Origin of the sequence: Chryseolinea sp. T2 (genome assembly GCF_037203685.1) — a bacterium.
Taxonomy (GTDB): domain Bacteria; phylum Bacteroidota; class Bacteroidia; order Cytophagales; family Cyclobacteriaceae; genus Chryseolinea.
The window spans coordinates 115,343-230,685 of the sequence record NZ_JBBCAU010000004.1; the positions used below are offsets into that span (position 1 = coordinate 115,343).

Below are 115,343 nucleotides of genomic sequence, written 5' to 3' on the forward strand. Positions count from 1 at the left end.
AAAGCAACATCAGAATATGATCGCGCGAAAGATTGTATCTCGGCGGGATTCCGTTGCTATCGAACCAATCCAACAGGTGGTGATGGTGAAGAGAAATTTGATTTCTATGAGAACGTAAGCAAGACGATTGATCACTGCAGAAAGATGGATGATGCAGTGGGAGGGATGGGAAGATGGGCAATAGATCTTCATACAAGATTCGATACGCCTGAAGCCATAAAGATATGCGATGCACTCGAAGAGCTGGAACCATATTTTGTAGAAGACCTGATCCGTTCTGAAAATCCGGGAGTATACAAAACGATACGCTCGCTTACTAAAGTACCCATTGCTGTCGGCGAGCAGTTTGGTGATCGTTGGGATACGAATGAGTTGATCGAGAACCGGCTTATTGATTACTGCAGGATTACGTTGCCGAATTGCGGAGGGCTATCAGAGCTGAAGAAGATTGCATCGATGTGTGAGACACATTATGTGGGCATGATACCGCACTTCACTGGCCCACTTGCAACGGCTGCTCTGGTGCACGTACTCGGGTCGAGCAGCCCTACGCGTTGTCTTATCGAATTCGCAGGTGGCACTTTTGAAAAGCCACCATACTTCAATGAGGACTACATGCTTTTTCGCGATGGCAAAGTGTATCTTAACCCTGCGCCTGGCCTGGGTGTAAAGTTCGATCCGAAGAAAGCCGAATTTCTTTTGGAGGTGAATGCAAAAACTAAATACCCGCATCCGATCCTGAAGAGTAAGGACGGTTCATGGCACGGATGGTAACAGACATGACAGGAAGAAACGGAAAATACCGATGGATTATTGTAGTACTTCTGCTAGTAGCAACTACGATAAACTATCTTGATCGCCAGATCATCGGTCTTCTCAAGCCAATACTGGAAAAGGAATTTTCATGGACCGAAACAGACTTTGCACGCATAGTGATGGCGTTTACGGCGGCGTATGCAGTAGGATTGCTGATATCGGGAAGGATTATTGATAAGATAGGTACGCGCCTCGGCTACTCGATTACTGTTATTGTTTGGAGTATATTCGGTATGCTTCATGCGCTGGCCCGGGGCGTTGCAGGATTTGCCGCGGTACGTATAGGCTTAGGGTTGGGTGAAGCTGGAAATTTTCCGGCAGCAGTGAAAGTTGTAGCGGAGTGGTTTCCCAGAAAAGAACGCGCTCTGGCAACTGGTATCTTCAACGCCGGAACCAGTGTTGGTGTTGTAACTGCGTTGCTTATTGTTCCCCTTATCCTCAATTACTTCGGATGGCATGAAGTATTCTGGATTACGGGCGCGCTCGGATTAATCTGGGTTATTGTGTGGTGGCTGTTCTATGAAATCCCTTCGCGTCACAAATGGATAACAGCAAGTGAGCGCAGCTACATCGAGGAGGATGAAACGCCGGATCAACATTCAATTGCCAGGATGTCTTCGCGGCCTGTATCAATTCGCTGGCAACGGCTTTTTTCATTTCCTCAGACGTGGGCGTTTGTTGCAGGCAAAGCATTCATCGATCCTATTTATTGGTTTTTCCTGTTCTGGCTGCCTTCCTACTTCGCGGCGAACTTCAGCCTCGACCTCAAGAAGCCGAATCTTCAACTGATGACCATCTACGCCGCCACGACGATTGGGAGCATTGGAGGCGGCTACCTCTCCTCGCTTCTGGTCAGGCGCGGTTGGGACGTTGTCAAGGCAAGGAAGGCGTCGTTACTGCTTTTCGCCTTCCTGGAGGTTTCAATTATACTTGCTCAGTTTGCAGGGGGTCCATGGATTGCCGTCGGGCTCATTAGCCTCGCTGTGGCGGTACATCAGGCGTGGGCGACGAATATATTCACCCTGGCGTCAGATCTCTTTCCTAAAGAGGCTGTAAGCTCCGTAGTGGGCATCGGCGGTATGGCAGGTGCAGTGGGGGGTATCCTTTTCCCGATGTTTGTTGGCTATCTCCTGGACAGCTACAAAGCCGGCGGTAACCTGGTGGCTGGATACAACGTGCTTTTTACGCTTTGTGGTTTCACCTATCTGATTACGTGGCTGATCATTCATCTCCTTACGCGCAACAGGAGCAAAGTGCCTTTGGATTTGATTTCCTAAGCGGTAATTCGGTCACCTGTAATAACCAAGTCCGGACCAGCGTATAGCCCAGTCCGGATTCAAAAAGACTGTACAGGGATCGAACAGAGTATAGAGAAGTATAGAGGAGTATAGAGAAGGTATAGAAAAGTATAGAGCGGGTATAGAGAAAGTATAGAGCAGCTATAGAAGCACTATAGGAGATCTATAGAGAAACACGCGCACGATTAAGCACGTGTTAAATTTACAGTTATACCTGAAACGATCTCGCTGGGATGATGATTTTGCATCATCAGGCCATGGTGCTCTGCTTTCGCAGAGACCAGCCAATGCTACCCAGCAGCGCGATGATTACCAGCCACGAGAAGATCGTCGTAATTGGATTTCCGGCTGTATAAGAAGGCGGATCGAAACGGAACACGATAGCATGCTTTCCTGCCGGAACATTCAGCGCCCGCAGAACATAATTGGCCTGAAGGATCTTTGCCTCCTGGCCATCGATAGTGGCTTTCCATCCAATCGGGTAATAGATCTCAGAAAACACAGCGAGACCTTCTGCTGCTGAATTGCTTTCATATCGAAGTTCACGCGGACTGTGCGTTAACAATCGGATGGTTGCAGCGCTGTCATAACCCGCGATAGCCGGCGCGCTACCTTCGAGTACCGCTTCTGTTCTTGTGTCAGCCGCACATGTCTTTGCAATTGCTTCGTTTGCATTTGCTGCGGGAATAGTTGTTTTGACAAACCAGGCGCTCCCATTCGCTGCGGGGTTAGGTATGAAATTGTTAGCGTCCGGGCCGAACACGATATATTTCACATTCAGCATATTGAAGATACCATAACCATTCATATCCATTTTGCCGCTCTGGATGTTGCCGACCATTTCCTGCGCCTCTCTGACAAGGCAGGTGTCGATCAACTCAGCATAACGGCGGATCTTGGCGCCGTGATAACCTCCTACAGAATGATGAAAGTATGATGTTCGCGCTTCCGTAAATGCACCCTGAAGGTTAAACACACGGAAGTATGAAGTATCCTGCAGAATGGCCTGGTCGGATGCCGTTGGCACGAACGTAGTCGCTTCACGGGTGCGCTTATAATTGTCTTTAGTGAGTCCTCGTTTATCCACAAGCGAAGCGTCCATCGTGATCATAAAAATCAGAAGAGCATAAAAGGCGAATGGTGAAATCTTTTTCCATGATTGAAAGTAGATCGCAGCAAATGCAACTAGTATGAACGCCAGCGATCTAAAAGCATCACTTCGCAGCAGTCCTTTACGGTCATCGATCAGAGCCGACAGAAACCACTGAGGAAGTGAAGCGCTTTGCTCCACATCGCTCACGAATCCCATCATTCCACCAAACAACAGGAATACCACGCATAGGCCTGCCGTTATACCGCCGGAGATCATCAGTTTCTTTTTCGTCTCTTTATCGAAGGTCGTCTTCATCAACTGTTCAAGTCCCAGCATTCCCAGCAGGGGCATTGCGAACAAAGGAATGATAATGGCAAAGGTGACCGAGCGAAACTTGTTGTACCCGGGAAAGTAATCGAATATGAAATAGTTGAACGTTTCAAAATTGCTGCCCCAGCAAAGCATGATGGCGAAAATTGAAACTGGCAACAGCCACCATCTATAAAACTTGTCGGCGAAGAACAGACCGCACACGAAAAGAAACACAATGATTGCACCGGCATAGTAAGGCATTGAAGTATCGGGCCCCCAATACGGAGCGCTGTAGTAGGCGAGCTGGTTTGCCTCTTGCTGATTTGAAGACCGGGCGAGCGCTTTGTACGTTTCGCTGTTCTGATCGGAAACAAGATAGTTATTGTTGAACCCGCCAAGGAAGTTTGGAATAAGCAACGTCATCGGTTCAGACAAAGCGTAGTTGTAGGAAAAGGCTCGTTCCTTTCCTATTCCCGCTAATGGCTTTTCTCCTGGCTTAATGAGATCTGAACCTCCCCGTGAATATTTTGTGTACTCATTTACTGCCCACATAGGACCAAAGTAAGATCCGGCGGCTAAGGCCACGCCGACCACAAGTACACCAATGTTTACTCCAAGCGCTTTCAGTTGATTTTGACGGATGTGCCACACCAGCTGTACAATTCCATAGGCAACGACAATGAGAAGGAGATAATAAGTGATCTGAAGGTGATTCTCTCTTAAATGCAGGGCCATTCCAGCAGTTGTCGTTCCAAATCCTATAATTCTTCGATTCGTAAATACCAGATGTATTCCGGCAACGACGAGAGGCATGAATGCGATGGCACCAATGCGCGCACTATGGCCGGCAATGAGACCGATAATCAGATGAGATGAAAGGCCGAATGCTATTGCGCCGGCAATTGCCAGATAAGGTCGCACGCCGAATGCCAGCAACATAATGTAAAATGAAAGCATGGCCAGATAGATGTTGCATATGGGGTGCGGAAGATTGAATGATAAAATCTTTTTCAGATAGCCAATGGATATGTTTCCCCATTGTACGTTGATGAGGTATCCGGGCATTCCGCTAAACATATTTTCTGACCACAGCGCTTCCTCTCCTGTCTTGGTACGGTAGTCGCGCATTGATTTCGATGAACCTTCCCATTGCGTAATGTCGCTTTGATTCAAGGACTTGTTTTCAAAGAAAACAGGGCTGAAAAAAATAATGGTTACGATGAGAAATACTACAATGGCTAGCAGGTGAGGAAGAGCCTGTCGGAAGTCAATTTTTTTCATTCTGCGGAATTAACGGCCGCAAAATAGGAAGGATTTTATTTGTATCTAAAGATTCATGACGTATGTGCATCACCCGCCAATGGTGGACATTGACTCCGATACCGGATTCGACTGCCTGGATGCCTCCGCTTCAAAGCCATCTTTCGGGCGGGAAAGAAACGCCTGCAGCAGACGGTCGGATACTAAAGCATCATCTGCTGACTGTCGCAGCAAGGCTCGTACGTCCAGCACCCCGGCATCATACAGACAGGTTTTCAACGTCCCCTGTGCTGTGACCCGGATCCGGTTGCAGGTGCCACAAAACGTACGGCTAAAGGCTGCGATCACTCCCAGTGTCCCTGCAAAGCCCGGGACGCGATAGCCACTTGCTGTCGCAAATTCGGGGTCATGAATCTTCGCCAGGCCAGGATAGTGAGCCCGGATATGATCGAGAATGCGAACATGCGTCCACTCCAACCGGTTGTAATGACTGCCTTCGCCATTGAAAGGCATTTCCTCTATGAAGCGTATATCCACCGGGTTGTTTCTGCCCAGCTCAACGAGCGAAATGATTTCATCAGTGTTTTTGCCATCCATCACAACGGCATTGATCTTGACGGGTATCGACGACTCTAACAGAGCATGAAGCGTGCGCATAACGTTCTGAAATTCGTCCCGATGAGTGATGGCGCGAAAACGATCTCTGTCTAAAGTGTCCAGACTTAAGTTGACTCCGGCAATATTTAGCTTGCTCAGTTCAGCAATATGCGGCGCGGTGAGCACGCCATTTGTGGTCAGATGAACGTCGCGAATACCGGGAATTTCAACAAGACTTCGGATGAGTGGCATGATGTCGGGGCGAACAAACGGCTCGCCACCGGTAAGTCTGACTTTGCTAATTCCAAATCCCGAAAGAATGCCCACCAGGCGAAGTATTTCCTGGTTTGTGAGGAGGTCCTTCTTTGGAAGATAACGGATACCCTCTTCGGGCATGCAGTAAAAGCAGCGCAAATTACACCGATCGGTCACAGCCATCCTTAAATAGCTGAGCTTGCGTCCATGATTATCGAAGAGTGTCGCCACGTTAAATTCTAAAGGCCTAAAGATACTGATATTATGTCCACACACGCCAGCCGTTTGAGGGTCGCAGTTGGTCTTCTGGCACGCATATATCTAATAATGCTTAATTCTGAAGCAAGGTTCGCACGAAGGTTAGCTTTTGAACGTTAAATTTGTGATCGCGTAAGTCCTGAACTGTGAATCAGGGATGTGCGAGCCATAAAAGTGACCTTTATGAACACGTATAAAGTACTGGCGTTTGGTATCACCCGACAACTTCTTGGTGGAAAAGAGGCTGAAATTGACGTCGATGGGAACACCGTCCGCGACCTTCGTCAGGCGTTGTCCAGCAAATTTCCGGAATTGAACGACCTTAGATCATTGTACATTGCCGTTAACAGTGGGTACTCTGAAGAGGACCAGATACTGACACCCGGCGATGAGATCGCATTGATACCACCCGTTAGTGGTGGATAGGATTTTCTTTCGCTTATTCAATTTTTATTGTCTACCTTCATTGCTGGTCACATTTTGTTTCACGCAACCCTCTAAGCCATGATTAAAATAACAGAGAAGCACATTGATGTTCAGAAGGTGATTGATACAGCTTCGAGCCTAAACGCCGGAGCTGTAAATGTTTTTATCGGGACCGTTCGCAATAATGCGCATGGTAAGAATGTCGTCTGGCTCGAATATGAAGCATACGAGACGATGGCAGTATCAGAGATAAGAAAGATAATTGATGAGGCTGCATCGCGGTTTCCTTTATTAGGCTGGGCTGTGAGTCACCGTATAGGAACGTTGAGACCAGGCGAGACTGCAGTGGTTGTCGCTGTTTCCACACCTCATCGAAAAGACTCTTTCGAGGCTTGCCAATTCATCATCGACAGTTTGAAAGAACGTGTGCCTATCTGGAAGAAAGAAGTATTCGAAGGCGGAGAAGAATGGGTGTCAGCAAGACCAGCGATGGCAATGAAAGTATGATTCTTTACAGCAGCCATTTCTTGAAATGGCTTTTTTTATTTTCAGTCAACTATTAATCAGCCCTCCCGGAGATAATGAAGTTTGAGCGGCGATTGAATCCAGACGCGCAAAACAAAAAAGGCTGTCTCTTTTGAGACAGCCTTTTTTATGTCGTCGTTCGGAATTATGCGATCACGGTGACTACAGCAAGAATCACTATAACGGCCATAGCGAAACCAGTCAGTGTTGCGATGATCAAATCCCGATGGATTGGATTAATCTGAGTTCTATTGATTGTTTTCATAGTCAACTATAGTTTTTAAAAGCCGTACGCAAGATGCAAAGAAAAGTTTTGAGTTTTAACGTCTGATAAAGCAAAATTTCGAAAAAATCTTTGAGGTTGTATGTATCTTTTTGGGATTTCCGCATTTAGGAATCAATCAAACGATTAGAAAAAAAAGCGCTTCGTGTTCAAAGAAGACATACAACGTATTCATGACTTGACGGAAGAAAATTCCATTATTGAGAAGTCTCAACTTGATCCGGCGTATTTCAAACCGCTTTACGAAAAATATTTTAAGAGAATATTCCTGTTTGTTTATCGGCGGATCGGTGAGAAGGAGATAACTGCAGATATAACATCACAGATTTTCCTGAAGGCATTAACAAATTTGAAAAAGTATGAGCCAAGGGGGTTACCTTTTTCTGCTTGGCTTTTTAGAATAGCGATCAATGAATGCAGCAGTTTTTTCAGAAAGACAAAAAGGGAACGGTTGGTTTCGATAGATAGCGCATCCGTTGATACACTCTTTGAAGACTTAACAACAGATCACGGAATCGAGGATTTACACAGAAGACTTCCACATCTGTTACGGAAGCTTTCGGCTGATGAACTTCAAATTATTGAACTGCGATACTTTGAGCAACGTCCCTTCAAAGAAGTGGGCGACATTTTGGGTATCAGCGAAACCTATGCAAAGGTTCGTGTATACAGGGCGCTTGATAAAATGAAAAGGCTTTTTATGACACACTGATTAGAGAGTCCGTCGTTATCAAACAGCGCGGGCATGGAAATCAGGACTTCCAAAGCAATAAGCCAAAGTGTTTAAGACTACGTCATGAAGATTAAGATCAACTCAATGAATAATGAATCGAATCCTTCCGACGACGAGATTCGCAGCTATATGAATTTCGACCAGGTTGTTGAGGCGGCACGAAAGCAATCGCGTAAACAAAAGCTTCACAGGATTTGGATAGCGCTGCCCGTCATTGTTGTGCTTATTTTGGCCTGGTATTTAACTACTAACCGAAATGATATCTCGCCGCAGACGATCGCCAATGGTGATGCAGAACGTATTAACGCGCAAACTATAGAGACCACGCCGGGTACTGTTAAGGATCAACCCGATCAACCCGAAGAATTGAAAAGCAATTCAGATGAGGCATCTCCAGACAAGCAAGCGCATATTCCTGGCGCGCACAGTTCGGATAAAGGAAATGCAAAACGCGGGAACCCACAATTGCCTGATTCCGGAAAAATGGCGACAACCAATGATCGCAAAGTTCAAAGCGGCGAACCATCCGCTGTGAACGATAAAGAACAATCTCAACCTGATATCTATGTTCAGGCAGAGCCACAAAACGGATATGCCCACCTTTATAAATATTTTGGGGAAAATCTGAAATATCCGAAGGAGGCGATTAAGGATTCAATTGAAGGTGTTGAGACGGTGTCGTTTACAATTGACGAACAAGGGCATCCCGCGAACGTAGCAATTACTCACTCATTGGGAAAATCATTTGATAATGAGGCAATCCGCCTTATAGGTGCAATGCCGTTGTGGACCCCTGCTATGCTCAACGGACGACCAGTAGCCAGTCAGTTGTCACTTCCTCTTACGTTTGAAATCAAACGCACTCAGAAAAATTAGTTATGGTGTTACGTATTCTAAGTATATTTTTCCTGCTGACAGCACAACTAGCCCTGGCGCAGCAGTTTCGTCATACGTATACCATTCATTTGCCGGACTCAATCACTGAAGCGAAGCCAATTCGAGCTGATCTTAATAATGACGGCCTTTTGGACGTTTTGCTGATTACAAAATCCTCTGCCGGGAAAAACTATCTGCAGGTAGTAAAAGGTGATACTACCATTACTCCTTTTTTACACTGGCAGGCTACTCAAACAATCGGCCCGCGTAAGGGGCATCTTCTTGTTGATTACAATCGTGACAACCGCATGGACCTGGTTCTGTCGAGTACTGACGGAAGAGTGGCTGTCTATCTTAACCAGGGAAATTTTGTATTCGCAGAAACTCAACTATTCTTGCCGGCGTTCGCAGAACTATTACCTGTTGATCTTGATAATGATGCCAGATCTGAATGGATTTTAAGCGATGGGCAAACCGGCACGGGAAAGCTGATGGTGTACCGGCAGGCAACTGCATTTGCCTGGACATTGGCCCACGACTCGACAAAGATCACTCCGCTTTCTATCGCTTTGACAGATCAGAATTCTGATGGAAGAACAGATGTATTTGTTTCCGGAACTGTTGGCAATGATTCACTTGTATCTTCCATTTTGCTGAGCGACGAAAAATTGCATCTTAACCCTTCGTCAAAGTTTGAGTTTTCCGGCAAGGCCTCGGGGGGAGATTTTAATGCAGATGGCGTATTCGACTTTTTGTTGATGGGCCGTGATAAGCAACAAATTGACGGAACGCGGATCTTTCAAAGTTCGATGGGTTCGCATATCCCTGTATCTATTGCTATTGCATTAAACCAGGCCACTCCATTTGTCGCCGATCTTAACTCAGACGGGATCGTTGACTTCAATTATCAGGGATTGCAGGGCAGTGAGAGTATGAATGTAGTACAGTACGCGATGAACAATTATGACACGATACCTTCCCTGGGATATCGCTCGCACGTATTTGGAGATGAGGATCGCGATGGAGATCTGGATGTACTTGTCCTTGCTGCGGGAGATCATCTGCGGCTGCTGGCGTACGAAAATATGACGTCGGTAAATAAGCCGCCATCTGCTCCAAAGAATGCAATCGTGACCCGCGTATTCAATCGCTTCTTTTACTATTGGGATCCCGCAGGCGATGACCGGACGCCCCTTCAATCCATTACCTACGATCTCTACATTGATGGCACCACTGGCTACGCCGGGGAGTTTGATCTCCTTAATGAAAAACGACTTAGTGTAACTCATGGTAATAATGGAACTCAGAATTTCAAGCTGTTGCGTGTCAGCAATGCACGGCAGTTTGCAGTTCAGGCAATTGACAACGCTTTTAATTCAAGTCGCCTCTGTATTGGTTCGTCCTCAGCATGTTCATCAGCGTCTGTGACGAAACTTACGTTGTGTGAAAATGAAAAGCATACCGTGACCGCTCCGCATGAATCACTGTGGTTTTCGTTTGCAAAAGGCTTTTTGGGTAAACGTGCCGCGATTGAACTCACGGCTTCCAACGATACAGTGTTTTATTACGATCCGGCGGCGAAAGGGTGCGACGCGTTGAAGGTGATGCAAGTACAAATTGGAAACAACGCATTGCGCTCTGTTGTTGAGAAATACGCATGTGCCGGTCAATCATTAAAGCTCAGCGTTGAATCAGGATGGAGCAGTGTCTCGTGGAAGAGTTACAAACATGGAGATCTTGGGACCGGTAGTACAATCAATGTAGTTGTATCTGAAGCAGACACGATAACAGCGACAATGGTAAGTGCAACAGGTTGTACGAAGAAGGATAAAACAGTTGTAAGACTCAGCACGCCGCTGATCACTGTTTCTCCTGATCAGGTTAGAATTCCTGTTGGCTCAGATGTAAGGCTTGTTGCTTCGGGAGGAAGTCGTTATGAATGGACACCGGCATCCGGATTGTCATCAGTCAGCGTTGCTGATCCCGTAGCAGCACCTGCAGTGACAACCAGTTATTTGGTTACCGGATACGATTCTTTGGGCTGTGCCGGCACGGCCGGGGCAACAGTTCATATTGAAAACGGTGGTTATGTTCCCAATCTTTTTACACCGAACGACGATGGGAAGAACGATGAGATTAAGATATACGGTCTTACGGAAGTGAAAGATTTCCAATTCACGATACACAATCGTGAAGGTGCTGAGATATACCGCACCAACAGTTTAAGCGATGCCATGCAAAAAGGGTGGGACGGTACGAAGAAGGGCACGAAACAACCGGCAGGTGTATACTTCTGGAAGGTTAAAGGCAAGCTTGGCTCCGGCGATAGGTTACTGTTAAATGGCAAAGACACTGGGTCTATTGTACTCGTTCGATAGGCGTACCGTTGTACACCTTTTGTTGATAATTGTGCTTGAAGTCACTTCGACTCAGGCAAGGGCACAGTACTTTCAATTCAGTCAGTTCAACTTCACTCCACAACGAATCAATCCGGCATTGGTGGCAACTTCCAATTATGCGCAGGTTGCCTTTGTTTATCGAAATCAGGGAACGGACGGTGGGTTCAGATTGGCCAGCAACTCGCTTAATGCTATGTATCCGATTCAGTCCCGTACGGGCAACCGATGGTCCGGTGTAGGTGTTTCTTTTCTGGACGATCGCTCGGGGCAAGCCGGAATTTTCAGTACGCAGGAGGCCGGACTTTCCTATGCAATTAATATAGCAGTGGCCTCGCGCCAATCGCTTTCATTGGGAGCAAAGGTGCTATATCAGGGTCGCAGAATTAACCTCGACGGACTTTACACCGGCTCGCAATATATTCCGGACCGGGGTTTCGATGAGTCTGTTTCGCCGGGCGAGAACTTCGGCGAACTGAAGAGCGATTACGTCACTTTCAGCATGGGCCTTCACTGGCAGATAGAAGATAAGGACGAAACCGTTGCTGGCTACTGGGACATTTCATTTTTTGACCTGAATCGTCCGGAGGAAGCATTTATCACCGCATGGCCATTGAATCCGACTATGGTTGCCGGAGGCGGGCTACGCGTCTATCAGCGGAGGCAATTGAGCATCTTTCCCCAGGTTTTATATACGCGCTGCGCGTCGAACAACGTGGTCAATGCGGGGGCGGTATTTCGTTACGATCTGATCAAATCGAATAAAGGTTCTCCTTATCTGGACTTGAGATCAGGTTTTGTTTTTGGCCGCTCTGCGGTATTGGGGTTGCAATATCAAAACGATCGTATTGCATTGGGAGTTAGTTATGACTTTCCCTTCTTTTATAACAATGTTGCAAACACCGGCGCGATAGAAGTAGGTATTGTGCTAAAGAAGGAAATTGCCAGAAAGAAAAAGCAAAAGGCGAACAGCAAACAGGCTTCCGTCGCTCAAAAACCTAAGAAGCTCTCAGCGCCGGTAGGCGTGAAGAAGCCTCCAGTGGTAGTTCGTGATTCATCAGCAGTACGTAAGGACTCGCTGCATACGGCAACGATGAGTGAACGCCTCCGGCTGAAGCAGGATTCGCTGGCCGCTATGGGAATGGCCGGCCAATTGAAGCATGAGCCGTTGATTCTTGAGAAAGCTACGCTTCGATTTGGTTTCGAATTCAACAGTGCTGAACCAAGTGCAGAGGCGAGAGAGTACCTTGATCAACTGGCTACAGCATTAAAAGACAATCACGACCTTCACTTACAACTCGTTGGACACACAGACAACATTGGATCTGATAAGTTCAATATCAGACTTTCGCTGGCAAGAGCACAGGCATTCAGAGACTATCTCGTTAATGCAGGGGTTGAATCGGCCAGGATTGTGGTTGATGGCAAAGGCATGAGCGAACCATTGAACGACAATGCGACACCCGATAAACAAGCACTGAACAGGAGAGTGGAGATGACAATCGTCTACAATAAATAAGCTGTTCGACTGTTGCTCCTGTTTACTTTAAATGAGCTGGCGAATAGCCGTTAATAGAACTTATTGTCAGATGAAAAGAGCAAAGTTGCTCTGTTCATTCTGCGTCATGGAATTCTTTTCCGCAATGCGGACAGTGGTGAGTTTTTTGCTTTCGGTCATTGTAGAGCAGCTCAAAGAAACCTGAAGAAAGTACGCCGGCAGGCAATGCCAGCAACGCGACTCCGGCTATCGCGAAAATACCGCCGAGGAATTTTCCGAGAGATGTAATTGGAACGAGGTCACCATATCCAACTGTTGTTAGAGTGGCAATTCCCCACCACATGGCAGCCGGGATGCTACTGAACTTATCAGGTTGAGCATCGTGCTCGACGTAATACATGGCAAAGGAAATAATCACGAGGATAAAAAGGATGAACAGGAAGCTTAGAACGAGCTGTTCCTTGCGTTCGACGATCACTCGCTTAAAGATCTCCAGTGCCTGCAGATAACGTGCAATCTTGAACATCCTGAAAAGTGACATCAGCCGGAATATTCGAAGAACCCGCAGATCAAGGGGAAGAAAGGCGAGATAAAATGGCAGAAATGTTAAGAGATCTATTATGGCCAAAGGCGTTGCAGCAAACTTCAGCCTTCCTTTTATGGGATGGTTGTACTTTGGTTTTTCAACAATCGAATAAATTCTGGCTATATATTCGAGCGTAAAGAAAATGAGGGAGAAATTTTCGAATCGCCGAAAGTGTGTTCCATACTCTCTGTCAATATCCCCAACGGAGTCGATAGTGATCGTAATGATATTGAGAATGATAATAATAACCAGAAAGAACTCAAAGATCTGTTCCGATAGTCCACCGCGTTCAGAAGGGTCGAGCGTGATGTAAAGTCTTCTGCGGAAGGTCATTCGTCGTCGCGTTTGAAATCAGATTTGCCTCCTGTCTTCTCCATAAGTTTAATCTCCTGAATCCGAATGTCGTGCGAGATGGCTTTACACATGTCATAGACCGTTAGTGCTGCGACCGTTGCTGCGGTCAATGCTTCCATCTCTACTCCGGTTTTAGCTTCTATTACTGCTTCAGAATCTATTATAATGCGTTCACCGGCAACGTGAATTCTTATCTGGCAATTGTCGAGGCCAATGGGATGACAAAAGGGGATGAGTGCTGATGTTTGCTTTGCACCCATCACACCAGCGATTATGGCCGTCTGGAATACGGGCCCCTTTCGGGTGATTAGTTCATTGTTCTGAATCTGATCAATGATTTCTTTTCCGGGCAGAATGATTGCCTGCGCTTTTGCAGTACGCCGGGATATTTGTTTTGCAGATACGTCGACCATTGTGGGATTGCCACTCTTATCGACATGTGAAAATGTCTTTTTACTCATGTACCTTGTAAGCCGAACAAATGTAAGATATAAGATAATATCAGATGGTCACAGTAACGGAGGCGTCAGCAATTGTGTTGGCTAATGTTCCCCCTTTTTCCATTAGTGCAATATCTGTAGACCTGGCGGTTGGCCGATCCCTGGCCGGGGCCGTGTCTGCTGATCGCGACCTCCCTCCAATAAACCGGGCAACCATGGACGGAATTGCAATATCCCACAATACCTGGTCGAGAGGTTTCAGAAGTTTCGTCGTCGAGGGTATTCAGGCAGCGGGGCAGGCGCCCCAAACTCTTAGTAATCCTGAGCATTGCATTGAGATAATGACCGGGGCAGCATTGCCTGCGGGAACTGATACTGTTATACCATACGAGCAGATCACTTTAGAAAACAAAAATGCAACCGTTACTTCCGATAGGGTAAATCATCGTCAAAATGTTCATAGCCGCGGAAGCGATGCATTGGCCGGAACCTCGCTTTTACAGCCCGGTACATTGATCTCTCCAGCCGAAGTGGCGCTGCTTTCGTCCGTGGGTAAAAAGCTTGTAGAGGTCTTCGATTTTCCATCAACAGCAATTGTATCGACCGGCGATGAGCTCGTGCCGATCGATTCAACGCCTTTGCCTCACCAGGTACGGCGATCGAACAGTTATGCCATTCAGGCGGCAATGATGGAGATAGGATGGCCTTCCAAAACCTTTCATTTGCCCGACGACAAAGAAGTGGTAACGGCGCAGTTGGATAATATATTGAAGTCACACGAGACGGTGATCATTTCCGGTGGCGTTTCGAAAGGGAAATTTGATTTTGTCCCGGATGCATTGGAAGCAAATGGTATCGTAAAGCGATTTCATCGTGTCAATCAACGACCAGGGAAACCGTTCTGGTTTGGCACTTCCGGCGATGGAAGAAAAACGGTTTTTGCCTTGCCAGGAAATCCCGTTTCAACTTACCTGTGTTTCTATCGCTACGTTCGTCCGTGGATATTCAAGGGTCATCATATTGCACGGGAACCTGAGTATGCTGTGCTGGCCCGCGACTTTGAAGGCCCGCCTGACATGACATACTTTTTACAGGTTGCCGTGAAGAACGAGAAGGGTACTCTCACTGCTTATCCCAACGCGGGGGGTGGCTCGGGTGATTTCGCCAATCTCAAAGAAGTTACCGGCTTCCTGGAACTTCCTGGGTCGGGATCGCCAGCGAAAAAGGGCGATGCTTATCCATATTATTCGTTTCGTTAGTCGTCGATGAGAATACTTATAGCTCCGGACAAATTCAAAGGTTCGATGTCGGCAAATGACGTTGGTCAGGCAATTCGCGACGGTCTCTTGTCAGGGGACCCGTCAACCGAATGCATCGTCGTACCCCTGGCGGATGGAGGAGAAGGGACGACGGAGGTGCTAACAACTGCATCTGCGGGAACCTACAGGACTATCATCGCGCGCGATCCTCTCGGAGAACGCGTGTCAGCACAGTATGGACTTACGCCGGAAAGGGAGACAGCCTTCATCGAAATGGCAGCGGCATCAGGTCTGAACCTTGTGCCCAAAGACCGCAGAAATCCACTTTTGACAAGCAGTTTTGGAACGGGCGAAATGATACGGCACGCGCTGGATAGCGGGGTGAAAAACATATGTATTGGGATTGGAGGCACAGCGACAAACGACGCTGGCATCGGGGCGATGATTGCGCTGGGCATCCGTTTTTTTGATACAAAGGGAAAGATTCTTGAAGGCATTGGTGATTCACTGGACAAGATTGACCGATTAGACGCCTCCGATCTTCACCCTAAAATGGGTGAGGCCACATTCACTATTTTTTGCGACGTTGACAATCCGCTTTACGGTGAACGGGGAGCGGCAGTTGTTTTCGCCCCCCAAAAGGGAGCCACTCCCGAAGACGTTCAGGTTCTCGATCGCGGGTTGCGGCATTACGAGTCCGTATTGCAACGGTATGGCTATTCAAATACGAACTTTCCAGGCGCCGGTGCCGGGGGAGGCTTTCCTGTATCACTTAGTGTTTTTGGAAAAGCCGTGATCCAGCCAGGGATAAACTTTATCATGGAATATGTTAAGCTGGAGGATCTTATAAAGTCGAGCGACGTCATCATTACAGGCGAAGGCAAACTTGACGATCAGACCCTGTCTGGTAAAGTTGTCAAAGGAGTTTCGACATTGGCCGCCTTGCATCGGAAGCCGCTGGCTGTTGTCGCGGGTATATCCACGCTTAACAATTCCGATTTAACGCGCCTGGGCATAGCCAGGCTGATTACGCTGGCAGATGATCACACATCAGTCGAAACCGCCATCGCCAACGGGCCGGAACTCCTCCGAAAGCGTGTTCGGGACAATTATTTGGCCATTACGGGCAGGCAGCAGGCCTCCGGTTTGCCGGACAGCCAATAGTGCTTAAATTTGCCCCTCCAAAATCAATATTCCCGGCTGACTGGCAAGGGATTAAACTTCGGAAAAGATCATGTTTGATAATTTAAGTTATAAGCTGGATAAAGCCTTTCAGAGTCTGAAGGGCCAGGGTCGGATCACTGAAATCAACGTTGCTTCTACAATCAAGGAAATCAGAAAAGCGCTGATTGACGCCGACGTTAACTACAAGGTGGCGAAAGAGGTTACCGATGAGATCAGACAAAAGGCCCTCGGTCAGGATGTTCTCACCGCGATTTCTCCCGGGCAGCTGCTTGTAAAAATCACCAACGATGAGCTTACCGATCTTATGGGTGGGCGCAGTGAGGATATTAAGATTGAAGGAAATCCATCTATCATCCTGATTGCTGGTTTGCAGGGTTCGGGTAAAACAACGTTTTCCGGAAAGCTGGCCAACTATCTGAAGAAGCAAGGTCGCCAGGTTCTGCTCACGGCCTGCGACATCTACCGACCCGCCGCTATCGATCAGCTGAAGGTACTTGGTGAACAGGTAGGAGTTGAAGTTTACGCTGAGCCTGAAAATAAGGACGCCGTTAAAATTGCCAACAACGCATTGGATTACGCGCGAAAAAACAATCATCGCGTAGTCATTGTCGATACCGCCGGTCGACTTGCTGTCGACGAGGAGATGATGAATGAAATCGCAAGGCTGAAGAAAGCACTTAATCCTTCCGAGACGCTGTTCGTTGTGGATTCAATGACGGGTCAGGATGCTGTTAATACTGCGAAGGCCTTCAACGATCGCCTTAATTTTGACGGCGTTGTTCTCACCAAGCTTGATGGTGACACCCGTGGCGGTGCTGCTTTGTCTATACGCCGTGTAGTGGATAAGCCTATCAAGTTCATGAGTCTTGGCGAGAAGATGGATGCGCTTGACCGCTTCTATCCTGATCGTATGGCAAGCCGGATCCTTGGAATGGGTGATGTGGTTTCGCTTGTAGAAAAAGCTCAGGAAGTGTTTGATGCCGAAGAGGCAGCACGACTCAATAAGAAGATCCGCAAAAACCAGTTCGACTTCAACGACTTTTTATCTCAGCTTGAGCAGGTGAAGAAGATGGGTAACATGAAAGATCTGCTCAGTATGATTCCCGGCGTCGGTAAAGCAATGAAAGGCGTCGACATTGATGATAACAGCTTTAAACCGATTGAAGCCATCATTCGTTCAATGACGAATTATGAACGCGAAAATCCTGAGGTGATCAATGGCAGTCGTAAGAACCGTATTGCAGCAGGAAGTGGAACCACTGTATCACAGGTCAATCAGTTATTGAAGCAGTTTGGCGACATGCGCAAGCTGATGAAGACGATGAACAAAATGGGTGGAGGCAAACGCGCGATGTCTGCACTGAACCCATTCGGAAAGTAATCTCTTTATCTGCAGGTTTTCTCTTTTTGTGGCACGCGAATCATTGAAATGAAAAGTTGCTGCCGCTCTTTGTAATGGGACCCAGGTACAGGAGCTTTCCGATTGACGCAGAACTGACCCGACCTGATGCACTTTTCTTTACCTGATCGGAGTTGAATTGTAACGTCAGCGTCGCCGGGTCGTCGCCGGAGATGTAATCGATGATTACATAGTACTTTTGATCTGGCAGGTTGTTGTCGATAACAACTGATTCAAAACCCGTTTCGTTGGCACTCGTCTTGCCGTCCACAGCCTGAAACTCCGTTACTGATCCGCTGGCGTCGACTGTTACGCCTGTTGCCAGATAAAGGTTAAAATTTGATGCATTGATCCGAACACCATCTCCGAGATTCCACGCGAGATCTATCTGAAGATCCGAACCCTTTGGTTCATCGTTATCCAGAATTTGAAAAACGAAACTGCCCTGCCTGAAATTTCCTGCGATGCTCGCATCGGATATCGCCGTTATCTCGAAGTAAATCACCTCATCTTCCTGCTCTATCTGCTGATCATCAATGATGTCGAAAGTTATTGTTGCTGTTGATTCACCGGGAGGAACCGTTACAGTTGGTGCGTCGGAATAGTAGCTCGTAGCTGTGGTGAGGTGATAGTCTCCATCCATTGCGGCATTTCCGCCTACCCTATACGTTATTAATGTAGATGTTGTGGCGGTGGCACCGAGGTCTATTGTTATCGTCTGACTACCACTGCCTTCCAGAGCACTTGAACTGGTAGTTGTGAATCCACCGTAAGTCGTCTCTTCCTGACACGCGGCCACAGCCAGTAAGAGGGAACATATCGCGAGAACACCGGATTGATTGCGTTGCATGGGGATCTTTGGCTGTCTGATCCAAAACTGGCGATATGGGAATTGCCATGACGGAAATAGATACGATCGCCCCGTAACCGTAGATGAAGACAGGAATTCGGGTTATCAGAAATTGTAGTCGAATTAACTGCGCCTCAGGGAATTAGTTCGGCAGTCGCCCGTCATTCGTTACGATCTGGATACTTTTTTAAAAAAATAACCCCTGTGTCCCAAACCAAATCGGTCATGTGGTCGTTGATATATATAGTTTACAGGTTGTTATATATAGGTTAAGAATGCCCCGACTACTCGGGGCATTTTTACATTTCTGAGGGATTTACCTAACTTTTGAACGAACTAACATCAAACAACTATCTATGAAAAGAATCACATTTTTGCTGTTTGCCGTCGCGATGGCCGTAACAAGTTTTGGACAGGAGAACAAACCATTAAGTCCCAAGGCAACAGTTGAAGGAAAAATAGGAGCCTCAAAAATTACGATCGTGTATTCTCAACCCTCCGCAAGAGGCAGAAAAATGCTTGGTGGAAAGGATCCTTATGGTAAAGTATGGCGCACCGGAGCGAATGAAGCAACAACGATAGAGTTCGACAAGCCAGTTAAAATCGAGGGAAAAGATGTTCCAGCAGGTAAGTATGCATTGTTCACCATTCCAAATGAAAAAGAATGGACGATTATAATAAACAAGGAAGCAAACCAAATGGGGGCATTTAATTACCAGGAGTCAAAGGACTTGTTGCGCGTGAACGTTCCGGCGTCAAAAGCTCCTGCCTTTGTGGAAACATTTAATATTTCCATTGGAAAGGACAATATTCAATTGAAGTGGGAAGACACTGCTGTGTCGTTCAAGGTTAAGGGTTAACTGGTCACAAAAAAATAATTGAGCCACGCTTGCAGCGTGGCTTTTTATTTTGACCAAATTGCTATCGCTGCGACCGCAGCAATAAGGATCAAACCTGGCAGTGTATGCGTATTCTGGGTCGTTCAGACAGAGTAGATCTACCGCAGTTGGGCGTACTTGATATCCATGCGAAAGTAGATACGGGTGCTTACACTTCGAGCCTGCATTGTCAATCGGCTGAAGTTGTTGAAGGCGTTCTTGAATTCGTTCTCCTGGATGAAGAGCATCCTGAATTTACTGGTGTCCGTTTTCGGTTTACTGAATACGAGGTCCGCGATATTAGAAACTCCTTTGGCGAAGTAGAACGCAGATTCGTCATTGTTACCACTATGAAAATCTTTGATGAGGAGATCGACACCGAATTCTCATTATGCAATCGCGGATCATTAAAATTTCCTGTCCTTATTGGCAGAAAGATTCTGAGAAATCGCTTCCTGATAGATGTCGATCAAAAGAATCTTTCTTTTAAGCAAAAGAGGAAGCGTAGCCTGGCGCAAAAAAAGTAGTCTCACTGGCTTCGATCCCACAATTCCTTTTATCAACATTAGTTTAAATTCAATCAGACTTTTATGAACATCGCTATTCTCTCCCGAAACGCTAAGCTGTACTCCACACAACGCCTGAAACAGGCCGGTGAGGCCCGGGGTCACAAGGTTGAGATCATTGATCACATGAAGTGTGTTCTTTTTATAGAGAAGAAGAATCCTGTTGTCCTTTATCAGGGAAGGCGTTTGGATTATTTCGATGCAATCATTCCACGGATTGGAGCATCCGTTACTTTCTATGGTGCTGCGGTGGTCCGTCAGTTTGAGATGATGAAGGTTTTTACCGCGGTCGAATCGCAGGCACTCATACGTTCAAGGGATAAGTTGAGAAGTCTACAAATACTTTCAAGAGCTGGTCTTGGATTGCCCAAGACAATATTCATGGATTATTCCAGAGAAACAGAAGGAATAGTTGAGGCGGTTGGTGGTGCACCGGTTGTTATCAAGCTTCTCGAAGGTACCCAGGGTCTTGGTGTGGTGCTTGCCGAGAATAAAAAAGCTGCTAAATCAGTAATCGAGGCATTCCATGGATTGCATGCACGAATCATCGTTCAGGAATTCATCAAGGAGGCCAAAGGTGCCGACATTCGTGCCTTCGTTGTAAATGGAGAAGTAGTTGGAGCTATGAGAAGGCAGGCCCGTGAAGGTGAATTCCGATCCAATCTGCACCGCGGTGGTACCGCTACCGTTGTAAAGCTGACTAAGACCGAGAAGCACGCCGCCATAACTGCGGCCAAGAAGGTGGGCCTTGATGTGGCCGGTGTCGATATGATTCCATCAAATCGCGGGCCGCTCATACTGGAGGTGAACTCTTCACCAGGCCTGGAGGGGATCGAGGGTGCCACCCAGGTTGATATCGCGGGAAAGATTTTTAAGTATCTTGAGGTCAAAGCGGGAAAGAAAAAGATCCAAAAGGATAAGGTCAACGCTTAATCAAAAGCAACTGATTTGCAAAAGTTTGTTATTGCCGGGCAGGAAATTATGCCTGGTGACTTCCGTGAAATAGACATCAACATTGCGCGGTTGCCGTCACATACGGTAATCGACACGCCAATCTATGTATCACGTGGGCTGGAAGAGGGACCTGTGCTGGCACTTACAGCGGGAATGCATGGAGATGAGATCAACGGAATGGAAATCGTTCGCCGCATGCTCGACACTGGTCTCAGCAAACCAAAGCGGGGCATTACAATCTGTATGCCTATTGTTAACGTCTATGGATTCCTGAACTTCTCCCGTGATGTTCCTGACGGGAAAGATATTAACCGCTCTTTCCCGGGCAATAAGAACGGGTCGCTGGCCAGCCGCGTCGCCTATCATTTAATGAGAGAAGTGATTCCTTACATAGACTATGGAATCGACTTCCATACCGGTGGGGCTATGCGCACCAATTATCCGCAGGTACGGGCCGTGCTAAAGGATGGCGTCAACAATGAGTTGGCAAATGCGTTCAACGCTCCCTTTACCATTGATTCGCCGTACCGACCCAATTCTCTTCGCAAGGAGTCTGCCCGAAAAGGAAAGAACATAATTGTATACGAGGGCGGCGAATCGCTGCGCTTTGATCAGCATGCTATTGAAGAGGGAATTTCAGGTACCCTTCGCCTGATGAAATACCTTAAGATGATTGATTGGGCGCCTGAGCCAAACGAGGAGAACCGGGTGGTTTGGAGCACTTCATGGATACGTGCACGCAACGCCGGGTTGTTTCAGTCCAGTGTTCGGTGCGGACAGTTGGTAAATGCCGGAGAATGGGTAGGCACCATTACAGATCCCTTCGGAGAGTTTAAGGAACAGATTGTAGCCCCCGAAAAAGGTTATGTGATTGGACTGAACAACATTCCGGTGATCAATGCCGGCGACGCGTTGATGCACATCGGCATGGACAATCTCTGCCGGCTCGACGTACCTATTGCAACTTGATCAGATAGCTTCGAGGCCAGTTCTTTCCAGTGATCAGCAGCGCATTCGAGTTCTTGTCGTATGCGATACCATTAAGCTCATTTGTATTGGGGAACATCCTCTTGATCTCATCCACCTGAACCGAAAGGTCGAGATGCCCGACAACCTTGCCTGTGCCGGGATCAATTTTTACAATGGTGGAAGTTTCATACACATTTGCAAAGATGTAGCCGTTAACATATTCCAGCTCGTTCAGGTTCTTCACGGCGATGTTGCCGTTTTTTACCGACAGCGTACGGGCAACCTTAAGTGTTGCCGTGTCGAGGAAATACAGCTTGTCTGTACCGGCACTCATGATCAGATTTTTGCCGTCATGAGTCAGTCCCCATCCTTCGTTATCATAGTTGAACTCACCAATTTGTTTATAGGTGCGAATATCGTACACAAAACCAATCTTCGTTTGCCAGGTTAAGTAGTACAACTTGTTGTTCAGCACCGTCATACCCTCTCCAAAATATCGGCTGTCGAGTATGATTTTCTTATCGTGATTACCGGTTGCCGGATCCACTTCAGCGACCCATGATTTACCGTTTTGACCAGTGCTCTCAAGCACCCGGTTATTATGAATCGTCAGACCTTCGGTGAACGCATCGGGTTCATGAGGCAACGTACTAATGACTGAAAAAGATATGTTAAGAGGATCGACGGCTGTCGTTTCGGCTGTCTTTTTTTCACCGCAGCCCAGCACAATCAACGCGAGCAAAACTGCAGGTAGTAGACGGTTGTTCATCAATACAAATATTTCGAAGTGGCAAAGTAGCTATAATCCAGCAATATGCGCCAACCATTACAAATAACCGGCCAGAGATGAAATCTCTATGAGCGACCTTAAAGCTGGGCCTTTAACTTTCTGGGGGAATTGTCTATCAGATTCTGGATCTCCTTGTCGCCTCGCAGATTATCCATTTGGCGCACCACCCACGGAAATCTTTTTATGATATACGATGATGGGGGATTGACTTTATACTTTTTGGGGTTCGGAAGACAGGCGGCAATTTTCGCCGCTTCGGCTGCGGTCAGCTTCTTTGACGGTTTATGAAAATAGTAATTGGATGCCGCCTCAATACCATAAACGCCCTTGCCCATTTCGGCGACATTTAAGTAAACCTCGAGTATTCGCTTCTTTCCCCAGATTGCCTCGATCATGAATGTGAAATAAGCTTCAAGGCCCTTCCGAAGCCACGATCTGCCTTGCCAAAGGAAAACATTCTTTGCGACCTGCTGGCTGATCGTCGATGCACCTCTGAGCTTCTTCTTGTTTTTCTCGTTGGCGTTCATGGCCTTTTGGATGCTTTTCACATCAAAGCCATTGTGATCCGGAAAGAGCTGGTCTTCTGCGGCCATCACTGCAAGGGGGGCCTGTTCCGAAATTTCTTCCATCGACACATAGTCCCGGCGTAAGCCATCGCCCGAAACCCAGCTAACCAGTTGAGTAATTGTTATCGGAGGGTCAACCCATTTGAGAACAATGATGTAAATAAAATGAGCAGCGAACAGGAAGAGCAGGACCTTCTTTGATGTTTGCCACAGCCGTAAAAAATATTGGGGGACTGCCATAGGCGCTTAGCGGGCAAAGTTAATTAAAAGCATCGCTTTTGCGATGAAGAACGGCCTAAACAAAATAATTGTACTTGTTACACTTATTGTCAGTATATTGACCTCCTCAATCGTTTGCTCAGATCGGATTGCGGGGTGCGCTCTGCAGATTTCAGATCTAAAGCACAATCGTGACTGACCAAAGGCAGACGATTCACACCTGATTCCCCATGAACAAAGACGCATTTGTAATAGGTATAGACTACGGGACGGATTCCGTGCGGGCAATTGTAGTGAACGCAATTTCCGGAGAAGAGGTATCATCATCAGTCTTTCACTACCCGCGATGGAGAGACAAACTGTACTGTCATGCCGAGATCAATCAATTTCGTCAGCACCCGCAGGACTATATCGACGGTCTGGAAGCTGTTTTAAAAGGAGCTCTTGCATCAGCTGGGAGCGGCGTTAGGGACTCGGTCAAAGGGATATCAGTAGATACAACTGGTTCCACTCCTGTTGCTGTAGATAAACAGGGAACTCCTTTAGCGCTGCATCCTGCATTTTCAGAGAATCCCAACGCGATGTTTGTCCTATGGAAAGATCATACTTCTGTTAAGGAAGCTGCTGAGATCAACGCTCACGCCGGGAAATTCCAAACCGATTATTTGCAATATGTTGGAGGTATCTATTCATCCGAATGGTTTTGGGCAAAGTTGCTTCATACTCTTCGGAGTGATAAAAATGTGAAGGAAGCGTGCTACTCCTGGGTAGAACATTGTGACTGGATTCCATTTCTTCTCACTGGAGGCACGGACATCTCGCAAATGAAACGCGGGGTTTGCTCCGCCGGACACAAGGCGCTTTGGGCAGAACCTTTTGGAGGACTTCCCCCTGAAGAATTCTTTGCCACACTTGATCCTGTTCTCACGGGTTTTCGGGCAAGGTTGTTTACTGATACGTACACGGCCTCTGCGTCTGCTGGCAGATTAAGCACTTACTGGGCTGAGCGATTGGGCCTGTCCAAAGATGTGATAGTGGGCGTAGGAGCATTTGACGCGCATATGGGAGCCGTTGGTGGACAGATCGAAAAAGGATATCTCAGTAAGGTAATGGGAACTTCCACCTGTGATATGATGATTGCTTCCTATGAGGATATTGGATCGAAGCTTGTTCACGGCATCTGCGGGCAGGTTGATGGTTCAGTCATCCCTGGCATGATCGGCCTTGAAGCGGGTCAGTCTGCATTTGGCGATACGTACGCGTGGTTCCGCGACCTGCTTGCCTGGCCAATCGACAACCTGCTATCAAATTCACGGTGGTTGCCGGAGGAGGCTGCAGAGAAGATCCGCTCAGAAATGCGCGGAGGAATGATTCGCGCTTTATCCGATGCAGCAATAGCCCTTCCGTTAAGTGATGATGATCCCGTATCCGTTGATTGGCTCAATGGACGCCGTACTCCCGACGCCAACCAGGAATTGTCGGCGGCAATTACCGGACTTACACTTGGAACCAGTGCTCCACATTTGTTTAAGTCATGGGTGGAGGCCACCTGTTATGGAGCCAGGGCGATCGTCGATCGTTTTAACGCAGAAGGAGTAAGGGTGCGTGGGCTGATAGGCATGGGCGGAGTGGCGCGTAAATCTCCTTACATAATGCAGACAATGGCAAATGTGATGAATATGCCAATCAAGATTCACAGGTCAGAACAGACGTGTGCGTTTGGTGCGGCAATGTTCGCAGCAACAGCCGCAGGATTATATCCACGCGTAGAGGAGGCGATGTCGGCGATGGGTCAGGGCTTTGACATGACCTTCCTTCCCCAGCTTAATGCGGCGGACGTATATGGCAAGCGTTATGAGAAATACCGGCGACTGGCAGCGCTCGTCGAAAATATGCCTAAGGCGGATGTCAATGAAAAAGTATTAAGCGTATGAGTCGCTTTCAAGCCATTCGCGAGTCCGCTTATCAGGCGAACATGCAGTTACCCGAACTCGGTTTAGTGATCTTCACGTTCGGTAACGTAAGTACTGTCGATAGAAAAGAAGGTGTATTTGCCATCAAGCCCAGCGGCGTTCCATATCGTGATCTTAGCGCAGAGAAGATGGTTATTGTTGATTTCGATGGAACAGTTGTTGATGGCAAGCTTAGACCATCCTCTGACACCCTTACGCATGCTGTGCTTTATAAGAACTGGACAGACATCGGGGCTATAGTACACACGCATTCCAAATTCGCAACGGCTTGGGCACAGGCCCAACGCGACATTCCAATTTATGGAACGACGCACGCTGATCACAATACTGTTGACATTCCCTGCGCACCGCCGATGCACGACGACATGATAGCCGGTAACTATGAGCATGAGACGGGATTCCAGATACTCAATTGTTTTCAGGAACGTAATCTTGATTATCGCGAGGTAGAGATGATTCTGGTCGGCAACCATGCACCGTTTACCTGGGGAAAGACTGCGGATAAGGCAGTCTATAACAGCGCCGTGCTGGAGGCTGTTGCTGAGATGGCTTATGTCACCGAACAAATTAATCCGAAAGCCGCTCGCCTTAAAGATGCCCTTATCAAAAAACATTTTGAACGTAAGCATGGACCTCACTCTTACTATGGACAATAAGTCGATCAACCTAATTCATTGTTGATATGTCGCTTCAGTCTAATCAATCACTGAAATGTAAAATTTCAGTTAAGTCACCTGCAACTTTAATCACTGTTGTGTTGCTGGTAATGATAGCTTCACTGGTCAAAGCGCAACAGGTTGATTACTCAATACAGGCTGTTCCGTTCACTCAGGTAAAATTCAATGACAAATTCTGGTTGCCGCGCATCCGGACTAATCATACGGTTACAATTCCTGCATCTTTTGAACGGTGCGAGGCAACGGGACGTGTGAAAAACTTTGAGATGGCGGCAGCTCATAGTGGTGCTTTCTGCACCGTGTATCCATTTGATGATACAGATATCTATAAGACAATTGAAGGCGCATCGTTTTCACTAAGTCTTTATCCCGACAAGGCGCTCGAACTTTACATTGACACGCTGATACAAAAGGTGGCTGCGGCACAGGAACCGGATGGCTATCTGTATACGGCACGAACAATTGATCCCCTGAAGACGCACAAGTGGGCCGGTAAGGAGCGGTGGGAAAAGGAACGCGAACTTAGTCATGAGCTTTATAATTCAGGCCACCTTTACGAAGCGGCGGTCGCGCACTACATGGCAACAGGAAAGCGAAATCTCCTCAATGTCGCTATCAAAAATGCCGATCTCGTCTGTTCAGTCTTTGGGCCGGGTAGGCGGCACGTTGCGCCAGGGCACGAGGTTGTAGAAATGGGGCTTGTTAAAATGTACCGGCTCACAGGCAACAAAAAATATCTCGAGACTGCGAAGGACTTCCTCGAAGAACGCGGTCGGTTTGCCGGCTACGATTCAGCAAGCAAGGACCCATGGAAAAATGGCGCTTACTGGCAGGACCATATTCCCGTTACCAAACAAAGGGAAGCGGTGGGCCATGCCGTTCGTGCGGGCTACCTGTATTCTGCAATGGCCGATGTTGCCGCTCTTACAAATGATGCACAAATGGTCCAGGCTGTAGACAGCATTTGGCAAAACGTTGTGCAGAAGAAGATATATGTGCAGGGTGGTATCGGAGCTGTGGGCGACGGAGAAAGATTCGGGCAGAATTATGAGTTGCCAAATCGAACGGCTTACAATGAAACATGTGCTGCCATTGCAAACATCTATTGGAATCAGCGTATGTTTTTGCTTCATGGCGATGCGAAGTACATTGATGTGCTGGAGAAAACTCTTTACAATGGTATGATCTCCGGAGTTGGCATGGATGGTAATTCATTCTTCTATACCAATGCCATGGAAATCACTTCCGCGTTCAGACACAGCGACATGGAGGGTGGTCGTTCAGGATGGTTCACTTGTTCCTGCTGCCCGACCAATGTCACCAGGCTTATCCCATCCATACCGGGTTATGTGTACGCCACAAGCAAGTCTGACATATTCATCAACCTCTTTGTGTCCGGAACGTCAAACATAAAGATTGACAATCGTTCGGTTGAGATAGTACAGCAAAATGACTATCCGTGGAGCGGAGCATTGAAATTCACCATCAACCCTTCACGGCCGGAGAAATTTGCTTTGAAGCTGAGGATTCCAGGCTGGGCAAGGGGAGAGGCAATTCCTTCGGACTTGTATTCATTTACAACCAGCAGCACTCAAAAAGTTACTATCCTGGTTAACGGCAACGTGATCCCCTTTGAAATGTCTAACGGTTACGCTGTTCTTAATCGCTCCTGGCGCAAAGGTGACAGGATTGAAGTAGTGCTGCCCATGGATATTCAAAGAGTGGTGGCGAACAATAAACTTATTGATGACCGGCAGAAAGTTGCGCTTCAACGAGGCCCGATAATCTACTGCGCAGAATGGAAAGACAACGATGCTAAGGTGAGTGACATGATCGTTCCTCAAGACGTAGTGTTTTCAACTGAGTTTGTCCCCGGCCTTTTAAACGGGGTTCAGGTGATCAGGGGACAGGTGCCTGCCATCGAAGTGAAGACGCCAACTCAAGTAACAACAATTTCGAAATCATTCACGGCAATTCCATACTATGCCTGGGCCCATCGCGGCACGGGAGAAATGATGGTGTGGTTTCCGGTTGGGATCAAAGATCTTACGATTATTCCAGCTGAATAGGTTACAGTTTAATACTATCAATGAATATAAATTAAGGATTCATAGCGCATGAGTAACATAGTAAAGGATTTGCGAAAACTGGAAGTATGGTTTGTCACTGGTAGCCAGCACCTGTATGGAGAGGAAACGTTGAAACAGGTTGCCGCTCATGCCCAGGAGATTGCACAGCACTTTGATCAGGACAAGTCGATTCCTGTTTCAGTGGTGTATAAGCCTATAGTGAAAACACCAGAGGAGATTCTGCGTGTTTGCCGTGAAGCAAATCAAGCTGCCAACTGTATAGGGATCATTGCCTGGATGCATACCTTTTCTCCAGGAAAAATGTGGATCGGCGGACTGAAAATACTGACAAGACCATTACTTCAGCTGCACACCCAGTTCAATCGTGATATCCCATGGGCTACCATTGACATGGACTTCATGAATCTCAACCAGAGCGCGCATGGCGATCGGGAATTCGGGCACATTCTGACGAGAATGCGTATCCCCAGAAAAGTCGTCGTGGGCTTTTGGCAGAGTGCAGACGTGAAATTGCGTATAGCCACATGGTTGAGAGCAGCAGCAGGCTGGCATGACTGGCAGGGCGCTCGTTATGCAAGGTTCGGCGATAACATGCGACAGGTGTCCGTCACTGATGGTGATAAAGTAAGCGCCGAAGCGGACCTTGGATATTCTGTAAATGGCTACGGTATTGGCGATCTTGTGGCAGTCATCAATCAAATCGGGGAGAGCAGTGTAGAAACCCTGGTTCAGGAATATGAGGACCTTTATACTCTTTCGGCAGCGATCCGAAAGGGAGGCGACCGGCATTCCTCTCTCAGGGAGGCCGCAAAAATTGAATTGGGAATGACGCAGTTTTTAGTTGAAGGAGGATTTAATGGCTTCACGGATACATTCGAAGACCTGCATGGACTGTCTCAACTTCCCGGCTTGCCCTCTCAAAGGATGATGGCCCGGGGCCTCGGATTTGGGGCAGAAGGCGACTGGAAAACTGCAGCACTAGTGCGCGCTATGAAAGTAATGGCTTCCGGTTTGCCGGGTGGCAATTCGTTTATGGAGGATTATACTTATCATTTTGATCCGGCCAATCCCCTGGTCCTGGGTGCACACATGCTCGAAATATGTCCATCCATCGCCAACGGTAAGCCTAGCTGCGAAATTCACCCTCTGGGAATAGGGGGCAAATCAGATCCGGTAAGGCTGGTGTTTAACGCCGGAGCAGGATCGGCCCTAAATGCATCTTTAGTAGACCTCGGAAATCGCTTTAGGCTGATTGTGAATGAAGTTAACGCAGTTGAGCCGCCTCATCCATTACCAAAGCTTCCGGTCGCCAGAGCATTGTGGAAGCCATTGCCGGATATGCTCACAGGCTGTGCAGCCTGGATTTACGCGGGCGGTGCACATCACACATGTTATAGCCAAAATCTATCAACTGAGTGTCTCCAGGATTTTGCAGAAATGGCGAGACTGGAATGCGTAATGATTGATGCGCGAACGGACCTGAACACATTCAGGAACACGCTTCGCCTTGGTGAAGTGGTTTATGGTTAGAGCTTTCCGATCGTAATGCATGTAACGTTCTGTTTTTGTTTTAACTTGTAATATTATACGATTGCCAAGTAATCGACCTCCCTCATGCATATTTCGAGCTACCATCACGACGACAGTATTCTGATCGCAGTTGATTGCATCATTTTTGGTTTTGACGGTCGACAACTTCAGGCATTGTTCATCCGCAGAGGGTTTGAACCGGAAATGGGAAAATGGTCGTTGATGGGTGGGTTTGTAAACGCGAACGAAGGCGTTGATCATGCAGCTTCAAGAGTATTGCATGACTTAACCGGTCTGTCTGATATTTACATGGAACAGCTGCATTGCTTTGGCGATGTGAATCGCGACGCAGCCGGCCGAGTAGTTTCTATAGCATACTTCGCCCTTATTAAGATTGGTGACTACAGCGAGCAGATGCAGCGCGAGCACGAAGCAAGATGGTTTCCACTGCACGCTATTCCGCCGCTGATATTTGACCATACCGAGATGGTTAAAAAAGCGAAAGAACGTTTACAGGAGAAAGTTGCCAGCCATCCAATAGGCTTTGAATTGCTTGCTGAAAGGTTTACTCTACCGCAGCTACAGAACCTGTACGAAGCGATTTATGAAGGACCGATAGACAAACGTAATTTCACCCGCAAAATACTTGCACTTGGCATTCTCAATAAGCTGAGTGAGAAAGAGAAGGAGTCGTCACGCAAGGGAGCGTTTTACTATGTGTTTGATCGCGATAAGTATAGCAAATTGGCCCACGAGGGAATGAAGTTCATCTAGCCGTTTCTTACGCGGACACCATGTACCCGCTGATTTTTTTTGGTAAGATCGTTGCCCTAAGATCGAACAATTGCCTGAGGTGCGTATTTTCACAGCTCGAATCGACTTAAAAACAGAACATGAAACGATATTGTTTTGCGCTGGACCTGCAGGATGATCCGGCATTGATCGAGGAATACGAGCGATTACACACGAACATCTCGCCCGACATCCATGACAGCATCACCCGAACAGGGATAACCAGAATGGACATCTTTCGCGCAGGGAACCGAATGTTCATGATCATGGATACGGTGGATTTGTTCTCGCTCGACGATAAAGCGCGAAGCGATGCAGAAGACCCTAACGTGCAGAAATGGGAGGAGCAAACATGGAAATACCAGAAACCCTTACCCTTTGCCAAGCCGGGCGAAAAATGGGTACTTATGAAAAAGATATTTGAACTTTGACAAGGGCCAATGCCTCGTATTGACGCACATCAGCATTTCTGGAAGTTCGATCCTGTTCGCGATGCATGGATTGACGATTCGATGAAGAGAATTCAGCGCGATTTTTATCCGCAGGACCTCAAACCATTACTTGATGCCAATGGATTCGATGGGTGCGTACTTGTGCAGACAGACCAATCTGAGGCCGAAACTGAGTTCCTGCTTTCGCTGGCCTGGCAATATCATTTCATCAAAGGAATTGTTGGTTGGATTAATCTCGAAGCTGACGACATTTCCGAACGCCTGGCTGGTTTTGCACATAACAAAGTCCTAAAGGGTTTTCGCCATGTCCTGCAGGGAGAGAAGCAGCGTGATTATATGCTGAGACCCGCCTTCATGCGCGGAATAGGTGAATTGCAACGCTTTGGCTATACGTATGATATTCTTGTTTATCCGGATCAGCTTCAGTATGTAAAGAAATTTGTGGCGGCCTTTCCCGACCAGCCATTCGTGATTGATCATTTGGCTAAACCTTATATCAGGAACCGTGATATTGAATCGTGGCGAAACGATATGCAGGCTATCGCAGCCTTTCCAAACGTCTCCTGTAAAGTATCAGGTATGGTGACAGAAGCGGATTGGGAAATGTGGAAGGAGCAGGAATTTGCGCCGTATATCGATGCCGTAGTGGAGGCCTTCGGTGTTCAGCGACTCATGTTTGGCAGTGACTGGCCGGTGTGCCTCATCGCTGCAGAATATCAACAGGTTGTTGACATTGTGAGAAATCATTTTGCTTCATATACGAAATCAGAACAAGATCTTATTTTTGGTACTGTAGCTACCAGATTTTATAAACTCTAGAATCTGGCAAATTCCGCGGTACACAATATTCATTCTCAACCTTTAAAACCTTAATTATGGATCTGGGTCTTCAAAAGAAAATCATTATCGTTACCGGCGGGGCAAAAGGAATCGGCGAGGGTATAGTAAAGGTATTGTGTAGTGAAGGGGCGATTCCGGTAATCGTTGGTCGTAGCCGGGAGGACAATGAGCGACTCGTGTCAGCCCTTAAGAAGGACGGACATGAATCGTTTCAGGTGGAGGCAGAACTCACACAGCCAACAGAGTGCGAAAAGGCAGTTAAGGCTGCACTTGCTAAGTACGGACGCATCGATGGACTTGTAAATAACGCCGGTGTGAACGACGGTGTCGGCCTAGAACATGGTACTTATGATGCATTCATGGCCTCGCTCCATAAGAACGTTGTGCACTATTACCTTATGGCGCACTATGCCCTTCCGGCACTTAAAGAATCGAAGGGTGCCATTGTTAACATAGGTTCCAAGACAGCAGAAACAGGACAGGGTAATACTTCCGCCTACGCGGCGGCAAACGGCGGCCGTAATGCGCTCACCCGTGAGTGGGCTGTAGAACTGCTTAAGTACAACATTCGGGTGAATGCAATAATCGTAGCAGAATGCTGGACACCCCTGTACGAGAAATGGATTGCCACACTACCGGATCCGAAAGGAAAACTTGCGGAAATCGAATCGAAAATTCCCCTTGGGAACCGAATGACCACTGCTGAAGAAATTGCAAACATGACCGCATTCCTGCTCTCACAACGGTCGAGCCATACTACGGGTCAGCTTATTCACGTAGATGGAGGTTATGTACACCTGGACCGAAGCCTTGCAAACGCATAACAGCGCTTGTACTGAAGAAATCGCCTGCAGGGACAGTTCGGTTACTTAACCTGTCCCTGGCCTTTTTGACCTGGTCCGTTTCCACCGAGCCAAAGCAGTGTATTGATCATCAGCGCATCCTGCGAAGCGTTTCCAAATGTTGATGATAGCTGCTTGTTGGTTCCCCCTTCGTAGTCGATGTCGTTGTGCCCCATGTTCATATAAAGCATGCGGAATTTCTTATTCGTCCAAACAACGGGATAGTCGCCGCTGTGCCATATCTCATGAGGCTTGGGACCAGTCCCCAGTGGAAAGCTTGATCCGTCGATAGAGACGAGAACATCAATGTCGGGATTCTTCCTCAGATCACCTCCCCAACGATACCATTCGTTGGGTTGGGATTTGAATGTCTTTGGCAGGCCTTTCATCGCGGGATGAGAAGGCTTCTCTACACGCAGGACTGCAGACGTTGGGCGCCATGTGTTGCTGCCATATTCTCCGGAACCAAGAAATGTATTGTGGTACCAATCCCAATTTTGTTCGTAGTCAGAATCATTCAGCGCGAAGGCAGAGAAGTGACAGCCAATCCAACCCCCTCCATGTTCCATGTATTTTTGAAACGCCTGTCGCTGTTCAGCTTTTTCAGGTCGCGTGTCCAGAAAAATGACCACTTTATATTGCGTAAGGAGATCCTCATTTAAGTTGTCCCAGTTGTTTGTAGAATCATAAACAAAATGATGACGCTTTGCCTGAGCAGATAACCATTTGTTGGCCTCGTGAACATAAGTAATGTGAGCACGGTCGTGTAAGGCTGTATAGAACCCGATCACTTTAAACTTTTCCTGCGCCACACATTGGAATGTGATGCAAACCACTAACAGAGCAATGGCAACGCCTGAAATATTGTAGTAGTTTTTTGACTTACGCTTAACAAATCTGATCATGAGATGGATGCACGTGCATGTTTAGTACCGTTCTTAATTATTGTTCTGTTGTCAAAATATAATACTCCCACGGACGAAGCGTCGTTTTCCCGGAGGAAAGTGACTTGCCGGTGAAAACATCCTTCATGGCCTGCACGAAAGCAGGAACTACAACTTCCTGCGGTTTTGCCGTCATATTAATAAAGCCAATCAACTCGTGTCCATCGCGACGTCGTCGGAAACTGAAAACATGGACGTTGCCATCTTCCAGTTTTTCGGGCAAGCTTCCAAATTCGCTGCTCCATATCGCCGGCTCGTTGGCTTTCAGTCCACATAACTTTTGATAGAAGGCATAATAGTTTTCAGGATCATTCATTGGAATGGTGTCCTTATCGAAGAATTTGAGTCGCTTTGCGAGTCCAACTTCCTGTCCACTGTAAAGCAACGGTGTTCCGTAGGCAGTGAAGGAAAAAACAGCGAAGGCACGGTCTCCATCTCCGTAGCGTTCTTTGACAGTGCCCTTCCACGAGTTCTCGTCGTGATTGTTGATCATATTCAGGCGGAATGCCCGTGAGCCGTAGTTCGCAACATCACGACGAATATGTTCATGGATATCTTCTGCGGTAGCCTTCCCTTTGGCGACGTGCGATGTTAAATCAAGTAATTTCCAGTCGTAGGTAGCATCGAACTCCATGTGCATTCTCGGTTCATCCCATTCGGCCAGCCAGAAAAGATCTTTCAACGGATTCAATTCATTCATTACCTCATTCCAAAAGAACATAGGAATCTCATGACCGGCATGATCCGCACGGAACCCATCGATGTCAGTGTCCGTGATCCAGAATTTCATGGCATCGATCATTGCCCTGCGCGTCCCCTCATTATAATGATTGAGCAGCGCGATATCATCCCAGTCGGCTTCATAAACCAGATTGCCGACACCCTTCTTCTTATAATAGTCCTTTGCAACACCCAGCGTCCTGCCCACTTCAACGGCCGCGCTATCGGTCATGTAGAACTCACGATGTTCTGTCTGCCAGGTATGGTCCCAGGCGGTGTGGTTGGGGACCCAATCGAGAATGACTTTAAATCCCTGTTCATGTGCTGCTGTCACAAGGGCTTTGAAATCTTCAAGTGTACCAAATTCAGGATTGACCGATGTATAGTCTTTAATTGAATAGTAACTTCCCCGCGTGCCCTTTCGATTTTTTTCACCTATCGGTTGAACAGGCATGATCCAGAGCATACCGATACCAAGTTTTTTCAGACGCGGCAGATCGCTTTGAAAAGCTTTAAACGTGCCTTCCTCTGTATGCTGCCGGATGTTGACCTCGTAAATCGTCATGTTCTTTGCAAGTTCCGGAAATGATGTCCCCGCGCTGTCGGATGCCGACGCAGCTCCATCAGCCAGCAGATCTGAATTTTCGTCTGATTGACGGCTGGGTTGACACGCGCATAGTGCCATCAATGACGCAGCAAGGGTTAGGCTAATGCATCTCATATTTCTCTGGTTGAGGTCGAATATCGTTTAAAACCGAATAAGCGCTGCGCCGCCTCGAAAAAATTACATAGATTGATTCCTTCGCTTTATAACTGTCTGACCTGATGGCAGAACCACAAACAAAATTATGGATCCACGCCATCCTGGCCACCCGGGCTGGCCGACAGCTTATTACCAATACTTTGGAAAGCCGCTTGCAGAACTTTTTCCACGATGTACTCATGGAATGCGGCTGCACCTTGAGAATAGTTAATGGTATGGCCGACCATGTGCATCTGCTGTTTTTGTTGAATCCGAGACGGTCACCAGTTGATGTGATGCGCAAGCTTAAAGGACAATCCTCGCGCTGGATTAATCAAAATCAATTGAGTATTCAGAAATTCGCCTGGCACCCTGGCTTTACAGCATTCTCAGTAAGCGAATCTCAGGTACAGAAAGTATTCGATTACATCACGAATCAGAAGGAACATCACTTGAGAGAATCATTCGAAGAAGAGCACAGGCATATTACTTCTCTTCATAACCTGGGTGCTTTGCCAGGTAGCGGTGATGAGGTCACGCTACGAACGGAAGATCATTTATAAGGCATCACACTCAGCAAGTGCTCATTGCCGGCATAACCTGCTTTCCCGCATACAAGCCACGCCGCCCCTAATGCACTTGCACGCGGATGGTCTGAAATCAAAAGGCTTCTGGTTGCCATCGATCTTTTCAGTGTTTCCAGGAAAACGGCATTGCGTGTGAAGCCACCAACCACGATCAGATCTTTAACCCGCCGTTCAGGGTCTACAAGATCAACAGACAGCAATTGCCATTTTACGAGATAACGGATTAACTGATGATAGGCTTCATCCATGTCGGTGAATGCCTCCAGTCGTGTGTGTTGAAGGGACTTTTCTGGTAAAGGGCCTGTCCCTTCCATACCTATGGGATAGAATGGACGCGACGCATCGTTTGATAGCAACTCGTAAGTTTGTGGATTAAACTTGATTGACTTGTAATAATCCGGGCCGACGTTAAAATGCCTGTTGAGTTCATTCACCTGCACTTCGTGTTCGTGTCCAAGGAAAATACGTGATGCCTTAACGGGACGGCCCTGATAAGTCAAATAGCAAAGGCAATCGGAGGCCAGCTCTTTGGCACTAAGTGGCGTATCATTAAATGGATTGAAACAAATGTTCCAGGTTCCCGTCGACAGCAAAAGGAAAGGGTTGTGCTGAGTCGCCAGATATGGCATCAGCGCCGCTGAGCTGTCATGAACTCCTGCGCCCAGTTGAACAACATTAGTACCTGCCTGCTTTGAAATAGAGTGGGTTGTTTCGATCATTGGGGGAAATAACCGATCGAGGTTCTCTTTCTTTACCCAGGCATGATAATCGTTGGTCTGATAGTCCCACAACATCGTGTGACATCCCACACTTGTTGTTTCAGTAGCCAGAGTACCCGTTAATAATGAAGCAAAATACTGTGGCAGGTGCAACGTGGTGGCCACACGTTTGAAGAACTCTGGCCTGTCATGCTTCAGCCAAAACAGTTGCAGCCCGGAATTTAACAAGCCGAGCCAGGGGGAAGCCGTGTCGATGCATACCTGATTATTCAGGTTGTATTGTTCGAATAGCGTGCGGCAAGATGCCGGAAATGCCTTGAGATAATTGTAAAAGGGCATCAATGCCTGGCCATGAGCATCCAGATTAACGAGACTGGCTCCATACCCTGATACATTGCAGTGTGTAATGGAATATGATTGATGACTCCTGTAGTATGAAAACCGGTCTCTCAACCAGGCAGCCACCCTGGGAAGATCATCGGCCGGAAATCCGTCGTCGTCACTGATTTCCTGGAAAATTTCTGCCTGTTCCTCCAGTACATTGAACTGGGGATCGAAGATCAGAACCTTCTTAGCAGTTTTTCCAATATCGAAAATGAGGATTGCTGGCTGTCGGGTCAAGGTCGTTGAATAGTAAATAATAACAAATACTTGTCAAAGAAAGGGGGTACGGAGATACGGAAGAGTTCGCGGTCATCCGTACCCATCCAATAAATAACCCAAATGTCACGGAAGTTGCGTGTGTACAATTGCATAACCATCCTGCTATATCATGCTCACCGAACCGGTCAAAGGATCATTTATCTCATTAAATCGGTAAATTAATGCCGCAAAAATCACTGTACCATGATCAGCGAAGTTAACGAAGTGTCGCCTGTTGAACATAAGAAACATGTGGCCGGCTTAGAATTCTTAAAGAATGCACTGGAGTTGTCTGATCAGAATTTTTCCAATCTGGTGTCTGCAGTACAGGCGCTGCAGGTTGCTATACCTAGTTGGGCATTGGGCACAGGAGGCACGCGCTTTGGCCGATTTCCGGAGGGCGGAGAACCGCGCTCGCTCGAAGAAAAGATAGAAGACGTAGGTATCATCCGAAACCTGACGCGTGCAACCAACTCTGTGTCACTTCACATTCCGTGGGACATTCCGAAGGATGTGGCGGCAATACAACAAATGCTCCATGCACGCGGACTCGTTATCGATTCGGTCAATTCAAATACTTTTCAGGACCAGGCAGGGCAGCCGTTGTCCTATAAGTTTGGATCCCTTTGTCACACCAGCGACCCCGTGAGGAACCAGGCCATTCAGCACAACATCGAAGTTATTGAACATGGTAAGAGCCTTGGCAGTAAAGTTCTAACGGTATGGCTGGCTGATGGATCGAATTTTCCAGGACAGCATAACTTTCGCCGGGCATTTGCACGCACACAGAAATCTCTTGAACAAATTTATAAGGCAATGCCGGCAGATTGGACGATGTTAGTTGAATACAAGCCTTATGAGCCGAGCTTCTATTCGATGGTGATACCAGACTGGGGAACATCACATGAACTTTGCAAAGGATGTGGCGATCGCGCCCACGTACTGGTTGACCTCGGACATCATCTTCCGAACACCAATATTGAACAAATCGTAGCAAGGCTATTGCATATTGGCAGACTGGGAGGATTTCATTTTAATGGATCTCAGTACGGAGACGATGATCTGACAACGGGTGCTATCAAGCCCTTTCAGCTGTTCCTGATTTTTCACGAGCTGGCTACTGGCGCCAGTGACACTTTGGTAAAGAATCCGCCCGTTGCCTATATGATCGACGCAAGTCACAATCTCAAAGATCCCATCGAAGATCTTATGATATCTCTGGAGAACATAAGGACGGCATATGCAAAGGCACTGCTGGTAGACATTCGCGCACTGGAACAGGCACAGCACGATAACGATGTAGTGGCATGTGAGCAGATACTTCAGCGTGCATTTCAAACAGACGTGCGACCTATTGTCGCGGAGGCGCGCATACGTGAGGGCGGTGCATTAAATCCGCTGGAGTCGTTTCGTTCGAAGCGTATACGTACGGAGCTGATCGCTAAGCGCGGAAGAAAAACAATAGCAACAGGATTGTAATTCGGTATTGCTACATTACTTAATTGTCCAGTTGAAAAGCCTCACGGTCCAGCATCACGTAGGCTCCTGGCATGAGATGTACTACACTGGCAGGCAAATGTTCTGCAGGGGCAGACGTTAGTACTCTCTTCATGATACTTTGTTTAGTTTGACCGGCGGCAATTAATATGGGAAGTTTGGCTTCCCTGAAGTGCCCCAATCCAAGCGTAAGGCCCTGGCTCAACGCAGTATTCTTTTCAAAGTATTTTTGACCCACGCGTTGAGTTTCTTCCGTTAGCGTACTAATGTGCGCCCTGATGTCGAAGGGAGTACCGGGTTCATTCATTGCAATGTGACCATTTGTGCCGACGCCAACCAGCATAATATCAAGGCCACCCGCACGGTCAATCACTTCGTTAATGACATCGACCTCCCGCTGTGGATCGGCTGCCATTCCATTAAAAAAAACAATTCGCGATGGGGGTATTCCCAGTGGTTTAAAAAGGTCCTTGTCCATCATGTCGCGACAGGATCCCGCCTGTGATGCCGGAATGCCCAGCCATTCATCCAGACTGACAAACGTACACTCATCAAGAGTTAGCCGTTTGGATACAACATCACTCACAAGATATTCAAACACTCCCCTCGGCGAATGTCCGGATGCCAGACAGATAATTGATTTTGGTTTTGCCTTGAGATAGGTAGCAATGAGATCTGCTGTGGTTCTCGAAAGCGTTGAATAGTCGCTTAATATTCTTAAGTTCATACCAGTGCTGCATTAATGTGCTAAAAGCACCGCACCGCACACTTCTTCTCGTGCCGGATTGGGCAGGATAGCACATGAAATTGTCACAGTAATATTAGGGCCATTTTTATATGAAAATCACCATTCTGTGAAAAAAAATACATTCAGCATGTTGTTAGGTACAGTGCTCCTGTACACATCGGCAATAGCAGGTATCGTTCCCGTTCATTTATCGTGCGAATACTCAAGCAATCCTCTGGGTATTGATGTTGCTGTACCACGGTTGGGCTGGCAGGCCCAATCAGAAGAACGGCAGCAGTTACAGACAGCATATGAAATAATTGTCAGCCAGTCGGAGGAAGACGCTAAATCTGGAAAGGGAACGGTATGGTCCAGTGGCAAGGTGAAAACATCGGCATCGGTTCAAATAGTATATTCCGGACCTGCGCTGAAATCTTTCACCCGCTACTATTGGGCAGTCAGGATATTCGATAAGAACGATGTGGCATCTGAGTTCAGCGAAACAGCCTGGTTTGAAACGGCCATGCTCAACCAAAACGAATGGAAAGGCAAGTGGATAGGTGATGGATCAAAACAATTTACCCGTGACGAGGAGTTTTACAACGATGACAGAATGCCGCTTTTTCGAAAGGCGTTCTCCCTGAATAAGAGAATTGAAGCGGCAAGGCTTTATATCTCCGGAGTCGGTTATGAAGAGACGTTCGTAAACGGCAAGCGGGTGTCGGATCACATGCTGGATCCGGGTTGGACGACATATAAAAAAGAAGTGCTGTATGTGGTTCACGACGTGACTTCTCTTGTTAAGCAAGGTAGCAACGTAGTGGCTGTACGTTTGGGGAACGGATGGTGGAACGCCTTGCCGCTCCGGCTGTTTGGCAGATTTAATCTTCGGGATGTACAACAGACAGGCAGGCCATGCCTGAAAGCAGATTTACGTATTCGATATACGGACGGCACGGAGGCCATCATTGCCACCGACGAATCCTGGATGACTGCTCCAGGACCCATTGTGAAGAATAACGTCTATCTGGGTGAATGTTATGATGCGCGTCTGGCAGTGTCAGGTTGGAACAGGAATGCGTCGGGAAAAGGTTGGACAACTACCAGGCTATGCGATGGACCCTCCGGTGAAATGCACGCCCAGATGCAACCACCAATACGCGTAACTACCGTAGTGAAGCCCGAAAAGATTACGATGATTCAACCCGGCGTCTTTATCGTCGACATGGGACAGAACTTTGCCGGCGTCGCCCGCATACGGGTGAAAGGAAAGTCCGGTACCTTAGTCAAACTGCGTTACGGCGAGGCGTTGCACCCCGATGGATCACTGAATTATCTAACCACCGTCGTCGGACACATCAAAGAGATGTGGAAACTCAGCGGAGGGCCTGGAGCACCTCCAACCGCGTGGCAGCAGGACGAATACACACTTTCCGGACATGGTGTCGAAACGTGGAATCCGTCTTTTACATTTCACGGATTTCGATTCATCGAAATCACGGGCTGGCCAGGCACGCCAACGCTGAAAGACATTGAGGGACTGCGCATGAATTCGGACCTGGAGAGGGTCGGAGAATTTGCCTGTTCAAATCCTATGTTCAACAAATTGCATCAGGCCATCCGATGGACATTCTTAAGCAACGTCTTCAGTGTACAATCTGATTGCCCCGGACGCGAAAAGATGGGTTACGGCGCCGACATGGTGGTGACCGCTAACGCATTTCTGTACAATTATGACATGACAACGTTTTACAGGAAGGCAGTTCGGGACTTCGCCAACGAGCAACAGCCTGATGGAGGTATCACCGAGATTGCCCCATACACCGGAATTCATGACCGGGGCGTTGGTGGTGAATCCGGGCCGCTTGGCTGGCAACTGGGATTCATTTATCTGCAAAAGCAACTCTACGATTTCTACGGAGATCGGAGTATCATCGAAGCGAACTACCCTGGCATTTCAAAGCAAATGGAATTTCTCACCAGCCATACCGTTGAAGGTCTCTACCATTGGGATATCGGAGATCACGAAACACTGGATCCCAAGGCCGAAGCGTTCAGTGCCTGCGCTTTCTACTACCATCATGCCTTGCTGGCTGCGGAGTTTGCCGGCATCCTCGACAAAGCCGACGACTCGGTAAAATACGCGAAGCTTGCTCATGATATCAGGGAGCGCATCATAACAAAGTATCATGTACCTGGCACGGGCAGATTTGACAATGCTACACAGTCTGCTCAGGTGTTTGCATTGTGGTATGGATTAACACCTGAAAAGGAGAAGACGATCGATGTACTGAAACAGGAGTTTGAACGCCACAACTGGCATGTGGCTTCCGGCATCTTCGGTGTGAAAATGATGTTCGACGTACTTCGCGAACTTGACAAAAACGATTGGGCTTACGCAGTTGCCAATCATCGCGATTATCCCAGCTGGGGTTACATGCTTGAGAATGGTGCCACAACATTGTGGGAATCATATCAGTATCCCGACAATGCCGGATCACAGAACCATCCAATGTTTGGCTCTATAGATGAATGGTTTTATCGGTCAATTCTCGGGATAAATGCGGCAGCGCCTGGATTCAGGAAGATCGTGATCAAACCTCAACCCGTGGCTGACCTTCAGTGGGCTCAGGGATCATATCGTTCGGTCTATGGGCCAATTGCTACTGAGTGGAAGAAGGACAACGGAAAATTTGAAATGAAGGTGACCATCCCTGTTAATACAGAGGCTGAAGTATGGGTGCCATCAAACGGAGGACTGCGCGAAAGCAACGGTGTCCCTATTGGCGAGTCTCATAAACAGGGTACATATGAGGTGGTGCGCCTGGGATCTGGAAGCTATTCGCTGGAGTCAACTTATCAATAGTTACTATGAGACCAACACGAAGGTCGTTCCTGCAAAAGAGTGCTGCGCTAATGGCGACAGCCATGCTCGCTCCCCGCGTTGTGAGGGGCCAATCCATCAGAAGTGTCGCCGATCGCATCAACGTTGCGTTGATAGGATGCAACGGAATGGGCTTTTATAACCTGCAGGATCATTTAAAGATTCCAAACGTTGAGTGCGTTGCGCTGTGTGATGTGGATGAGTCTGTTTTGAACAGACGCGCTGCCGATGTCGCAAAAATTACAGGCAGGCAACCTAAGCTGATCAAAGACTTCAGACGCATTATCGACGATAAAGATATCGATGTTGTTATTGTCGGCACTCCCGATCACTGGCATTGCCTTCCAACAGTCTACGCATGTGAGGCGGGTAAGGACGTATATGTAGAGAAGCCACTGGCAAACTCGATTTATGAATGCGACGTGATGCTGAATGCTGCGCGCAAGTTCAAACGAATTGTTCAGGTTGGACAACAACAACGCAGTGGAAGCCACTGGCAGCAGATCATTGAACTTGTTAAAGCAGGTCGCGTGGGCCAACTTAGAAAGATCAAGGCCTGGGGTTTCTTTGAATATGGCAGAACGTCGCCGCGTGTTCCCGATAGCGCCGCGCCAACCGGTGTCGACTATGACCTCTGGCTCGGGCCGGCACCTCAACGTCCTTTCAATACAGGGAGGTTTCATGGGAACTGGCGCTTCAGCTGGGACTATGGTGGAGGCTTGCTTACAGACTGGGGTGTTCATTTGCTTGACATCGCGCTCTGGGCTGTGAATGAAAAGATGCCTGATACAATTCAGTCTGTTGGGGGGATCTATGCTTACAAAGGTAATCAGATCGAAACAGCCGATACACAGACTGTATTGTATGGCTATGAAGATCTGCATATCGAATGGGAACACCTGGGTGGACTTCATTCGGGATACTATGGTCGCGGATACGGGGTGGCATTCATTGGAAACGACGGTACAATTGTTGTGAACCGGGAAGGCTGGGAGCTTATACCGGAAATTGAAAATGGGAAGCCGAAAACAGAGAGCATTGCTCTGCAGCCGGCTGATCGCTCTGATCACATCAAGCACGTAACCAACTTTATCGAATCTGTTCGTACCCGGGCATTGCCGATCTGTGATGTTGAAACCGGCAGGAATGCCGCAACACTGGCGCATATGGGAAACATTGCCTATCGGACCGGCGACAAACTTCAATGGGATCGCGCATCAAGACAATTTATATCGAATCAGAAAGCCACTGATTTGATAACGCCGTCTTACCGTAAGCCCTGGAAACTTCCGGTTCGCTGACCTTGGTTGCATCAGCCTGCCATCGGAATGACAGGTACTTTCAGATAGAAGGAAACGAGTTATATCTTCAACGGGGAAAGAATAACATAGACCGATAGTAACATTAGATTTGTCATAACTGTTAGCTTGCACGGATGTTCATTCCAAGCATAAGTTAAGATGACAGAGGAGAAGAAAAGACTATTCGAGGACCGGGACAAAAAAAAGGACTGGAGAAAATTCGGTCCCTATCTGGCCGAACGGCAATGGGGCACAGTACGCGAGGATTACAGTGAATACGGTAACGCCTGGGAGTATGTGACTCACGAGGCCTCAAGGAGCCGCGCTTACCGGTGGGGCGAGGACGGAATGGCTGGATTCAGCGACGACAAGCAATTGCTCTGTCTGGGGTTAGCATTGTGGAATGGTAAAGATCCTATTCTGAAGGAAAGACTATTTGGACTGACAGGCCCTGAAGGCAACCATGGCGAAGATTGCAAAGAGCAATACTACTATCTCGATGGCACGCCAACCCACTCGTACATGCAGATGCTCTACAAGTATCCTCAAAGTGAGTTTCCATATAAGAAGCTTGTAGAGGAGAACAAGAAGAGGGGAAAGAAAGAACCAGAATATGAATTAATGGATGCAGGGGTCTTTGATGAGGACCGTTACTTCGATGTTTTCATTACTTACGCAAAGGTTGATACAACCGACTTGCTCGTAAAAGTGAGTGTTGTGAATCGAGGGCCACTGGCAGCCAACCTTCATGTTATTCCTCAAATTTGGTTTCGCAATACGTGGTCCTGGGGATATGATAATTATAAGCCTGAACTCTTCCTGGACAATAAAGGATGTATCCGGGCACAGCATCGCGACGTCGGTAAATACTATTACTATGCAGAAGGAGAACCCCAGGCTTTGTTCTGTGAGAACGAGACAAATGGTCCGAAGCTCTTTAATTTCGGAGGCACGGGGTTCTTCAAAGACGGGATCAATGATTTTATCGTCGACGGAAAAATTTCGGCCGTTAATGCAATAAGCCACGGCACAAAGGCTGCATATCAATATAAGACATCTGTCCGTCCCGGCGAGACTCGTGAATTCAAACTAAGATTGTCATCATCATATCTGCATCAGCCGTTTGCAGACTTCGACGCGATCATCGCTAAACGCAGTAACGAATGCGATGAGTTTTACACCGACATGCAGGAGTCGATTTCTGATGCTGATGAGCGGGATATTCAGCGTCAGGCAATAGCAGGAATGCTATGGAGCAAACAGTTCTACAATTTTGATGTTAGCAAATGGGTGAAGGGCGATCCGGGACAACCTGCTCCAAACCGGAAGTGGGGACGTAATCACGAGTGGCTACATTTGAACAATGCCGATGTGATTTCAATGCCGGACAAATGGGAGTACCCATGGTATGCGGCGTGGGACCTCGCGTTTCATACCATACCACTCGCAATGGTTGATCCGGAGTTTGCCAAACGCCAGCTTATCATGCTGACGAAAGAGTGGTACATGCACCCGAATGGACAACTTCCGGCGTATGAATGGGCATTCAGCGACGTGAATCCTCCTGTTCACGCCTGGGCTACATGGCGTGTGTATAAGATCGATGAACAACTTCAGGACGGTAAGCCAGACAGGGCATTTCTGGAGGGAGTATTCCATAAACTGTTGCTCAATTTTACCTGGTGGGTCAACCGGAAGGACATGAACGGAAACAACATCTTTCAGGGTGGGTTCCTGGGGATGGATAACATTGGGGTGTTCGACCGCAGCGCCCAGTTACCTACCGGTGGATACATTGAGCAGGCTGACGGAACAAGCTGGATGGCCATGTTCACGTTGAACATGCTGCGCATATCCCTTGAGTTGGCAGGTGAGAATCCAATCTATCAGAGCCTGGCGACAAAGTTCTTCGAACATTTCCTCTATATCGCCGGAGCAATGTCAAACGAGGCCCTCGATCTTTGGGATGAACACGACGAATTTTTTTACGACGTCTTACATACACCCGACAATGAGCGGACGGTTATGCGCATTCGCTCAATGGTCGGCCTTGTACCTTTGTTTGCAGTCGAAGTTCTGGACGAAGAGTTGTTCAGATCAATGCCTCAATTTACGGAAAGACTGCGCTGGTTCCTGGATAATCGTCCCGACCTCGCTAATCTTATCTCACGCTGGCAGGAGCGGGGACGAGGTGAACGGCATTTGCTGTCGCTGCTGCGCGGACACCGCATGAAGATGTTGCTGCGTCGTATGCTTGATGAAAACGAGTTCCTGTCACCATATGGAATAAGGGCTCTTTCAAGATATCATTTGGAACATCCTTATAAGATGGTCGTCAACGGCTTTGAGTTTACGGTGCAATATACGCCCGCTGAAAGTGATACCACTTTGTTTGGCGGTAACTCCAACTGGCGCGGTCCAATATGGTTTCCTGTTAACTACCTGCTGATCGAATCCCTTCAACGCTTTCATCATTACTATGGTGATGATTTCAAAATCGAACATCCAACAGGCTCGGGTCGCATGCTTACACTTCGGCAGGTAGCGGATGATCTTTCCCGTCGAATGATCAGTTTGTTCAAGAAAGATTCCAAGGGAAGACGACCCATATTCGGCGAGAATGAAAAACTTCAGGTGGATCCCCAGTTCCAAAACTATATTCTATTCAATGAATATTTTCATGGAGACAACGGCAGGGGTGTGGGAGCAACGCATCAAACCGGTTGGACGGGAATAGTGGCCAAGCTGATTCAACCTCGACGCAGGTTAGTCAAAGGTGCTTCATCCGAACCCATGTAAAAGTTTATCATAATGGACAGAAGCATAACAGATGATTTCGACAAATCGAGCAGGCTGGAGTGGCTCGAAGTCAATGGTCTTGGCGGTTATGCCTCTGGCACTGTAAGTGGTCCCCTCACGCGACGATATCACGGGCTGCTGATAGCTGCTTTAGAGCCGCCAGTAAAGAGGACCGTAGTACTATCGAAGCTGGACGAGACGATCGTAATAAATGATAACTCCACCCAGCCTGCTCAGCGTTTCGAATTGGGGACTAACCAATTTCCAAATGCAGTACATCCCGCGGGGTATCACTATATGTGTCAATTCGAACGGGATGTGTTCCCTGTGTTTTATTACGAGGCAGGCAACGTTCGTTTAAAGAAGACCATTGCTGCACTCCTTGATGAGAACACAACGCTCGTCCTATACGAGGTACTGGACGCTTCGGCTGAATTCACTATGGAGCTTTTACCCCTAGCATCCTGCCGCGACCATCATTCGATTTCCAGCGAGAATAACGCCATTGGCCGTCAGTATCTTTTTGAAGACGGTTTATTTCGTACTGTCAATTACCACGGAGGCCCCGAGGTTTTTATCTATGTCCCGGGCAGCACGTTTGTCGAAGCCCAGGGATGGTACAGGAACTTTGAATATCTCCGTGAGCTTGAACGCGGACTTGAATTTCGTGAGGACCTTTACACACATGGTCATTTTAAAGTTAATCTCAGGAAAGGATCGACGCTTGGAGTCATTATATCAACAGGGGATACGTCTCAAAAAAATGCCTTCGACCTGTTTGCTGTTGAACAACAGCGCCGAGAGGGACTTCGGCAAAGTTCAAATAGCAGCAATCCATGGTGGTCACGTCTGATGCTGGCAGCGGATCAATTCATTGCCAGGCGTGGAAAGAGTTTTACAATTATTGCCGGCTACCACTGGTTTACCGATTGGGGCAGAGATACCATGATTTCACTGCCGGGCCTGTGCCTGGCGACAGGGCGACTTTCCATCGCCCGTGACATACTCCTGCAATATGCCCGATTCGTAAGCGAGGGAATGTTACCCAACCGCTTTCCAGACCACGGCGAGCAGCCGGAGTACAATACGATGGATGCCACATTGTGGTTCTTCCATGCGGCTTATCAATACTTTCTGGCGACGGATGATATCGTCCTGATAGAGAAACTTCTTCCCGTATTCACGAGCATTGTAGCAAGTCACCTGCGAGGCACGCGTTACGGAATCGGCGTGGACCCGGTCGATGAGCTTCTTCGTGGTGGGCAGCCAGGTACCCAACTCACCTGGATGGATGCAAAGGTTGGCGATTGGGTAGTAACACCGCGTGTAGGGAAACCGGTAGAGATCAACGCTCTTTGGTATAATGCCCTTCGGGTAATGGAGACCATTCATCAACGGTTGGGAAATCAGGAAGAGGCTGGAGCTTTTGGTCATCGTGCCGATAAGGTCCGTAGTAACTTTCAAATGTTATTCTGGAACACAGCCGAAAATTGTCTTTTTGATTACCTGGACAGCTCGCCGCACGGAGAGATTCGTCCTAATCAGATTTATGCTGTTAGCCTGCCCTTCCCTTTGTTTGAGGGTAATAAAGCACGTGCTATCGTCGATGTTGTCAAAACTAAACTACTCACTCCGGTCGGATTGCGCAGCCTGGCACAAAACTCACCCGGGTACATTGGCCGTTGTGTAGGTCCTCCGTTAGAACGTGATGCCGCCTATCACCAAGGCACCGTCTGGACGTTTCTTATAGGAGCATTTATTGATGCACTATACGCGGTTGAAGGCAACGCCGCACAGAAGGAGGCATCAGCAATTGTGAATAACTGTTGTGCTCATCTCGATGACGCTTGCGTCGGATCAATCTCTGAAGTATTCGACGGCGACTGGCCTCACATCGCCAGAGGATGCGTTGCTCAGGCGTGGAGTGTTGCAGAACTTGTCCGCGTCATAAGAAAGTACAGCCTATAGCACCCTCAGCCTAACGGGAGGTAGGATGACGGGAATACAACATCACCTAAATGTCGTTAGTCCGGACAGAGTTACGTCACAATGGGCCAGGAGCTGTGCCGTTCGTGATATTCTAATACCGTAAGCGGCATTCAATGAAACTGTATTGTTCTTTTTGCGTAAGTTCCTATGATAGCCTATCAGGTGCTACCCAAATTGGGTGACATCGGCCGTTTTCTCCTGAACCTATGCTCAAAAACTTCTTCAAGACAGCTTATCGTAACATTGTTAAGAACAAGGTCTATGCAGCCATCAATTTTGTTGGCTTGACAACCGGACTTGCCCTCTGCCTTCTGATTACCGTATATCTCCGGAGTGAGACGGGATACGATAAGTTTCACACCAAAATAGACAGGCTTTACAGAATCAAATATGTGGCACCTAACGGATTGTTACTCGCCTCATCGCCACCACCATTAGCTTCTGCCCTCAAGAGTCACTTTCCTGAGATCGAAGAAACTGCCCGGATGTACTATCGCAATGTGAGCATTAATCGTGCAGGAAAAACTGAACGCTTCGAGGAGTCGGATGTTTTCTTTGTCGACTCCACATTGTTTAATCTATTCAGCATTAACGTGGTTCGCGGCGACACCCGCCGGCTGCTTCACGATCGCTTCACCGTAGTCATCAACGAGGAGATGGCCCGCAAGTACTTTGGTAATGACGATCCCATTGGAGAGTCGCTGACATTCTCCGGGAATGTCCAGTTTAAAGTCATTGCCGTAGTTAAGAACTTCCCTGAGCAATCGCATATAAGGTTCAATATGCTTGTTCCTTATGAGAACATGTTTGATATGGAGACACCTCAGACAGCAGAAATACTTAAGAACAATCTCTCGATAAATTTCATTATCAGCCATGGCTTCACTTACGTTTTGCTGAGGCCGGGTGCCAATCCCGGGAGTGTTGACGCGGGTATGGATGCAATGCTGAAGAAATATGCAAAGCCAGAAGTTCTCCTCGGTCAGAAGTTTTCATTGACGCCGGTCTCAGATATACATCTTCGAAGTGAAATGCTGGCCGAGCCTCGACCAACCAATTCGTGGAGCACCCTCTATTTGTTCGCCGGTGTTGGAATTGTAACGCTGCTTATCGCTTGCATCAACTACATCAATTTGAGTACGGCGCAATCCTTCTCCCGCATCAAGGAAATTGGTGTTCGGAAAATTCTGGGTTCGATGCGCTATCAGCTGATACTCCAATTCCTCGCCGAGAGTTTTCTGTTTAGCGCCGTTTCTATGATGATCGCCTATGCGGCTTTCTATTATGCATTACCGTTACTGAACGCGGTCACCGACAAGAACCTCATATTTAATGAAGTGATCGATTCAAAGCTATTGCTGGGAACAGGGATACTGGTCATATTAATGACCCTGATGGCCGGCGGATACCCCTCGTATTTCGTTACCCGATTTGAGTCTGTGCATTCGTTAAAAACATATGCATACGCCTCGTCGGGGGATCAATATCTTCGTAAGTCATTGGTCGTGTTCCAGCTTTGCATTGCCTGCATGTTGTTATCCGGATCTTTGTTGATCGTTCGCCAGATGTCATTCCTGGAAACGCGTTCACTTGGTTTTGAAAAAGAGAAAGTAATTACGATTCCGCTGTACAGTCAGAACCTGAATAGCATTTTTGCTTCAACGGATTCCACCTATCGATCGAGACTTCAAACATTCAGAGATATCGTAGAGAGACAATCAGGTGTAATAAACACTGCGCTGTCGTCTGCTGCACCTGGTCTGGGGGCTACTTACCGAAACACTGTACCGGAGGGTTTTACTGCAGAAGACAATATTTTTGCGGCAGCCATGTCGGTCGACTACGATTTTGTGAAATCTTATGGAATGGAAATTATCGCCGGTCGCGCTTTTAGCCGGGACTTCCCAAGTGATGAAAACAACGCTTACGTCGTCAACGAATCCGCGCTAAAGGAATTCAAATGGGGTACGCCTCAGCAGGCAATAGGAAAAACGATCGATAAGGAAGGAAAGAAGGGAGCAGTTGTTGGTGTCATAAAGGATTTCAATTTTGCCTCGCTGCAGTCACCAATGAGCGCGCTGATTATAGATCTGAATCCTGATCAGTTTGCCACGCTGTCAATCCGATATTCCGGCAACAATGCGACCGCGATTCTGGATCAGTTGCGTCGCGATTGGAATACTGTCTTCCCCGAGAAGGCCTTCGAATCTACTTACCTTGAAGAACAGTTACGGGGTCAATATTCCAACTTTGAAAACTTTTCACGAATCATTCAGGCATTCACCGGCATCGCCGTTCTCATCGCTTGTCTTGGTGTTTACGGTCTGGTACTGTTTACCGTTCAGAATAAATTCAAGGAGATTGGCGTGCGCAAAGTACTGGGTGCGAATGTCCGCAGTATTTTGCTGTTGATCTATCGCGACTTTGCGCTTCTGCTGGTAATTGGTTTTGTTCTGGCTATTCCGGTCAGCTGGTTTCTTATGAACAAGTGGCTTAGCAACTTCATCTATCATACTGACATAAGCCCGCTTACTTATGTTTTCAGCCTGGTGCTTGTAGTATTGATCGTATCATTAACGATCAGCTATCAGGCGATCAAGGCCGCATTGGGAAATCCGGTGAATGCATTGCGCACAGAATGATCCTTACTAAGATGGAATGATCTCCCAATGACCGAATGATCCCTTATGATAGTCCGTAAACCTTTATTACTGTCTCGCGCCAGGAAGCGGCACGTTTATCAGCAATAAGGTGCAACGTATCGGCTATTTCTTCCGCCTTCACCCAATGAGAGAAGTCCGCTTTAGGCATTGCAGTTCTGTTCTGAGGCGTGTCTATTGTACTGGGAACAACTACCGACGCTGTTACTTTCGATCCATGTGCATTCGCATGAGCTGTCGCATTGAGAATATCCGCAAAATAGAATATCAATGATTTGGAAAGGCCATAAGCCAGCGACGTTGACGCTGCCTTTGGATCAAGCCCCGCACGCGCCCCAATAAAGACAAGTCGGCCACCTTCTTTTTGCGTGATCATCTGTTGAAAGATCCTCTGAGCGGCGAAGAACGCCGTTTGAAAATTCAAAGCAATCATCCTGTCGAGTCGGGCGAAATCTGTGTCAGCGATGCCTCCATGTGCATAGCCGCCAGCGAGGAACAGTGCAGCATCAAGCGTTTTATGTTTTGTTAGCACCTGTTGTATAGTTTCTTCAACAGCATCTTCATCCGACAGATCCACCTGATGAACTTCGACCTCTTTGGGCATGCTTCCTGATGTCTTATCAGTTGTGGTAGCAATAACTTTATATCCTTCTGATAGGAACTTGTCGACGGTAGCTTGTCCAAGATTTCCAGCGGCACCTGTAATGAAAACAGTTTTCATAATGTGACTTGTTTAATACCTTATCCTCCAACACTGATAGTGAGAAGGCAATATATCACTACTTTAGGAGTCACAAGTCCACAACGATTCAATTCCTTTAAATTATGGCCGTGTATTTCACTTCTTCACTTCGACTGGTATTTGGCGCTCTCCTGGTGGCTGTCCCCATAATGTTGCAGGCTCAGGTCACTTCATCAAGAGCTGTTATAAAACTCAACTCAGCGCAGATAGATTCTGCATCTTCATCAAAGCTTACGCCGGATAAGCCTGGCAGATTGCTTGCTACGGGACCTTCGGGTGAAAGATATCTGGTGGTGGTCAGAACAGGCGAAGGAGCTGTGGAGATTCATGAACAATACGATGATGTTGCCGTGATCCGGGCCGGCCATGGTGTCTTAAGAACGGGGCCATCAGCAACCGGAGCAAAACTTTCAGGTACTGCTCCGAATCGCGAATGGCTGGGAGGTGAAATCAGGGGCGCCAAAGAGTATAAAGTTGCTCAGGGCGATTTCCTGGTGATCCCTGCCGGACTGGCCCATCAATATGTGCCCGATTCAGGCGATTCGCTTGTGTATTTCACGGTGAAGGTGCGTCAGGCAGATCTGAAAGGCTCGAAAAAATAATTTTGTAAATTTACTAAACACTGTTAAGTTTACACCGTTAAGTTACTTACGCATTCAGAAATGGCAATCGCAAACCGAAAAGAACGTCAGAAAGAGGAGCTCAAAGCCAGTATTCTGGAGGCTGCCCGCACGCTTTTCATAGAGCGCGGGTACGAGGAGACGTCTATTCGCAACATTGCCGAGCGGATTGAATATTCGCCTACAACAATCTATCTCTATTTTAAGGATAAGGACGACATCTTCTATGCTTTGCATCGTGAGGGGTTCGTTTTGCTCAATCAATACTTCCGCTCACTGCAGGAAGTGGAAGATCCCTTTGAACGACTCAAGGCCATCACAAAGGCATATATCCGATTTGCCCTCGAAAACAGGGAATATTATGACCTTATGTTTATTAGCAGGTCGCCGATGAGCGCATTGGAGGACAGCGACAATGAAAAGTGGGAGGAGGGCGACCGGGCGTTCGCCGCTCTTACAACTACTATTCACCAGTGCCTCGAGCGCGGATATTTTAAGGGGATGGATCCCCAGGTTCTTTCATTCACCTGCTGGTCTATGGTGCACGGCATTTGTGCCCTCGAAATACGTGGCAGGTGTAAGGTCGTTCCAGACGAATTACTGGATGGCTTGAGCAATCGGGTGGGAATGATGATCGTGGACATGCTGGAGCGAATGCACGGCAAAAAGCCGGTTTAAGAAAAAAATTTGCCTCAATACTTAACACTGTAAAGTTAATTTTCAATGAAAAGTACCAAGACCCCTCTTTCCGCCAAATCAGCAATTCTATTGCTTTTGGTTACAGTTTGTTCAGTTGCCGTTGTAGCACAGCCTCGCCTGGAAGCCTATGTAAAAGAAGGTTTGCAGAACAATATCGTAGCACAGCAGAAAGCCATTGCTTACGAGCAGGCCCAGCGTTCATTACAGATCGCGACAGGCTTTTTTCTGCCCTCCGTGTCACTGCTGGCCGATTACACATCGGGAGAAGGCGGGCGCAGCATAGCCATTCCGGTTGGCGACATGCTCAATCCAGTCTATGCATCACTGAATCAGCTCACGCAAAGTGATGCGTTTCGGCAGATCGATAACGTTCAGCAAAACTTCTTTCCAAAGAACTTTTACGATGGACGGATCCGGACTTCAATGCCTCTGATCAATACCGATTTGTATGCAAATCGAGCTATTCAGAGAGAGCAGGTTGCTATTCGCAACAACGAGCTCATGGCCTATAAGCGACAGCTTGTAATGGAGATCAAGACGGCTTACTATCAGTATCTGGGAGCGACCGCGGCAGTGAAGATCCTTGAGAGCGGTCTGGGCTTGGTTGAAAGAAATGTTGAGGTTAACGCGTCGCTGCTTCGAAACGGGAAGGCTCTCCCTGCAAATTATCAACGGTCGAAAAGTGAATTGGAGCGGGTTCGCGCTGAACTGAACAGCGCACAGAACCGCTCGGCAAATGCAAAAAAGTATTTCAACTTTTTGCTCAATCGTGATCTTGACACTGATGTGGAAATCGAATCTGCAGATTCCGAAGTGACCGGAGAACTACCAACTGCTGGGGTACGCGAGGAATTGCAGGCACTGCGATCCTTACAGACGGTGAACGAGGCCTCCCTGAGAATGAGCAAGCAGGTCTTCATTCCTAAAGTGAATGGCTTTATCGATCTCGGATCTCAGGCTGCCGACTGGCAATGGAATACAAAATCAATGTATTACCTCGTAGGCGTTCAGCTCTCAATGCCAATCTTCCAGGGCAATCGCAACGTGATGACCATACGCAACAATGCGTCAGAGCTGAAGAGGACAGAACTGGAGCTCGCGAATACCTCAAATCGCCTCGAGTTGTCTGCGCAGGTTGCAGAAGGTGATCTGCTCACAGCGCGCGCCAACCATGCGGCTGCCCTGGAGCAATCCAAATCAGCTCAAAGTTATTTTAACCTGATTGAGAAAGGGTACGTGCAGGGTGTTAATACTCTTATTGAGTTCCTGGATGCACGAAATCAGCTGACGGCTTCAGCACTGCAGCAGAACCTCAAACGTTACGAAGTGTTGGCCGCAGTGGCCCGTGTTGAGCGCGAGACCGCAACGTACCCCCTCGCTCCTTAAGCAGTTGCTCTTTTAGGAGTACCTGGTCCAAATCGTCTTATGAAATCATCGATAACCCTCTAACAATAGCTGTTATGAAAACTTTGTTTCAAAAATTCGCCTTCATCACGCTCATCGTACCTGCGATGATGGTCATTGAATCATGCACTGACGGTAAAGGCGCAAGTCATTCAATTCCGAAAGCATCAGAATCCGTTCCTGTACGCACGATCGAATTGGTTTCTTCCTCCAGCCAAAGTATTATCAAAGCATCCGGGCAATTCGCAACCGATGAAGAAGTAGTACTTGGGTTTAAGACTTCAGGCATTGTGAGTCGGGTCCATGTTCGGGAAGGCGATGCTGTAAAACGAGGTCAACTGCTTGCAACACTGGATATGACGGAAATAAATGCAGTAGTGGCACAGGCAAGAATGAATAGTGAGAAGGCAGGACGCGATTTCAAGCGGGCGCGTAATCTATATGCCGACAGCGTTGCTACACTCGAGCAATTTCAAAATGCAGAGACAGCCGTTGCTGTTGCTGAGCGCCAACTCGAGGCTGCTGAATTTAACCGAAGCCATTCAGAGATTCATGCTCCGGCCGATGGTTATGTCCTCAAGAAATTTGTCAGTGCCGGACAGGTAGTCAGTACCGGAGATCCTGTATTGCTGACTAACGCCCTCCACAACAGGGGATGGTTATTGAAGGTTGCCGTAAGTGATCGCCAATGGTCGCAGCTTAAAATAGGAGATAATGCAATAATTCATGTTGATGCCTTTCCCGATAAGGTCCTCAAGGGAACGCTGGTGCGTAAAGCAGAAACGGCTGATCCCGCTTCAGGTGCTTTTGTTGTTGAGCTTTCAGTTCAATCTCAGGAGGTAAAACTCGCCACCGGAATGTTTGGTGCTGCAGAATTTGCTGCCAAAGGTAACAGCTCCACCTGGTCTGTTCCCTATGAATCAGTACTGGATGCGCACGATCATGACGGCTTCGTGTTCGTTACAACTGATGGGCTAACGGCTCACAAACAGTCTGTGTCGATTGAGTCGTTCAATGGCAACAATCTGATCGTTACTTCCGGTTTCGAAAAGGGGCAGCAGCTAATCGTATCGGGCAGCGCTTATCTCACTGATGGTTCATCTATACGTATCGTTAAATAGTCAGCATATGAAAATTGCAGAATTCGCTGTAAAGAATTATCAGTTCACGCTCATCATGTTTCTCATGGCAGCTGCCGTGGGAGTAACGACGCTGTTGACGATGCCCCGAAGTGAAGATCCCGAGATCGAAGCGCCGCAGTTCTCTGTCGTTGTTGTTTATCCTGGCACGAGTCCAAAGGATATGGAGGAGCTCGTGGTAGATCCCCTCGAGGAAAAGCTGAACGGGCTCGAAGACATGAAACGTATCAAGACCACTATTGGTGATGGCCTCGCTGTAATACGGGCTGAATATAAATATGAATCGGAACCTGATGAGAAGTACCAGGAGATGGTTCGTGAAGTTAATGCATTACGCGCCGATCTGCCCCCCGAAATATTAAGTATGGAGGTGAAGAAGTTTCAGCCCTCGGACGTGAATGTAATGCAGGTTGCCCTGATCTCAGAAAATGCTCCCCGCGCAACACTCAAAAAGCATGCAGAGGAACTTCAGGACGTTCTGGAGCAGATTACTGAACTGAAGAATGTTGAGATTCATGGTCTGCCAGAGCAAATCGTGCGTGTATCGCTCAGGTTAGAAAAGATTGCCCAGATGCATATCCCCCTGGAATCAATCATGGGCAGTATGAAGAGCGAAATGGCCAACATCCCGGGAGGCAGCGTAGATGCCGGAGGAAAGGCTTTCAGCGTAAAAACAAGTGGAAACTATACGTCGGCTGAAGAGATTGCCAATACGATAGTTTATGCGGCAAATGGTCACAATGTTTTGTTGAAGGATGTCGCCGACGTGTCTTTAACATTCGAAGAAAGCAAACACATCACTCGCCTCAACGGTCATCGTTGCGTTTTTGTAGTAGCTGCGCAAAAGCCCGGCCTTAACATATCTCACACCCAAAAGATCTACAAACCCGTTCTCGAAGCGTTTCAAAAAACACTGCCCGCCAACATCGATATGGTCCACCACTTCGATCAGGCCGATAACGTCAATGGTCGCCTTGCCGGATTAGGGAAGGACTTTTTGATCGCTATTCTGCTGGTGGCTATAACACTGTTACCGCTGGGTGGACGCGCAGCTCTCATAGTGATGATTTCAATACCGCTCTCGCTTTCCATTGGTCTGGTGCTGCTGAACCTTATGGGCATCAACCTGAACCAGTTAAGTATTGTTGGACTTGTTGTGGCCCTCGGCCTGCTGGTTGATGATAGCATTGTTGTCGTTGAAAACATCGAACGCTGGATGCGGGAAGGCCATTCAAGGATCGATGCTACAATCAAAGCTACACGCCAGATCGGCCTCGCCGTGGTTGGCTGTACTGCAACATTGATAATCGCATTCATGCCGCTGGTCTTCCTTCCGGAAGGCGCTGGCGATTTCATTCGCGGTCTGCCACTCGCCGTGATTATGTCAGTATTGGCTTCAATGGTAGTTTCCCTTACGGTCATTCCCTTTTTGTCCAGTCGTTTGTTAAAGGGTCATGACGACGGTAAAGGAAACATCTTCATGCGCGGACTTCAATCTTTGATTCACGGCAGCTATTCAAAGTTGCTCGATTCAGCATTGCGCTATCCCAAGTCAACTCTGATTGCAGCGGCAGCGATCTTCTTTCTTTCGACTCAACTATTGGGCGTCGTTGGTTTCGGTTTGTTTCCGGCATCAGAGAAGCCTCAATTCGTTATAAATACGATCACACCTTTGCAGACGAATATTGCCCGTACAGATTCCGTTGCCTCATTGGTGGACAAGACGGTAAGTGAGATTCCTGAAGTCACATACTTCGCGACAAATGTTGGCAAAGGCAATCCGCGAATCTATTACAATGTTATTCAGGAAAACGAACGAACCGACTTCGCACAAACATTTGTGCAGCTTGACGAGTCGACATCGCCGGACCGTAAGCTTGAAATAATCAATGAACTTCGTGAACGCTTCAGCAACGTGGCAGGTGCGCGCATCGAAGTAAAAAACTTCGAGCAGGGACCTCCATTAGTTGCTCCTGTTGAAGTCCGGATTTTCGGAGATAACCTTGACACATTACGTGCAGTCTCGGCCGAAGTGGAGAAGCTATTGAAGCAAACAGAAGGTACCATGTATGTCAATAATCCGGTTTCCAACCTGAAGAGCGATATCCGTGTGGTGATCAATCAGGAAAAGGCTCGCATGGGCGGTATCAGCACAGTCGATATTGATCGCACCATCAGACTCGCTATTTCAGGAATAGATATGGGTAAATTCTCGGACGCCAACGGCGACGATTATGGAATTCAGCTCACCACACCTAAGACAGGCAGACCAACCCTCGATGCGTTCGATAACCTTTTTATTAATAATCACCTCGGTGTGGCAGTTCCGATGGCACAGATCGCTGGACTGAAGTTGGAGACATCGCCCCTGAGCATTGATCACTATAACAAAAAACGCATGGTCTCTGTGTCGTCGTTTGTTCAGAAAGGATATCTGAACGATCGCGTCATAAACGATGTCGTTAACAAACTTAAGACAGCCCGATTCCCGGATGGATACAGCTACACGATGGGTGGCGAAGTGGAGGCCAGTCAGGAATCATTCGGCGGTCTGGGTACGATCATTATTGTCACAGTGTTCATGTTTGTCGCTGTGCTCATTCTCATGTTTAAGACATTTAAAAGCATGCTGATTGTGCTAAGCGTAATTCCTTTGGGTATAGTTGGTGCCGTCCTTGGCTTGTTGTTTACAGGCAACCCATTGTCTTTCGTTGCGATAATCGGACTCATTGCATTGGCGGGCGTAGAAGTGAAGAATTCCATTCTGCTCGTGGATTTTACAAACCAATTAAGACAGCAGGGAATGTCAGTGGACGAGGCGATTCGTCATGCGGGTGAGGTCCGCTTTCTTCCAATTGTATTAACGTCGCTTACCGCGATAGGAGGATTGTTGCCTATTGCCCTTTCTGTGAACCCGTTGATTTCTCCTCTTGCAGTTGTATTAATTGGAGGACTGATCAGCTCGACGTTATTGTCAAGAATAGTGACGCCGGTTGTGTACAAACTAATACCACCAGCAATTTGATGGCCGCGGGTCGTTGAAAGGTTTGGGGAGTGAGGCTTGATCGGAAATGGTCAGGCCTCGTTCTTATCTCATGGACTGACTCTCAACGGCCCTATTCGGGCAACGTGCCAGTCTTGTCCCACCGGAGTTCCCTGGGTCTTGGTATTGAGGCTGTTCCCCTACTGCTTGGTGAAATCCACGTTATACGTGATCTGGAGCAGGACTCCGACGTTGTTTTCCTGCTGAATCCCGTTCTTTTTAACCAGGAGCTGGTAGATGCCGCCCATGTGCATCGAAAAATTCTTTTCAAATTGATAACCAACACCCAGGAACAAGCGATTCTGATCAGGATCCGAGTAAGTCACATTTTCTCCCCAGCTCTTGAATACTTCGTCATAGGCAATAGCGTAATAGGTCTTGGGATCGATGCTCTTGCCATTTAAGGGCACACGAGCCTGAAGACGATATCTCAGGCGTTGCTGGAAAACGCTGTAACCGTCATCTATTACTTCGCCGTCGCTCGCAACTGAATGATGTTGAATGAAGCGTTGCTCAAGACGTAGTCTATGCTCGAAATGAACAATACCGGCATGGTGCTTATACATGACCTGTTGCCAGGTGCGATGCTCATTGTTTACAAACGTCGCAGGTTGCTTTCCATACTGGTAATTCCAGGTATAAACGTAACCTACAGGTACAAAAGAGAAGTGATCATTGATCTTGATATCCAAACCGGTCCTTGCCTGGTATTGCATGGGATCCATGGATCCCGCCTGGCGAAACTGCCCGTCAAGTAAAATGTTAACCCTCTTGGAGACCTTTAAATGAGAGGAAAAGGCCACCCACTGTATTGATTGGGTGACGGTTTCTTTTTCCTTACCCTGGCCGTTTGCGATTTGAAATGCCCCAAAAACGAATGCGAGGCATAAAGAGAACTTTACCACAGCGCGATGTTTGTGTTATCTGTGGCAAAAGTAGATCGCCTAATATTACCCCATGTTTAAGCTTTTAACATACGGGTAACATTAACTTAACATTGGACGGAAAACCGCTTAAATTGGGTCAATTCAGGCTTATTGCCTGTCCATTTCTCAGTTCTTCTGAAGCAGACTTTACGATTTGTTCACCCTCCTTTACCGGGCCGAAAACTTCCACGAGAGAGTCAAGAGAATTGCCTTTTTGAACCGCGACCCATTCGGCCGTCTGATTATTCACCCTTACAAGGAACACGCCCTCTGTTGAGTGGATGATCGAAGTGCGGGGAACAAAAAGCGTCGGTTTGTTACGGGTGATCGGAAGACGGACTTCTGCGTACATTCCGGCCTTCAGATTATCATCAGTATTTTCAAAGTCAAACTCGGCAAGCATTGAGCGGTTCTTCTCATCTACCGAATTTGAACTGCGCGCAAAATGAGCCTCATAGCTCTTAGAAGGATCTGCCTGAACGGTAAAGGAAACACTGCTGTTTTCCGACAATGCATTAGCAAGATTTTCGGGTATGGCTACCGTTAGGCGCAGTCGCGATTTGTCTTCTAGGATAAACAGTGGCTTGTTTCCATCAGCCCCGACGAGGTCTCCAGGGCTGATGTTACGTTCTGTAATGGTACCGTCGAAAGGAGCTCTAACCGACAGATAGGCCACGAGTTGCTGCTGTGACGCCATCTGTGCTCTTGCGGCCTCCAGATTCTGGGCGGACGCCTCTGCGAGCGCGCTGTCGGACATCATTCGCGCGTAGGCCATGTCCAGTTCATTGGCTGATACTGCACCTTCCGTTCTGTTGGTCTCAACGATGCGTCTATACGTTGCTGCGCTTACCTTTTGCTTGGCTCTGTGTTCGATGAGTGATGCCTGTGCCGAAGAAACCTGTGCCCGGGCCTGGTTCAGCGCCGCGAGTACCTCCGGCGCTTCAAGTTCCGCCAACGGCTGTCCCTTTTTCACGCGACTACCCCGATCAACATATAGTTTCCCCACATATCCTTTCACTTTCCCAACGATCAATGTCCGGTTCCATGCCTTCAGTTCGCCAGGCAACACTATCGGAAGCGACGGCTGCAGACTTTGAACTTTGGCAACTGAAACAACGGTGTGACTACTTGCTGTCGTGTCTGCCGTCGGCTTCTTCTCACATCCGGCAATCGCTGCAGTGAGTATTGTCAGGTAGGCCAATCTTATTGAACGCATATAGATATTATTTGCTGTTTTGATTATTGTAGAATTTGCTTTGCTCGTCTTCGGGGTCCAGCGACACAGACACAAGCGAAGCTTGTTTTTGTACCATGATGAATACGCCGGGAAGGATGAGCAACGACACCAGTGTCGATGCGATCAGCCCGCCAATTACGGCCTGACCCAATGGAGCAACCTGGTCACCACCTTCGCCCATTCCTGAAGCCATCGGTATCATCCCCGCGATCATGGCAATACTGGTCATCAGAATGGGACGTATCCTGCTGCCCGCAGCAAGGATTCCCGCCTGCTTTGCATCCTTAAGCTCCAGCCTGAGATTCTCAGCATTCGTGATCATCAGAATGGCGTTCGCTACCGAAACCCCAACAGACATGATCATACCCATGTAGGACTGAAGATTCAATGTAGCCCCGCAAGCAAGGAGCATAAGGAGGCTCCCCGCCAGCACAGCAGGAACAGATGAAAGAATGGCGAGCGACAGTTTAAAGGATTGAAAGTTCGCTGCGAGCAAAAGGAATATGATTACGATTGCTATACCCAATCCACCCTGCAAGCTGCTCAGCGTGTCATCCAATAATTTCACCTGCCCCTTGAATTCAACCAGCAGACCTCGCGGTGGCTGACCGGCATTAGCAATGGCTTCAGATACTGCCTTACTGGCTGTGCCAAGGTCGGTTCGATGAAGGTTCGCAGTAATCGTAACGAGGCGGTTTGGACCCGACCGGTCATATTGACCAGGACCAGATTCTTCAGAGAACCGGGCAACATCATTAAGTGTAGGACGTTGCTGCCCCGATTGCAAAGGGATATTCTTGATATCATCCACCGACGACATTTCAAATTCAGGGATCTGGATTTGTACCTGGTAGGCGAGACCTTTCGAGTTATCAAGCCAGAGATTCTTATCAGTAAAACGACTCGACGAAGTAGCCGCTACCAGCGAACGGGAGACCTGGGTCGCTGTAACACCCATTTGTCCCGCGCGCTCACGGTCCATATCGATCTTGAGAATCGGGTAGGCCATGGGTTGCGCGATCTGAACATCACGAAGAAATTCAATCTTCTGCATCTCATGCATGATCTTCGATGCAAACTGTGCCGCCATCTTGATGTCCTTGGCAGCAACGTTCACTTCAATTGGTGTTGCAGCACCCTGACTCATGATCTTATCAACAAGTTCAATCGGTTCGAAGGAAAGCCGGACGCTGGGCAAAGCTTTGCCAATCCTGGAGCGGAGGTGTTCCTTAAGCTCATCAATGGGGACGTCAAAACCTTCATGAAGCGAAACCTGAATAACTGCTTCATGCGGACCGCTATTGAAGACAAATATTTGAGACGTACCGTAGCTCGTAGGTACATTCCCGACATATGCAGAAGATATGTCAATCTGACCAGCACCTACTTCATCACGTATCAGATCCAGAACCTTAAGGGTTGTTTCTTCCGTGCGCTCCACACGCGTGCCGTCTACAGCACGAATACGCAGCTGAAATTGACGACTGTTGGCCCGGGGAAGTATGTCCGTTCCGATAAAGAAGAATGATAATCCGATAAGACAAACCGCTCCGACCAAATAGAGAGCTGTGTATGTGCGCGCTTTGTCGATCACTTTATGCAACGTCAATAAATAACGATGCTTGAATTTATCAAAGCCTTTCAGTGACTTGTATTGATTGCCTTCCTCAATGATGTTTTGACTTTCTTCATGATCCAGTGCAAGGGTAGAATCATGGTGATGATCAACTTTCAGCAGCCAGCTCGACAGAACAGGCACGAATGTCTGCGACAATAGGAAGGATGAGATCATGGCAAAGCCGACAGACAGCGACAACGGAAGAAACATCGATTTGGGAATCCCCTGCATCACCAGAGCAGGAGCAAACACGGCCAGTATAGAAAGAAGAATAAGAAACTCCGGAAACGCAATCTCCTTGCAGGCGTCCCAGATGGCTTGCGCCTTGGTCTTCTTCATTTCAAGGTGCTGATGGATATTCTCTATACTTACCGTTGCCTGATCGACGAGGATACCCACGGCAAGTGCAAGTCCGCTCAGCGTCATGATATTGATCGTTTGTCCGAACAGATGCAACAGAATAATTGCACTCAAAACAGAGATGGGTATTGTGATCACAACGATGATCACGCTTCGCCAGTCGCGGAGGAACAGCAGAACCATTAATCCTGTCAGAAGCGCTCCTAATGTGCCTTCGGTGATAAGACTCTTCAGCGCGTTCGTCACATATGTCGACTGATCGAACTCATACGTAATCTTTACGTCTTCTGGTACAGCATTCTGTAACAGAGGGAGCGATTCGCGAATGTTATTTACAACCGATAATGTCGATGCATCCGACTTTTTAACTACCGGGATGTATACCGCGCGTCGTCCCTGAACCAGCGCATAGCCCACCGTTATATCGGCAGCGTCTTCTACCGTTGCTATATCCCGGATAAATACAGTCGGTCCGGCACCCATTCGTATAGGTACATCAAGGAAATCCGCCGGCTTGTCTATCAACGAGTTCACGGGAGTCATTAACGTTCTGTTGCCAATGCGAATATTACCTGCGGGTGAGGGTTGATTCGTGCTGCCAACCGCACGTATTACTTCTTCCGGCGTAAGATTGTAGCTCCGTAGTCGCTGAGGATCGAGACGGATAACAATTGTTCTCTGATTGCCTCCAAGGGGCGGCGGACTCGACACGCCTTCGATCTTAGAGAACATCGGACGCACTCTGGAGGATGCGTAGTCCTGGATTTCGTTTAGCGACCGCGTTGTGCTTGAGAAAACAAGCTGTCCGACAGGAACTGAACTGGCGTCGAAGCGAATAACTTGTGGCGGTACGGTGCCTTCCGGCATGTAAGCTTTGGCTCTTGAAATGTTGTTTGCTACCTCTGCTGCAGCCTGCGCCATATCTGTACCTGGATAGAACTGCAACTTGATGAGCGACATTCCCTGGATAGTCTTAACTTCTACATCGCGGATACCCGAGACATACAGGAAGTGGTCCTGATATCTGGTGGTAATGAAGCCATCCATTTGGTCAGGCGCCATACCACCGTAGGGCTGGACAACGTAGATCGTTGGCAGATCAAGATCAGGGAAGATATCGACTGGAATGCTACGAATAGCCAGGATCGCGAAAAATACGATGGCGATGATTCCCACCATCACGGAGATCGGTTTTCGTAGAGCGCTGCGAATGAGTTGATACATAGCGTTCGATTTGTTACCGCCATTAGCGGTGTGATGATTATTGAATTGCGTTTAAGAATATGTTGAGGTCGCCTTTTGCGGCCGCTATAGCCAGCAGGCCGCGCCACGTATTGCTGTAGGCGATCGCCATGTCAGCCTCTGCACGGCTCAGTGTCACCATGCTTTGCAACATGGTTGGAAGGTCGGTGAGACCGCTGCTGTACCGGGCGGAAGCCTGTCGGTAGGCCCTTTGTGCTGCTGCGAGCTGAATGGGAGCGCGTGATGCCTGCTCCGTCATTAAACTGTAATGGATCTGCGACTCTTTGCGCTGTCTCTGAAGTTTCAATACCTGTTCGTTGTATTGCTCACGGTCGCGCACTGAATGATATCGCTCACTTCTGTAACGATGACTGATTGGTATGATGTCCGTCAGGTTCCAGCGCGTCGACGCACCAAACAGATAGTTGTACACTTTGTATTCAGTGCCATCATGGAAACTGGTTTGAAATGTGTCATCAGCTGGCGACACTCCGGAGCCCCGGGCCCACGCAGCACCCACGAGAGAAATTGAAGGGAGATAAGAGCGGCGTATCGCAGTGCTTCGCGCGACTGACTGACGCATACGGGCATCATACAATTCAAGGATCGGATTCACACTTGCTGAAGAAGTGTCCGGGAGTAATGGCAATGCACTAAAGAACCGCATGCTGTCGGGCTGTTCCAGCGTAGTGCCTATGGTTCCCGAAAGTTCCATCAGCTGTAGTAGCTGCGACTGCGCATTGCGCTTTGTTTCCAGCAGCAGCATTTCGGCCTTCGTATATTCAGCATTTGCCAATGAACTATCCACTCCAGCGCGCAGCCCCGATCGCACAGATGCCGCAACAACTTCTTTAAATCGTCGGGCGCGTTGTAAATTACTCTCCTGGATTCTGGTGAGTCGTTCGGTGATGAGCGTGAGTAGGTAGGCATCAGTTACACGTACCTGGTGCTGAAATAATTCGTTCTCGTATGCTGCCTGTGTGGATGCAAGTCCCGCCTTCGCCGCTGAGACATTTGCCGATACCTTACCGAAGTTGAAGATGTTCCATTCCATGAGTGTACTGGTGAAACTTCCCCAGGTAGCGACGTATGTGTTTTCAGCACGGATACCGCCGGACGGTGAAATGACTGCAGGATTCGGATAAAATGATCCGGCAACGCTGTTACTGGTTCCGTACGAGTATTGGTGCTGAACGGCAAGTCTTGGGATGTAATCCGACTTCGAGGTCAGCACATCCTGTTCTGCACTCTCTACGTCCAGCTGACGCGCCTTCAGAAGTGGATAATTTGACCTGCTCTGCTCCAGCAATGTGGGTAGATCGAAACGTTGCGCATGCAGCACTACAGCCGGCACAAACACAACAAGCAATGATATTAATAGTATTCTTTTCATGACCTTCGATTCACAAACTGCAATTCTAAGGTTCGATTCTGGAAAAATTTGGGAAGGCCACAGAGTCAGCCGTATTCGGAATGTTTTCAGAATTCGCTACTATTTTTACGCTATTAATACCTATCGAATTGAAAATTCTGGTCATTGAAGATGAGCGCGTTTTAGCCGAAAGCATTGCTTCGCACCTGAGTAAGGAGGGCTTTATTGTCGAAACTGTATTTTCGTACGACGCGGCCGTCGAAAAGGTGAACCTGTACGCCTATGATTGCGTCGTGGTAGATATCAATCTGCCCGATGGAACCGGCTTCGATATCGTTGAGATATTGAAAAAGATTAAGGCTACTTCTGGTATCATCATTATTTCGGCAAGAGATGCTCTTGAGGATCGTATCAGGAGTCTGGAGATTGGCTCAGATGACTACCTTACAAAACCATTTCATCTCTCTGAATTAAACGCCCGCGTTAAGGCAATTTTGCGTCGCCGGAACTTTGGTGGCAGCAATGAGATCTCCTACCAGGAGCTGCGGGTAAACTACAATACAAGGCGTGTCTTTGTCGGAGAAAATGAAATATCCCTGTCAAAGAAGGAATACGACCTGCTGCTTTATTTTATGTCCAACGTCGATATTGCGCTGACAAAAGCGTCTATGGCCGAGCACCTCTGGGGGGACAACATCGACTCGGCAGATTCGTTCGATATTCTTTACTCGCAAATTAAGAATCTGAGGAAGAAACTCACGGACGGGGGATGTTCCGAATACATCCATTCGATATACGGCATCGGCTATAAATTTGGAAGAAATTGAAACTACTTGGACGAACCAGTTTATTCTACGCCGCATTTTCGCTGGTCACCTATGTGGTAATCGCGGGAAGTTTTTACGTGCTGGTAGAGCGCATGATCTATCGCGAAGTGGAGGATCGTCTCAAAGTAGAGCGGCGCGATTTCGAGCACTTCGTCAGAACGCACGGCATCTGGGAAGAGAGCTGCTATTTTGTTGAGGACAAGATTTCACTCGTGTCCGTATCCGATACCCTGAAGCCGCTTGCAGAATTCAAAGACACGCTTATGGATAACCGCTACAACAGGCAGTTAATCCCATTTCGTGAGCACACTTTTTACAGTGCAGTAGGGCAGGGGCTGTACAAAGTGAGCATCAGAAAGTCGCTGATTGAATCGAAGTCTCTTTTGAAGTCCATCACAGTAACGTTACTGATCACCCTCAGCATTGGCTTACTAGTCCTTTATCTTTTCCAGCGAAGGTTCTCGAAGGTTCTGTGGAGGCCCTTTTACAACACACTTGCCAAAGCGAAGGCGTTTGATGTAAGCACCGGCTCAGCCCTCGATCTGACGGCAGAACCGATCTATGAATTCAATGAATTGAATTCTGAATTGGAGAAAATGACCGAGAAGATATCTCAGGACTATCGTAACCTCAAGGAGTTTACCGAAAACGCGTCCCACGAGATTCAAACACCGCTTGCCCTAATCAACAGCCGCGTTGAAGAATTAATACAGGAAACAAATGTGGCTCCCAAACAGATGTCATGGATTCAGGATATTCATGAGTCAACGCTCAGGCTTTCGCGCCTGAATCATGCCCTGCTTCTGCTTTCGAAGATCGACAATGGACAGTTTTATGAACGCGAACCGATAAACGTCAACGCACTAATCAGGAGTAAGCTTTCCGCACTGGAGGAAATATTCAATCTTAAAGGTCTCACAGTTAGTTATAAAGAGGAGGGAACCCTCGTACTTCCGATGAATGGAATTCTGGCAGATGCCTTGTTCACAAATCTTCTCAATAACTCTGTAAAGCACAATGTGAGGCCTGGTACGATCGACATCTTCATCGACGACCGTAAATTTGTGATCAGAAATTCTGGTGATACCCTTAATGAAAACCCGGAGGTACTATTCGAACGGTTTCGTAAGCATAATCAGTCCTCGAATTCACTGGGCCTTGGCCTGGCAATCGTAAAAAAGATCAGCGATGTGCACAGGCTTAAGATCAGCTACACTTACAGTGATCGTTTTCATACGTTCAAACTTACCCCTCTGTAGGATGTAACCATAGGTCTATTGGTCGATCGACTCTGGGCGTGAATGGCAATTGAATTTTCTTTCCTGACCCTGCCGAAGCATATGCAGCGTAAATCACCTCAAGCACCGCGCGACCAAGCTCTCCTGTCACCAATGGCTGCTTATTTTCCCTTACGCATTCTATGAAGTGCTTTAATTCATGTGGATAGCCCTGGTTGAAGACTTCTTCGAATACGGTAAAGCTCCAGCCTGCTGTGGTGTCGGCCTTTTCCATCGCATAACCGTAACCATTCCTGCTATAGGTGAGAGCGGAATTTCCAATAAACAGATCGGCATATACTACTCCACCCGTTCCATAAACTTCGCTTCTGTCGTCCATGCCACCATGCTTCGCCCAGCTGTTTTCGGCGACGCCTGTAACACCATTTTCGAACTCCACTATTACAACTGAGTTGTCTTCGCCTTTTGTGCGGTTCTTATGCAGGACAGTATTCATACTCGCCTGCACACTTTTAACTTTTGCATTGTTAAGCATCCAGAAGAACCATCCAAAAGCATGACATCCCATATCCATCAATACACCTCCACCTGAATACTTGATGTCATAAAACCAGTCAGTGTGCGGACCTGAATGCTTTTCGGATTGCTTAAGCATGAAGATATCGCCAACGGCGCCTTCCTTCACAAGATGCCTCACCCTCTCATACTTTGGAGCGAAACAAAGCTCTTCAGCATACATTAGCTTTACATTGGCCTTTTTACAGGCAGCAATCATGGAATCGGCTTCTTCCAACGTAACGGCTAGTGGCTTTTCAATGATAATGTGTTTGCCAGCAGCAGCAGCCTTAAGTGTTGCATTGGCGTGCAGGTAATTTGGAAGACAGATGTCTACGACTTCGCAGCCGGAGTCTGCCAGCAACGCATCTATACTGTCATACCATTGTGGAATATTGTGCTTCGCTGCCATTGCCTTTGCTTTATCTGCCTGCCGCGTATAGATGCCGACAACTTCAGCTTCAGGAATGAACCGATGATAACTTTCCAAATGAATGTCGGCAATGAATCCGCCACCGAGGATGGCCACTTTGGTTCGCTGCATAGCTTAAATTCTGGTTGGGTATTTTACTGACCCGAATATTACGAAATACTGAGGAAAAACTGATCAAACGGAAATGGCCTTGATGTCTTCCAGTCGATGGACAGAACAATTTCAATTGTCTTCTTCAGCATAGCATACGTACCTGGCTTGGTAATATACAGATCGGCACCATTGGCGTAGGCAGTTTCTATTGATCCTGATTGCGATGAGGTTGATAATATGATGACTGGTATATTCTTCAACTTATCGATGGTCTTGATCTCCTGAAGACATTCGATGCCGTTCTTACGTGGCATATTCAGATCAATAAAGATCGCTCTTGGTTCAGGAGGAACCCTTGCGTCAAGGGTTTCTAATAGCTCCTGACCATCGTAGGCAATAACAAGCTCATGGTCCCTGGCGACTTCGTTCATAGCGTCCTGGAACAATACGCAATCATCGTCGTCGTCGTCGGCGAGAAAAATGGAGGGTTTCATTTTTGGAATCGTCAGTTTAACATGCTTGGCAGGCGTGAAGAAAACAATTGGTTTCGGTTAACTCCTGCGTCGCTCTTCTCTACTATTCTGGGGCTCTGGTGTAACTACAATCCGTTTAAAGGACCATAATATTTCTTTTCATCCTCATTTAAAAATTTAATTATCCGGCATTTGTTTAGACGGGACAAATTCCATTTGAATGAACATTTCAACCTTTAAATGGGACCTTCTGTTGCACAATATTCTGCGGACCAAGTTGTAAAGCGGGTTCTCACCGCCAACGTGTTCAGCAACGGTTTATGGAATGCGATCTCCAATACGAGATTAACTGTGGAATTTAATACATGCAATACCCTGAATACAGGGGTTTGGTGCATGGTATGATTTTGGAACCTTCCTAATCGGCTCTGTATAAGCGTGTTCTTGAGAAAATCTCAACAATTCGCGTCTGCAGGTACCGAAATTAAATAACAATTGTAACCTTAACTTTACTGACAATGAAAGGGATATCATTAGTAGCAACACTGGCAGCCTCAGCGCTGTTCCTGTCCGTAGTGTCGTGCAATAACAAAAAGCAGGAAGTTGCATCGAACAACGAAAGCATTGATATGGCGAAGGATGCGAACGATTCAACGTTCGAGGACCGGACCGAAGAAAAGGATGCGGACTTTGTCGTTAATGCAGTGACCAGTAACCTTGCCGAAATCAAGATTGCGCAACTCGCGAAAAACAAGTCCAGTAATGAAGATGTGAAGGCCATGGCCACGAAACTGGAAGAACAGCATATGAAGATCCTTAATGAGCTGAAGGCCTATGCCGACAAGAAGGGCATTGCAATCCCTCTTCAGGAAAGTGACAGGGACGCGAAAGAAATGAGCCGTCTCTCTGAAGAACCCACAGATAAGTTTGATGAAGAATGGTGTGACTCTATGGAAGACAGACATGAAAAGTCTATCAATAAATTTGAGGCTCGCCTTGATAAAACGGACGATCCTGAATTAAAGCAATGGATTACTGCGACGCTTCCTGGACTTAAAGAGCATTTAAACATGATTGAGAAACATGAGAAGCAACACGACGGCGAATAATACTTAAGACGTTGTTATTTCCATGCATAAAAACAGGCTGCCCGGTTTGGGCAGCCTGTTTGTTTTGAGTTTGATTCCAGTGTTTTATCAGTGATAGAGTTGCATCTTCGTCGGGTGCCCTATCAAATTGTTCAGGCGCCCTCCAGCGGTAGCCTCAAATGAAGTGAGCGAAATCAATTCTGGATGTCATCAGCCGGATTCACATCGGCAATCTTTCGCTTCTGTTCACGATCTTCTTCATCCTCAACGCTTCTATCGCTTGGAAGAGTTACATCATTAACTCTTTTTTCTGTCCACTCTTCTTCTCTGAAAGCATTTGTTGTACTGTCATCCACGTTCAGATCGCGATTCTCAATACTCTTGCGCGCACCTTTTTTGGGAATCCTTGACCTCCGCTGGGTGCTCTTTTCTTTTGTGCTAGTCTTGGTTCTCATGGTAATCTGTATTTATGATTATAATTTAATCAATAAGCCGTATTGATTTGCCTGGCATACGGTACGTTAGTTTTGTAGTCGGCCGGAATATGACAAAACCCTTAAATGCTCCACTTCGTCGCAAGCTGACGTCAGACCGTTGTCTTCTTGTCGAGCTTTTTGTCAAGGCGGGCAATCAGCACTACAAGCAACACAGCACTCAATGCAAGTAAGTGTACCACCGCCGTCAGTGAATAAATGATGACCGCTATCAGCCACATGGTGAGTAGTAAAACGGCCAATGTGTAGAGAATTCTTTTTGTTGCTTGCATAAGTTTAATTGTTATCGCCTCAATTCCGATTTGATTCCGACGGACATAACTGAAAATATGTGCCACCTTTTAGGAGTTGTTTAAATCGATTGTGGTTTAATCAATGCTTAACCGGCGGTAGCCTTTATACTCACTGGGTGCGTCGTATTTCTACAAAATTGTGTAGATAACTGGCTTATATCAGACGTATGATGCAATGGAATAATAGTTGTTTTGGAGGCTGGAGGTGATTGATATATGAGACCAACAATCAGAGTTCTGCTGGTAGAGGATGACGAAGATGACTTCATCCTTGCGAAGGAGTACCTTTCTGGTATTGATACCTTCGAATTTGAAGTCGATTGGGAGCAGAACCTGGACAAGGCCAGTAAGAGAGCCTTGAACAAATCATATGACATCTATCTCGTTGATTACCATTTGGGCGGTGGGAATGGATTGGATCTCGTTCGTTTTCTCCACGATCACCATATACTGGCGCCAGCCATTATCTTAACAGGTCAAGACAATCTGAAGGTTGATATCGATGCCAGCAGGTCTGGTGCCGCCGATTACCTCGTCAAAAACGAATTGAATTCATCTCTTCTAGAGCGGAGCATTCGTTATGCGTTAAGCCAGGCAAGAATAATACGTGAACTTAATGAGAAGGAGCGAAAGTACCGGTCGTTGTTTGAACGAAGCATCGACCCAATATTGCTTGCGACAAAATCTTTGGAGCTGACAGACGTTAACGATTCATTCGTTAATGTGTTTGGATACTCTGCTGCCGAAATCAAGGGAATGAGTTTACAGTCTCTGTTTGGGGACCCGTTAGAATTCGATCGATACAAGGAGACACTATCGGAAACCGAACAAATCAAAGACTTCGAGGTAAAACTGGTGTCTCGTCGCGGTGAGAAGAAAGATGTTCTGTTGAATTGCGTTTACATTCCTCATCCGACTGATGAGCTCTGCTGCATTCAGTGCATCGTACACGACCTAACATTAAGAAAACAGGCAGAGAAGGACTTGATCATTGCTGAACGTCTGTCGCTGACCGGTCGGCTGGCCAGAACAATTGCTCACGAAGTGCGGAATCCACTTACAAACCTGAGTCTGGCATTGGACCAGCTCAGACGCGAAATTCCCGATGAAGGCGAGTCCGGTAATTTGTATGCGGACATCATTCAGAGAAATGCGAATCGTATTGAACAACTTGTAGGTGAAATGCTTCGATCAAGTAAACCGCGCGAGTTAAACCTTCAATTGGCATCCGTTAGCGAATTACTTGACGATACCATTAAACTGGCAATTGATCGTATTAACTTAAATCAGATCAAACTGGAGCTGAACGTTGAGAGCGACTTGCCCAAGATATTGGTAGATCCGGATAAAATGCACGTCGCGCTATTGAACGTCATTGTCAATGCGACCGAAGCAATGGCAGACGCGGGTGTGTTGCGTATTCTGGCGGTTAAAAGAGGACGAATTATTACAATAACTATTTCTGACAACGGTAGGGGTATTGAAGGCGAAGATCTGGGTCGTGTTTTTGATCCTTTTTTCACAAGTAAGCAAAGCGGAATGGGACTTGGATTAACTTCAACAAGAAACATTTTGAACAGCCATTGCGCATCAATTGACATCGAAAGTCAATCTGGAAAAGGGACCGACGTTAACGTGCGGTTTACCGTGGCCGAATAGAATTTCGGCGACTGAATCTAATTCTGTATGTTGGTCGACTCCCGTTATCGCCGCTTGATAAGACCTGGTCCCAACAGAAGGCATAACAGGACTAATAGTACGAAGCAATAGAAAAGAATCTGGGCCAGGGCCAGCGCACCCATCGCAAGGCTCCCGCCCAGGCCGAACAACAACAGCATCAGCAAGGCCAGAATGGATAATCCGAATATTCTTACCATAGGATCAAGTTGTCCAACCGATGCCAGAATATTAGTGCCAGTTCTGTAATAGTTAATTTGCATTGCTATTCATCCCAACTCTGTGGAATTGATATGTGGTGCTGTGGAATATATTCCCCAGTTTTTCCCGCCAGGTGTGAAGAAGTTTCCCGGTGTTGACAGTAATTTGACGATTGCAGCACGTTGTCTCTACTGGCACGGAGTTAGGATTTGGAGATAAAATTCTACAGCTCCCATTTTCGTGAAGGCGAACTATTTCTTCCATTATCCGATTCATCTAAAATCGTGTTGATGACGCGCATACTTCACTAATTTTACTTCTTAATAAACTACCTCCTATGAAGACGAAAGCAGACGTACAGGATAATCGAGCGAAAGCTTCCAAGGCGACGAAGTCCTCGGTGGCCGCGCGGAAGGTATCGGGGAAGAACAATGGAGCGAACAAGGCCGGCCATACTAACGGCCGCGATACTGCTCCGAAGGCAATAAAATCCAGGAGGAGTAACGGCCATAGCCCAGTGTTGGCAGATAAGGCAATGGCCAATGGCAACGGAAACGGACACCAACCCCACTATGCCGTAAGTCTTGATGTTGCGGGTTCGCAACAGTTGCTTCGAATTCTGACAGAAGTTCGGAATGGAAATTTTGCCGTTCGTCTTCCCATTGATGAAGTTGGGGTAAACGGAAAAATATTCGATACACTTAATGAGATTATTTCCCTGAACGAGCGAATGATGCTCGAGTTCACACGTGCCGGCAATACCATTGGCAAGCAGGGGAAATTAACAGAACGCATCGAGCTTCCCAGCAACAAAGGTTCCTGGGGAGAAGGCGTGAGATCGCTGAATGTATTGATTTCAGATCTTGTACATCCGACTATTGAAATCGCTCACGTTATCAGTTCTGTTGCTAAGGGAAATCTTTCACAGGAGATGCCCGAGGAGATCTCCGATCATAAGCTTCAGGGAGAATTTCTTCGCATCGCGAAGGAGGTAAACTACATGGTGAAGCAGCTGAACCTTTTCTCGATGGAAGTAACGCGTGTGGCGCGTGAAGTAGGATCGGAAGGTAAGCTTGGAGGTCAGGCTAAAGTTAAGGGCGTTGGCGGTGTTTGGAAGGACCTTACAGACTCCGTAAACAACATGGCAGGTAACCTTACCAGCCAGGTGCGAAATATTGCGGAAGTGACTACGGCAATCGCGCGTGGTAACCTGTCGAAGAAGATCACGGTGGATGTTCGTGGAGAAATGCTTGAGCTGAAGAATACGATCAACACGCTCGTTGATCAGCTCAATTCATTTGGTTCTGAAGTAACACGCGTGGCTCTTGAAGTGGGAACTGAAGGAAAGCTGGGAGGCCAGGCGACAGTGAAGGGTGTGGGTGGTATTTGGAAAGACCTCACCGATTCTGTGAACCAGATGGCTTCAAACCTCACGGGTCAGGTTCGTAACATCGCAGGTGTTACCACGGCCGTGGCCAATGGTGACTTGTCGAAGAAGATAACTGTGGACGTTCGGGGTGAAATGCTCGAGCTCAAGAATACGATTAATACAATGGGTGACCAGCTTAACTCCTTCGCCTCGGAGGTAACGCGTGTGGCACTTGAAGTAGGTACAGAAGGAAGGTTGGGAGGCCAGGCAACAGTCAAGGGAGTCGGTGGTGTATGGAAAGATCTGACGGACTCCGTGAACCAGATGGCGGGTAACCTTACCGCTCAGGTTCGTAACGTTGCTGGTGTGACGACGGCGGTGGCGAAAGGCGACTTATCGAAGAAGATCACCGTGGATGCTAAAGGAGAACTTCTTGAACTCAAGAACACCATTAATACGATGGTGGATCAGCTAAACTCATTCTCTTCTGAAGTAACGCGTGTAGCCCGGGAGGTGGGATCCGAAGGACAGCTTGGCGGTCAGGCCAACGTACCCGGTGTAGGCGGAACGTGGAAGGACTTAACGGACTCTGTAAACCAGATGGCTTCCAACCTGACAAACCAGGTGCGTAACATCGCGGAAGTAACAACCGCTGTGGCAAAGGGCGACCTTTCGAAGAAGATCGCCGTTGACGTACGGGGCGAAATGCTTGAGCTCAAGAATACCATCAACACAATGGTGGATCAGCTCAATTCATTCGGTTCTGAAGTAACGCGTGTAGCCCGTGAGGTAGGTTCTGAAGGCCAGCTCGGAGGTCAGGCCGACGTGCCTGGTGTGGGCGGTACCTGGAAAGACTTAACTGACTCAGTGAATAAAATGGCCGATAACCTGACAAACCAGGTGCGTAACATCGCAGATGTTACCACGGCCGTTGCCAAAGGTGACTTGTCGAAGAAGATCACGGTTGACGTGAAGGGTGAAATGCTCGAGTTAAAGGACACCATCAATACGATGGTGGATCAGCTGAACTCTTTTGCATCTGAAGTAACCCGCGTTGCCAGTGAAGTAGGTTCTGAAGGAAAGCTTGGGGGGCAGGCAACCGTAAAGGGTGTTGCTGGTGTTTGGAAGGGTCTGACCGACTCAGTAAACCAAATGGCGGGTAACCTCACCGCCCAAATCCGGAATATTGCCAACGTCGCCATCGCCGTGGCAAACGGAGACTTGTCAAAGAAGATTACGGTGGACGTTCGGGGAGAAATTCTCCAGTTGAAAGATACGCTGAACACGATGGTGGATCAGCTTCGTGGTTTTGCCTCGGAAGTAACGCGTGTAGCCCGCGAGGTAGGTACCGAAGGAAAACTGGGAGGCCAGGCGTTCGTGCCAGGCGTTGCTGGTACGTGGAAGGACCTTACCGACTCTGTTAACCAGATGGCTGGTAACCTGACTGACCAGGTGCGTAACATCGCCGGTGTTACGACAGCCGTGGCGAACGGTGACTTGTCGAAGAAGATCACCGTGGACGTTCGCGGGGAAATGCTCGAACTCAAGAACACCATCAATACGATGGTGGAACAGCTCAACTCATTTGCATTCGAAGTGACCCGTGTGGCGCGTGAAGTGGGTACCGAAGGAAAGCTTGGTGGTCAGGCCGAAGTACGGGGTGTAGCCGGTACGTGGAAAGATCTTACTGACTCAGTGAACCAGATGGCATCTAACCTCACCGGTCAGGTGCGTGGTATCGCGAAAGTTGTGACCTCGGTGGCAAAGGGTAACCTGAAACAAAAACTGAGTATCAATGCCCTCGGCGAATTAGCACAGCTCACAGATACCATTAATGAAATGATTGACACGCTCGCGGTGTTCGCAGAGCAGGTAACAACGGTTGCGCGTGAAGTGGGTGTGGAAGGACGACTCGGTGGTCAGGCGAGTGTTCCTGGCGCATCAGGAACATGGAAAGATCTTACAGAAAACGTGAACCAGCTGGCTGCAAACCTGACGACGCAGGTGCGTTCAATTTCTGAAGTTGCCTCGGCGGTAACGAAGGGTGACTTGACTCGAACGATTCGCGTGGATGCCAAAGGAGAACTCGAGGCACTTAAGGACACGATCAACCAGATGATCACCAACCTGCGCGAAACAACATTGCGTAACCAGGATCAGGACTGGCTGAAATCAAACCTTGCCAAGTTCACACAGATGTTGCAGGGTCAAAAGGATCTTCGAACTGTAACAAGGCGCATCTTGTCTGAGCTCGCTCAGGTTGTTCAGACTCACTATGGTGCCTTCTACATTCTTCGTCAGGATGAAGAGACTGATAGAGTTAAGCTGGAACTATTCGCGTCATATGCATATAAGGAAGAAAAGAACATACCGCGCGAATTTTCAATTGGCGAGGGGCTCGTCGGCCAGTGCGCCGCGGAGAAAGAACGTATACTGCTGACTAACGTCCCGGGAAGTTACGTGAAGATCAGCTCTGCACTCGGAAAATCTAAGCCGGCCAACGTCATCATTCTTCCGGTGATCTTTGAAACCAACGTGAAGGCTGTTATCGAACTTGCGTCATTGGATACATTCAGCGATACTCACCTTGACTTCCTCGGCCAGTTGACGGAGAGTCTTGGTATCGTATTGAATACCATTGAAACGAATACTCGTACCGAAGAACTTCTTTCTCAGTCACAGTCTCTCGCAGGCGAGCTCAAGACTCAACAGGAAGAACTTCGCCGAACTAACGACGAGCTTCAGGATAAGGCACTTCTGCTGGTTAAACAGAAGGACGAGGTGGAAGCGAAAAACAAGGAAGTTGAAGAAGCACGACGCTCGCTTGAAGAGAAGGCAGAGCAGTTGACGCTGACATCAAAATACAAGTCGGAATTCCTTGCGAACATGTCGCATGAACTTCGTACACCGCTTAACAGCTTGCTTATCCTGGCGCAGCAGCTGTATGAAAATGCCGAAGGCAACCTCAACGACAAACAGATTCGCTATGCGAAAACCATTCACTCCTGCGGAGACGATTTGATCCAGCTCATTAATGACATTCTTGACCTTTCAAAGATCGAATCCGGTTTCATTACAGCAAACATATCAACGGTTCGGATCAGCGAGATCTCGAACTTCGTAGAAACTACATTCAAACCAATTTCGGAGGCGCGCAACCTGAAGTTCCGTATCGAAACAGATTATGCATTGCCTGTCTCGATGGAAACAGATATTCAGCGTTTGAACCAAATCCTCAAGAACCTTCTCTCCAATGCGTTTAAATTCACCGAGAAGGGTGAGGTTTCCCTTAAGATCTTCCAGTCGAAACGTACCTGGCGCCCTGGACTCCCTTCACTTGATGGAGCGGAGACTGTTGTCGCGTTCTCGATCAGTGATACGGGTATAGGCATACCGTTGGAAAAACAGTCTATCATCTTCGAAGCGTTCCAGCAGGCAGAAGGTTCTACCAGCCGTAAATACGGAGGAACCGGGCTTGGCCTGTCAATCAGCCGCGGTCTTGCCGAATTGTTGGGCGGAACGATTGACCTCGACAGTCAGGCGGGAAGAGGAAGTACATTCACATTGTATTTGCCTATGAAAAGCCTTCCTAATACCGCTCCCCGGGAGGTTTCGGAGAGCATCAAGGTCATTCAGCAATTGCAGCTCGATGTTGAAGGCAAGCAAATGGACACTCTTCTGGACAAGCTGCGCATCACCAAGGAGGGCGTTGAGTCGAGAGGAATGGATATCGTCAGTGAGATGATCAATGATACAGGCGATGACAGGAGCAGCATTCAACAGGACGATATGGTGGTTCTCATTGTCGAAGATGATCTCCGGTTTGGGAAAATTCTAATCGAACGCGCACACGAGAGCAACCTGAAGGCTGTGGTCGCGACCAACTACCTTGAGGTATTTGATTTCATTAATAGGTTTACGCCGATTGCTATAACACTGGATGTGAAATTGCCGGATACCAGTGGATGGAAGGTGATCGATCTTCTGAGAAATGATTTGAACTATCGACATATTCCGATCCACGTTATCTCAGGAGAGGAAAATCAGGCCCTCGCCCTGAAAAGGGGAGCGCGCAGCTTCTGGTTTAAGCCTCTGGGAAGCGATGTACTGGATAGTTTGTTTGAAGATATCGTAAACTATCATCAACGCTCAATCAAACAGGTTTTGATTGTCGAGGACAATGAAATCGACTCTTCACAAATTGCCAAGATGCTGCAGGACGAAAGGATCGAGATAACTATCGTTGATCAGGGTAAAAAGGCGCTGGAGATGGTCAGTGCGCATTCTTACGACTGCATCATTCTGGATTACACGCTGCCGGATGTTTCAGGAACAGAATTGCTTAGAGAAGTGCATAAATCAAAGCACGGCCTCACTCCGGTGATTGTTTATTCGGGCAAAGATTTTGATAAGACAGAGTTGGCGGCCATAAACACACACGCCAGTTCCCACATTGTTAAGGGAGTGAATTCTATTGAATACCTGCTGGAGGAGACGGTGTCACATCTCCACATCAGCCATAAGAATCTGGCTCCGGAAAAGAGACGGATCATTGAGAATATTCGTAACAAGGAAGATATTCTCACGGGTAAAAACATACTTATAGTTGACGACGATGTGCGGAACCTGTTTGCTCTGACAACGGTGTTCGAACGGTTCAATATCAACGCCATTACTGCGGAAAGCGGTAAGGAGGCAATCAAGATCCTGACCGAAAATTCAAAGGTGGAGATGGTGTTGATGGACATCATGATGCCTGAGATGGACGGTTATGAAACGATGCAGAAGATCAGACGTGAACACAAGAATAACACGCTGCCCATTATTGCCGTTACAGCGAAAGCGATGAAGGGTGATCGTCAGAAGTGTATTGAGGCGGGAGCTTCGGATTATATCACGAAGCCTGTGAAGATTGATCAACTGCTGTCGCTGATGCGCTTGTGGTTTTGTAAATAAGGGAGTATTAATTTGCTGACATCCTAAGAACGAACTGTCAATGCAGCCAAAGATTCTGTTGGTCGATGATCGGGAAGACAACTTGTTGTCAATTGAGACAATCCTGGAACCAGGTGGATACCGGTTTGTCAAAGCGAATTCGGGCCGGCAGGCGTTGAAGGTGCTTCTGAATGAGTTTGATTTTGCCATGATCCTGATGGATGTTAAGATGCCAAACCTCAATGGCTTCGAGACGGCAGCGCTGATATACGAACGCGAAAAGCTCAAGCATATCCCGATTATCTTCATTACGGCCAACAATTATGGCGATGAGAGCATGTTCAAAGGCTACCAGTCTGGTGCCATTGACTTCATTCTGAAACCATTTAATCCGGATGTTCTGCGGGCCAAAGTGGGCGTCCTGATCGATCTGTACAAGAAGAACCGGCTTCTGTTCGAACAGGAACAAAAGCTGATAGCGATCAACCGGAACCTCGAGCGGGAGATCCATGAACGCAAGACCTCCGAGGAGAAGGTGAGACAACTTAATCATAAGCTGCTCGAGAACATTGCCAACCTGGAGTCTGCAAACAAAGAGCTGGAGCGATTTGCCTTCATGGCATCGCACGACTTACAGGAACCGCTCCGGAAGATCCGCATGTTTAGTGATCGTCTGTTTACCAAATACAGAGACGTGTTTGCGGAAGATGCCAAAATGGTCACCCGCATTCAGCAGGCGGCGGAGCGCATGCAGGCCCTGATCATCGACATTTTGGCCTTCTCAAAGATTTCGAATGATAAGTCCGCGTTCGTTGTCACCGACCTGAACGTAGTGATGAGGGAAATACTCTCTGAAATGGAGGACGAAGTTACAGAAGCAGGCGCAACGATAACAATAGAGCAAATGCCAACGCTTGCCGTCGGGCCTAGTTTGATTCGACCGTTATTTCAGAACTTGCTGAGTAATGCGTTAAAGTATCGAAGGAAGGATATCCAGACCGTTATTCGCGTGCATTGTGAAGCCAGTGGATCAAATGAGAACGGAAAAGATAATGTCAACCGGTACTACCGCATTTACATTGAAGACAACGGAATCGGGTTTGATCAAAAGTATGCTGAAGAAATCTTCGGAATGTTCCGCAGGTTACATCATAACGGGGGAGAGTATGCCGGTACAGGCGTAGGGCTTGCCTTATGCAAAAAGATCACAGAACTGCACAATGGCTACATCTCTGCGCGGAGTACGCCAGGAGAAGGGTCGACATTTATCGTGTCTCTACCTGTCCAGGCCCCGGAAAAGCACCTTGTTCCGTCGTATAGCCTACCAGTGAGTTGATAGAATTGTTTTGAGGGAAGTGCAGAGTTCATCAAAACGGGTCGCTTTTACCATATGATGAGCTGCTCCCATGGCCTTGATCTCCTGAAGGTCCTTCGGTCCGAAAAACGTCGAATACATGACGACAGGAACATCACGTAACGTTCCGGAATACTTCAAAGCCTGTAAAACCTGCTTACCGTTAAGTCTGGGCATATTCATATCGATGAATATCAGATCCGGTTTCAAAAGCGAGTCATTGTGCAGAAGGGCTAATGCGGCTTCGCCGTCGTCAGCGACCGAGCAATGAAGAAGGGGATCGACGTCCTTTAAAGCGTCGCGGAATATTTCCTGGTCTTCTTCATCGTCGTCGATGAGAAGAATGGCATTATAAAGCAACATTGCAGCACGAGTTCATGGGCGGCCCCACTGTGCTAAAGTAACAAAATGCAAGCTGCTCGCCAGCGGCGTTTTATAGATTATCTTACGTCAGTAACTAGCTTTTCACTTTTTCAGGCCGACTGGTTAGCTGCGATTTTTGTTGCTGCTTTACGCGCTCCGGATAGTTCGGGATGTCAATTATAAAGTTCGTCCCTTTACGCAGCGCAGATTTAATCTGAACTGATCCTTTCAGCTTATCTACAGCCTCCTGAACAATATAAAGGCCCAAACCAGCACCTTCGTTGTTCGGAGTTGCCCGGAAGAACATGTCAAATACCTTATTGAGATACTCGGGATCAATACCGATACCGTTGTCCTCAAATTCCATGTGTACTTTGTCCTCGCTGATATTAATGCTGATTCTGAGAAATGGATCTGTTTTGTGCTCGTCGTAATACTTAATGGCGTTGGAAATAATGTTATTGAAAATTACCGACAGCCTGTATTTATCTGAGAACAGCGGCACCGCGTCATCGACCCTGATGTCTTTTACAATAAGCGAAGACCCAGGCATATATTGCATTCTCTCGAGATTGTCGCTTACGAGCTGATTAATATCTATTTGTTCAATAGTCAGATCCTGACGGGCATTACGCGAGTAGTCAAGGATTTCTTTTAAAGTATCATCAAGCTTATGGATGCTCTGCTCCATCATGCCGAAGTAATCATTGAAATTATTACCTCGCTTTTCATCCTCCATACGGGCCAGGTTAATGAGCCCCAACACTGATCGCAGCGGTGCGCGAAGGTTATGTGATACGCTGTACACAAAACTATCAAGCTCTTTGTTGATCTTCATGAGCTCTTCGTACTGCTTGCGCATTGCATCGTTTGCAAGGATTTTGGCCACCTCGGCCTCACGTTGCTTGACTGCGTTTAGAATGGCGGTCGGTAATCGGGTAAGATTCGATTTGAGTACATAATCATCTGCACCTTGCTTCAGAGAATTCACGGCGAATTCCTCGGAGACTGCTCCGGTAACAAGAATAAAAGGAATCTTTAAGCCGGAGGTCCGGAATATTTCAAGAGCTTCCTGTGAGTTGAACGTCGGAAGGGAATGATCGGAAAGAATAACATCGATCTGTCCTCTCTTCAATGCCTTCACGAATTCTTCACGTGTATCAACCCTCATTGTAGAGAAGTCAAGGTGGGCGTCGGAAAGCACATATTCGATCAGTTCCAGATCATCCTCCATGTCTTCAAGTACAAGTATCCTTAGATTCTTTTTCATTCGATTTCGTTTAGGTCTTCACTCGGAACGCTGTCTGCCACAGCGCTCCTTAATCACTCCGAAGCTTATAGGATAATGCACAAAAGTCGCAAATATTGTTCCGTGTACCGTCGACGGCCGGTCATTTTGTGTATTGTTTGGCGAAACTCCAAAATTTGCCGTTAAGCCGCGACACCATTGTGTCAGACGGGCTACTGGCATTGTCCAAGGGCTACCCAAATGATGATAAATACCAACACCGATCCCAGGCAGCCGCCGCCCAGCTTTTTTGCACCATAGCCGGCAATAAGCCCGCGTAACAAATTATTCATATGTTAAGTTAAAGTTGTTCAATAGGGGATGTGTTCGATAGTTCTTTCGTTTGCACAGATCCTGAACCATAAGGACCCTGATCATTAATAAGAAAGTTAGTGATTAGTATCAACATCGAAAAGAGGGCCTCGTACTGCCTCGATTCTAACCGCTCTTGATAAGACTTTGCCATCACGCTTAAAGTTCCTGGCTCATTACTCTTTCCTGACCAAGGGTAACCTGCGGCGTATTCACAGGGGTCTTAACAAGTTGTTTTGCAAGCTCTTTTTCATCTGTCAAATCCAGTCGAAGTGGAGTCATTGAAATGTATCCTTCTTCAACGGCCCATCTGTCGGTACCCTCTTCGGCGGCCTCCAGAGGAACCACTGTGATCCAGTAATGCTTCCTTCCTCTTGGGTCGGTACCAGGCATCACTTTTCCATCGTACTGTCTGACAGATTGCCTGGTCCACTTGATCCCCTTGGCATTTTCGGGAATGTTTACATTGATTAAGTTAACATCCAGATTCGAAAGCAATGCTTTGAGCGCATCATTTACGTGAGTTTCCAGGGCATTAAAGTCAGGATCTTTTTCACCAACGGGAGTGCTGAGCGCAATTCCCTTTACTCCCAGAAGGAAAGCTTGTTTGGCACCCGCAAGTGTTCCTGAATGCCACATTGAGTTCCCCAAATTAGAGCCAATGTTAATTCCGCTCAGAACGACGTCCACCTTGGAAATATGCATGCCGAGCGACACGCAGTCTGCAGGGGTACCGTTGACCTTATAGGCGTCTATCTTTTCTCCAAAGTTTATTGGTGCCTTTCTGTAAAAAAGAGGTCTGGAACCGGTTATCGCATGTCCCATTGAAGATTGCTCCACATCGGGCGCTACTACGCGTACCTGCCCGTAGCGGCTTGCAATTTTTGCCAGCGATAGTAGGCCTGGGCTATAAATGCCATCGTCGTTTGTGATGAGAATATTCATACTCACTTTCACTAAAAAAATCATTCCAGCAGTAAGTGGTACAGATTTTCATAGGGCCTTCTTTAGAAAAAAATCTGTAAAATGACATTAATCAAGGTTTTTCATAATCCAACAGCCGGTGACGCAGAGCACACCAAGGAAAAATTGGTAAAGAAGATAAAGAGCGCGGGTTTTGACTGTAGCTATTCTTCCACAAAAAAAGGGATCAACGAGAAAAGGATACCCGACTCAACAGACATAATTGCTGTTGCGGGTGGAGATGGTACTGTCAGAAAAATAGCAGAATACTATTGCGGCGGTACAATAATTAACCGCCGCCATCCGCTCGCGCTACTACCATGGGGTACTGCAAACAACATCGCCAAGACGCTTGGCATCAATGGCGACGTCGATGAAATTATCGGTCGATGGAAACTCGATAACAGACAGAATTTTGATATCGGGAAAGTGCACGGTTTAAAGGACAATCATTTCTTTCTGGAGTCAGTCGGATTTGGAGTATTTCCAAAGCTGATCAAAACCATGCGTGATCGAACAAGCAAGTCGGAATCTCCTGATGAAGAGATTATGGTTGCACTAAAAACTTTACGAGACCTGGTTGAAGATTATAAGCCTAAAAGTTGCGAGATAACTATCGATGGAGAAACCTACAACGGAAAGTTCCTGATGGTTGAGGTAACCAACATTAAGTCGATCGGACCAAATCTCAACATTGCGCCCATGAGCCACTTTGATGACGGAGAGTTTGATGTGATCATGATCGGCGAATCACAGCGTGAAGCGCTGTTGAGTTATATAGACGAAAGAATAGCAAACGGCAAGGAGACTCCATTTTTTTACACGGCCTTAAAGGCCCGTAAAATAGAACTCAACTGGGGTGGGCGCCTCATGCATATAGACGATGAGTTGTTAGAACTCGACGTCTATCAAAAGCTTGAGGTTGAAATACTGAGAGACGTTCTTACTTTTCTTGTCTGATGTAGCCGCAGCCTATATAGACCACTCGTGACTTATCTTACACTTCCTGGTGTACCCCCCGAAGTAGCATTCGGATCAGGGAGAGCGAATTCTTTGTCTTCACGGATTTGAAAGTTGATGCCTTCCCGCTGAAATGCTTCAAGAATCTGAAGGTTAATGGCCTCCTGGGCATTCATGTAGGTGAGGTAATCCGGAACGGTGATAAAGTAAACTACTGTAACGGTGAGCCCATACTCAGAAAAGCGGGCGACGTGCGCACGGTCGAATCTGGTGTTAGGCGTCTTCTCAATGATTTCCTTTATAATTCCCGGTATCTTTTTTAGTTTATCAACAGGAGTCCTGTATAGTATGCTGAAGCTATACTCGATACGACGGTTCTCCTGCCTTTTGAAATTGTGTACCCGCGATTTCGTGAGATCGCTGTTTGCAATAACAATCTGCTCGCCTGATAAGCTGCGAAGTCGTGTAGTTTTTAGTCCGATGTGTTCGATGGTTCCATTCTTGTCGTCTACGTTGATAGCATCACCGACTTCGAACGGCTTGTCGAAGAAGATAACAAAGTAATTGAACAAGTCTCCAATGATATTCTGCGCGGCCAACGCTACGGCTATACCTCCAATGCCGACACCTGTAAGAACGGTAGATACGTCGTAGCCCAGATTGTCGAAAAGGAAGATAGTCCCGAGTATCCAGATGACGATGTTGATGATGATCATTACACCGCCAATCTGCTTGATCTTCGTCGACCCGTTGTCCTGCCGGCTTACGTAAGAAGTGAGTGCGATTCGTATCGCTGACGAAATCAATCGAATGAAAAAGAAGGCAATGATTACGCTGGTCGTTACTGTAACGAGTTTCTCGACCTTCGTCGAAAGGGCAAGGGTATTAACACTCCAGTAAATAATTGCCGTCCCCGCAATTGGAGTAATAAATCGCCTTACTTCAGAGAATACAATATCATCAACGGTAGACTCGCTTTTTGCTACAAGACGTGCTATGCTCCTTAGAATTATCCTCTTAAAGATGAGCAGAAGCAACAGTCCTACGAGAAACGTAGTTGCAGCAATGAAATATTCCTGCACGGTGTTGTTGAAGTATTCTCTATCCAGCAAGTCTTTCAATGAATACATGAAATCTATTCCTGTTTTAGCCGGCAATTTAACCACTATTCCGTGACTGCAACAATCATTGGTAATAAGTTCCCCAACGCGGTGTGACGTGTGGGTACTGACTGCTACGCCGCACAGCCTTGGCTATTTGAAATCGCCGGTTTAAGAAAAGCAGACTATTTGCTTCTGTACTCGGGTAAATACTTACCTGAATGATGGATAAGCCGATCAGATCGTTAATAGAGACAGTTCAATTAAGAAAGGATATTTGTGTGGTGTTCGAAATGAGCCATCGCCCACGATTGCGGTCGCTCTCACAGGAGGAGGCTACTGCCGATGTTTTTGACGATGCAGCAACTGTACAGGAGCTGATTAATCTGGCACATGACGTTTACATTCCGGTAACCAGCATGCTGAAGAAGTTGGTGATGAGAAATACGGGTGTAAAGATTGGTTTTGCAGCTAGCGGCTCTTGCCTTTCTGATCTGAAAGCATCCGCTCCAGCTGTTATTGATGCTTGGCGTGGACTGACAGAGATGGATGTCATAGAATGGCTGGCAATTCCTTACAATAATTCGTTGTCTCTCCTGTTTTCAGATGAGGCTTTTAGGGAAGAAGTTACGAGAGGTGATGATCTTGTATACGAGTACTTCGGTGTTCAACCGAATACACTGCTCGGATCTCCGGTTTCTGATAGTTCCATTTCCCGTCTGGCAACAGCAATGGGTTTTAAGGCATTGGTGCAAAAGGTCAAAGTACCGATCGACTCAAAGGTCCCCGTGGAATCAATTGTCCTGGATGAAAATGATCTAATCAATGTTTCTATCGATCACGTGATCCGTGATACAATCGTTCATCGTTTCGGAGCAGGTGATGCAGCGATCAGCATTGAAGAATTTATTGCTATGATCAATCGCGTATCAGGTGATACTGTGGTTGTGGGTCTGCCAATCGAAGTCTTTAAATGGCATCGCGATGCTGGGATTTTGCAGTTCTTCGAGAGCTTCTTATCCATCGCGGCTGGTCAAAACCGACTTGTTAGCATAAGTCAGCAAATTGCCGATGTAACAGAAGAATATCGACACCATAATTCTCCGCTATCCAATAGCATTGCTTCCGATCATTCGCCGTGGTTAGGCAACGATATACAACGTCAGGCATTCATGGCAGCAAAGGATCTTGACGAACCAACTGCACACCTCGCAGATCCCGCTGCCCGACGTGCGTTAATGAAACTTCTGAACGTGCATCATTTTATAAATATGTCTCACTCACTGGCCGGCCTGGACAACCAATATTTGTCACCTCAGGAAGCGTTTGCCTGCTACATGGGCGCACTGGAAAGTTTGAAAAGGTTCTTGAATAACTCAGTTGTCCGGGAAGATGATAAGGGGGCAAAATCTATGGAAGCTGAACGTCAACATCCAACAACTCCGGCATGGGCGTTAAATGAACAATCCCGATATAAAGAAAATACCCATTCCCACATATGAAATTATTGCCAGGGCATCCTTATCCGCTGGGTGCCACCTACGACGGAGACGGTATCAACTTTGCCATATTCGCCGAGAATGCGACAGCAGTCGAACTATGCTTGTTCCGTAAGCCGGGTGCTAGAAAGGAATATAAGAAGATTTCACTTTGGGAGCGGTCGCATCAGGTCTGGCACGTCTACGTTCCCGGATTGAAACCGGGACAACTGTATGGCTACCGGGTGCATGGACCTTATGAACCGCAAAATGGACATCGGTACAATCCCAATAAATTGCTGATCGATCCTTATGCAAAGGCCATAGGTGGAAAGATTGAGTGGGACGATTCTCTTTTTGGTTACGGTGTGCACAGCGATCAAAAGGATCTTAGCTTCAGCGAAACAGACAGCGCACAGTTTACTCCCAAGTCAGTCGTTATCGACCAGTCTTTTGACTGGGAAGGCGTCGAGGCACCCGATATTTCTTATGAAAACACGATTATCTACGAATTGCACGTCAAGGGTTTCAGTGCGCTTAACTCCCGTATTCCGGAGGAACTTCGCGGAACTTATGCAGGACTGGCTCACCCGGAATCGATCAAATACCTGAAGTCACTTGGCATTACTTCCGTTGAGCTGATGCCCGTTCACCACTTCCTGGCAGATCGCCATTTGGTTGAAAAAGGGTTGACAAACTACTGGGGTTATAATACGATTGGATTCTTTGCTCCGGAAACAAGGTACTCGAGTTCAGGAGTGCTCGGTGAGCAGGTGACGGAATTCAAGCAGATGGTAAAATCATTTCATGCAGCTGGAATAGAAGTCATTCTTGATGTGGTGTACAATCATACAGCGGAAGGAAACGAGTTGGGCCCGACGCTTTCGTTCAAAGGAGTTGACAATGAACGTTACTATCGACTGGCAGAGGACAAGCGATATTACATGGACTACACGGGCACGGGAAACACGCTGAATGCTAACCTGCCGAGTGCTTTGCGGCTTATCATGGATAGTTTGCGTTACTGGATCACCGAGATGCACGTCGACGGGCTCCGATTTGATCTAGCCGCCACGTTGGCCCGGGAGCTTCATGCCGTAAATCAGCTCAGTGCATTTTTCGACATCATACATCAGGATCCTGTAATCTCACAGGTAAAACTTATTGCAGAACCATGGGACGTTGGTGAAGGTGGATATCAGGTTGGCAATTTCCCTCCTGGATGGCTGGAATGGAACGGTAAATACAGAGACTGTGTTCGCGATTATTGGCGTGGAGCTGACAGTATGCTCGGTGAATTCGCCATGCGTTTTACCGGAAGTCCCGACCTGTATGAAGACAACAACAGGAAGCCCTCCGCCAGCATCAATTTTGTTACAGCCCATGATGGTTTCACTCTTCATGATTTAGTGTCGTACAACGAGAAGCACAATGACGCAAATGGAGAAGACAACCGCGACGGTGAAAGTCATAATCGAAGCTGGAACTGCGGAGTTGAGGGAAAGACTACTAACAGAACTATCCTGCAGTTGAGGCAACAGCAAAAGCGCAATTTCCTTACAACACTTTTTATTTCTCAGGGAATACCAATGCTGGTCGCAGGAGACGAACTAGGGCGCACACAGGAGGGCAACAATAATGCTTATTGTCAGGATAATAAAATTTCCTGGATCGACTGGAAGAATATGGATGAGGAACTCCTCTCATTCGTCCAGAAGCTAATCGCCTTCCGGCGAACGCATCCGATTTTCAGTCGCCGTCGTTGGTTTCAGGGAAGGGCAGTGAAGGGGCGCGGCCTGAACGACATCAGCTGGTTTCTCCCGGAAGGAACCGAGATGACGGACGAGAACTGGCAGCACTCATTTGCGAAATCAATGGGTGTATGGCTTAACGGTCGGGGTATACACACAAGAGATGCCAAGGGAAAAAAGGTACTTGACGATTCGTTTTATATCATCTTTAATGCCCACTATGAACCCATTGGTTTTAAGCTTCCGCCGGAGAGCTATGGCAAGACGTGGAGCAAAGTGCTCGACACAGCTCATAAGTATTTTAAGAAGGAGCAACCAATATCTCCCGAAAGCGTCGTAACTGCCGAGGGAAGATCTATCCTCATATTTAAATCTCCAATTGAGTTATGAGTGTGATCGTGCCCAACAGACGGTCCATAGGCGTTAACTTTTCGTCACGCGGAGAGTCTGAAGTTCTGGTATGGGCGCCTCACGCTAAGTCTGTGGCGATTGTTATCGATGGTACGGACGAACGCGTCACCTTGCATCCGGAACCCAGGGGCTATTTCAGTTCCATAACTTCACTCTTAAAACCGGACGATGCATACTGGGTTGAACTTGATCAGCGCGAACGCCTTCCCGATCCTGCTTCGCTTCTGCAACCGAGGGGGATATTTGGCCCGTCACTGGTTTTTAACCCCAACACTTTTAAATGGACTGACCAGAAGTGGAAGAATATTCCATTAAGTGAATACATCATTTACGAATTGCACGTCGGCACTTTTACCCAGGCGGGTGATTTTGATGCGATCGTGGCGAAGCTCCCTTATTTGAAGGAGCTCGGAATTACTTCGATCGAGATTATGCCGGCAGTTGAGTTTCCTGGAAACCGGAACTGGGGATACGATGGAGTATTTCCATACGCAATCCATCACTCGTATGGAGGGCCTTCTGCATTACAACGTTTGGTAGATGCGAGTCACAGTCATGGAATTGCTGTAATTCTCGATGTCGTCTACAATCACTTTGGTCCCGAGGGAAATAACCTTGAAAAATTTGGTCCCTACTTCACTGATAAATATCGCACACCCTGGGGAAAGGCAATTAATTACGATGATGCAGGATGCGATGAAGTAAGGAAATTCTTTGTCGAAAACGCCTTAATGTGGTTCAGAGATTTTCATATCGACGCATTACGTTTGGATGCCGTACACGCTATTTATGATTTTAGCAGTAAGCACATTCTGCAGGAGCTTCGTGAGTATGTAGATACGCTACGCGAAGAAGTTAATCGCAATTGCTACCTCATCGCTGAGTGCGACCTTAATGATCCCAAATACCTTGAAGATGCATCACAGATGAGCTATGGAATGAATGCTCAATGGATTGATGAATTCCATCATTCCCTTAGGGTGGCGGCTGGAAAGAAGCCGGTGGGATACTATAGCGATTTCAAGGAATTCGTAACCCTGGGCAAGGCTTTTGCCGATGCGTATGTTTACGACGGCCAGTACTCGGAGCATCGTAAGAAAACCTTCGGCCGAAAGGCAACGGCCTTCCGGGGAGACCAGTTCGTTGTCTTCTCACAAAACCATGATCAGGTTGGGAACACGATGCTCGGCGAAAGAACCAGCGTTATTGAAAGCTACGAAATGCTAAAAGTGATGGCCGCCATGGTGATCTGCAGTCCCTACATACCCATGTTATTTATGGGTGAGGAGTATGGAGAAAGACAACCATTTCAGTATTTTATAAGCCATCATGACGAAACACTGATAAGCGCAGTAAGGCAGGGCAGAAAGAGTGAATTTGCTGCGTTCTATCAACATGATGTTAACGTGCCCGATCCCCAGTCCATTCAGACTTTTTTGAACAGCAAGCTTAATTGGGATTACGTTAATGTTAAAAGTCATCAGACACTTCTTGAATACTATAAGGAACTTATTCGGACGCGCAAAGTATCAGAAGTTCTTTCGTCTGGAAGCCGAGAGGGGCTTTCTGCAGTTGCACTGGAGGATGAGAAATGTCTGATCGTACATCGGAAGATCGGTGGCAATGAATTGGTTTCTGTAGCCAACTTTTCAAGCGTCATTCAGAATATTCAAATGCCGTCTGTGGAAGGCATGAAATGTATCATGAACTCTGCATCTGCACGATGGTCGGGGCAGATGACGAATGACCCCCTATACGCACATGTCGTGTCGGTATCGCCTGCTACATTCTTTTTATTCAGCAACGAAAATGTATAACCCGGTCTCTACATATCGGCTACAGTTCAATAAGGACTTTACTCTTCAGCAGGCCGAACTGATAATTGATTACCTGGCTGATCTTGGTATAAGCACTTTATACGCATCACCAATTTTTGCTGCCGTCGCAGGAAGCACGCATGGTTATGATGTCGTGAATCCCTATGTCATCAATCCTGAGATTGGCACGGACGAACAGTTGAGAAGACTGATCAGCAAACTGAAGGACAGAGGGATTGGTTGGATTCAGGACATCGTTCCGAATCATATGGCCTATCACACCACGAATCTTTGGGTGATGGATGTGATGGAAAAAGGACCACTTTCACCCTATTCGGAAGTATTCGACACGACCTGGTCGGGTGATTTTCATTCGGGAAGAATTATGGCGCCCTTCTTGGGTAGTACTCTGGAGGAAGCCATTGGCAATGGCGAGCTGAAGCTGGTGCATCGTCAGTATAAGCTTTGCTTTAACTATGGCGACCTGTACTTCCCGCTGAATTCCCGGACCTATGGTGAATTACTGAGAGCAGCAGATCTGCCTGAAAGCATCTCGGAATTTGTTTTGCAGCTGGACGACTTGCATCGTATTGAAGACTCCGTCCAGTATGCTTTCCGTTGGCATGAGTTGCTTCTTCAGTTTGCTGCCCTGATGCGACAGGCGGCTATTGGCGTTGCTGTTGATAACATTCTTACAGAGGTCTCCAATAACGCTCAAACTTTACATCAGGTGTCAAATCTGCAATTTTATCGGCTGTGTCACTGGAAAGAAACCGATGATCGGATCAACTATCGCAGGTTCTTCCTCGTGAACGGGCTTATATGCCTGAATATGCATTCGGAAAAGGTGTTTGCACTTTATCACGACAGGATTGCAGCATTTGTTAAAGAAGGCCTCTTTCAGGGCTTGCGCGTCGACCACATTGATGGATTGTTCGATCCGTCAACCTATTTGATTCGCCTGCGGGAATTGTGCGGTCCTTCCTGCTATATCATAGTTGAAAAGATTCTGGAGCATGGTGAAACACTGGAAGACGCGTGGCCAATTCAGGGAACAACGGGCTATGAGTTTCTGTCAGCGGTAAATAATCTGTTCACGCGCTCAAGCGCCGAAAACAGGTTTTCAAAATTCTATCGGTCCTTAAATACCGAAGGCTCGCTCTCAACTCATAGCATTCACGATAAGAAGCGTTATATCCTTGAGCACCATATGAACGGGGAGCTTAATAACTTAACGTCGTTCTTCCTCGAACGCCTGCAATCTGAATCTGATGCTGCGGGAGAAGCAAACTCGCACTCGCTTGAAGGCAGGGCTTTCGATGCCGATAGAGTCCGCGAGGCATTGTCACTTTTCATGGTTCAAATGCCTGTATACAGATACTATGGAAATGATCTTCCCTTCGAATATGCGGAGAAGGGACGCATCATTGATTTGTTTCACGCTTGCCGGTCTGCACGAAAGGATCTGGCCGACGTTTTCGAATACATTGCAAGTCACCTTGCAGGCGATAACTCGTCCCCGAATTGGCTTCGATTTTATCAGCATGTGATGCAATACACCGGCCCTCTTATGGCAAAGGGGGTAGAGGATACGTTGATGTACACCTTCAATCGATTTATTGCGCACAACGAAGTCGGAGACTCGCCAGAGTTTTTTGGTCTCTCAACTGACGAGTTTCACAAGTTGATGACCTATCGCCAGGACCATTGGCCGCTTGCCCTCAATGCTACGTCGACCCACGATACCAAGAGGGGAGAAGACGTTCGGATGCGGTTAAATGTGCTGCCCGACATTGCTGAAGATTGGATCAGCCATGTGAAAAGCTGGATGGACCTGAATCAATCTTTTAAGGTCGACGGATCTCCCGACGCAAACGACGAGTATTTCATTTATCAGAACCTTATTGGTATTTATTCTTTCAATGACCAAACGGACCTGACTGGAAGAATGAACGAGTTCATGAAGAAGGCAGTACGCGAGGCGAAACGTCATTCAAACTGGAGTCAACCAAATGGGGCTTATGAGAATAGCATCGTAAGTTTTCTCGATGCTATTCTTTCATCGGACGAATTCATGTCTTCATTCAGGGCCTTTTGCCGCACGGTATCTGATTTCGGCATGATCAATTCATTTTGCCAGCTTGCGTTAAAGGTAATGTGTCCTGGTGTGCCCGATATTTATCAGGGAACTGCTGCCTGGGATTTGAGTCTGGTTGATCCTGACAATCGCCGTTCAGTTGACTTCGATTTTCAGCGGCGGCAACTTGATAGCGGAATAAGTTTTCGCAATGCCTGGAGTGTGCGCGATGATGGAGCAATTAAAGGGGGCATCCTTCAAAAGCTGCTTTCGATCCGAAGTAAATTCGAAAAGCTTTTTGCTGAAGGGCAGTACATTCCGTTAAAAGTTGAAGGGCGTCGTTCGGAACATTGTCTTGCCTTTGCACGCCAGCTTGGCAAACAGTGGATCATAGTTGCTATACCGTTGAACGGAGCGCGATTTATGCACTCGGCCGAAGAGTGGAATCAGCACTGGGGAGACACTGAAGTGGTTCTTCCTGATCACGCCCCTGTCAACGGACGCAATCTGATTTCTGAAACAACTGTCGATACTCCTCGGGTGATAAAACTTGCCGATGCTTTTGCTGAGTTTCCCTTTTCCGTGTTGCTATTGGAGGAAGAGAGTACTCAGCGGAGAGCCGGAATAGTTCTTCACATCAGTTCGTTACCGGGACGTTTCAGCATTGGTGATCTTGGTCCTGAGGCACGGAAGTTTGCAGACTTCCTTCATGCTTCACGCCAGCGCATTTGGCAGATGCTGCCTATCAATCCACCACAACGATCGGCTGCTTACTCACCTTATTCTTCGTACTCCGCTATGGCCGGTAGCATTCTTTTTATTAGTCCTGACGATTTGATCAATGACGGCCTGCTCGACGAATCCTTCATTAACAAAATCAAGAATTCGTTAAGCGCAGATTATGATGCGTCTATAGCAATGAAGGCATCTATGTTGAAACAGGCGTACGATAACTTCCGGAAGAATGCTCATCCGGGCATGACGCACGAATACGAAGAATTCCTGGAGGGCGAGTCCTACTGGTTAAATGATTTTGCATTGTTTGAAATCATCAGAGAACAGCACGACGGACTCGCCTGGTACGAATGGCCTATGCCCTTGCGTGATCGGGATCCTGCAGCGCTGATGGCGGTGAGGGATGCAGCTGCAGCTGAGATCGATCGGGTGATGTGGTCTCAATACATATTCTGGCGTCAATGGAGGCGTTTACGGAAGTATTGCCACGACCGCGACATTCAACTAATGGGTGATCTCCCTTTTTATCTTGATCGCGACTCCGCCGACGTATGGGCACACCGTGATTTGTTTTCCGTGAGTCGCGACGGGGCCCAGTTGGCGATTGCCGGAGTGCCGCCTGATTACTTTTCCGCCGATGGCCAGCTTTGGGGAATGCCCGTTTACAACTGGGAGGCCATGCGCAAAGATAATTACTCGTGGTTCGTGAAGCGTATCAAACGAAATTTCAAGTTCTTCGACGTGCTTCGACTGGATCACTTCAGAGCTTTTGCATCCTATTGGGAAGTTCCGGCGGGCCAGCCGACGGCGAAGGGCGGCGCCTGGAAGAAGGGCCCGGGTCATGAACTGTTTGACGCGCTTGAGAAGTTGTGCGGAAAAACCGAACTCATTGCAGAGGACCTCGGAGAGATAACGCCGGATGTATACGCACTCCGTGATTCGTTGAACATGCCCGGTATGTTTGTTCTGCAGTTTGCGTTTGGAAGCAACATTGCGACCACGCTGCATATTCCTCATCGTCATACTTCTAATGGTGTTGTTTATACTGGAACGCATGATAACAACACTGCGAGAGGATGGTTTAGGAAAGAGTTGGATAAGGAATCTCACGCAAGACTTTCAAGGTATAGTGGCAAGCGTGTGACTGCAGGGAATGTCGCAGAAGTATTAATTGAACTTGCCTACCGTTCGGTGGCAAACACAGCCATGGTGCCTATGCAGGATATACTCAGCCTGAACGAGCGCGCTCGTCTCAATACACCTGCGACCGTAAATAAGCAAAACTGGGTGTGGCGAATGCCCGCCATGCCGGGGCCGGAGATTATTGATCAGCTGAGCGAACTGAGTCGTACATTTGGTCGTTAAACCTGCAGTACCTGCCGCCGTTAGCCTTGCCTTCGCAGCCAGGGCAAAACCTAAAGATTGCTTTATTCGTAATCAGGGCGCATCCCCGGGAATTACCAACCACCTACTTTATCGCCTACCTTATAGTGACCCTATAGTGACGTTATAGTGACCTTATAGTGACTTTCCGCCCTTCAAGGATCCTTCATGGATCCTTAGAAGTCCTATAAGCAGGCCGCTGGCTGGCCCCTGGGTGGCTGCTACCTGGCCGCGGACTGGCCTCTGACTGCCTGCTCCCCGTAAATTTTCGAATCCTTTACTTCGGCCTTGAACTGCCTGGCACCTCCGCAACGGCCGTTGCCTCGGCCATCAACGCTTTAATTCCATTAAGCGGAATGATAACCCAATCAGGTCTATTGTTCAGCTCGTAGTTCAATTCATAGATGGCCTTTTCGAGAAGGAACGTTGTCATGAGGATGTCTAGTTCTGCACGGGTCTTCGGAATGTACGCCGTGTCTTTTACTCCCTCAATGTAAGTCTGGAGAAACACAGCACTTACATAGTGATACCATTCTTCCATAAGAGGCATGAGTTTCGAATAGTCTTCGGCGCGGATCTGATTATCGAGCAGCAGACTTGCGTACGCTGCGTAATGGAATGATCTGATCATACCAGCAACGTCGCGCAGAGGTGACCGTCGAAGGCGGCGCTCGGAGTAGCTGCGCGCTGGCTCTCCCTCGAAGTCTGTGATTACAAAATCTTTTCCCGTAAACAATACCTGCCCGAGGTGGTAGTCTCCATGGATCCTGATTTTTACAACATCAATCTTTTGCTTATAGATATTTTTGAACACTTCCAGGATCTTCGATTGCATGTCGATAATTTCCTGAGCCTGGCTACGTATGTCGGGTGCAAGCTTAGGAAGGTTCCCCGCCTGGTTCTGGAACGTATTTCGAACCAGCGTTTTCAAACCAGAATACAGCGAACGCTGATAATGCAGGGAATATCTTTCCGGGGCAAATGCCTCCATGTCGCTGTGCGATCCTAGTGCGAGATGCATTTCTGCAGTGCGCATGGCCAATAGTCTGATCTGTTCGACAAGCGGTCCGGAAAACAGTTCCTTCAATAAAGGATGAAGCTCGTGCGTGTGGGTATATCGTTGCGAACCCAATGAACCAGATAATGTCATGACTTCAGGATTGGCAAGCATTTTTTCAGTCAGTTCGTCCAGCCGACCCAAAACATAAGCCCACCCATCGCCGCTGTTTTCGACAAGACGTTGCATCATGCCCAGAACGAGCGTCTCCTGGCCGGCCTTCCAGCTAATGGTACCCGCGAAAGCAGGCATGTGCGTGAAGGAAGTATCCTCACTGAGAAACCGCGACAACTCTACATCGGCATTCATGACGAAGTCAACCTTGCGATACATCTTGAAGAATAGATGCGACCCATAGATAACGGATGTATTGCTCTGTTCTACGGACAGCACCCGCGGTTTAACGGCATCGGGATGACTCGTAAGATCTTTCAGAAACGACTTCCCCTCAAATGTGATAAGGTCGCCATTGTCCTGTGGTATTTTTTTATTGTCAGCTATATTGTTGAGAATGGCATTCTGATAAACACTGCCAAAGACTGCGTCGTATAGTATACCTTCCGTTGCACCAACCTTTAGCTTGGCAATGATGCTTTGAGGGCAATGCTCCATGAATTTTATCGATTCGTTGTCATCGGCAAAGGCAACAGGAAGTTGATAGTATTCCGGTAACCCTTCCTGATAGCTTACTTCCAGGAACAGGATGGCAATACTTCTGAAGTCAGTGGGAACGTTCGCCTTGCGCACAATCCGAATGGCTTCCATTACACGGCTCTTTCCACCGAACCATCGTCTTGCCATCAGGTACCCTGGTAGGATGATGTTCTCAAGTATTTCCGCATTATCCCGGGTACCCAGCGATGCCCAATCACTCACTGTAATTTCAACAAGCTGTTCTTTCTTTTCCGTCATTTCGGTCTTCTTTTTCATAAGGAACCACATGCATTCATAGGCGCTCAGGGACAGAAAGTAAGAGTTCTCGGCATGTACCGAAGGAAACTTGTTCTTGCTGAAAACCTCAATCGGTGTTTGTCCTGCATAAGTCTGTAGCTCCAGCAGCGCGGGCTGAGCATAGCGCGATAAGTTAGCGACAATGAGCATTGTTTCATCCTGATAAGTCCTTGTGAAGGCAAAGATTTTTGCATTGTCACATCCTATGAACTTAATATCACCCCAGCCAAATGCTTTGTACTGTTTCCGTTTGGCTATCACCCGCTTTATCCACCATAACAGTGATGACGGATTCCGGTTTTGTATCTCGACGTTTATTGATTCATAATGATAGTCGATGTCCTGAATGACCGGCAGGTACAGTCGGTGCGGATTAGAATCGGAAAATCCCGCGTTGCGTCCCGGTGTCCATTGCATCGGCGTACGCACACCGTCGCGATCGCCCAGGTAAAAGTTGTCGCCCATTCCAATCTCATCCCCGTAATAGATCACAGGAGTTCCAGGCAATGAAAACAGCAGGTAGTTAAGAAGCTCGATCTTCTTTCTGTTGTTGTTCATGAGCGGAGCCAGCCGGTGACGGATCCCCAGATTAATACGTGCCTTCGGATCTTTGACATAAACGCGATACATATAATCGCGCTCTTCGTCTGTTACCATTTCCAGCGTTAGCTCATCGTGATTACGAAGGAAAATTGCCCATTGACAATTCTCTGGAATGTCCGGTGTTTGGTCAAAGATGTCGATAACAGGATATCGATCTTCCATCTGCAATGCCATATAGATTCGTGGCATTAACGGGAAGTGATAGTTCATATGACACTCGTCGCCATTGCCAAAGTAAGAGGCAGAGTCTTCTGGCCACATATTAGCTTCAGCAAGCAGTACTGTATTAGGAAAGAACATATCCACATGACGTCGAACATCCTTGAGAAAGGCGTGCGTTTCCGGCAGGTTTTCGCCATTGGTATGATCGCGCTCAAACAGGTACGGAATAGCATCAAGCCTGAAACCATCAACCCCCATGCTGCACCAATAGTCAATGATCTTAAGGACCTCGGCCTGGACATTCGGATTGTCATAGTTCAGATCGGGTTGATGCGAAAAGAAACGGTGCCAGTAATATTGGCCTGCTTCAGGGTCCCACGTCCAGTTGGAGGTCTCGAAATCCTGAAAGATGATTCGTACATCGGGATACTTCGCAGGATCATCAGACCACACATAGTAATTGCGATAATCTGAACCCTTTGGGGACTTGCGCGCACGTTGGAACCAGGGATGCTTATCTGAAGTATGGTTGAGAACAAGCTCAGTGATCACTTTCAGTCCCCGGAGATGTGCCTGGGCCAAAAACTCTTTGAAGTCATCAATGTTACCATATGCACTATTGATGGAATAGTAGTCGGCAATATCATAGCCATCGTCTCTTAGAGGTGATGGATAAAATGGGAGAAGCCATATGGTCGTTACTCCAAGTTCCTGCAGGTAGTCAAGTTTAGTCAGGAGGCCTCTGAAGTCGCCTATGCCGTCCTGATTGCTGTCGGCGAAAGCTTTTATATGCAATTCATAAATGATTGCGTCTTTGTACCACTGAGCGTCTTTGCTGTTACCCTGCATGTGATTGGCTATTAGTTTATGTCTCCTTTGCTAACGCGACATAAAGAATTGTACCATACTGTGCCTGCTTGATGTCGTCAATTAGGAGACATAATGCTAGCGATTTAACGAAACTATTTCACACTAATTGGGGAAGAAATACACAGTTCCTGCGTTATCAATGAGCCGCAGACGCATTTCTGATGTGGGACGAGTCTGGTGCACTTTTCGCTTTTTTCGGAAAGTAAATTTAAATTGTAGTGGCGTTGCAGGATATCCCACAATATCCTCCGTTCCTTGTAGCCGACTGCAATCAATATAAAATTAACTATAATGACTGACGGGGTTGTACGGATTGAACATACAGTTAGAGCCACCACTGACACTCAGGCTCAGAACATTTTTCGTCTCGCAGCAAACCGATTGCTCCAGGTGCGTAACTGGAATCGCCTCGCTAATTCACTCTTGTTTGCGAGCGAGCACAGGGACGTGCACGGCGCTCCTATGTCACGGCCTGCGAAGGCTGATGATTACATAAATCTCACGAGTGATGAACAACGCCCTTTTGGTTGGATGCAGATTGTCTTTGTGGCTGAATCTGTCTCCAAAGACGGTGCCGAAGCTATACTGATCAGTCGTCCGGTTGGCCTTCCCTTTGACGCCGATAATGCTTCATCGCAGGCAAAGCCGGCTGTGCTAAGAGTCGTGAGAAAGGGGTTGGAGATTACATCAGGAATCATCCTCGAGGCTAATCCATTGGTAACAGTTTTCGAACGCCTGGGCGTGTATGTCGTGCAATGGAGAAGCCTGGTCATAGGATTATTAAGTGACCTCGGCCAGGCCGGCGACTACGTTGTTCCAGAAATTGCTGGAACTGAATCTCACTATGCATAGTTCGCTATCGAACATGCTGGCCCGCCATCGAACATAAGGAATTAAACAGAAGCGGTTTTTGACCCCAGCAAGGCGGTTTTTACTTTGGTCTGAATTTTAGAATGCATACCAGTAAAAATCAGGGAACCATCATGCTCATTCACTTCCTCACCACAGCGTGGCGTAACATAAGCAGGCAGCGCGCATTTGCAACGATCAATGTGATTGGCCTGTCGGTAGGTATTACATGCTGTCTCGTGCTGGTGATCTATTCAAGATATGAAACGAGTTTTGATCGCTTCCACCCTTTTGGCGCTAATACATTCCGAATTGTAGAAGACTTTAAGTCGTCCGAAGCAACAGTGCATTGGAACACCACCGCTTATCCACTTGCGGAAGCACTCCGAAACGACTTTAACCAAATACCTGTCGTTACTCAGGCCAGCGGGCCAGAACTCCGTTCATTCAGCGTTACAAATGATAAGGGGGCGGTAGATCGGTTCGAGGACCAGGTGCTGTTCGCAGATCCCTTTTATGTTAAGGTTTTTTACTTGAGCTGGCTGGCTGGCGATTCTCGTACTGCATTGTCTCAGCCAAATTCCATTGTACTTACAGAGAGGATTGCTCATCGTTGCTTCGGCCAACGTAGTGACTATGCGGGAATACTTGGCAAGACTGTGGTTCTCAATAAAGATCCAATGATCGTCACCGGAGTAATAAAGGATGCCCCCGGAAATACATCGTTGCAATACAGTATGCTGGTGCCATACGAATTTTATAGGACAAACAATCCATATCCAACTTCCAACTGGTCCGGCAATTATCAGGGAACCACGTTTGTGGTATTGGACGAAAACACAAACACCAGCGATCTGGAGAAGCAAATTGCCGTTTGGCAGAAGAAGTACCTCAAACCTGAAGATGATGCACGCATTACCTACAAGTTTCAGCCCCTGTATGAGATGCACAACGACGCGACTTACGGTAATAGCCCGGGCAGTTATACCATGCCGTGGCGTAACATTCAGGCAGCTTATGCGGTAGCCTTGTTCATTCTGATAATCGCTGCGGTCAACTTCGTGAATCTGACAACTGCGCAGGCTGCAACACGGGCGAAGGAAGTAGGCGTGAGGAAGATGATGGGCAGTACGCGATTGGTCGTTGTACGACAGTTTGTTCTCGAGAATACAATGCTTATCCTCTGCACCCTGATCGTTTCACTTGCGTTGACAACGTTTATATTGGACGCGCTCAACAGTTCGCTTACCATTATTAACCTTACTCTCAAGTTTCAGTGGACAGATCTGCTGATTGCTGCAGCTATAGGAATATCAGTTATTGCGCTTGCAGCGATATATCCGGCAATTGTGATTGCCAAGTTTAATCCTGTGCAAATCCTCAAAGGAAAGTCTGCAATGTCTTATTCACGTGGAGGTTCGCTTCGACGGTCGCTCATCATCGTTCAATTCGCCATTGTTCAGGTATTTATTATAGCAACGATCGTGGTGTGGAAGCAAATGCAGTACGTACAAACAAAAGATCTGGGATTTGAAACTGAGGCCATAGTCAATTTTCATGTTCCAAACACCTCAAACGCTCAGGTGCTGGCGCAAAGACTTTCACAACAACCCGGGGTTGAGCGGGTAACATTTGGCTCAGGTGCACCGTTGGCTGAATATGACGCGAGCTATGGAACATCGTTTCGTCTACCGCGTCAACCCGAAACCGATGGCCAGGGAGCTGAAATGAAGGGTATCGATACAACTTTTCTTTCATTTTTCGACCTGAAGTTGTTGGCGGGCAAAAACATTACAATGACGAAGCATCCGTTTGATGAATTCGTTATTAATGAAAGTGCGGCCCGGTCAATGGGATGGACGCCCGAAGATGCGATTGGCCGAAGACTTGTTATTAATGAAGGTGAAGCTACGGTCGTTGGAGTGGTGCAGGACTTTCACAACAACACTTTGCGGGAGGAGATCACGCCATGTATTCTCATCAACTGGGCGGCATTTCAAAATGAGGGCTTTGTTAAACTTAATACAACTGCTATTCAAACCTCGGGTGTGCTGGCGGGAATTGAGAAGGTCTGGCATGAACTGTATCCTGATGCAGTCTATAAGTATGCATTTCTGACTGATGCCATGCAGCGCAAGTATACGATGGAGAATATCATACTCAACGGATTTTCTCTGTTTTCAATCCTGTCGGTATTGATTGGAGCCATGGGACTTCTCGGCATGATATCGTTCATGACGGCGCGTAAGACGAAAGAAGTTGGAATTCGTAAAGTGCTTGGCGCCAGCGTTGAACAGATTGTAGTTCTTTTCTCTAAAGAATTCGTAGTGCTTGTTGGTGTTGCATTTCTCATCGCTTCTCCTCTCGTGTATACAGGAATGTCGCGGTGGTTGCAGGACTTTGCATATGCTATAGACCTCTCGTGGTGGATGTTTGCAGTGGGCGGCTTTTCAGCACTCATCATTGCCATTGTTACAGTGCTGTTTCAATCAGCAAGGGCGGCAGTCGCTAATCCCGTCGACTCATTGCGCAGCGAATAGTGGCAATTTAAAACAGCTTTAATTGACCATTTCTGGGCGGCTTCGATTTTCCGAAGACCGTCCTTCCTCCGTATAGATGAGAATCGCGGCGTTCCTTCTCAATCACCTTATCGAACGATGAAGGATCAGGTTCGAAATTATGTTCCAGCTGTTGGGCAAGGACGGTTAGGTTCTTGATCGCAGTTGCTTTATCACTGTCACCGATACGCGCGTGTTCTACAGATGATTTAAGGATGTTAATCGTTTCATCGTATACTTTTGTGGGTACCGGAAACGGATGCCCATCTTTGCCACCATGGGCGAACGAAAACCGTGCAGGGTCAGTAAACCGCGCAGGAGTTCCATGAATCACTTCGCTCACAAGGGTCAGTGATTGTATAGTTCGTGGCCCAACACCCTCCATAAGAAGCAGATCATCAAAGCGACGCACTTCATTCTCTTGTGCCAATGCAAGTATGCTGCCCAGTCGCTTAAGATTCACATCTGCTGCCGTTACATTATGATGAGTAGGCATCACGATCTTTCTTATCTCAGGCAACATATATTGAAGATCCTGATGTGCGACATCAAGGATCGCATTCTTGGTGCTAATCGCATTCTTATCGGTCAGGTTAAGAATCTCGCCCTGATTGTGACCGTAGATGAATGAATGAGGAGTCTCCACAAAAGAAGTAAACATCCCCGAGCGCCAGTGATAGCGACGAGCCATACCGGTAAGCTCATTCATCCCTTGTTGTATCACTGCCCACTCACCACTCCTGGTGATTACAAATGTGTGCAGGTAGACCTGAAAGCCATCCTGGACAGCAGTATTGTCAACCTTTGCAGAAAGCTTACTTGATCGAACCAACTCGGTGCCGTTCAGCCCGGTTCTGTCGGAAAGGCGAACGATTTCATTAGGAGTTTCACGACTATGTTTGCCCTTGCCCCCGCACACATATATGCCGAGATCATCGAATCGATTGTTTAATGCCCGCTTCAAAGCCCCCATTACACTTGTGGTAATCCCCGACGAATGCCAGTCCATTCCAAGAACTGCTCCGAACGCCTGAAACCAAAGAGGATCACTAAGGCGCGTTAGTACAGCGGCATGGCCATATTCAAGGATGATCGATTCGATAACAGGCCCGGCAAGGGCACTCATTCTTTGTGCGAGCCACGCCGGCACATGTCCATAATGCAACGGGAGGTCTGCGGTGCGCTTTCCGTTAAAGTACAGTTTGGGCATAACACATCAACATTGAACACTATGATTTGGTTGCCATCTTTCCAAAATATCCAGCAATTTACGGGGTTGCCACGAGCGCAAGGCTACCTTAATTTGGTAAGAGTAGACCGAACCTTTGAAATACCACTTTACGATCCTGATTTGCACTATTCTGATTTGCGCATGTCATTTTTCAATGAAGGCTCAGAACAGGCTGGATAGTATTGCTATTCGCGTTGACAAAGAACAGTCTCTCGCCGCCGTTCTCACCGATATAGAGTCCCGCACTTCCATAAAGGCTTTCTTCAAGGTGCAGTGGCTCGAAGCTTTCGCTGTAGATACCGCATTGAACGGTCGTTCACTTGCGTACGTCCTCGACTATCTTTTGGGAAGCACGGATATCACTTATGCACTTCATTACGATTATGCGTTAATCTTCATCAAAGACCCAAAGGTAGATATGGCCCGGGCAAACATCGTTCGAAATGCTTCTCTTCGAAGGAAGGAAATTCATTCGGTAACTCTTGGAGACCAAAGAAAATTCAAACCTGGTGTTATGCTTCGGGTTGAAGGTGTGGTTATCGAAGAACGTTCAGGACGAACGCTGCAGGACGTAGTTGTGCGTCTGGACGGTGAAAGTCGCACGCTTACAGATTCATTGGGTAGGTATGTTATATCCGTACAGCCTGGCGAACACATTCTTTCGTTTTCACTGGGAACATATGACGATAGTTTCGTATCACTGGGTGCCTATGCGCCCGGTCAGCTGAATGCTACTTTGGAAGCGCTTCCTGTACTGCTTGATGAGGTTGTAGTCTCCGATCAGCAGGCAGTAAACCGTCGCGTAGGGCAGACCAGTCTTTCGGTGTCAGCACTCAAGCGTATGCCGTCGATGCTGGGTGAAGCTGATATCATCAGACAGGTGCAGAATCAACCCGGCGTAACGACTGTTGGTGAAGTTGCTTCGGGCTTTAATGTGAGAGGAGGAAGCGTCGATCAAAACCTGGTACTGTACGACGGAGTTCCTATCCTCAATACATCGCATGCTTTCGGTTTCTTTCCAGCGTTCAATGCAGATGCCGTAGGTAATGTGTCATTTTTTCGGGGAGGCATTCCTGCTGAATACGGCGGGCGCGTTTCGTCTGTACTTGACATCTCAGGAAAAGAAGCAACGGATGACTGGCATGGGTCCGGAGGCATAGGGATGATATCCGCCTATCTTGCAGGCGGAGGTACGTTTAATGAGGAGCAAACCTCTGTGATGGCATCTGGCCGGATTTCGTATTCAGACTGGATGTTGAATTCAATAAGATCAGCATACAGTGACCTCTCAGAAAGCTCTGTAAACTTTTTTGATGCCTCGTTAAAAGTGAGTCATCGTTTTAGTGATCGCTCGAAACTCACATTTTCCGGATATACCAGCGCCGACCGTTTCAGTCTGATAAATGATTCTGTTTATCACGCTTCCAATTTTGCTGGCAGCCTTCGCTATACATTTAAGTTTAACGATAAGGTGGATTTTTCTGCAGTGGTCGATGTGGGGAAATATCAATATAAACTTACGGACAACTATCTGACTACTGCCTTCGCACTCGGCTACGGCATAACGTATCCCTCATTAAAGTTGGATCTCCATTTTGAAGGGCGACGTCGTGTCTCTGTTGGGCTACATAATACCTACTGCATGTTCGAGCCCGGCTATTTGAAACCAACTACATCCGAATCAAATGCAGCTACCATTCAAATCCCTGAGGAGCATGGACTCGAATCGGCGTTGTACGTAAGTGATGGTTTTAACTTCAGTGAAAAGTTGTTTGTAGACGTCGGCATAAGGCTTACGATGTATAATACTTTCGGACCAGGAACAAGATATGTGTATGATGAGGGCAAACCGATAGCCATTCAGAATGTGAGCGACTCAGTTGTTTATGAAGATAATGAAATCATGAGCACTTATAAGGGACTTGAGCCGCGACTGTCTCTCCGATACATACTGAGCGACAACGCATCGATCAAGTTTGGATACAATCGCATATTCCAATACATCCATTTGGTGACTAACACAGCGGCCGTAGCACCCGTTGATGTATGGCAATCAAGCAACAGCTACTTCAAGCCTCAGAAGGGTGATCAGTTCTCGCTCGGTTACTTCATGAGCTCGCGTAACGGCAGGTACGAAGCATTCGTCGAAGGTTTTTACAAACAAGTCGATCGCGTACTGGACTACAAGGACGGAGCCAGTCTCATTCTTAATACGCATCCGGAAACAGCGTTGATTCCTGCAACAGCATACTCTTACGGTGTTGAATTTTCAGTATCAAGGATTACGGGAAGGCTAACAGGCGCAGTCAGCTATACATGGTCACGTTCGTTCAGACAAACGTTAAGCAGCTTCCAGGACGAAATGATAAACGGAGGAGACCCTTATTCCTCGAACTACGACCAACCACACGTGGTCCAGCTTAACTGGCGTTACAGTATTTCCAGACGATGGTTCTTCACAGGTGTATTTGTCTATCACACAGGCAGACCTATGTCGGTACCGATTGCCGCATACACTGTAGATCATGTGCCCGTAATGGAGTTTACGGAACGCAATTCTCATCGTTTACCAGATTACCATCGCCTCGATCTTGCATTGGTATTGGAAGGAAATCACAAACGTCGGAAGTTCTGGGACGGAACATGGACGTTATCTCTGTACAACGTTTATGCACGGAAGAACGCCTACGCAGTGTTCTATCAGGACAATGGAAAGGGTGTTCTTCAACCTTACAAGCTTTCAGTGGTCGGAACGATAATACCTTCTTTAAGCTATAGTTTCAAGATATGAGGCGGCATGTTATCACTATATGGCTACTGGCAATATTGTTATTTGACGGGTGCGTTGAGCCCTTCAACGCCCCTGTAGTTGAACAACAACCAGGAATAGTCGTTGACGCATTGCTTACGGATCAACCTGGACCGCAGTCGGTACGGCTGTTTTATTCATCTGGCTTGAATGCGGATCTTGACAATCCTGAATTGATTGCTGGCGCCACTATCAGCATCACAGACGAGAACGGTCGCATTGAGGAGTTCGACGAAGTTTCCAGGGGCGTCTACCAAAGTGACGAGAGCTTTGCGGGAACCATCGGTCAGAGTTACAAACTTACTGTACTAACTGAGAGGGGGGAACATTTCGAATCGGATTTTATTCAAATGAAACCCGCAGGAGAGATCACATCATTGTACTATGAATATGAATCCGCTGTATTGAATCAGGGACATCCCGAGCTTCCGCAGGATGCGGTCAATGTTTATCTAAATGGAAAAGGAGCAGCAGATGATGTAAGCCTGTTACGCTGGCGCTGGCATGCCACTTACCAGGTACATACCTTTCCGCAATATCGCATAAAACATAGTCCCGACGGAACCATTCTCCCCGACCCATATCCATGCAGCGGATACATTGTAGATAATGAAAATAAGCTTAAGTCAATATTTCCTTGCGAATGTTGTGAGTGCTGGCCAACAGAGTTCAGCGAACATGCCAGCGTTTCAAATAATCAAACAACAAGCAACGTATTCAACCGAATACTTGTTGGAAAAATTCCGGTCGATCAATGGCGATTCCTGTATAAATATCATTTGGAAGTCGAACAGCTTTCAGTGCAGGATGATGTGTATGCTTTTTGGAAGCTGGTGCAGGCACAACAGCAGGGCGGAGCCAACATCTTTCAGCCAAACGTTGTGAAAGTCAAAGGCAATTTAAAAAGGATTTCGGGTGACGTCGCGGTGTTCGGAATCTTTTCTGTCTCTGCTGTCACGAGTGCTATTGTTGAGATTGACAGAGACGACATTCCCATTCCACCGTATGTGCCCGATGTAATAATTCAGGACTGTCGTAACTACAAGGAAAACTCAACGAATGTCAAGCCGCCCTTTTGGTGAACATGAAACCCGGTTGATATGAAGGTATCCGTCATCCTCATAGATTACAATAACGACATCTCTGTTGTCGAAGGAGATGGGTATGTCGGTAATCAGCGCATAGTGTTATGTAGAATAAAGTGCCTCGCATGGCAACTTTCAGCATGGATCGGTTTGTTCGCTGTATTGACATGCGTTAGTGCTTCTGGTCAGTCCACGTCGTTCGTAAGTGATCTCCGCTCAAAGCTCGACCGGTACTATAACCAGCATGTTCCATTGAATCTTGATGTGCAGTTCAATCAGCCATCATACGTTCCGGGTGACACTGCATGGCTTAGTTTGTGGCTGACCACGGAACGCGAGGGACTACCAGTTGCAGACCAGCAGATCGTTCGCGTTGATTTGTCCACCAGAGAAGGTAGTGTAATTCAGCAAATTTGTGTGATGGTGAAGAACGGAAGGGGGCAGGGGCAGATCAATGTGCCTGCATCCATTGAGCCGGGTATTTATACCGCCATATTCTCGACGGGGTGGTTGGGAAGTGGCGAACGGGGAATTTGCGGCTACAAAGAATTCATTGTAAGCGGTGAAAACGTGTTTGCTACTGGTAACATGCCATTGAAGTTTCATATAGAGGGTGGGAACTTGATAGAAGATGTCGACAATCAAATATTGGTCACCGGCAAGCCAGATGCAACGGTGTCGCTGACGGCAAATGAACAGGTGCTGAAACGGATAACACTCGATGATCTGGGTTACGGCCACGTTATGGTTAGGCCTGTCGCTGAATTGCATTATTCATTGAACGACGGAAATGAAACGTCGAGGCTGCCGGCGGCTCAGCCAGGTGTTACCATGAGCTTATCGTTTTATGACAGCGCCGCTGCACTATTGTTTAATGTGGCGTCTACGCGACCGCGCAATGGATGTAATCTGGCAATTGTTTCGCGGGGTAAACTCGTCTATTCAGCCTTAATCGGACTGCAGGATAGATCGGCAACGATAACCGTTCCGAGGCGTGTTCTGCCTGAAGGTGTCATGGTTGCTACCGTTTTTGATGAGAACAATAATCCTCTCGCAGAGCGGATATTTCTGGCGAACCAGGCGTCTGCTCCAGTGAAAGTGGTTGCAGAACATTTGCCTGTACAACCTCGTAGCAGCATTCCCATCTCAATAGAAGATGGTGAACCTGGAATGATGCTCACGGTAAGTATATACGCAGAGGACATGTTTGCTCCATGGCAAAGCTTCCACAACGCAGTTGAGTCAATCGCGCGGCTACCTCTTGGTGCACTTGATTTTCGGGTCGATCCTTCCTGGACACTCCGTCAATGGAATGCCTTTCTGATCACGCAAAAATGGAATCGATTTTCATGGCGCGATGTATGGAACGGTACTCCTCGTTACCATGCTCCGGAAAAGTATCTCCGGTTCAAAGGAAGAATACTCCAAAGCGGAAGTTCCAGCTTTGATTCCGTGAGAGTCACATTCTTTCTGCGTAATGATGCTCGGGTTTACGAGGAATTTGTAGATCGTAATGGTGCATTTGATGTCGAATTGTACTTTGACTTTTTCAACACCGAAGAAGTAATCTATACAATTGACAGGAAAGGAAAGGTGATCCCCGGAGCTTCCTTGTCGCTTGATAAGGATATTATTCCGCCTATTAAGTTGAGCCCATCCATGAAAACTAGAGGGCGAAGCGATCCTTATTTTGCATTTGCAGCATTTAGAAAGTCAGTGTCAGATGCCTATTCCGACCACCTATCTGGTGCGGTTGGCGTCACCGTTGCAGACGCCAACGCCAGCGTTGAAGATGAACTCTTTGCTGCCGACGTCACAGTCAGATTAGATGACTATGTGTTATTCCCGGATATGGAGGAGACATTGCGCGAAATTGTTCCGAAGTTACAGCATCGCTGGAGAGGCAGGCATCATTCAGTGACTGTGGCTTTGTCAGAGCCCGACGGCCTGGCGACCGATGATCCACTGTATTTTATTGATGGCATTTTGACCGATGATACAGATTACTTCATGGGATTGAAACCCGTTGATGTTGCCACGATAAAAGTCATTTCTTCTCATCGGAAACTCAGTTCAATGGGCATGCTGGGACGCAATGGAATTGTTCTGGTGACAACGAAAATTCCGAACAACGCACAACGCGTTCCGCATGTGAGAAATTCTTTCCTGGCCACTGGGTTAACGCCGTTAGCGACATTTGATAATGTGCCTCATACCTCAACACGTACTCCGATATTGAGATCGTCAGTTTACTTTAATCCGGAACTCAAACTTAATTCAGAAGGACGGGGAACATGGGAAGTATTTCTTCCCGATAACACGGGAAAATTCCGCATCGAAGTAACCGGCCTTACGCGGTCGGGAACAGTATTTAAATCTATTACCCATTTGCATTCGCTCGCTCCCACATCAGCTCCCTAGTCTTTACCAGCAATGGAGCTTGTGATGGATTAATACGTACAAGAGCGTCATCGAATGACCACCAGGATGCGCGGTCAACTTCGGGAATAGTTATGTACTTGCCTGATTTATAGGGGAACTCCAACTGGATATTGTTTGAAACAATGCCTTGAGCCTCGTTCCAGTTGCCGAAAAAGGCCCACGCGTGAAGAATCTTTCCTCCTCGCGTTTTTAACCATCCCAAGGGTTCGTATGGACCTTGTGAATGCAGTCCAGTCTCCTCGTGGAACTCACGGACAGCCGCGTCAATAGCGGCCTCGTTGATCTCGATCATTCCTTTCGGAATACTCCATGCACCTGTTTCCTTTTTTGCCCAGTATGGGCCACCAGGATGAACCAGAAAATACTCCAGCCCGGTCGTTGTTTTACGGCACATGAATAGACCCGCGGTTTGTGAAGCCATAGCTAAAGTTAGCTTCCTTTTTTCTGTCGTTCGAGTTCGCGGCTCGATTCTTTTGATTCGCGAACGCGCTGAGGGGTTGATGTCTCGGAGTTTGAAGTGTCGTATGAAGTAAATGCCTCGGCAGACCTGGCGTTTTTTGTGCGTGGCGTTCGTGTCTTGTGATCATTTGGATTCTCAGGTAGAGAATCTCTGGTTTCAGGACGTTTTTTCATGGCAATTCTGTTTAACTAACCTGCAAGATTTACAGCCAGATTGACGCCAAAAAATATCAGTCTTTTAAGTAGTTCGTTGGCCGATTCAAAACTTGAGCGATGCGAATTGCATGGGAAGTATTTACTGCATTTGTGGCAAACCTACACATCTGGTTATAGGCACCGACCTGGCGTTTAGTAAAAACAAATGCGGGCATCAAAGTATTTTGTACGCACGATTGACTGCGCAGCTCGTACGCTCCAGACGGATTGCCATGAAGTTCAAATTACCTGTCTGGCACGAAAGTGACGGTGTAATATGTGTTATCTAAAGCTTTCTACCAGGGCAAAGTTTCACCCACGGATAAGTCGGAGTCAATCTTTCGCTCATTAATGTAACTTTTATGAAGCCAAAAAAAGACGAACAGAAAAAAGATGTTGATCAGCGAGACAACACAAACATTGTAACACCAGCTCCACCGCAGGTTATTGACCCATCAAGGCCTCCGGGAAGCGGACGTCATGAAACTTACCGAAAAGATGATCAGAAGGAGAACAAGGAGAAGCCGAGAGGAAGCTCTCCAGGTACGGATCGTCAAAAACGAGATTAATAGATCCTGATTAAAGTGAATATAGAGTTTGCCGGTGCGCTGTCAGCGGTAGCGCTGGGAACAAACTATGCGGCGACAACTGTGGTGGCTGTGGCCGTCGGAAATGAGAACTCGAATGATGTTCGGGTCTTACGCTGTATCTCACTAATGATGCGCGCCAGATCCAAACGGCTCATTGAAAGTGCCAGAGTGAAGAGATAGTCCAGCGATGTGAGCTCCTGGGCGTAGAACTCAATAAGACTTGATCTTATCATTTTATCCTTTCCTTCAGTTCTGCTACTCAACAAGGCCAGGGCGTTTCCACAACTCGTATCGGTCTGATTGCAGTGCCTTCCTTCGGGATTTTCATCCAGGAGTTCGAATAGGTGTTCGATGCTGTAGGCATGTGATCTGTTGACTTCGAAATAGTCGCGGATCGTGCGTTTAAGCTGACCGTTGAGTGCTGTATTCTCAAGCTTCAGTAGGGTGCGCATCAGATGGTTCTTTGACCAGTAGAGTTCGCGCAAGGTCTCGCTGAACACATGATGTGCGGGTGACTTTTCGGCAGGTGATTCTGTTGCAGGGCAATCTTCGGCTATTTGGAAAATCATAAAAGTACAGGTTTCATTTGCCAGGATGTCCAACCGCGTGCCAGTCCGATGAGACCGAAATCGCGCATCGGAAAGGCCCTTTTTAGGGGAATTGTGAGGCGTAATTTCTACTCCCGATTTCCACATTCCACATTGATGGGCTACACGCCGTTTAACTCCACGGCTATCTGGTTAGATCAGGGCTGCTTGTTTCGGGGCTGACCATTTTTATCAAAGAAATGGAAGCTTGAAATTTCCCCTTCCTTAACTTCGACTGCATATTCGTCCTTCTTCGAATGCTTATAATAGGTTTTAGCGCCACGGAAGTCCGGACTATTAACTGCCGTTTTGACTTTTTCGGGAAGTTCATTGGCCGTAATCTTAACCATGTCCTTTAGCATCGCCTGTTGAAGTTGTTCAGGAGACTGACGAACCTCCGGGTCGCCTTGTTTCACCGGGACCGACGTTGTATCCTGCGCGCACGCAATTGTAACAGTCAACGTAATGGCTGCTGCTACTATCAATAACTTTTTCATGTTAATGTTTTTATGTGAGTAATGAATGATCATGTCCTCATGGAACTGTTCAGCTGTCGAACAACTGACTGCTCACTTTCCCATGTATTTCATGTCGATGGTAATCGAACTGTCGCCCGACGGCACGTGGAATCTTGCCTTCCTGAAAGAGGGTGGACCCATTACAGCTTTCGCGTTGTTAGAGAATCCAAAGCCTTCTTTTGGTATTCCCAATGTCCCCTGGTCCATGTCCTTGTTTTGATTTTCATCATGAAGCACGCTTACAGCATAGTCCCCGGGTCTTAGATCCTCAAACGTGACCTCCATTTCTTTGTCAGTCACCTTTACTACTTTTCCGGTAGACACCTTCCTGGGAAAATTGGTCGGAGTATCATACAGCCCGATCAGAATGTCACCATTGCTGTTCTTAAGGTTCTGAATTTTAACAATCAGATTACTCTGTGCCTTGCAGGCTATAACGGCGATCAATGCAACGCCCATCACCACGATTCTCCCCGCATTCATGGCTGTGTCATTTTTTGAATAATGTTCCGCCCAGTACGAGCACGAGCACGAGGCCGATCAGGAATATAAAGAACAGAACTTTTGCTATGTCGGCAGCGCCCTCAGCGATTCCACCGAAACCGAAGATTGCAGCTATTATAGCGATCACAAGAAAAATGGCAGCCCAGCGTAACATATGATTTTAAGTTTTGGTTGATAATTTATTTCGGTAGATAAAATTTCATACCAAATCGTTTAAGCCGGTTATCTTCTATCATCGGAACGCTGAAGAGACCATCCATCTGTCAAAACGGACCGCTAATTCACTTCAGACCAGAATGTAGTAAAGACTGTGCTGGCGTTAGTAGGCTGAAAGGAAATTGGTAATAGTGCAAGCGGGGAATCAGAGCAACACGATATTGGGGATAAAAGTCACGATCGCAGACTGGATGCAACAATCAAACGTCGCTGGTGCTTTTGCTCTCCTTGAAAAGCGCCGAATGCTCCATCACTACTGTGGCGCCAAGCGACATTAATCCGCCTAGTACTGATTCTATGAACCTCATGGTAGCTGTAATCCAGATATCATTAAAAGTGTTACCGTGAGTTGATATGCTGACAATAAGAACACTTGTACAGGCAATCTTTAATGCGCCATCAAGCTTGAGCAAACTTATGATGATTGATACCAGGACAAGTGAAATGCACACCGACCAAACTACGTCTTCGATAAAATACATCCACACCACGCCAATTGCCGAACCAATGAATGTTCCAAGCAAGCGGTTTTTGAGAAGTTGTTTTACGTTTTCCCGAAGATCGTCAAATACCACAATGGCAGAAACAGCGCACCACATTCCGCTGATGTTCTCATTAGGCATATGAATCAGCATGCTTAACTGGCGTCCGAGAAAATAGCTCAGCATGACCAGAGTAGTGAGAACAACAGCCTTAATAATGATCTTACGCGAAGGAACGTATTTCATGATACCCTGGATGCTCTAAGTGAAGATTGACTTTATGGCACGGAATAATGGTGCCATGTCGCCGTAGCATCGGGACAAATCTAAAAAAATATATCACGCCAGCCGAGTCACTTATACATGCAAAGGTTTGCAGCTTCTTTCACCTTCATTGTATGTCCGGCAATTGATATCTTGTCGCGCATTTTATGGAACAAGAAAAGACACAAACCAGGATCTTCCTTTGGGGAATGATCTTGAGCATGACCTGTTGGGGCTTTAGCTGGACGGCGGGCAAGGTAATGACAAGCTACGGTACCCCGATGACTATATCCTTTATTCGGTTTGGATGTACTTTCATCTCGCTTGTGCCGCTCCTGCCATTGCTGAAAGCCAGGTTCTATATTCAGCGAAAGGGAATACTCGACCTGTGCGTCGCGGCGTCGATGATCTCATTATATACTTTTCTTTTTTTCAAAGGACTTGTAACAGGAAAGGCTGGTGCAGGAGGAGTTCTGGTGACTGTTTTGAACCCGATTGTTTCCTATGGCATCATGTTAGTACTTGCCCGCCGCAGACCTACCCGAACCGAAGCAATGGGCCTGTTGCTTGGTGCTGTCGCAGGAATAATTTTAACCAGAATTTTTACTGAGCCCTCCAGCATGTTGCAGGCCGGGAATATCTACTTTTTATGCGCTTCGTTCTGCTGGGCAATACTTAGCCTGTTTACATCTCGCTCTTCGCGATACGGTGAGCCAATATCATTCAGTTTCCTGATGTATTTTATCAGCACCATAATTATGTTGTTCGTCGCGGGTATAACACCGGTGATGGAGACCTTTCAACGAAGTGACACGAAGTTTTGGCTGAACATGTTCTTCAGCTCAACAATAACTACTTCCCTCGCCACAACTTTCTACTTTTTTGCAACGGCACGTATCGGCGCCAGCCGCGCCAGTAGTTTTATCTTCCTTGTACCGTTTTCAGCAGCAATAGGGTCATGGATATTCCTCAATGAACAGCCCGAATGGCACACAGTAGTCGGCGGTATGCTCGGAGTCGCAGCAGTGCTTGTGCTGAATCGGAAGCCAAGGGTCGAGTAAGAATATTCTTAATAAGAGAAGACTAGGGCTTGAAGGCGGATACAATGCGGCGTTCGCAATGAACACCGCATTGGCAATTGTTATTGTTTCAGATTGTAACGCCAGAAATTCTTACCTGATCGCTGGAGGAACTATTTAGTTTGATAGCTGATCATCCAGTTGATTCCGAACTTGTCGGTGAAACTTCCAAAGTATGCTCCCCAGAACATGTCCTGCAAAGGCATTGATACCTTACCGCCTGACGACAGCGCACTGAACAAACGGTCAGCCTCTTTCCGCGACGCTGGTTCAACATTAATGAACATGTTATTGCCCTGGGTTAAAGTAAAGCCCATTTCCTTTGGTGCATCGCTTGCCATCAGAATGTGTCCCGGCAACAACGGTAGCTCTGTATGCAATACCATCTTCTTTACCTTATCAGATAAAGGTGGCTGGCCCGGTTCCGCCGGAAGTTCAGAGAATCGTTTTATTCCATTTACAAAATCAGTTCTGAAAATGGATTTGTAAAAGTTCATAGCCTCTTCGGCATTTCCCGGGAAGTTAATGTAGTAGCAAATGCGAGCTTTGTTATCGGGCTTGTTTTGCTTTCGAAGATAAAATTGCGCGCTGATGTACTGATCAAGATTTTCAAGACCCATGGTGAATCCTTCCTTGAAGCCCATTTTAATAATGGTTTCAAGATCCTCCAGCTTTTCAAAACTGATTTCGGCATTCACAACTGTCTCTTCATCC

General features: G+C 47.4%; 88 protein-coding genes (2 of these 88 running past the window's edge). 53 read left to right on the forward strand and 35 right to left on the reverse strand.

Going from position 1 to position 115,343, the window contains the following annotated elements:
* Both WBG78_RS14950 and WBG78_RS14955 read left to right on the forward strand, forming a co-directional pair.
* Positions 1 to 774 carry the 3' portion of a mandelate racemase/muconate lactonizing enzyme family protein gene (locus tag WBG78_RS14950; protein ID WP_337327251.1) on the forward strand. It extends 504 nt beyond the left edge of the window, so only the last 774 of its 1,278 coding nucleotides appear in the window; the start codon falls outside the window, past its left edge; its stop codon occupies positions 772 to 774.
* Positions 759 to 2,093: an MFS transporter gene (locus WBG78_RS14955; protein ID WP_337327252.1), complete on the forward strand. Its 1,335-nt coding sequence runs from the start codon at positions 759 to 761 to the stop codon at positions 2,091 to 2,093. Before WBG78_RS14950 ends, WBG78_RS14955 begins: the two co-directional genes overlap by 16 nt.
* 271 nt (positions 2,094 to 2,364) lie before the next feature.
* Here the strand turns inward: WBG78_RS14955 and WBG78_RS14960 are convergent, their stop codons facing one another.
* Both WBG78_RS14960 and moaA read right to left on the reverse strand, forming a co-directional pair.
* Positions 2,365 to 4,800 (reverse strand): YfhO family protein, encoded by a 2,436-nt coding sequence (locus WBG78_RS14960; RefSeq protein ID WP_337327253.1) that lies wholly within the window; start codon positions 4,798 to 4,800, stop codon positions 2,365 to 2,367.
* Positions 4,801 to 4,869: 69 nt separating this feature from the next.
* Positions 4,870 to 5,862, reverse strand: a complete 993-nt coding sequence (moaA, locus tag WBG78_RS14965; RefSeq protein ID WP_337327254.1) for a GTP 3',8-cyclase MoaA — start codon at positions 5,860 to 5,862, stop codon at positions 4,870 to 4,872.
* 210 nt (positions 5,863 to 6,072) lie between these two features.
* Between moaA and WBG78_RS14970 the strand changes: the two genes are divergently transcribed.
* The 6 genes from WBG78_RS14970 (at position 6,073) to WBG78_RS14995 (ending at position 12,647) form a co-directional block, all read left to right on the forward strand.
* A complete protein-coding gene (locus WBG78_RS14970; protein ID WP_337327255.1) occupies positions 6,073 to 6,315 on the forward strand; it encodes a MoaD/ThiS family protein in 243 nt (80 codons plus the stop codon).
* Positions 6,316 to 6,393: 78 nt separating this feature from the next.
* Entirely contained in the window at positions 6,394 to 6,822 is a 429-nt protein-coding gene (locus tag WBG78_RS14975) for a molybdenum cofactor biosynthesis protein MoaE (RefSeq protein ID WP_337327256.1), read from the forward strand.
* Between the two features lie 446 nt (positions 6,823 to 7,268).
* The gene (locus WBG78_RS14980) at positions 7,269 to 7,835 is read left to right on the forward strand and encodes an RNA polymerase sigma factor (RefSeq protein ID WP_337327257.1); all 567 of its coding nucleotides are present in this window, start codon (positions 7,269 to 7,271) and stop codon (positions 7,833 to 7,835) included.
* 84 nt (positions 7,836 to 7,919) lie between these two features.
* On the forward strand, positions 7,920 to 8,732 hold the full coding sequence (locus WBG78_RS14985) for an energy transducer TonB (protein WP_337327258.1): 813 nt from the start codon (positions 7,920 to 7,922) through the stop codon (positions 8,730 to 8,732).
* A 2-nt stretch (positions 8,733 to 8,734) separates the two neighbouring features.
* The gene (locus WBG78_RS14990) at positions 8,735 to 11,110 is read left to right on the forward strand and encodes an FG-GAP-like repeat-containing protein (protein WP_337327259.1); all 2,376 of its coding nucleotides are present in this window, start codon (positions 8,735 to 8,737) and stop codon (positions 11,108 to 11,110) included.
* The gene (locus WBG78_RS14995; protein WP_337327260.1) at positions 11,073 to 12,647 is read left to right on the forward strand and encodes a PorP/SprF family type IX secretion system membrane protein; all 1,575 of its coding nucleotides are present in this window, start codon (positions 11,073 to 11,075) and stop codon (positions 12,645 to 12,647) included. The genes WBG78_RS14990 and WBG78_RS14995 overlap by 38 nt, the downstream gene beginning before the upstream one ends.
* A 94-nt stretch (positions 12,648 to 12,741) precedes the next feature.
* Here the strand turns inward: WBG78_RS14995 and WBG78_RS15000 are convergent, their stop codons facing one another.
* The gene (locus WBG78_RS15000; protein ID WP_337327261.1) at positions 12,742 to 13,545 is read right to left on the reverse strand and encodes an ion transporter; all 804 of its coding nucleotides are present in this window, start codon (positions 13,543 to 13,545) and stop codon (positions 12,742 to 12,744) included.
* Entirely contained in the window at positions 13,542 to 14,027 is a 486-nt protein-coding gene (gene moaC, locus WBG78_RS15005; RefSeq protein WP_337327262.1) for a cyclic pyranopterin monophosphate synthase MoaC, read from the reverse strand. The genes WBG78_RS15000 and moaC overlap by 4 nt, the downstream gene beginning before the upstream one ends.
* A 44-nt stretch (positions 14,028 to 14,071) precedes the next feature.
* On the opposite strand from moaC, the gene WBG78_RS15010 reads away from it, so the two are divergent.
* The 3 genes from WBG78_RS15010 (at position 14,072) to ffh (ending at position 17,831) form a co-directional block, all read left to right on the forward strand.
* Positions 14,072 to 15,265: a molybdopterin molybdotransferase MoeA gene (locus WBG78_RS15010; protein ID WP_337327263.1), complete on the forward strand. Its 1,194-nt coding sequence runs from the start codon at positions 14,072 to 14,074 to the stop codon at positions 15,263 to 15,265.
* 6 nt (positions 15,266 to 15,271) lie between these two features.
* Positions 15,272 to 16,429: a glycerate kinase gene (locus WBG78_RS15015; protein WP_337327264.1), complete on the forward strand. Its 1,158-nt coding sequence runs from the start codon at positions 15,272 to 15,274 to the stop codon at positions 16,427 to 16,429.
* A gap of 70 nt (positions 16,430 to 16,499) precedes the next feature.
* The gene (gene ffh / locus WBG78_RS15020) at positions 16,500 to 17,831 is read left to right on the forward strand and encodes a signal recognition particle protein (protein WP_337327265.1); all 1,332 of its coding nucleotides are present in this window, start codon (positions 16,500 to 16,502) and stop codon (positions 17,829 to 17,831) included.
* A 40-nt stretch (positions 17,832 to 17,871) separates the two neighbouring features.
* Here the strand turns inward: ffh and WBG78_RS15025 are convergent, their stop codons facing one another.
* The gene (locus WBG78_RS15025) at positions 17,872 to 18,699 is read right to left on the reverse strand and encodes a hypothetical protein (RefSeq protein WP_337327266.1); all 828 of its coding nucleotides are present in this window, start codon (positions 18,697 to 18,699) and stop codon (positions 17,872 to 17,874) included.
* A gap of 356 nt (positions 18,700 to 19,055) precedes the next feature.
* Between WBG78_RS15025 and WBG78_RS15030 the strand changes: the two genes are divergently transcribed.
* The 4 genes from WBG78_RS15030 (at position 19,056) to WBG78_RS15045 (ending at position 22,066) form a co-directional block, all read left to right on the forward strand.
* On the forward strand, positions 19,056 to 19,559 hold the full coding sequence (locus tag WBG78_RS15030) for a DUF2911 domain-containing protein (protein WP_337327267.1): 504 nt from the start codon (positions 19,056 to 19,058) through the stop codon (positions 19,557 to 19,559).
* Positions 19,560 to 19,663: 104 nt separating this feature from the next.
* Positions 19,664 to 20,104, forward strand: coding sequence for an ATP-dependent zinc protease family protein (locus WBG78_RS15035; RefSeq protein ID WP_337327268.1), 441 nt, complete (start codon positions 19,664 to 19,666; stop codon positions 20,102 to 20,104).
* A gap of 63 nt (positions 20,105 to 20,167) precedes the next feature.
* Entirely contained in the window at positions 20,168 to 21,076 is a 909-nt protein-coding gene (rimK, locus tag WBG78_RS15040; RefSeq protein WP_337327269.1) for a 30S ribosomal protein S6--L-glutamate ligase, read from the forward strand.
* Between the two features lie 15 nt (positions 21,077 to 21,091).
* Entirely contained in the window at positions 21,092 to 22,066 is a 975-nt protein-coding gene (locus tag WBG78_RS15045) for a succinylglutamate desuccinylase/aspartoacylase family protein (RefSeq protein WP_337327270.1), read from the forward strand.
* Here the strand turns inward: WBG78_RS15045 and WBG78_RS15050 are convergent.
* Both WBG78_RS15050 and mtgA read right to left on the reverse strand, forming a co-directional pair.
* Positions 22,053 to 22,835: a glutaminyl-peptide cyclotransferase gene (locus tag WBG78_RS15050; protein WP_337327271.1), complete on the reverse strand. Its 783-nt coding sequence runs from the start codon at positions 22,833 to 22,835 to the stop codon at positions 22,053 to 22,055. The genes WBG78_RS15045 and WBG78_RS15050 overlap by 14 nt on opposite strands.
* Positions 22,836 to 22,933: 98 nt before the next feature.
* Positions 22,934 to 23,662, reverse strand: coding sequence for a monofunctional biosynthetic peptidoglycan transglycosylase (mtgA, locus tag WBG78_RS15055; RefSeq protein WP_337327272.1), 729 nt, complete (start codon positions 23,660 to 23,662; stop codon positions 22,934 to 22,936).
* A gap of 209 nt (positions 23,663 to 23,871) precedes the next feature.
* Here mtgA and WBG78_RS15060 point away from each other — a divergent pair, with 209 nt between their 5' ends.
* From WBG78_RS15060 to WBG78_RS15095, 8 genes are all read left to right on the forward strand, one after another.
* Positions 23,872 to 25,575: a ribulokinase gene (locus WBG78_RS15060; RefSeq protein ID WP_337327273.1), complete on the forward strand. Its 1,704-nt coding sequence runs from the start codon at positions 23,872 to 23,874 to the stop codon at positions 25,573 to 25,575.
* On the forward strand, positions 25,572 to 26,270 hold the full coding sequence (locus tag WBG78_RS15065) for an L-ribulose-5-phosphate 4-epimerase (RefSeq protein ID WP_337327274.1): 699 nt from the start codon (positions 25,572 to 25,574) through the stop codon (positions 26,268 to 26,270). The genes WBG78_RS15060 and WBG78_RS15065 overlap by 4 nt, the downstream gene beginning before the upstream one ends.
* 26 nt (positions 26,271 to 26,296) lie before the next feature.
* Complete coding sequence (locus tag WBG78_RS15070) at positions 26,297 to 28,360, forward strand: glycoside hydrolase family 127 protein (protein ID WP_337327275.1); 2,064 nt, start codon at positions 26,297 to 26,299, stop codon at positions 28,358 to 28,360.
* A 48-nt stretch (positions 28,361 to 28,408) separates the two neighbouring features.
* Complete coding sequence (araA, locus tag WBG78_RS15075) at positions 28,409 to 29,911, forward strand: L-arabinose isomerase (RefSeq protein WP_337327276.1); 1,503 nt, start codon at positions 28,409 to 28,411, stop codon at positions 29,909 to 29,911.
* Positions 29,912 to 29,995: 84 nt separating this feature from the next.
* Positions 29,996 to 30,685, forward strand: coding sequence for an NUDIX hydrolase (locus WBG78_RS15080; protein ID WP_337327277.1), 690 nt, complete (start codon positions 29,996 to 29,998; stop codon positions 30,683 to 30,685).
* 119 nt (positions 30,686 to 30,804) lie between these two features.
* Entirely contained in the window at positions 30,805 to 31,134 is a 330-nt protein-coding gene (locus WBG78_RS15085) for an L-rhamnose mutarotase (RefSeq protein ID WP_337327278.1), read from the forward strand.
* A 9-nt stretch (positions 31,135 to 31,143) separates the two neighbouring features.
* Positions 31,144 to 31,974 carry an amidohydrolase family protein gene (locus WBG78_RS15090; RefSeq protein WP_337327279.1) on the forward strand — a complete coding sequence of 277 codons (831 nt, stop codon included), beginning with the start codon at positions 31,144 to 31,146 and terminating at the stop codon, positions 31,972 to 31,974.
* A gap of 56 nt (positions 31,975 to 32,030) precedes the next feature.
* Entirely contained in the window at positions 32,031 to 32,819 is a 789-nt protein-coding gene (locus WBG78_RS15095; RefSeq protein WP_337327280.1) for an SDR family oxidoreductase, read from the forward strand.
* Between the two features lie 41 nt (positions 32,820 to 32,860).
* Here WBG78_RS15095 and WBG78_RS15100 read toward each other — a convergent pair whose 3' ends face one another.
* Positions 32,861 to 33,742, reverse strand: coding sequence for a ThuA domain-containing protein (locus WBG78_RS15100; RefSeq protein WP_337327281.1), 882 nt, complete (start codon positions 33,740 to 33,742; stop codon positions 32,861 to 32,863).
* 37 nt (positions 33,743 to 33,779) lie between these two features.
* On the reverse strand, positions 33,780 to 35,222 hold the full coding sequence (locus WBG78_RS15105; protein ID WP_337327282.1) for an alpha-amylase family glycosyl hydrolase: 1,443 nt from the start codon (positions 35,220 to 35,222) through the stop codon (positions 33,780 to 33,782).
* A 104-nt stretch (positions 35,223 to 35,326) separates the two neighbouring features.
* Here WBG78_RS15105 and tnpA point away from each other — a divergent pair, with 104 nt between their 5' ends.
* Positions 35,327 to 35,806 (forward strand): IS200/IS605 family transposase, encoded by a 480-nt coding sequence (tnpA, locus tag WBG78_RS15110; RefSeq protein WP_337327283.1) that lies wholly within the window; start codon positions 35,327 to 35,329, stop codon positions 35,804 to 35,806.
* Here the strand turns inward: tnpA and WBG78_RS15115 are convergent.
* A complete protein-coding gene (locus WBG78_RS15115; RefSeq protein ID WP_337327284.1) occupies positions 35,797 to 37,170 on the reverse strand; it encodes an FGGY-family carbohydrate kinase in 1,374 nt (457 codons plus the stop codon). The two genes, tnpA and WBG78_RS15115, sit on opposite strands and share 10 nt — an antisense overlap.
* Before the next feature lie 225 nt (positions 37,171 to 37,395).
* On the opposite strand from WBG78_RS15115, the gene WBG78_RS15120 reads away from it, so the two are divergent.
* Entirely contained in the window at positions 37,396 to 38,670 is a 1,275-nt protein-coding gene (locus WBG78_RS15120) for a TIM barrel protein (protein WP_337327285.1), read from the forward strand.
* A 19-nt stretch (positions 38,671 to 38,689) separates the two neighbouring features.
* Here WBG78_RS15120 and WBG78_RS15125 read toward each other — a convergent pair whose 3' ends face one another.
* Positions 38,690 to 39,415, reverse strand: coding sequence for a 6-phosphogluconolactonase (locus tag WBG78_RS15125; protein WP_337327286.1), 726 nt, complete (start codon positions 39,413 to 39,415; stop codon positions 38,690 to 38,692).
* A gap of 127 nt (positions 39,416 to 39,542) precedes the next feature.
* On the opposite strand from WBG78_RS15125, the gene WBG78_RS15130 reads away from it, so the two are divergent.
* The 5 genes from WBG78_RS15130 to WBG78_RS15150 all read left to right on the forward strand — a co-directional run bounded on the left by WBG78_RS15130 (position 39,543) and on the right by WBG78_RS15150 (position 51,030).
* Complete coding sequence (locus WBG78_RS15130) at positions 39,543 to 42,281, forward strand: family 78 glycoside hydrolase catalytic domain (RefSeq protein WP_337327287.1); 2,739 nt, start codon at positions 39,543 to 39,545, stop codon at positions 42,279 to 42,281.
* Positions 42,282 to 42,286: 5 nt separating this feature from the next.
* Entirely contained in the window at positions 42,287 to 43,600 is a 1,314-nt protein-coding gene (locus WBG78_RS15135) for a Gfo/Idh/MocA family protein (protein WP_337327288.1), read from the forward strand.
* A 159-nt stretch (positions 43,601 to 43,759) separates the two neighbouring features.
* The gene (locus WBG78_RS15140; RefSeq protein WP_337327289.1) at positions 43,760 to 46,399 is read left to right on the forward strand and encodes an MGH1-like glycoside hydrolase domain-containing protein; all 2,640 of its coding nucleotides are present in this window, start codon (positions 43,760 to 43,762) and stop codon (positions 46,397 to 46,399) included.
* 12 nt (positions 46,400 to 46,411) lie between these two features.
* The gene (locus WBG78_RS15145; protein ID WP_337327290.1) at positions 46,412 to 48,367 is read left to right on the forward strand and encodes an amylo-alpha-1,6-glucosidase; all 1,956 of its coding nucleotides are present in this window, start codon (positions 46,412 to 46,414) and stop codon (positions 48,365 to 48,367) included.
* A gap of 227 nt (positions 48,368 to 48,594) precedes the next feature.
* Positions 48,595 to 51,030, forward strand: a complete 2,436-nt coding sequence (locus tag WBG78_RS15150) for an ABC transporter permease (protein ID WP_337327291.1) — start codon at positions 48,595 to 48,597, stop codon at positions 51,028 to 51,030.
* Positions 51,031 to 51,073: 43 nt separating this feature from the next.
* Here WBG78_RS15150 and WBG78_RS15155 read toward each other — a convergent pair whose 3' ends face one another.
* Positions 51,074 to 51,769 (reverse strand): SDR family NAD(P)-dependent oxidoreductase, encoded by a 696-nt coding sequence (locus tag WBG78_RS15155; protein WP_337327292.1) that lies wholly within the window; start codon positions 51,767 to 51,769, stop codon positions 51,074 to 51,076.
* Between the two features lie 104 nt (positions 51,770 to 51,873).
* On the opposite strand from WBG78_RS15155, the gene WBG78_RS15160 reads away from it, so the two are divergent.
* The 5 genes from WBG78_RS15160 to WBG78_RS15180 all read left to right on the forward strand — a co-directional run bounded on the left by WBG78_RS15160 (position 51,874) and on the right by WBG78_RS15180 (position 58,677).
* Complete coding sequence (locus WBG78_RS15160; protein ID WP_337327293.1) at positions 51,874 to 52,392, forward strand: AraC family ligand binding domain-containing protein; 519 nt, start codon at positions 51,874 to 51,876, stop codon at positions 52,390 to 52,392.
* Between the two features lie 60 nt (positions 52,393 to 52,452).
* Entirely contained in the window at positions 52,453 to 53,088 is a 636-nt protein-coding gene (locus WBG78_RS15165) for a TetR/AcrR family transcriptional regulator (protein WP_337327294.1), read from the forward strand.
* A gap of 45 nt (positions 53,089 to 53,133) precedes the next feature.
* A complete protein-coding gene (locus WBG78_RS15170; RefSeq protein ID WP_337327295.1) occupies positions 53,134 to 54,495 on the forward strand; it encodes a TolC family protein in 1,362 nt (453 codons plus the stop codon).
* Positions 54,496 to 54,569: 74 nt separating this feature from the next.
* Positions 54,570 to 55,634, forward strand: coding sequence for an efflux RND transporter periplasmic adaptor subunit (locus tag WBG78_RS15175; RefSeq protein ID WP_337327296.1), 1,065 nt, complete (start codon positions 54,570 to 54,572; stop codon positions 55,632 to 55,634).
* 7 nt (positions 55,635 to 55,641) lie between these two features.
* On the forward strand, positions 55,642 to 58,677 hold the full coding sequence (locus WBG78_RS15180) for an efflux RND transporter permease subunit (RefSeq protein WP_337327297.1): 3,036 nt from the start codon (positions 55,642 to 55,644) through the stop codon (positions 58,675 to 58,677).
* Between the two features lie 158 nt (positions 58,678 to 58,835).
* Here the strand turns inward: WBG78_RS15180 and WBG78_RS15185 are convergent, their stop codons facing one another.
* The 4 genes from WBG78_RS15185 to WBG78_RS15200 form a co-directional block, all read right to left on the reverse strand.
* Positions 58,836 to 59,600, reverse strand: coding sequence for a DUF2490 domain-containing protein (locus WBG78_RS15185; protein ID WP_337327298.1), 765 nt, complete (start codon positions 59,598 to 59,600; stop codon positions 58,836 to 58,838).
* Between the two features lie 118 nt (positions 59,601 to 59,718).
* On the reverse strand, positions 59,719 to 60,837 hold the full coding sequence (locus WBG78_RS15190) for an efflux RND transporter periplasmic adaptor subunit (RefSeq protein WP_337327299.1): 1,119 nt from the start codon (positions 60,835 to 60,837) through the stop codon (positions 59,719 to 59,721).
* 7 nt (positions 60,838 to 60,844) lie between these two features.
* Complete coding sequence (locus tag WBG78_RS15195) at positions 60,845 to 64,060, reverse strand: efflux RND transporter permease subunit (protein ID WP_337327300.1); 3,216 nt, start codon at positions 64,058 to 64,060, stop codon at positions 60,845 to 60,847.
* 37 nt (positions 64,061 to 64,097) lie between these two features.
* On the reverse strand, positions 64,098 to 65,471 hold the full coding sequence (locus WBG78_RS15200; RefSeq protein WP_337327301.1) for a TolC family protein: 1,374 nt from the start codon (positions 65,469 to 65,471) through the stop codon (positions 64,098 to 64,100).
* A gap of 128 nt (positions 65,472 to 65,599) precedes the next feature.
* On the opposite strand from WBG78_RS15200, the gene WBG78_RS15205 reads away from it, so the two are divergent.
* Together WBG78_RS15205 and porY are read left to right on the forward strand one after the other, a co-directional pair.
* Complete coding sequence (locus tag WBG78_RS15205) at positions 65,600 to 66,277, forward strand: response regulator transcription factor (RefSeq protein ID WP_337327626.1); 678 nt, start codon at positions 65,600 to 65,602, stop codon at positions 66,275 to 66,277.
* Entirely contained in the window at positions 66,274 to 67,536 is a 1,263-nt protein-coding gene (gene porY, locus WBG78_RS15210) for a sensor histidine kinase (protein WP_337327302.1), read from the forward strand. The genes WBG78_RS15205 and porY overlap by 4 nt, the downstream gene beginning before the upstream one ends.
* Here porY and WBG78_RS15215 read toward each other — a convergent pair.
* Positions 67,523 to 68,614, reverse strand: coding sequence for a Gfo/Idh/MocA family protein (locus tag WBG78_RS15215; RefSeq protein ID WP_337327303.1), 1,092 nt, complete (start codon positions 68,612 to 68,614; stop codon positions 67,523 to 67,525). The genes porY and WBG78_RS15215 overlap by 14 nt on opposite strands.
* A 38-nt stretch (positions 68,615 to 68,652) precedes the next feature.
* A complete protein-coding gene (locus WBG78_RS15220) occupies positions 68,653 to 69,090 on the reverse strand; it encodes a response regulator (RefSeq protein ID WP_337327304.1) in 438 nt (145 codons plus the stop codon).
* Positions 69,091 to 69,587: 497 nt separating this feature from the next.
* Here WBG78_RS15220 and WBG78_RS15225 point away from each other — a divergent pair, with 497 nt between their 5' ends.
* On the forward strand, positions 69,588 to 70,178 hold the full coding sequence (locus tag WBG78_RS15225) for a DUF4142 domain-containing protein (RefSeq protein ID WP_337327305.1): 591 nt from the start codon (positions 69,588 to 69,590) through the stop codon (positions 70,176 to 70,178).
* A gap of 173 nt (positions 70,179 to 70,351) precedes the next feature.
* Here the strand turns inward: WBG78_RS15225 and WBG78_RS15230 are convergent, their stop codons facing one another.
* Positions 70,352 to 70,612 (reverse strand): hypothetical protein, encoded by a 261-nt coding sequence (locus WBG78_RS15230; RefSeq protein ID WP_337327306.1) that lies wholly within the window; start codon positions 70,610 to 70,612, stop codon positions 70,352 to 70,354.
* A gap of 131 nt (positions 70,613 to 70,743) precedes the next feature.
* Complete coding sequence (locus WBG78_RS15235) at positions 70,744 to 70,923, reverse strand: hypothetical protein (protein ID WP_337327307.1); 180 nt, start codon at positions 70,921 to 70,923, stop codon at positions 70,744 to 70,746.
* Between the two features lie 237 nt (positions 70,924 to 71,160).
* Between WBG78_RS15235 and WBG78_RS15240 the strand changes: the two genes are divergently transcribed.
* Positions 71,161 to 72,603 (forward strand): hybrid sensor histidine kinase/response regulator, encoded by a 1,443-nt coding sequence (locus WBG78_RS15240; protein ID WP_337327308.1) that lies wholly within the window; start codon positions 71,161 to 71,163, stop codon positions 72,601 to 72,603.
* A 44-nt stretch (positions 72,604 to 72,647) separates the two neighbouring features.
* Here WBG78_RS15240 and WBG78_RS15245 read toward each other — a convergent pair whose 3' ends face one another.
* Complete coding sequence (locus WBG78_RS15245; protein ID WP_337327309.1) at positions 72,648 to 72,821, reverse strand: hypothetical protein; 174 nt, start codon at positions 72,819 to 72,821, stop codon at positions 72,648 to 72,650.
* Between the two features lie 338 nt (positions 72,822 to 73,159).
* Between WBG78_RS15245 and WBG78_RS15250 the strand changes: the two genes are divergently transcribed.
* Positions 73,160 to 79,147 carry a HAMP domain-containing protein gene (locus tag WBG78_RS15250; protein ID WP_337327310.1) on the forward strand — a complete coding sequence of 1,996 codons (5,988 nt, stop codon included), beginning with the start codon at positions 73,160 to 73,162 and terminating at the stop codon, positions 79,145 to 79,147.
* A 40-nt stretch (positions 79,148 to 79,187) separates the two neighbouring features.
* Positions 79,188 to 80,462: an ATP-binding protein gene (locus WBG78_RS15255; protein WP_337327311.1), complete on the forward strand. Its 1,275-nt coding sequence runs from the start codon at positions 79,188 to 79,190 to the stop codon at positions 80,460 to 80,462.
* Here WBG78_RS15255 and WBG78_RS15260 read toward each other — a convergent pair.
* From WBG78_RS15260 to surE, 3 genes are all read right to left on the reverse strand, one after another.
* Positions 80,448 to 80,843, reverse strand: a complete 396-nt coding sequence (locus WBG78_RS15260) for a response regulator (RefSeq protein ID WP_337327312.1) — start codon at positions 80,841 to 80,843, stop codon at positions 80,448 to 80,450. The genes WBG78_RS15255 and WBG78_RS15260 overlap by 15 nt on opposite strands.
* A gap of 94 nt (positions 80,844 to 80,937) precedes the next feature.
* Positions 80,938 to 82,113 carry a sensor histidine kinase gene (locus WBG78_RS15265; RefSeq protein WP_337327313.1) on the reverse strand — a complete coding sequence of 392 codons (1,176 nt, stop codon included), beginning with the start codon at positions 82,111 to 82,113 and terminating at the stop codon, positions 80,938 to 80,940.
* Positions 82,114 to 82,602: 489 nt separating this feature from the next.
* On the reverse strand, positions 82,603 to 83,388 hold the full coding sequence (gene surE / locus WBG78_RS15270) for a 5'/3'-nucleotidase SurE (RefSeq protein WP_337327314.1): 786 nt from the start codon (positions 83,386 to 83,388) through the stop codon (positions 82,603 to 82,605).
* An 81-nt stretch (positions 83,389 to 83,469) separates the two neighbouring features.
* Between surE and WBG78_RS15275 the strand changes: the two genes are divergently transcribed.
* A complete protein-coding gene (locus tag WBG78_RS15275) occupies positions 83,470 to 84,366 on the forward strand; it encodes a diacylglycerol/lipid kinase family protein (RefSeq protein ID WP_337327315.1) in 897 nt (298 codons plus the stop codon).
* A 32-nt stretch (positions 84,367 to 84,398) separates the two neighbouring features.
* On the opposite strand, the gene WBG78_RS15280 is transcribed toward WBG78_RS15275, so the two are convergent.
* Positions 84,399 to 85,496, reverse strand: coding sequence for a mechanosensitive ion channel family protein (locus WBG78_RS15280; RefSeq protein ID WP_337327316.1), 1,098 nt, complete (start codon positions 85,494 to 85,496; stop codon positions 84,399 to 84,401).
* A 191-nt stretch (positions 85,497 to 85,687) separates the two neighbouring features.
* Between WBG78_RS15280 and WBG78_RS15285 the strand changes: the two genes are divergently transcribed.
* Genes WBG78_RS15285 through treY form a run of 4 tightly spaced genes read left to right on the forward strand, consistent with a single transcriptional unit; the run spans position 85,688 to position 95,100 of the window.
* Entirely contained in the window at positions 85,688 to 86,968 is a 1,281-nt protein-coding gene (locus tag WBG78_RS15285) for a hypothetical protein (RefSeq protein WP_337327317.1), read from the forward strand.
* Complete coding sequence (glgX, locus tag WBG78_RS15290) at positions 86,965 to 89,085, forward strand: glycogen debranching protein GlgX (RefSeq protein ID WP_337327318.1); 2,121 nt, start codon at positions 86,965 to 86,967, stop codon at positions 89,083 to 89,085. Before WBG78_RS15285 ends, glgX begins: the two co-directional genes overlap by 4 nt.
* Entirely contained in the window at positions 89,082 to 90,923 is a 1,842-nt protein-coding gene (gene treZ, locus WBG78_RS15295; protein ID WP_337327319.1) for a malto-oligosyltrehalose trehalohydrolase, read from the forward strand. Before glgX ends, treZ begins: the two co-directional genes overlap by 4 nt.
* Positions 90,916 to 95,100: a malto-oligosyltrehalose synthase gene (treY, locus tag WBG78_RS15300; protein WP_337327320.1), complete on the forward strand. Its 4,185-nt coding sequence runs from the start codon at positions 90,916 to 90,918 to the stop codon at positions 95,098 to 95,100. The genes treZ and treY overlap by 8 nt, the downstream gene beginning before the upstream one ends.
* A 295-nt stretch (positions 95,101 to 95,395) precedes the next feature.
* On the opposite strand, the gene treS is transcribed toward treY, so the two are convergent.
* Positions 95,396 to 98,740 carry a maltose alpha-D-glucosyltransferase gene (treS, locus tag WBG78_RS15305; RefSeq protein ID WP_337327321.1) on the reverse strand — a complete coding sequence of 1,115 codons (3,345 nt, stop codon included), beginning with the start codon at positions 98,738 to 98,740 and terminating at the stop codon, positions 95,396 to 95,398.
* A gap of 312 nt (positions 98,741 to 99,052) precedes the next feature.
* Between treS and WBG78_RS15310 the strand changes: the two genes are divergently transcribed.
* Both WBG78_RS15310 and WBG78_RS15315 read left to right on the forward strand, forming a co-directional pair.
* Complete coding sequence (locus tag WBG78_RS15310) at positions 99,053 to 99,613, forward strand: hypothetical protein (RefSeq protein WP_337327322.1); 561 nt, start codon at positions 99,053 to 99,055, stop codon at positions 99,611 to 99,613.
* Positions 99,614 to 99,714: 101 nt separating this feature from the next.
* On the forward strand, positions 99,715 to 102,150 hold the full coding sequence (locus WBG78_RS15315) for an ABC transporter permease (RefSeq protein WP_337327323.1): 2,436 nt from the start codon (positions 99,715 to 99,717) through the stop codon (positions 102,148 to 102,150).
* Positions 102,151 to 102,157: 7 nt separating this feature from the next.
* Here the strand turns inward: WBG78_RS15315 and WBG78_RS15320 are convergent, their stop codons facing one another.
* Positions 102,158 to 103,378, reverse strand: a complete 1,221-nt coding sequence (locus WBG78_RS15320; RefSeq protein WP_337327324.1) for a DUF763 domain-containing protein — start codon at positions 103,376 to 103,378, stop codon at positions 102,158 to 102,160.
* A gap of 175 nt (positions 103,379 to 103,553) precedes the next feature.
* On the opposite strand from WBG78_RS15320, the gene WBG78_RS15325 reads away from it, so the two are divergent.
* From WBG78_RS15325 to WBG78_RS15335, 3 genes are read left to right on the forward strand one after another with little or no spacing between them, the layout of a single operon-like run.
* Positions 103,554 to 106,190, forward strand: a complete 2,637-nt coding sequence (locus tag WBG78_RS15325) for a TonB-dependent receptor plug domain-containing protein (RefSeq protein WP_337327325.1) — start codon at positions 103,554 to 103,556, stop codon at positions 106,188 to 106,190.
* Positions 106,187 to 107,290 (forward strand): DUF4249 domain-containing protein, encoded by a 1,104-nt coding sequence (locus tag WBG78_RS15330; protein WP_337327326.1) that lies wholly within the window; start codon positions 106,187 to 106,189, stop codon positions 107,288 to 107,290. Before WBG78_RS15325 ends, WBG78_RS15330 begins: the two co-directional genes overlap by 4 nt.
* An 18-nt stretch (positions 107,291 to 107,308) precedes the next feature.
* On the forward strand, positions 107,309 to 109,714 hold the full coding sequence (locus WBG78_RS15335; RefSeq protein ID WP_337327327.1) for a hypothetical protein: 2,406 nt from the start codon (positions 107,309 to 107,311) through the stop codon (positions 109,712 to 109,714).
* Here WBG78_RS15335 and WBG78_RS15340 read toward each other — a convergent pair.
* Positions 109,674 to 110,156: an NUDIX domain-containing protein gene (locus WBG78_RS15340; protein ID WP_337327328.1), complete on the reverse strand. Its 483-nt coding sequence runs from the start codon at positions 110,154 to 110,156 to the stop codon at positions 109,674 to 109,676. The genes WBG78_RS15335 and WBG78_RS15340 overlap by 41 nt on opposite strands.
* Positions 110,157 to 110,164: 8 nt before the next feature.
* Positions 110,165 to 110,368 (reverse strand): hypothetical protein, encoded by a 204-nt coding sequence (locus tag WBG78_RS15345; protein WP_337327329.1) that lies wholly within the window; start codon positions 110,366 to 110,368, stop codon positions 110,165 to 110,167.
* A gap of 383 nt (positions 110,369 to 110,751) precedes the next feature.
* Here WBG78_RS15345 and WBG78_RS15350 point away from each other — a divergent pair, with 383 nt between their 5' ends.
* Positions 110,752 to 110,958 carry a hypothetical protein gene (locus WBG78_RS15350; protein ID WP_337327330.1) on the forward strand — a complete coding sequence of 69 codons (207 nt, stop codon included), beginning with the start codon at positions 110,752 to 110,754 and terminating at the stop codon, positions 110,956 to 110,958.
* 65 nt (positions 110,959 to 111,023) lie between these two features.
* Here the strand turns inward: WBG78_RS15350 and WBG78_RS15355 are convergent, their stop codons facing one another.
* The 5 genes from WBG78_RS15355 to WBG78_RS15375 form a co-directional block, all read right to left on the reverse strand.
* The gene (locus WBG78_RS15355) at positions 111,024 to 111,548 is read right to left on the reverse strand and encodes a DUF892 family protein (RefSeq protein ID WP_337327331.1); all 525 of its coding nucleotides are present in this window, start codon (positions 111,546 to 111,548) and stop codon (positions 111,024 to 111,026) included.
* A gap of 176 nt (positions 111,549 to 111,724) precedes the next feature.
* Positions 111,725 to 112,063: a hypothetical protein gene (locus WBG78_RS15360; protein WP_337327332.1), complete on the reverse strand. Its 339-nt coding sequence runs from the start codon at positions 112,061 to 112,063 to the stop codon at positions 111,725 to 111,727.
* Positions 112,064 to 112,135: 72 nt separating this feature from the next.
* Positions 112,136 to 112,567, reverse strand: coding sequence for a DUF2141 domain-containing protein (locus WBG78_RS15365; RefSeq protein ID WP_337327333.1), 432 nt, complete (start codon positions 112,565 to 112,567; stop codon positions 112,136 to 112,138).
* 7 nt (positions 112,568 to 112,574) lie between these two features.
* A complete protein-coding gene (locus WBG78_RS15370) occupies positions 112,575 to 112,742 on the reverse strand; it encodes a DUF1328 domain-containing protein (RefSeq protein WP_337327334.1) in 168 nt (55 codons plus the stop codon).
* 262 nt (positions 112,743 to 113,004) lie between these two features.
* Positions 113,005 to 113,532: an FUSC family protein gene (locus WBG78_RS15375; RefSeq protein WP_337327335.1), complete on the reverse strand. Its 528-nt coding sequence runs from the start codon at positions 113,530 to 113,532 to the stop codon at positions 113,005 to 113,007.
* A gap of 185 nt (positions 113,533 to 113,717) precedes the next feature.
* Here WBG78_RS15375 and WBG78_RS15380 point away from each other — a divergent pair, with 185 nt between their 5' ends.
* On the forward strand, positions 113,718 to 114,611 hold the full coding sequence (locus WBG78_RS15380; protein WP_337327336.1) for a DMT family transporter: 894 nt from the start codon (positions 113,718 to 113,720) through the stop codon (positions 114,609 to 114,611).
* A 131-nt stretch (positions 114,612 to 114,742) separates the two neighbouring features.
* Here the strand turns inward: WBG78_RS15380 and WBG78_RS15385 are convergent, their stop codons facing one another.
* Positions 114,743 to 115,343, reverse strand: the 3' portion of a protein-coding gene (locus tag WBG78_RS15385; protein WP_337327337.1) for an SRPBCC domain-containing protein. The gene runs 362 nt beyond the window's last position; only the last 601 of its 963 coding nucleotides appear in the window; its start codon lies beyond the right edge, outside the window; the stop codon is at positions 114,743 to 114,745.

Bases quoted from the DNA above. Each gene is read 5' to 3' on its own strand.
- WBG78_RS15265 (WP_337327313.1), bottom strand. From the start codon at position 82,113: ATGAAAAAGAATCTAAGGATACTTGTACTTGAAGACATGGAGGATGAT.
- WBG78_RS15330 (WP_337327326.1), top strand. From the start codon at position 106,187: ATGAGGCGGCATGTTATCACTATATGGCTACTGGCAATATTGTTATTT.
- WBG78_RS14985 (WP_337327258.1), top strand. From the start codon at position 7,920: ATGAAGATTAAGATCAACTCAATGAATAATGAATCGAATCCTTCCGAC.
- WBG78_RS15370 (WP_337327334.1), bottom strand. From the start codon at position 112,742: ATGTTACGCTGGGCTGCCATTTTTCTTGTGATCGCTATAATAGCTGCA.
- treY (WP_337327320.1), top strand. From the start codon at position 90,916: ATGTATAACCCGGTCTCTACATATCGGCTACAGTTCAATAAGGACTTT.
- WBG78_RS15100 (WP_337327281.1), bottom strand. From the start codon at position 33,742: ATGATCAGATTTGTTAAGCGTAAGTCAAAAAACTACTACAATATTTCA.
- WBG78_RS15000 (WP_337327261.1), bottom strand. From the start codon at position 13,545: ATGACCTTCCGCAGAAGACTTTACATCACGCTCGACCCTTCTGAACGC.
- WBG78_RS15240 (WP_337327308.1), top strand. From the start codon at position 71,161: ATGAGACCAACAATCAGAGTTCTGCTGGTAGAGGATGACGAAGATGAC.
- WBG78_RS15070 (WP_337327275.1), top strand. From the start codon at position 26,297: ATGTCGCTTCAGTCTAATCAATCACTGAAATGTAAAATTTCAGTTAAG.
- WBG78_RS15315 (WP_337327323.1), top strand. From the start codon at position 99,715: ATGCATACCAGTAAAAATCAGGGAACCATCATGCTCATTCACTTCCTC.
- WBG78_RS15355 (WP_337327331.1), bottom strand. From the start codon at position 111,548: ATGATTTTCCAAATAGCCGAAGATTGCCCTGCAACAGAATCACCTGCC.
- WBG78_RS15280 (WP_337327316.1), bottom strand. From the start codon at position 85,496: ATGTATTCATTGAAAGACTTGCTGGATAGAGAATACTTCAACAACACC.
- WBG78_RS15145 (WP_337327290.1), top strand. From the start codon at position 46,412: ATGGACAGAAGCATAACAGATGATTTCGACAAATCGAGCAGGCTGGAG.
- WBG78_RS15255 (WP_337327311.1), top strand. From the start codon at position 79,188: ATGCAGCCAAAGATTCTGTTGGTCGATGATCGGGAAGACAACTTGTTG.
- WBG78_RS15230 (WP_337327306.1), bottom strand. From the start codon at position 70,612: ATGAGAACCAAGACTAGCACAAAAGAAAAGAGCACCCAGCGGAGGTCA.
- glgX (WP_337327318.1), top strand. From the start codon at position 86,965: ATGAAATTATTGCCAGGGCATCCTTATCCGCTGGGTGCCACCTACGAC.
- WBG78_RS15350 (WP_337327330.1), top strand. From the start codon at position 110,752: ATGAAGCCAAAAAAAGACGAACAGAAAAAAGATGTTGATCAGCGAGAC.
- WBG78_RS14955 (WP_337327252.1), top strand. From the start codon at position 759: ATGGCACGGATGGTAACAGACATGACAGGAAGAAACGGAAAATACCGA.
- WBG78_RS15200 (WP_337327301.1), bottom strand. From the start codon at position 65,471: ATGAAAAGAATACTATTAATATCATTGCTTGTTGTGTTTGTGCCGGCT.
- WBG78_RS15275 (WP_337327315.1), top strand. From the start codon at position 83,470: ATGACATTAATCAAGGTTTTTCATAATCCAACAGCCGGTGACGCAGAG.
- WBG78_RS14970 (WP_337327255.1), top strand. From the start codon at position 6,073: ATGAACACGTATAAAGTACTGGCGTTTGGTATCACCCGACAACTTCTT.
- WBG78_RS14960 (WP_337327253.1), bottom strand. From the start codon at position 4,800: ATGAAAAAAATTGACTTCCGACAGGCTCTTCCTCACCTGCTAGCCATT.
- WBG78_RS15180 (WP_337327297.1), top strand. From the start codon at position 55,642: ATGAAAATTGCAGAATTCGCTGTAAAGAATTATCAGTTCACGCTCATC.
- WBG78_RS15050 (WP_337327271.1), bottom strand. From the start codon at position 22,835: ATGAACAACCGTCTACTACCTGCAGTTTTGCTCGCGTTGATTGTGCTG.
- WBG78_RS15340 (WP_337327328.1), bottom strand. From the start codon at position 110,156: ATGGCTTCACAAACCGCGGGTCTATTCATGTGCCGTAAAACAACGACC.
- WBG78_RS15375 (WP_337327335.1), bottom strand. From the start codon at position 113,532: ATGAAATACGTTCCTTCGCGTAAGATCATTATTAAGGCTGTTGTTCTC.
- WBG78_RS15225 (WP_337327305.1), top strand. From the start codon at position 69,588: ATGAAAGGGATATCATTAGTAGCAACACTGGCAGCCTCAGCGCTGTTC.
- WBG78_RS15125 (WP_337327286.1), bottom strand. From the start codon at position 39,415: ATGAACTTAAGAATATTAAGCGACTATTCAACGCTTTCGAGAACCACA.
- WBG78_RS15260 (WP_337327312.1), bottom strand. From the start codon at position 80,843: ATGTTGCTTTATAATGCCATTCTTCTCATCGACGACGATGAAGAAGAC.
- WBG78_RS15380 (WP_337327336.1), top strand. From the start codon at position 113,718: ATGGAACAAGAAAAGACACAAACCAGGATCTTCCTTTGGGGAATGATC.
- WBG78_RS15025 (WP_337327266.1), bottom strand. From the start codon at position 18,699: ATGCAACGCAATCAATCCGGTGTTCTCGCGATATGTTCCCTCTTACTG.
- moaC (WP_337327262.1), bottom strand. From the start codon at position 14,027: ATGAGTAAAAAGACATTTTCACATGTCGATAAGAGTGGCAATCCCACA.
- WBG78_RS15010 (WP_337327263.1), top strand. From the start codon at position 14,072: ATGGTCACAGTAACGGAGGCGTCAGCAATTGTGTTGGCTAATGTTCCC.
- WBG78_RS15135 (WP_337327288.1), top strand. From the start codon at position 42,287: ATGAGACCAACACGAAGGTCGTTCCTGCAAAAGAGTGCTGCGCTAATG.
- WBG78_RS15360 (WP_337327332.1), bottom strand. From the start codon at position 112,063: ATGAAAAAGTTATTGATAGTAGCAGCAGCCATTACGTTGACTGTTACA.
- WBG78_RS15120 (WP_337327285.1), top strand. From the start codon at position 37,396: ATGATCAGCGAAGTTAACGAAGTGTCGCCTGTTGAACATAAGAAACAT.
- WBG78_RS15215 (WP_337327303.1), bottom strand. From the start codon at position 68,614: ATGCAGCGAACCAAAGTGGCCATCCTCGGTGGCGGATTCATTGCCGAC.
- WBG78_RS15095 (WP_337327280.1), top strand. From the start codon at position 32,031: ATGGATCTGGGTCTTCAAAAGAAAATCATTATCGTTACCGGCGGGGCA.
- WBG78_RS15015 (WP_337327264.1), top strand. From the start codon at position 15,272: ATGAGAATACTTATAGCTCCGGACAAATTCAAAGGTTCGATGTCGGCA.
- WBG78_RS14990 (WP_337327259.1), top strand. From the start codon at position 8,735: ATGGTGTTACGTATTCTAAGTATATTTTTCCTGCTGACAGCACAACTA.
- WBG78_RS15175 (WP_337327296.1), top strand. From the start codon at position 54,570: ATGAAAACTTTGTTTCAAAAATTCGCCTTCATCACGCTCATCGTACCT.
- mtgA (WP_337327272.1), bottom strand. From the start codon at position 23,662: ATGGCAGTCCCCCAATATTTTTTACGGCTGTGGCAAACATCAAAGAAG.
- WBG78_RS15105 (WP_337327282.1), bottom strand. From the start codon at position 35,222: ATGAGATGCATTAGCCTAACCCTTGCTGCGTCATTGATGGCACTATGC.
- WBG78_RS15245 (WP_337327309.1), bottom strand. From the start codon at position 72,821: ATGGTAAGAATATTCGGATTATCCATTCTGGCCTTGCTGATGCTGTTG.
- araA (WP_337327276.1), top strand. From the start codon at position 28,409: ATGAGTAACATAGTAAAGGATTTGCGAAAACTGGAAGTATGGTTTGTC.
- WBG78_RS15085 (WP_337327278.1), top strand. From the start codon at position 30,805: ATGAAACGATATTGTTTTGCGCTGGACCTGCAGGATGATCCGGCATTG.
- rimK (WP_337327269.1), top strand. From the start codon at position 20,168: ATGAACATCGCTATTCTCTCCCGAAACGCTAAGCTGTACTCCACACAA.
- WBG78_RS15325 (WP_337327325.1), top strand. From the start codon at position 103,554: ATGAAGGCTCAGAACAGGCTGGATAGTATTGCTATTCGCGTTGACAAA.
- treS (WP_337327321.1), bottom strand. From the start codon at position 98,740: ATGCAGGGTAACAGCAAAGACGCTCAGTGGTACAAAGACGCAATCATT.
- WBG78_RS15090 (WP_337327279.1), top strand. From the start codon at position 31,144: ATGCCTCGTATTGACGCACATCAGCATTTCTGGAAGTTCGATCCTGTT.
- WBG78_RS15235 (WP_337327307.1), bottom strand. From the start codon at position 70,923: ATGCAAGCAACAAAAAGAATTCTCTACACATTGGCCGTTTTACTACTC.
- WBG78_RS15080 (WP_337327277.1), top strand. From the start codon at position 29,996: ATGCATATTTCGAGCTACCATCACGACGACAGTATTCTGATCGCAGTT.
- WBG78_RS15035 (WP_337327268.1), top strand. From the start codon at position 19,664: ATGCGTATTCTGGGTCGTTCAGACAGAGTAGATCTACCGCAGTTGGGC.
- WBG78_RS15285 (WP_337327317.1), top strand. From the start codon at position 85,688: ATGATGGATAAGCCGATCAGATCGTTAATAGAGACAGTTCAATTAAGA.
- WBG78_RS15060 (WP_337327273.1), top strand. From the start codon at position 23,872: ATGAACAAAGACGCATTTGTAATAGGTATAGACTACGGGACGGATTCC.
- WBG78_RS15030 (WP_337327267.1), top strand. From the start codon at position 19,056: ATGAAAAGAATCACATTTTTGCTGTTTGCCGTCGCGATGGCCGTAACA.
- tnpA (WP_337327283.1), top strand. From the start codon at position 35,327: ATGGCAGAACCACAAACAAAATTATGGATCCACGCCATCCTGGCCACC.
- WBG78_RS14995 (WP_337327260.1), top strand. From the start codon at position 11,073: ATGGCAAAGACACTGGGTCTATTGTACTCGTTCGATAGGCGTACCGTT.
- WBG78_RS15165 (WP_337327294.1), top strand. From the start codon at position 52,453: ATGGCAATCGCAAACCGAAAAGAACGTCAGAAAGAGGAGCTCAAAGCC.
- surE (WP_337327314.1), bottom strand. From the start codon at position 83,388: ATGAATATTCTCATCACAAACGACGATGGCATTTATAGCCCAGGCCTA.
- WBG78_RS15150 (WP_337327291.1), top strand. From the start codon at position 48,595: ATGCTCAAAAACTTCTTCAAGACAGCTTATCGTAACATTGTTAAGAAC.
- WBG78_RS15365 (WP_337327333.1), bottom strand. From the start codon at position 112,567: ATGAATGCGGGGAGAATCGTGGTGATGGGCGTTGCATTGATCGCCGTT.
- WBG78_RS15335 (WP_337327327.1), top strand. From the start codon at position 107,309: ATGAAGGTATCCGTCATCCTCATAGATTACAATAACGACATCTCTGTT.
- WBG78_RS15190 (WP_337327299.1), bottom strand. From the start codon at position 60,837: ATGCGTTCAATAAGATTGGCCTACCTGACAATACTCACTGCAGCGATT.
- WBG78_RS15220 (WP_337327304.1), bottom strand. From the start codon at position 69,090: ATGAAACCCTCCATTTTTCTCGCCGACGACGACGACGATGATTGCGTA.
- ffh (WP_337327265.1), top strand. From the start codon at position 16,500: ATGTTTGATAATTTAAGTTATAAGCTGGATAAAGCCTTTCAGAGTCTG.
- treZ (WP_337327319.1), top strand. From the start codon at position 89,082: ATGAGTGTGATCGTGCCCAACAGACGGTCCATAGGCGTTAACTTTTCG.
- WBG78_RS15310 (WP_337327322.1), top strand. From the start codon at position 99,053: ATGACTGACGGGGTTGTACGGATTGAACATACAGTTAGAGCCACCACT.
- WBG78_RS15195 (WP_337327300.1), bottom strand. From the start codon at position 64,060: ATGTATCAACTCATTCGCAGCGCTCTACGAAAACCGATCTCCGTGATG.
- WBG78_RS14975 (WP_337327256.1), top strand. From the start codon at position 6,394: ATGATTAAAATAACAGAGAAGCACATTGATGTTCAGAAGGTGATTGAT.
- WBG78_RS15170 (WP_337327295.1), top strand. From the start codon at position 53,134: ATGAAAAGTACCAAGACCCCTCTTTCCGCCAAATCAGCAATTCTATTG.
- WBG78_RS15140 (WP_337327289.1), top strand. From the start codon at position 43,760: ATGACAGAGGAGAAGAAAAGACTATTCGAGGACCGGGACAAAAAAAAG.
- WBG78_RS15065 (WP_337327274.1), top strand. From the start codon at position 25,572: ATGAGTCGCTTTCAAGCCATTCGCGAGTCCGCTTATCAGGCGAACATG.
- WBG78_RS15160 (WP_337327293.1), top strand. From the start codon at position 51,874: ATGGCCGTGTATTTCACTTCTTCACTTCGACTGGTATTTGGCGCTCTC.
- WBG78_RS15250 (WP_337327310.1), top strand. From the start codon at position 73,160: ATGAAGACGAAAGCAGACGTACAGGATAATCGAGCGAAAGCTTCCAAG.
- WBG78_RS15345 (WP_337327329.1), bottom strand. From the start codon at position 110,368: ATGAAAAAACGTCCTGAAACCAGAGATTCTCTACCTGAGAATCCAAAT.
- WBG78_RS15155 (WP_337327292.1), bottom strand. From the start codon at position 51,769: ATGAAAACTGTTTTCATTACAGGTGCCGCTGGAAATCTTGGACAAGCT.
- WBG78_RS15320 (WP_337327324.1), bottom strand. From the start codon at position 103,378: ATGCCCAAACTGTACTTTAACGGAAAGCGCACCGCAGACCTCCCGTTG.